At 68.6% G+C, this 115,343-nt stretch carries 102 protein-coding genes and 1 riboswitch (2 of these 103 cut by a window edge); of the genes, 39 read left to right on the top strand and 63 right to left on the bottom strand.

The annotated features are described in order from the left end of the window. Positions 1-197, bottom strand: partial view of a hypothetical protein gene (locus tag ACY48E_RS02350; RefSeq protein WP_462870449.1) — the start only. 1,213 nt of this gene lie to the left of the window's left edge; only the first 197 of its 1,410 coding nucleotides appear in the window; the start codon lies at positions 195-197; its stop codon lies beyond the left edge, outside the window. 66 nt (positions 198-263) lie between these two features. Between ACY48E_RS02350 and ACY48E_RS02345 the strand changes: the two genes are divergently transcribed. From ACY48E_RS02345 to ACY48E_RS02335, 3 genes are read left to right on the top strand one after another with little or no spacing between them, the layout of a single operon-like run. After that, positions 264-1,325, top strand: coding sequence for an NAD-dependent epimerase/dehydratase family protein (locus ACY48E_RS02345; RefSeq protein WP_462870448.1), 1,062 nt, complete (start codon positions 264-266; stop codon positions 1,323-1,325). A gap of 32 nt (positions 1,326-1,357) precedes the next feature. Next, on the top strand, positions 1,358-2,011 hold the full coding sequence (locus ACY48E_RS02340; RefSeq protein WP_462870447.1) for a glycosyltransferase family 2 protein: 654 nt from the start codon (positions 1,358-1,360) through the stop codon (positions 2,009-2,011). After that, positions 2,008-2,718, top strand: a complete 711-nt coding sequence (locus tag ACY48E_RS02335) for a TIGR04282 family arsenosugar biosynthesis glycosyltransferase (RefSeq protein WP_462870446.1) — start codon at positions 2,008-2,010, stop codon at positions 2,716-2,718. The genes ACY48E_RS02340 and ACY48E_RS02335 overlap by 4 nt, the downstream gene beginning before the upstream one ends. On the opposite strand, the gene ACY48E_RS02330 is transcribed toward ACY48E_RS02335, so the two are convergent. After that, complete coding sequence (locus ACY48E_RS02330; protein WP_462870445.1) at positions 2,691-3,311, bottom strand: alpha/beta hydrolase family protein; 621 nt, start codon at positions 3,309-3,311, stop codon at positions 2,691-2,693. The two genes, ACY48E_RS02335 and ACY48E_RS02330, sit on opposite strands and share 28 nt — an antisense overlap. Positions 3,312-3,457: 146 nt before the next feature. Here ACY48E_RS02330 and ACY48E_RS02325 point away from each other — a divergent pair, with 146 nt between their 5' ends. Beyond that, positions 3,458-4,267, top strand: coding sequence for a rhomboid-like protein (locus ACY48E_RS02325; protein WP_462870444.1), 810 nt, complete (start codon positions 3,458-3,460; stop codon positions 4,265-4,267). Next, complete coding sequence (locus ACY48E_RS02320) at positions 4,264-4,935, top strand: FKBP-type peptidyl-prolyl cis-trans isomerase (RefSeq protein WP_462870443.1); 672 nt, start codon at positions 4,264-4,266, stop codon at positions 4,933-4,935. The genes ACY48E_RS02325 and ACY48E_RS02320 overlap by 4 nt, the downstream gene beginning before the upstream one ends. 38 nt (positions 4,936-4,973) lie before the next feature. Here the strand turns inward: ACY48E_RS02320 and ACY48E_RS02315 are convergent, their stop codons facing one another. Beyond that, the gene (locus tag ACY48E_RS02315; RefSeq protein WP_462870442.1) at positions 4,974-5,729 is read right to left on the bottom strand and encodes a hypothetical protein; all 756 of its coding nucleotides are present in this window, start codon (positions 5,727-5,729) and stop codon (positions 4,974-4,976) included. A 234-nt stretch (positions 5,730-5,963) separates the two neighbouring features. Here ACY48E_RS02315 and ACY48E_RS02310 point away from each other — a divergent pair, with 234 nt between their 5' ends. After that, the gene (locus ACY48E_RS02310; protein WP_462870504.1) at positions 5,964-6,494 is read left to right on the top strand and encodes a MarR family winged helix-turn-helix transcriptional regulator; all 531 of its coding nucleotides are present in this window, start codon (positions 5,964-5,966) and stop codon (positions 6,492-6,494) included. 18 nt (positions 6,495-6,512) lie between these two features. On the opposite strand, the gene ACY48E_RS02305 is transcribed toward ACY48E_RS02310, so the two are convergent. The 10 genes from ACY48E_RS02305 to ACY48E_RS02260 form a co-directional block, all read right to left on the bottom strand. Then, positions 6,513-7,289, bottom strand: coding sequence for an enoyl-CoA hydratase (locus ACY48E_RS02305; RefSeq protein WP_462870441.1), 777 nt, complete (start codon positions 7,287-7,289; stop codon positions 6,513-6,515). Positions 7,290-7,298: 9 nt separating this feature from the next. Further along, on the bottom strand, positions 7,299-8,186 hold the full coding sequence (mmsB, locus tag ACY48E_RS02300; protein ID WP_462870440.1) for a 3-hydroxyisobutyrate dehydrogenase: 888 nt from the start codon (positions 8,184-8,186) through the stop codon (positions 7,299-7,301). Next, a complete protein-coding gene (locus tag ACY48E_RS02295; protein WP_462870439.1) occupies positions 8,183-9,286 on the bottom strand; it encodes an enoyl-CoA hydratase/isomerase family protein in 1,104 nt (367 codons plus the stop codon). Before ACY48E_RS02295 ends, mmsB begins: the two co-directional genes overlap by 4 nt. Beyond that, entirely contained in the window at positions 9,283-10,422 is a 1,140-nt protein-coding gene (locus ACY48E_RS02290; RefSeq protein ID WP_462870503.1) for an acyl-CoA dehydrogenase family protein, read from the bottom strand. The genes ACY48E_RS02295 and ACY48E_RS02290 overlap by 4 nt, the downstream gene beginning before the upstream one ends. A gap of 17 nt (positions 10,423-10,439) precedes the next feature. After that, positions 10,440-11,948: a CoA-acylating methylmalonate-semialdehyde dehydrogenase gene (locus ACY48E_RS02285; protein ID WP_462870438.1), complete on the bottom strand. Its 1,509-nt coding sequence runs from the start codon at positions 11,946-11,948 to the stop codon at positions 10,440-10,442. 56 nt (positions 11,949-12,004) lie between these two features. Continuing rightward, on the bottom strand, positions 12,005-12,580 hold the full coding sequence (locus ACY48E_RS02280) for a zeta toxin family protein (protein ID WP_462870437.1): 576 nt from the start codon (positions 12,578-12,580) through the stop codon (positions 12,005-12,007). A 5-nt stretch (positions 12,581-12,585) separates the two neighbouring features. Beyond that, positions 12,586-12,939 (bottom strand): TA system antitoxin ParD family protein, encoded by a 354-nt coding sequence (locus ACY48E_RS02275; protein ID WP_462870436.1) that lies wholly within the window; start codon positions 12,937-12,939, stop codon positions 12,586-12,588. A gap of 252 nt (positions 12,940-13,191) precedes the next feature. Then, positions 13,192-13,965: an SWIM zinc finger family protein gene (locus ACY48E_RS02270; RefSeq protein WP_462870435.1), complete on the bottom strand. Its 774-nt coding sequence runs from the start codon at positions 13,963-13,965 to the stop codon at positions 13,192-13,194. After that, positions 13,949-16,759, bottom strand: a complete 2,811-nt coding sequence (locus ACY48E_RS02265) for a DEAD/DEAH box helicase (protein WP_462870434.1) — start codon at positions 16,757-16,759, stop codon at positions 13,949-13,951. The genes ACY48E_RS02270 and ACY48E_RS02265 overlap by 17 nt, the downstream gene beginning before the upstream one ends. Before the next feature lie 53 nt (positions 16,760-16,812). Further along, on the bottom strand, positions 16,813-17,022 hold the full coding sequence (locus ACY48E_RS02260; protein ID WP_462870433.1) for a hypothetical protein: 210 nt from the start codon (positions 17,020-17,022) through the stop codon (positions 16,813-16,815). A gap of 565 nt (positions 17,023-17,587) precedes the next feature. On the opposite strand from ACY48E_RS02260, the gene ACY48E_RS02255 reads away from it, so the two are divergent. From ACY48E_RS02255 to ACY48E_RS02245, 3 genes are all read left to right on the top strand, one after another. Then, on the top strand, positions 17,588-18,307 hold the full coding sequence (locus tag ACY48E_RS02255) for an HNH endonuclease family protein (protein WP_462870432.1): 720 nt from the start codon (positions 17,588-17,590) through the stop codon (positions 18,305-18,307). 13 nt (positions 18,308-18,320) lie between these two features. Beyond that, positions 18,321-19,130: a shikimate 5-dehydrogenase gene (locus ACY48E_RS02250; RefSeq protein ID WP_462870431.1), complete on the top strand. Its 810-nt coding sequence runs from the start codon at positions 18,321-18,323 to the stop codon at positions 19,128-19,130. 127 nt (positions 19,131-19,257) lie between these two features. Next, positions 19,258-19,677 (top strand): acyl-CoA thioesterase, encoded by a 420-nt coding sequence (locus ACY48E_RS02245; RefSeq protein ID WP_462870429.1) that lies wholly within the window; start codon positions 19,258-19,260, stop codon positions 19,675-19,677. Here the strand turns inward: ACY48E_RS02245 and ACY48E_RS02240 are convergent. The 7 genes from ACY48E_RS02240 to ACY48E_RS02210 are packed head-to-tail and all read right to left on the bottom strand — an operon-like array spanning position 19,674 to position 27,106. Continuing rightward, entirely contained in the window at positions 19,674-20,702 is a 1,029-nt protein-coding gene (locus ACY48E_RS02240; RefSeq protein ID WP_462870428.1) for a phosphotransferase family protein, read from the bottom strand. The genes ACY48E_RS02245 and ACY48E_RS02240 overlap by 4 nt on opposite strands. After that, the gene (locus ACY48E_RS02235; protein WP_462870426.1) at positions 20,699-21,913 is read right to left on the bottom strand and encodes an acyl-CoA dehydrogenase family protein; all 1,215 of its coding nucleotides are present in this window, start codon (positions 21,911-21,913) and stop codon (positions 20,699-20,701) included. The genes ACY48E_RS02240 and ACY48E_RS02235 overlap by 4 nt, the downstream gene beginning before the upstream one ends. A 7-nt stretch (positions 21,914-21,920) precedes the next feature. Beyond that, a complete protein-coding gene (locus tag ACY48E_RS02230; protein ID WP_462870425.1) occupies positions 21,921-22,739 on the bottom strand; it encodes an SDR family oxidoreductase in 819 nt (272 codons plus the stop codon). Between the two features lie 35 nt (positions 22,740-22,774). Then, positions 22,775-24,253: a cryptochrome/photolyase family protein gene (locus ACY48E_RS02225; RefSeq protein WP_462870424.1), complete on the bottom strand. Its 1,479-nt coding sequence runs from the start codon at positions 24,251-24,253 to the stop codon at positions 22,775-22,777. Positions 24,254-24,278: 25 nt separating this feature from the next. Continuing rightward, the gene (locus ACY48E_RS02220) at positions 24,279-25,697 is read right to left on the bottom strand and encodes an NAD(P)(+) transhydrogenase (Re/Si-specific) subunit beta (protein ID WP_462870423.1); all 1,419 of its coding nucleotides are present in this window, start codon (positions 25,695-25,697) and stop codon (positions 24,279-24,281) included. Next, a complete protein-coding gene (locus tag ACY48E_RS02215) occupies positions 25,697-26,035 on the bottom strand; it encodes an NAD(P) transhydrogenase subunit alpha part 2 (RefSeq protein WP_462870422.1) in 339 nt (112 codons plus the stop codon). Before ACY48E_RS02215 ends, ACY48E_RS02220 begins: the two co-directional genes overlap by 1 nt. After that, on the bottom strand, positions 26,036-27,106 hold the full coding sequence (locus ACY48E_RS02210; protein WP_462870421.1) for an NAD(P) transhydrogenase subunit alpha: 1,071 nt from the start codon (positions 27,104-27,106) through the stop codon (positions 26,036-26,038). It lies immediately after the preceding gene. A gap of 199 nt (positions 27,107-27,305) precedes the next feature. On the opposite strand from ACY48E_RS02210, the gene ACY48E_RS02205 reads away from it, so the two are divergent. Genes ACY48E_RS02205 through ACY48E_RS02195 form a run of 3 tightly spaced genes read left to right on the top strand, consistent with a single transcriptional unit; the run spans position 27,306 to position 29,219 of the window. Further along, a complete protein-coding gene (locus ACY48E_RS02205; protein ID WP_462870420.1) occupies positions 27,306-27,722 on the top strand; it encodes an HIT family protein in 417 nt (138 codons plus the stop codon). 16 nt (positions 27,723-27,738) lie between these two features. Continuing rightward, positions 27,739-28,560 (top strand): maleylpyruvate isomerase family mycothiol-dependent enzyme, encoded by an 822-nt coding sequence (locus tag ACY48E_RS02200; RefSeq protein WP_462870419.1) that lies wholly within the window; start codon positions 27,739-27,741, stop codon positions 28,558-28,560. Between the two features lie 14 nt (positions 28,561-28,574). Then, positions 28,575-29,219, top strand: a complete 645-nt coding sequence (locus tag ACY48E_RS02195) for a Type 1 glutamine amidotransferase-like domain-containing protein (RefSeq protein WP_462870418.1) — start codon at positions 28,575-28,577, stop codon at positions 29,217-29,219. 7 nt (positions 29,220-29,226) lie between these two features. On the opposite strand, the gene ACY48E_RS02190 is transcribed toward ACY48E_RS02195, so the two are convergent. Further along, complete coding sequence (locus ACY48E_RS02190) at positions 29,227-29,568, bottom strand: hypothetical protein (protein ID WP_462870417.1); 342 nt, start codon at positions 29,566-29,568, stop codon at positions 29,227-29,229. A 177-nt stretch (positions 29,569-29,745) separates the two neighbouring features. Here ACY48E_RS02190 and ACY48E_RS02185 point away from each other — a divergent pair, with 177 nt between their 5' ends. Continuing rightward, positions 29,746-31,113: an FAD-binding oxidoreductase gene (locus ACY48E_RS02185; protein ID WP_462870502.1), complete on the top strand. Its 1,368-nt coding sequence runs from the start codon at positions 29,746-29,748 to the stop codon at positions 31,111-31,113. Positions 31,114-31,116: 3 nt separating this feature from the next. Here ACY48E_RS02185 and ACY48E_RS02180 read toward each other — a convergent pair whose 3' ends face one another. Then, complete coding sequence (locus ACY48E_RS02180; protein ID WP_462870416.1) at positions 31,117-32,664, bottom strand: carboxylesterase/lipase family protein; 1,548 nt, start codon at positions 32,662-32,664, stop codon at positions 31,117-31,119. Continuing rightward, the gene (locus ACY48E_RS02175) at positions 32,661-33,059 is read right to left on the bottom strand and encodes an SRPBCC family protein (protein WP_462870415.1); all 399 of its coding nucleotides are present in this window, start codon (positions 33,057-33,059) and stop codon (positions 32,661-32,663) included. Before ACY48E_RS02175 ends, ACY48E_RS02180 begins: the two co-directional genes overlap by 4 nt. Positions 33,060-33,098: 39 nt before the next feature. Between ACY48E_RS02175 and ACY48E_RS02170 the strand changes: the two genes are divergently transcribed. The 6 genes from ACY48E_RS02170 to ACY48E_RS02145 all read left to right on the top strand — a co-directional run bounded on the left by ACY48E_RS02170 (position 33,099) and on the right by ACY48E_RS02145 (position 37,383). Further along, positions 33,099-33,692 carry a hypothetical protein gene (locus tag ACY48E_RS02170; protein ID WP_462870414.1) on the top strand — a complete coding sequence of 198 codons (594 nt, stop codon included), beginning with the start codon at positions 33,099-33,101 and terminating at the stop codon, positions 33,690-33,692. 18 nt (positions 33,693-33,710) lie between these two features. Further along, positions 33,711-33,810, top strand: a riboswitch (TPP riboswitch). Then, positions 33,804-34,535 carry a TenA family protein gene (locus ACY48E_RS02165; RefSeq protein ID WP_462870413.1) on the top strand — a complete coding sequence of 244 codons (732 nt, stop codon included), beginning with the start codon at positions 33,804-33,806 and terminating at the stop codon, positions 34,533-34,535. It overlaps the preceding riboswitch by 7 nt. Further along, a complete protein-coding gene (locus tag ACY48E_RS02160; RefSeq protein ID WP_462870412.1) occupies positions 34,532-35,539 on the top strand; it encodes an ABC transporter substrate-binding protein in 1,008 nt (335 codons plus the stop codon). The genes ACY48E_RS02165 and ACY48E_RS02160 overlap by 4 nt, the downstream gene beginning before the upstream one ends. Further along, positions 35,536-36,312, top strand: coding sequence for an ABC transporter permease (locus ACY48E_RS02155; RefSeq protein ID WP_462870411.1), 777 nt, complete (start codon positions 35,536-35,538; stop codon positions 36,310-36,312). The genes ACY48E_RS02160 and ACY48E_RS02155 overlap by 4 nt, the downstream gene beginning before the upstream one ends. A 32-nt stretch (positions 36,313-36,344) precedes the next feature. Continuing rightward, positions 36,345-37,079 carry an ABC transporter ATP-binding protein gene (locus ACY48E_RS02150; RefSeq protein ID WP_462870501.1) on the top strand — a complete coding sequence of 245 codons (735 nt, stop codon included), beginning with the start codon at positions 36,345-36,347 and terminating at the stop codon, positions 37,077-37,079. 10 nt (positions 37,080-37,089) lie between these two features. Continuing rightward, a complete protein-coding gene (locus ACY48E_RS02145; protein ID WP_462870410.1) occupies positions 37,090-37,383 on the top strand; it encodes a GNAT family N-acetyltransferase in 294 nt (97 codons plus the stop codon). On the opposite strand, the gene ACY48E_RS02140 is transcribed toward ACY48E_RS02145, so the two are convergent. From ACY48E_RS02140 to ACY48E_RS02125, 4 genes are all read right to left on the bottom strand, one after another. Continuing rightward, a complete protein-coding gene (locus tag ACY48E_RS02140) occupies positions 37,380-38,075 on the bottom strand; it encodes a GNAT family N-acetyltransferase (protein WP_462870409.1) in 696 nt (231 codons plus the stop codon). The genes ACY48E_RS02145 and ACY48E_RS02140 overlap by 4 nt on opposite strands. A 459-nt stretch (positions 38,076-38,534) precedes the next feature. Continuing rightward, the gene (locus ACY48E_RS02135; protein WP_462870408.1) at positions 38,535-39,398 is read right to left on the bottom strand and encodes an alpha/beta hydrolase; all 864 of its coding nucleotides are present in this window, start codon (positions 39,396-39,398) and stop codon (positions 38,535-38,537) included. After that, positions 39,395-40,036, bottom strand: a complete 642-nt coding sequence (locus tag ACY48E_RS02130) for an MBL fold metallo-hydrolase (RefSeq protein WP_462870407.1) — start codon at positions 40,034-40,036, stop codon at positions 39,395-39,397. Before ACY48E_RS02130 ends, ACY48E_RS02135 begins: the two co-directional genes overlap by 4 nt. A gap of 10 nt (positions 40,037-40,046) precedes the next feature. After that, positions 40,047-41,846, bottom strand: a complete 1,800-nt coding sequence (locus ACY48E_RS02125) for a potassium channel family protein (RefSeq protein ID WP_462870500.1) — start codon at positions 41,844-41,846, stop codon at positions 40,047-40,049. A 199-nt stretch (positions 41,847-42,045) separates the two neighbouring features. On the opposite strand from ACY48E_RS02125, the gene ACY48E_RS02120 reads away from it, so the two are divergent. The 3 genes from ACY48E_RS02120 (at position 42,046) to ACY48E_RS02110 (ending at position 45,881) form a co-directional block, all read left to right on the top strand. Further along, entirely contained in the window at positions 42,046-43,401 is a 1,356-nt protein-coding gene (locus ACY48E_RS02120; RefSeq protein ID WP_462870406.1) for an HNH endonuclease signature motif containing protein, read from the top strand. A gap of 120 nt (positions 43,402-43,521) precedes the next feature. Continuing rightward, positions 43,522-44,697: an LLM class flavin-dependent oxidoreductase gene (locus tag ACY48E_RS02115; RefSeq protein ID WP_462870405.1), complete on the top strand. Its 1,176-nt coding sequence runs from the start codon at positions 43,522-43,524 to the stop codon at positions 44,695-44,697. Continuing rightward, entirely contained in the window at positions 44,694-45,881 is a 1,188-nt protein-coding gene (locus tag ACY48E_RS02110) for an SfnB family sulfur acquisition oxidoreductase (protein WP_462870404.1), read from the top strand. Before ACY48E_RS02115 ends, ACY48E_RS02110 begins: the two co-directional genes overlap by 4 nt. An 11-nt stretch (positions 45,882-45,892) precedes the next feature. Here ACY48E_RS02110 and ACY48E_RS02105 read toward each other — a convergent pair whose 3' ends face one another. The 11 genes from ACY48E_RS02105 to ACY48E_RS02055 all read right to left on the bottom strand — a co-directional run bounded on the left by ACY48E_RS02105 (position 45,893) and on the right by ACY48E_RS02055 (position 55,346). Beyond that, on the bottom strand, positions 45,893-46,735 hold the full coding sequence (locus tag ACY48E_RS02105; RefSeq protein WP_462870403.1) for a MurR/RpiR family transcriptional regulator: 843 nt from the start codon (positions 46,733-46,735) through the stop codon (positions 45,893-45,895). Positions 46,736-46,777: 42 nt separating this feature from the next. Then, positions 46,778-47,605: a phosphonate ABC transporter, permease protein PhnE gene (gene phnE, locus ACY48E_RS02100; protein ID WP_462870402.1), complete on the bottom strand. Its 828-nt coding sequence runs from the start codon at positions 47,603-47,605 to the stop codon at positions 46,778-46,780. Then, positions 47,602-48,387: a phosphonate ABC transporter, permease protein PhnE gene (gene phnE / locus ACY48E_RS02095; protein ID WP_462870401.1), complete on the bottom strand. Its 786-nt coding sequence runs from the start codon at positions 48,385-48,387 to the stop codon at positions 47,602-47,604. Before phnE (ACY48E_RS02095) ends, phnE (ACY48E_RS02100) begins: the two co-directional genes overlap by 4 nt. Positions 48,388-48,444: 57 nt before the next feature. Next, positions 48,445-49,248, bottom strand: a complete 804-nt coding sequence (phnC, locus tag ACY48E_RS02090) for a phosphonate ABC transporter ATP-binding protein (RefSeq protein WP_462870400.1) — start codon at positions 49,246-49,248, stop codon at positions 48,445-48,447. After that, positions 49,248-50,270, bottom strand: coding sequence for a phosphate/phosphite/phosphonate ABC transporter substrate-binding protein (gene phnD, locus ACY48E_RS02085; protein ID WP_462870399.1), 1,023 nt, complete (start codon positions 50,268-50,270; stop codon positions 49,248-49,250). The genes phnC and phnD overlap by 1 nt, the downstream gene beginning before the upstream one ends. After that, complete coding sequence (locus ACY48E_RS02080; RefSeq protein ID WP_462870398.1) at positions 50,270-50,980, bottom strand: HAD family hydrolase; 711 nt, start codon at positions 50,978-50,980, stop codon at positions 50,270-50,272. Before ACY48E_RS02080 ends, phnD begins: the two co-directional genes overlap by 1 nt. Positions 50,981-51,104: 124 nt before the next feature. Next, positions 51,105-51,785, bottom strand: coding sequence for a YqjF family protein (locus ACY48E_RS02075; protein ID WP_462870397.1), 681 nt, complete (start codon positions 51,783-51,785; stop codon positions 51,105-51,107). Between the two features lie 68 nt (positions 51,786-51,853). Next, on the bottom strand, positions 51,854-51,970 hold the full coding sequence (locus tag ACY48E_RS02070) for an MFS transporter small subunit (protein ID WP_462870396.1): 117 nt from the start codon (positions 51,968-51,970) through the stop codon (positions 51,854-51,856). Continuing rightward, the gene (locus ACY48E_RS02065; protein WP_462870395.1) at positions 51,967-53,202 is read right to left on the bottom strand and encodes an OFA family MFS transporter; all 1,236 of its coding nucleotides are present in this window, start codon (positions 53,200-53,202) and stop codon (positions 51,967-51,969) included. The genes ACY48E_RS02070 and ACY48E_RS02065 overlap by 4 nt, the downstream gene beginning before the upstream one ends. Before the next feature lie 229 nt (positions 53,203-53,431). Further along, complete coding sequence (locus ACY48E_RS02060; RefSeq protein WP_462870394.1) at positions 53,432-54,535, bottom strand: hypothetical protein; 1,104 nt, start codon at positions 54,533-54,535, stop codon at positions 53,432-53,434. Between the two features lie 58 nt (positions 54,536-54,593). Further along, complete coding sequence (locus ACY48E_RS02055) at positions 54,594-55,346, bottom strand: hypothetical protein (protein WP_462870393.1); 753 nt, start codon at positions 55,344-55,346, stop codon at positions 54,594-54,596. Between the two features lie 52 nt (positions 55,347-55,398). Here ACY48E_RS02055 and ACY48E_RS02050 point away from each other — a divergent pair, with 52 nt between their 5' ends. Genes ACY48E_RS02050 through ACY48E_RS02030 form a run of 5 tightly spaced genes read left to right on the top strand, consistent with a single transcriptional unit; the run spans position 55,399 to position 63,403 of the window. Continuing rightward, positions 55,399-56,337 (top strand): ATP-binding cassette domain-containing protein, encoded by a 939-nt coding sequence (locus tag ACY48E_RS02050; protein ID WP_462870392.1) that lies wholly within the window; start codon positions 55,399-55,401, stop codon positions 56,335-56,337. Then, on the top strand, positions 56,334-57,137 hold the full coding sequence (locus ACY48E_RS02045) for an ABC transporter permease (RefSeq protein ID WP_462870391.1): 804 nt from the start codon (positions 56,334-56,336) through the stop codon (positions 57,135-57,137). The genes ACY48E_RS02050 and ACY48E_RS02045 overlap by 4 nt, the downstream gene beginning before the upstream one ends. A gap of 37 nt (positions 57,138-57,174) precedes the next feature. Then, positions 57,175-58,593 (top strand): DUF2397 domain-containing protein, encoded by a 1,419-nt coding sequence (locus tag ACY48E_RS02040; RefSeq protein ID WP_462870390.1) that lies wholly within the window; start codon positions 57,175-57,177, stop codon positions 58,591-58,593. Beyond that, positions 58,590-59,720, top strand: a complete 1,131-nt coding sequence (locus ACY48E_RS02035; protein WP_462870389.1) for a TIGR02678 family protein — start codon at positions 58,590-58,592, stop codon at positions 59,718-59,720. Before ACY48E_RS02040 ends, ACY48E_RS02035 begins: the two co-directional genes overlap by 4 nt. Then, the gene (locus ACY48E_RS02030; RefSeq protein ID WP_462870388.1) at positions 59,717-63,403 is read left to right on the top strand and encodes an SbcC/MukB-like Walker B domain-containing protein; all 3,687 of its coding nucleotides are present in this window, start codon (positions 59,717-59,719) and stop codon (positions 63,401-63,403) included. Before ACY48E_RS02035 ends, ACY48E_RS02030 begins: the two co-directional genes overlap by 4 nt. 49 nt (positions 63,404-63,452) lie before the next feature. Here the strand turns inward: ACY48E_RS02030 and ACY48E_RS02025 are convergent, their stop codons facing one another. The 3 genes from ACY48E_RS02025 to ACY48E_RS02015 are packed head-to-tail and all read right to left on the bottom strand — an operon-like array spanning position 63,453 to position 70,451. Continuing rightward, entirely contained in the window at positions 63,453-65,591 is a 2,139-nt protein-coding gene (locus ACY48E_RS02025; protein WP_462870386.1) for an acyl-CoA dehydrogenase family protein, read from the bottom strand. A gap of 34 nt (positions 65,592-65,625) precedes the next feature. Continuing rightward, positions 65,626-68,001 (bottom strand): acetyl-CoA acetyltransferase, encoded by a 2,376-nt coding sequence (locus ACY48E_RS02020; RefSeq protein ID WP_462870385.1) that lies wholly within the window; start codon positions 67,999-68,001, stop codon positions 65,626-65,628. 59 nt (positions 68,002-68,060) lie between these two features. Beyond that, complete coding sequence (locus tag ACY48E_RS02015; RefSeq protein WP_462870384.1) at positions 68,061-70,451, bottom strand: CaiB/BaiF CoA-transferase family protein; 2,391 nt, start codon at positions 70,449-70,451, stop codon at positions 68,061-68,063. A gap of 142 nt (positions 70,452-70,593) precedes the next feature. On the opposite strand from ACY48E_RS02015, the gene ACY48E_RS02010 reads away from it, so the two are divergent. Then, positions 70,594-71,490: a LysR family transcriptional regulator gene (locus ACY48E_RS02010; protein WP_462870382.1), complete on the top strand. Its 897-nt coding sequence runs from the start codon at positions 70,594-70,596 to the stop codon at positions 71,488-71,490. 58 nt (positions 71,491-71,548) lie between these two features. Here the strand turns inward: ACY48E_RS02010 and ACY48E_RS02005 are convergent, their stop codons facing one another. From ACY48E_RS02005 to ACY48E_RS01975, 7 genes are all read right to left on the bottom strand, one after another. Continuing rightward, a complete protein-coding gene (locus tag ACY48E_RS02005) occupies positions 71,549-73,786 on the bottom strand; it encodes an aldehyde dehydrogenase family protein (RefSeq protein WP_462870381.1) in 2,238 nt (745 codons plus the stop codon). A 149-nt stretch (positions 73,787-73,935) separates the two neighbouring features. After that, entirely contained in the window at positions 73,936-74,832 is an 897-nt protein-coding gene (locus tag ACY48E_RS02000) for a hypothetical protein (RefSeq protein ID WP_462870379.1), read from the bottom strand. 55 nt (positions 74,833-74,887) lie between these two features. Next, on the bottom strand, positions 74,888-76,666 hold the full coding sequence (locus ACY48E_RS01995; RefSeq protein ID WP_462870378.1) for a MinD/ParA family ATP-binding protein: 1,779 nt from the start codon (positions 76,664-76,666) through the stop codon (positions 74,888-74,890). Between the two features lie 112 nt (positions 76,667-76,778). Beyond that, entirely contained in the window at positions 76,779-78,695 is a 1,917-nt protein-coding gene (gene recD / locus ACY48E_RS01990; protein WP_462870377.1) for an exodeoxyribonuclease V subunit alpha, read from the bottom strand. Continuing rightward, entirely contained in the window at positions 78,692-82,054 is a 3,363-nt protein-coding gene (locus ACY48E_RS01985) for a UvrD-helicase domain-containing protein (protein WP_462870376.1), read from the bottom strand. Before ACY48E_RS01985 ends, recD begins: the two co-directional genes overlap by 4 nt. Continuing rightward, a complete protein-coding gene (gene recC / locus ACY48E_RS01980; protein WP_462870375.1) occupies positions 82,051-85,356 on the bottom strand; it encodes an exodeoxyribonuclease V subunit gamma in 3,306 nt (1,101 codons plus the stop codon). The genes ACY48E_RS01985 and recC overlap by 4 nt, the downstream gene beginning before the upstream one ends. A gap of 75 nt (positions 85,357-85,431) precedes the next feature. Further along, positions 85,432-85,920, bottom strand: a complete 489-nt coding sequence (locus ACY48E_RS01975; protein WP_462870374.1) for an OsmC family protein — start codon at positions 85,918-85,920, stop codon at positions 85,432-85,434. Positions 85,921-86,078: 158 nt separating this feature from the next. On the opposite strand from ACY48E_RS01975, the gene ACY48E_RS01970 reads away from it, so the two are divergent. Further along, the gene (locus ACY48E_RS01970; RefSeq protein WP_462870373.1) at positions 86,079-89,387 is read left to right on the top strand and encodes a DEAD/DEAH box helicase; all 3,309 of its coding nucleotides are present in this window, start codon (positions 86,079-86,081) and stop codon (positions 89,385-89,387) included. Between the two features lie 3 nt (positions 89,388-89,390). On the opposite strand, the gene ACY48E_RS01965 is transcribed toward ACY48E_RS01970, so the two are convergent. Together ACY48E_RS01965 and ACY48E_RS01960 are read right to left on the bottom strand one after the other, a co-directional pair. Then, positions 89,391-90,383: an SMP-30/gluconolactonase/LRE family protein gene (locus ACY48E_RS01965; protein ID WP_462870372.1), complete on the bottom strand. Its 993-nt coding sequence runs from the start codon at positions 90,381-90,383 to the stop codon at positions 89,391-89,393. A gap of 70 nt (positions 90,384-90,453) precedes the next feature. After that, positions 90,454-92,160, bottom strand: coding sequence for a glycoside hydrolase family 13 protein (locus ACY48E_RS01960; RefSeq protein ID WP_462870371.1), 1,707 nt, complete (start codon positions 92,158-92,160; stop codon positions 90,454-90,456). A 132-nt stretch (positions 92,161-92,292) separates the two neighbouring features. Here ACY48E_RS01960 and ACY48E_RS01955 point away from each other — a divergent pair, with 132 nt between their 5' ends. Beyond that, positions 92,293-93,294 carry a LacI family DNA-binding transcriptional regulator gene (locus tag ACY48E_RS01955; RefSeq protein WP_462870370.1) on the top strand — a complete coding sequence of 334 codons (1,002 nt, stop codon included), beginning with the start codon at positions 92,293-92,295 and terminating at the stop codon, positions 93,292-93,294. A 5-nt stretch (positions 93,295-93,299) separates the two neighbouring features. Here the strand turns inward: ACY48E_RS01955 and ACY48E_RS01950 are convergent, their stop codons facing one another. The 7 genes from ACY48E_RS01950 to ACY48E_RS01920 form a co-directional block, all read right to left on the bottom strand. Beyond that, a complete protein-coding gene (locus ACY48E_RS01950; protein ID WP_462870369.1) occupies positions 93,300-93,950 on the bottom strand; it encodes a hypothetical protein in 651 nt (216 codons plus the stop codon). Next, positions 93,947-95,338 carry an extracellular solute-binding protein gene (locus tag ACY48E_RS01945; protein ID WP_462870368.1) on the bottom strand — a complete coding sequence of 464 codons (1,392 nt, stop codon included), beginning with the start codon at positions 95,336-95,338 and terminating at the stop codon, positions 93,947-93,949. Before ACY48E_RS01945 ends, ACY48E_RS01950 begins: the two co-directional genes overlap by 4 nt. 21 nt (positions 95,339-95,359) lie before the next feature. After that, positions 95,360-96,163 (bottom strand): carbohydrate ABC transporter permease, encoded by an 804-nt coding sequence (locus tag ACY48E_RS01940; protein WP_462870367.1) that lies wholly within the window; start codon positions 96,161-96,163, stop codon positions 95,360-95,362. Beyond that, positions 96,160-97,014, bottom strand: coding sequence for a carbohydrate ABC transporter permease (locus ACY48E_RS01935; protein WP_462870366.1), 855 nt, complete (start codon positions 97,012-97,014; stop codon positions 96,160-96,162). Before ACY48E_RS01935 ends, ACY48E_RS01940 begins: the two co-directional genes overlap by 4 nt. Positions 97,015-97,091: 77 nt before the next feature. Next, positions 97,092-98,105 (bottom strand): LacI family DNA-binding transcriptional regulator, encoded by a 1,014-nt coding sequence (locus tag ACY48E_RS01930; protein ID WP_462870365.1) that lies wholly within the window; start codon positions 98,103-98,105, stop codon positions 97,092-97,094. Continuing rightward, positions 98,099-98,719 carry an HAD-IA family hydrolase gene (locus ACY48E_RS01925; RefSeq protein WP_462870364.1) on the bottom strand — a complete coding sequence of 207 codons (621 nt, stop codon included), beginning with the start codon at positions 98,717-98,719 and terminating at the stop codon, positions 98,099-98,101. The genes ACY48E_RS01930 and ACY48E_RS01925 overlap by 7 nt, the downstream gene beginning before the upstream one ends. A 20-nt stretch (positions 98,720-98,739) precedes the next feature. Continuing rightward, on the bottom strand, positions 98,740-99,756 hold the full coding sequence (locus ACY48E_RS01920; RefSeq protein ID WP_462870363.1) for an NADP-dependent oxidoreductase: 1,017 nt from the start codon (positions 99,754-99,756) through the stop codon (positions 98,740-98,742). 96 nt (positions 99,757-99,852) lie between these two features. Here ACY48E_RS01920 and ACY48E_RS01915 point away from each other — a divergent pair, with 96 nt between their 5' ends. The 3 genes from ACY48E_RS01915 (at position 99,853) to ACY48E_RS01905 (ending at position 103,621) form a co-directional block, all read left to right on the top strand. Continuing rightward, entirely contained in the window at positions 99,853-100,968 is a 1,116-nt protein-coding gene (locus tag ACY48E_RS01915) for a hypothetical protein (RefSeq protein ID WP_462870361.1), read from the top strand. A 49-nt stretch (positions 100,969-101,017) separates the two neighbouring features. Continuing rightward, complete coding sequence (locus ACY48E_RS01910) at positions 101,018-101,437, top strand: VOC family protein (RefSeq protein ID WP_462870359.1); 420 nt, start codon at positions 101,018-101,020, stop codon at positions 101,435-101,437. Between the two features lie 186 nt (positions 101,438-101,623). After that, complete coding sequence (locus ACY48E_RS01905; RefSeq protein WP_462870357.1) at positions 101,624-103,621, top strand: TerD family protein; 1,998 nt, start codon at positions 101,624-101,626, stop codon at positions 103,619-103,621. Between the two features lie 34 nt (positions 103,622-103,655). Here the strand turns inward: ACY48E_RS01905 and ACY48E_RS01900 are convergent, their stop codons facing one another. Further along, a complete protein-coding gene (locus ACY48E_RS01900) occupies positions 103,656-104,855 on the bottom strand; it encodes a metallophosphoesterase (protein WP_462870355.1) in 1,200 nt (399 codons plus the stop codon). 268 nt (positions 104,856-105,123) lie between these two features. Between ACY48E_RS01900 and ACY48E_RS01895 the strand changes: the two genes are divergently transcribed. The 6 genes from ACY48E_RS01895 to ACY48E_RS01870 all read left to right on the top strand — a co-directional run bounded on the left by ACY48E_RS01895 (position 105,124) and on the right by ACY48E_RS01870 (position 109,392). Continuing rightward, the gene (locus ACY48E_RS01895) at positions 105,124-105,456 is read left to right on the top strand and encodes a hypothetical protein (RefSeq protein WP_462870354.1); all 333 of its coding nucleotides are present in this window, start codon (positions 105,124-105,126) and stop codon (positions 105,454-105,456) included. Then, on the top strand, positions 105,453-105,989 hold the full coding sequence (locus ACY48E_RS01890) for a DUF3558 domain-containing protein (RefSeq protein WP_462870352.1): 537 nt from the start codon (positions 105,453-105,455) through the stop codon (positions 105,987-105,989). Before ACY48E_RS01895 ends, ACY48E_RS01890 begins: the two co-directional genes overlap by 4 nt. Positions 105,990-106,250: 261 nt before the next feature. Beyond that, the gene (locus tag ACY48E_RS01885) at positions 106,251-106,583 is read left to right on the top strand and encodes a hypothetical protein (protein ID WP_462870351.1); all 333 of its coding nucleotides are present in this window, start codon (positions 106,251-106,253) and stop codon (positions 106,581-106,583) included. After that, on the top strand, positions 106,580-107,119 hold the full coding sequence (locus ACY48E_RS01880; protein WP_462870350.1) for a hypothetical protein: 540 nt from the start codon (positions 106,580-106,582) through the stop codon (positions 107,117-107,119). Before ACY48E_RS01885 ends, ACY48E_RS01880 begins: the two co-directional genes overlap by 4 nt. A 72-nt stretch (positions 107,120-107,191) precedes the next feature. After that, positions 107,192-108,625: a hypothetical protein gene (locus tag ACY48E_RS01875; protein ID WP_462870349.1), complete on the top strand. Its 1,434-nt coding sequence runs from the start codon at positions 107,192-107,194 to the stop codon at positions 108,623-108,625. Continuing rightward, positions 108,622-109,392 carry an ESX secretion-associated protein EspG gene (locus ACY48E_RS01870; protein ID WP_462870348.1) on the top strand — a complete coding sequence of 257 codons (771 nt, stop codon included), beginning with the start codon at positions 108,622-108,624 and terminating at the stop codon, positions 109,390-109,392. Before ACY48E_RS01875 ends, ACY48E_RS01870 begins: the two co-directional genes overlap by 4 nt. Here ACY48E_RS01870 and ACY48E_RS01865 read toward each other — a convergent pair. The 5 genes from ACY48E_RS01865 to ACY48E_RS01845 form a co-directional block, all read right to left on the bottom strand. After that, on the bottom strand, positions 109,341-109,994 hold the full coding sequence (locus tag ACY48E_RS01865) for an SDR family oxidoreductase (RefSeq protein WP_462870347.1): 654 nt from the start codon (positions 109,992-109,994) through the stop codon (positions 109,341-109,343). The two genes, ACY48E_RS01870 and ACY48E_RS01865, sit on opposite strands and share 52 nt — an antisense overlap. Before the next feature lie 35 nt (positions 109,995-110,029). Next, a complete protein-coding gene (locus tag ACY48E_RS01860) occupies positions 110,030-111,745 on the bottom strand; it encodes a metallophosphoesterase family protein (protein ID WP_462870346.1) in 1,716 nt (571 codons plus the stop codon). 149 nt (positions 111,746-111,894) lie between these two features. Continuing rightward, entirely contained in the window at positions 111,895-113,163 is a 1,269-nt protein-coding gene (locus ACY48E_RS01855) for an ABC transporter permease (protein ID WP_462870345.1), read from the bottom strand. Then, on the bottom strand, positions 113,160-114,368 hold the full coding sequence (locus ACY48E_RS01850; protein ID WP_462870344.1) for an ABC transporter permease: 1,209 nt from the start codon (positions 114,366-114,368) through the stop codon (positions 113,160-113,162). The genes ACY48E_RS01855 and ACY48E_RS01850 overlap by 4 nt, the downstream gene beginning before the upstream one ends. After that, a protein-coding gene (locus ACY48E_RS01845; RefSeq protein ID WP_462870343.1) for an ABC transporter ATP-binding protein crosses the window boundary here: on the bottom strand, positions 114,365-115,343 show its 3' portion. Its footprint extends 545 nt past the window's final position; the window shows 979 of its 1,524 coding nt (coding positions 546-1,524); the start codon falls outside the window, past its right edge; its stop codon occupies positions 114,365-114,367. The genes ACY48E_RS01850 and ACY48E_RS01845 overlap by 4 nt, the downstream gene beginning before the upstream one ends.

The raw sequence follows: 115,343 nt of genomic DNA, 5'->3' as shown, positions 1-115,343 counted from the left end.
TCGCGGTAGGTGCTGTCACCGGGCGTGACCAGCGGTGTCACGGTGGCGGTGCGATCGTCCGCCACCACCCTTGCCCACACCACCGCGGCGGCAACCAGAGCGATCGCGATGGCCGCGCCGATCAGGTCCCGGCGACGGGGCAGGGCCCAGCCGGGGTCACGCGCGGGCGCGCGCTTCTCGGTCGTGTCGCTCGACATGGCCGCCTCGCCTTCAGTGGAACTGCACTCGTGAAGAATGTACTCACGTCCGACGAAAGAATGATCATGCGCGTACTCCTGACCGGCGCCGCCGGTTTCATCGGTGGACACATCGCCGCCGCCCTCACCGCCGACGGGCACGACGTGGTCGCCACGGATGCGTTCCTCACCAGCGCCCACGGGCCGGACCCGGAACCGGTACCGGGGATCGAGACGGTCGACGTGCGCGAGCCGGACGCGGTGCGGGAGGTGATGGCGGGCGTGGATGTGGTGTGCCACCAGGCCGCGGTGGTCGGGGCCGGAGTGAGCGTCGCCGACGCACCCGCGTACGCCTCGCACAACGACTTCGGTACCGCCGCGCTGCTCGCGGCAATGGCGGGCGGTGGGTGCGACCGGCTGGTGCTCGCCTCATCGATGGTGGTCTACGGCGAGGGTCACTATCGGTGCCCTTCGCACGGATCGGTGCGCCCGCTCCCCCGTCGCCGCGCCGACCTCGAAGCCGGGATGTTCGACAACCGCTGCCCCATCGGCGACGAGCCGCTCGAGTGGTCGGTGGTTCAGGAGAACGCTCCGCTCGAACCGCGCAGCCTCTACGCGGCGAGCAAGACCGCGCAGGAGCACTACGCCCTCGCGTACTCCCTGGCCACCGGCGCGTCGGTCACGGCGCTGCGCTACCACAACGTCTACGGCGACCACATGCCCCGCGACACGCCGTATTCCGGTGTGGCAGCGATGTTCCGGTCCTCACTCGAATCCGGGCAGCCGCCGCGGGTCTTCGAGGACGGCGAGCAGATGCGCGACTTCGTGGATGTGCGAGACGTGGCGGCGGCCAACCTCGCCGCGGTCACCATCCCTCTGCCCGGCTTCACCGCGCTGAACGTGTGCTCGGGACAACCGATCTCGATCGGGGACGTCGCCCGCATGCTCACCGACGAACACGGCGGTGGGCTCGACCCGGTCGTGACCGGACAGTTCCGGCCGGGCGATGTTCGGCACATCGTCGCCAGTGGAGACCGCGCCGAGCAGCTCCTCGGGTTCCGCGCCGCGGTGTCCCCCGAGGATGGCCTGGCCCGCTTCTCGCGGGCGCCGCTGCGCGCCGCCGTCTCGGCCGGGGCGCCGACGGTATGAGCACACAGGGTCGGAATACCACGGGGCAGGGCGTGCAGGGGCAGGGTGTCACCGTGGTGATCCCGTGCCTGAACGAGGCGGGGTCGCTGCCGGGCGTGCTCGCCGCGATACCCGACGGGTACACCGCGCTGGTGGTCGACAACGGCTCCACCGACGGCACCGCCGACGTCGCCCGCGCGCACGGGGCGAAGGTGGTGCACGAGAGCGTGCCCGGCTACGGCTCGGCCGTGCACGCCGGGGTGGTCGCCGCCGACACCGACGTGGTGTGTGTGCTCGACGGCGACGGGTCGATGAACCCGGCCGACCTGCCGTCGATGGTCGCGGCGCTCGCCGATGCCGAGTTGGTGGTGGGACGGCGTCGACCCGTCGCACGTGCCGGGTGGCCGTGGCACGCACGGGCCGGCAACTCGGTGATGGCGGCGCTGCTGCGGCGCAGGGTCGGGATCGACGTGCACGACATCGGTCCGGTCCGCGCATGCCGCCGCCAGGATCTGCTGGACCTCGGTGTGACCGACCGCCGCTCGGGTTACCCGCTCGAACTGCTGGTGCGTGCGGCGCGGGCGAGGTGGCGGGTGGTCGAGCGCGACATCACCTACTCCCCGCGCACGGCCGGACGATCGAAGGTCTCGGGCTCGGTGCGCGGCAGCGCGCAGGCGATCGTCGACTTCTGGAAGGCCCTGCCATGAGCCACGAAGCCCCCGACGCACTCGATGCCAACCCGGTGACCGTGCTGGTGGTGGCCAAGGCCCCGGTGCCCGGGCTGGCCAAGACCCGCCTGATGGCCGCGATGAGTGCGGCCGACGCCGCATCGATCGCCGCGGGCGCGCTGCTGGACACCCTGCGCACCGTGGCCGACACCCCCGCCGCGCATCGAGTGGTGGCGCTGACCGGAGACCTCGACCGCGCCGCGCGCAGCGCCGAGGTGCGCGCGGCGCTCGAGGGGTTCCTCGTGATCGCCCAGCGCGGCGACAGCTTCGGGCAGCGGCTGGTCAACGCTCATCACGACGCCTACACGGGGGGCCCCATCGTGCAGATCGGGATGGACACCCCGCAGGTGCGCACCGATCAGCTCCTCGCCGTGGCCGACGGGCTGGCCGACGCGGACTGCGTGCTCGGGCCCGCAGTCGACGGCGGGTGGTGGGTTCTCGGGGTTCGAACGCCGGAGGCGGTGGTTCCCGTCGGGCCGGTCCCGATGTCGACCGCCGATACCGGCGCAGCGACGGCCGCTGCGCTCGAGGCGGCCGGTCACCGCGTCACCCTCACCGACACCCTGCTCGACGCGGACGAACTCGGCGACCTCGCCGCGGTCGCCGCCGCATGTGCGCCGGGCTCGCAGTTCCGCGCAGCCGTGCACCGCGTGGTCGGTCAGCCAGCGGCGGATCCGAGCAGGTAGGCCACCACCGCGGCGGCGGCGCGCTCGGCCGTGGGTCGGGTGGTCGGTGACAACCCGTGTCCGGCCTTGTCGATGGTCTCGATGTGGGCGGGCGCTCCGAGACTCGCCGCGGCCCGGACCAACTCGTCGGCGGAGGAGAACGTGTCCGAGCTGCCGCGCACGAAGACTGTCGGAACCTGCACATTCGGGAAGTGTTCGGTGCGCAGTCGCTCGGGTTTGCCCGGCGGGTGCAGCGGATAGGACAGCAGGAGCAACCCGTCGACCAGGCCGGGGTTCTCGGCCACCACCATCGACATCTGTCGGCCGCCGTAGGACTGTCCACCGACGATCAGCGGCCGGACCCCCTCGGCCGCCAGCCGCGCGATGTCGGCCATCAGTGCCTCGCGGTCGGCGGCGGCGCCGGACGGGCTCGGCGGCCCCTTCGGTCGGCGGCGGCGGAACGCCAGATCGACGCGCGCCACGAGCAGACCGTGCCCGACGAGCGCGTCGGCGACCGTGGTGAGGATCGGCGAGTCACGGTCACCGCCGGCGCCGTGCGTGAGCAGCACCGCGGCGCGGGGGTCGCCATCAGGGCGTTCGAGTGTCAGCTCCACGGAGGCCGACGCTACTCGGACATTCACACCCGCCTCCGGCGGCATTCGGACATTCACACCCGCCTCCGGCGGCATTCGGGAATGGACGCCGGCTCGGGACGGTTGATGGTGGAAGTTATCTCCGGTAGCGAAGGGTAGGGATGGCCATGACAGCGCTCGTCGACCGCCCTGCCCTCACCGCACCCACCCGAATTCGCCGCGTCGCGCGTGGTGTGTGGAATCTGCGCGTCACGATCATCTACGCCACGGCCGTCCTGGCCGCGTCGATCGCCCTGTCGCAACTGAGCGACTCGATGCAGGATCGGGTGCTGCTGCGCGCCAGCACCAACCTGCACAACCTGCTGCACGGTCACCTCGGAACGCTGGCAGCCAGTGCCTTCCTCACCGACGGCGGCTCCGTGTGGGTGTGGCTGCCCGGTCTGGTGTGCCTGCTGGCCGTCGGCGAGATCCTCTGGCGCAGCCGCACTCTCTTCGCCCTGTTCGCCGTCGGCCACGTCGGCGCCACGCTGCTCGTCGCCGTCGGGCTGTATGTCGCGGTGCGTCACGGCGCGGTACCGATGAGTGTGGTGCGGGCCGAGGATGTGGGCGTGAGCTACGGCGTCGCGGCGGTGGTGGGAGCGCTCACCTGGTCGCTTCCGGGGCCCTGGCGTGCCACCTGGATCGGGATGTGGTCGGCTGTCTCCGTGGTCGCCCTGGCGGTGGCGCACGATTTCACCTCGGTCGGTCACCTGGTCGCGCTCGTACTCGGCGCCCTGGTCGGCCGAGTGGCGGTGACCCCGACGACCGAGCGCCCACGGAACGTGGTGGCGTTGCGGGTGCTTCTCGCCATCGGAACGGTGTTCGCCCTCGCCGAGATCGGCTGGAACGAGAACTGGTGGACGGTGCCACTCGTGGCCGCGTCCGCCGGGTACCTCGCCCACCGAGTCACGCGAGGATCTGTAGCGTCTATTTCATGAGTGACAACACCGTTCCCGCCCGTTCAGTTCGCCGACGCTCCGCAGTAGCGGTCTGTGGTGCAGCCGCGCTGCTCACGCTCACCGCGTGCGGCTCGGACTCCGCACCCGCAGCATCGACACCGGCGGCGCCGACACCGACGGCGTCGTCCCCGACGTCCGCACAGCAGTCGACCGGCACTGTCACCGCCGCTCCCGCGGTGGGTGCGGGAACATGCCCGAACACCCCGCCCGCACCCAACGCCGCACCCGCCTGGCAGTACCAGGGCAAGCAGGGCAGCATCTCCGTGGTCGGGCCGACGGCCACCACGGCGCCGAAGGTGACCGTCACCGCGCCATTCTCCGTCGACGACACCGAGACCGAGACCCTCACCGAGGGCAACGGACCCGAAGTGTCGGACACCGCCACCGTCCTCGTCTGCTACGAGGGCGTGAACGGGCGCGACGGATCGGTGTTCGACAGCGCGTACCAGCGCGCTCTCCCTGTGCGTTTCCCGCTTGCCAATGTCGTCCCCGGATTCCAGAAGGCCATCGCAGGCGAGAAGGTGGGCTCCACGGTTGCGGTCGCGGTGGCCCCCGCCGACGGGTACCCGCAGGGTCAGCCGGCCGCCGGGATCCAGGGCACCGACACGCTCGTGTTCACCCTGACGATCCTCGACGCCACCGCCTGACGCGCTACCTGGCCCGGCCGCTCACGTGGCCCGACCGGTCACCTGGTCTGACTGACGCCGATGGTCGGGAAGAAGTCGCACGTCTGCCCGTCGTGGGTGACCCTGCCGAAGATCGCCGCGAGTACGGTTCCGGAACCGGTGTTCACCGGAGCCAACCGCAGTCCGGCGCTGGGGATGGCGTTGATCAGCGGCGTCAGGGCCGCCGTGGCGGCGGGCTTGAGTGCGTCGGGGACGGCGGCCAAGAGCGCTGCCAGCACGGTCTCACCGAAGCCGCCCATGTCGGTGATCCCGCCCTGGAAGGTGTTGACGTTGAACCACGCCACCCGCATACCGGTCTTCGTTCCCGAATCGTTGATCACTCCGGCGGGGGCGAAGGCGAACAGCGTCTGCCCCTTCTCGACCACGTTGGTGTTGAGGCCGGTGATCGCCGACAGGGCGCCCAGCGGGATGCCGTAGGGACCACCGACGGAGCCGGCGATGGCCGGCACCACACCCAGCGGCACCCCGGGCACCGCGGAGCAGTTCAGCGCGGCAGTCGGATACAGGAAGGGCGCCAGACCCAGGCTGCGCAGGGCGGCATTGGCGGTGTCGAGCAGAGCGAGCAGGTCCGCGGGTCCGGCGACGGTGGTGGACGCGTTCTCGATGATCGCTCGGGCAGCGTCGGCCACGGAGGTCGACGGTGCCGGGGCCGCGGGTGGCTCAGCAGTTGCGACGGCGGGGCCGGCCAGCGTCGTGCACGCCAGGACGACCGCGCAGGCGGCGGCGGCTCGGGCCACGGGGCGTGATGATTTCATGCTGCGTTCTCCTGACAACGACGACGCAAGTAGTGGCATATCCCAACAATTCATCATGCGATGGGTGAGTGCCCACAGATTCCATCACGCGAGTCGACGTTGAGTGCCACTCGTGACAAGACTGATACCAAAGTAACTCGAGTGACTATTAGTGCTGATGGTGCCTTATCGCCTGCCGATGCCGTGCCATGTCGCACAGACACTCCACCGTCGGACCATGGGATGATCGACTACATGCCGTCCTTGCCGAAGCTCCCCCTCGACCCCATCGAGGAGGCGCATCGCCAGTGGAAGAAACACGGCTGGGCCGACGCGGCCGACGGCATGGCTGCCGTCACCTCGATCGTGCGCGTGCAGCAGATCATGATGTCGCGGGTCGAGGAGGTTCTTCGCCCCACCGGACTCACCTTCGCGCGCTACGAGCTGTTGACCCTGCTGACCTTCACCAGCAGCGGCACCATCCCGATGGCCAAGGCCAGCGCGCGGCTCCAGGTTCACCCGACCAGCGTGACCAACGCAGTTGACCGGCTCGAGGCAGCGGAGTTGGTGCGCCGCATGCCGCACCCCACCGATCGGCGAACCACGCTCGTCGCCATCACCGACGCCGGTCGATCGCTCGTGGCCAGTGCCAGCGCCGCCCTCAACGAGAAGGTGTTCTCCGAGCCCGGCGTCGAGGACGACGACCTCGGCACCCTCATCCGCATCCTGGCGCGCATCCGACGCAGCGCCGGCGACTTCGAGGACGACGCCGACACTGCGTGGTGACTGTCCGCCCGGCCTTGCTCAGCGGTGCTGGAAGGTGGGTTGGCGCTTCTCGGTGAAGGCCGCCATACCTTCCTTCTGGTCCTCGGTGGCGAACGTGGAGTGGAAGACACGACGCTCGAATCGCACGCCCTCGGTCAGCGTCGACTCGAAGGCGCGGTTCACCGCTTCCTTGGCCATGCGGGCGATCGGACGCGACTTCTCGGCAATGCTGGCCGCCGTGGCCAGGGCGGTCTCGAGCAGCTCCGCGGCCGGCACGATCTGCGAGACCAGGCCCGCCCGCTCCGCTTCCTCGGCCCCCATCTTGCGACCGGTCAAGCACATGTCCATCGCCTTCGACTTACCCACGGCGCGGGTCAGGCGCTGCGAGCCGCCGATGCCGGGGATCACGCCCAGTGCGATCTCCGGTTGACCGAACTGCGCGGTGTCGGCAGCGATGATGATGTCGCAGATCATCGCGAGCTCACAACCGCCGCCGAGGGCGAACCCGGCCACCGCGGCGATGACGGGGATTCGCACCGCGACGAGCTTGTCCCACTCGGCGAAGAAGTCCTGCTCGTACATCTCCATGTACGTCTTGGTCGACATCTCCTTGATGTCGGCCCCGGCGGCGAACGCCCGCTCGGATCCGGTGATCACGATCGCGCCGATGCCGGTGTCGGCATCGAACGCCTGCGCGGCGGCGACCACCTCGTTCATCAGTTGCGAGTTCAGGGCGTTGAGCGCCTTCGGACGATTGAGGGTGATCAGACCGACGCGACCGCGGGTCTCGACCAGGATGGTCTCGTACGTGCTCATGAAGTTTCCCTACTCGTCTCGGTTCGAACGTTCGCGGATGTCGGTGACGATGGCGGAGAAGTCCCGCCCGCCCGACTCCTGCGCGAACTTACGGTAGATCTGCGAGGCGAGAAGACCCAACTCGCCGTCGACGCCGTTGTCCCGCAACGCGTTCTCCGCGAGGCCGAGGTCCTTCGACATCAGGGCGACGGCGAAGCCGGGCTGATAGTCGTTGTTGGCGGGCGAGGTGGGCACCGGGCCGGGCACCGGGCAGTTGGACGTCAGGGCCCAGCACTGCCCGGATGCGTTGGAGGCCACGTCGAACAGCGCCTGGTTGGTCAGCCCCAGCTTCTCCCCCAGCACGAACGCCTCGCTGATCGCGATCATCGACACGCCCAGGATCATGTTGTTGCAGATCTTCGCGGCCTGCCCGTTGCCGGACGCACCGCAGTGCACCACCTTGCGGCCCATGATCTCGAGAAGTGGTGAGGCAGCGGCGAAGTCCTCGTCGGTCCCGCCGACCATGAAGGCAAGGGTTCCCGCGGCGGCACCGGCGACTCCGCCGGAGACCGGGGCGTCGATGTTGCGGTGACCGGCGCTCACGGCGGCGGCGTTGGCTGCCCGCGCGTCGGCGACGTCGATGGTCGAGGAGTCGATGAACAGGGTTCCCGGCGTTGCGGCGGAGAGGATCTCGTCGTAGAGGCCGAGCACCAGCTTGCCGTTGGGCAGCATCGTGATGACCACCTCGGCCCCGGATGCGGCGGCAGCGGCGGAGTCGACCACGCGAACACCGTTCGCGGCCGCCTGTTCGAGGGCAGCCGGCACCAGGTCGAAACCCTGCACGTCATGCCCGGCCTCGGCCAGGTTCGCGGCCATCGGTCCACCCATGTGGCCGAGACCGATGAATCCGACGATCATCGATGTCCTTTCGTTGCTGCGGGGGCGGTGAGGCCGAGTTCGGCATCACCGAGTGGTGCGAAGAATCGATCGACGTCCTCGGCGCGAACCTCGGCGAGGGTGGCCGGAGTCCACGTCGGATTGCGATCCTTGTCGATCACCTGAGCGCGAATACCCTCCGCAAGATCGGGAGAGTCCAAGCACGCCAGAGAAATTCGGTACTCGGCGTTGAGCGCCTCCTCGAGGGACCCCATCGCCGCCGCCTCGCGGATCGCACGAACGGTGACGGCCACCGAGATGGGCGACTTCGACTCGATGGCATCGGCGGCGGCCTGCGCCTGCTCACCGCCACTGCGGAGCCGGGCGACGATATCGACAGCGTCGTCGCCGCGGTAGGCCTCGTCGATCCAGGGACGCTCGGCCAGCAGTGGCGATGGCGGGGGTTGCTGGGCGAACTGTTCGATCGCCTCGTCCAGAGTGCTCTGCGCAACGGCCTTCTCGAACTGCGGCAACGTTTCCGACGGCACGAAGTGATCGGCGAAACCGGCAGCGATCGCATCGGCGGCGTTCATGCGCGCGGTGGTCAGTGCCACGTGCAGTCCCAACTCGCCGGGAGCGTCCGCGAGCAGCTTGGTGCCGCCCACGTCGGGTACGAAGCCGATACCCACCTCGGGCATCCCGATCTTCGAGCGTTCGGTGACGATGCGCACCGAACCGTGCGCCGACAGACCGACCCCACCACCCATGACGATGCCGTCCATGATGGCCACGTACGGCTTGGTGTACCGCCCGATGCGGGCGTTGAGCACGTACTCGTCGCGCCAGAAGTCGGCGCTGGGGCTCGCCGCGGCGGCTCCACCCGACGCCGCGTCGCGGTGGATGGCGACGATGTCGCCGCCCGCACACAGTCCGCGATCGCCGGCACCCTTGATGAGCACCACTCGCACGGCCGGGTCGTTCTCCCACTGCACCAGCATCGAATCGATGGCCCGCGCCATCGCGTGATCGAGAGCGTTGATGGCCCGGGGCCGGTTGAGCGTGATGGTGCCGACCCCGCCGGCAACCTCGAACAGGACATCTGCCTGTGGCATCGTGTCGGGGGGCAACGTGGCCTCGCTCATGCCGCGCCGACCACCGACCGACCGATGACGATACGCATGATCTCGTTGGTTCCTTCCAGGATCTGGTGTACGCGAAGATCGCGCACGATCTTCTCCAGACCGTACTCACTGAGGTATCCGTACCCGCCGAGCATCTGCAGCGAGTCGTTGGCGACGTCGAAGCAGGCGTCGGTGACGAACTTCTTCGCCATCGCGCACAGCTCCACCTTGTCCGACGAGTCCGCTGCCAACGCATGCGCGGCACGCAGCAACATCATTCGCGACGCCTCGAGATCGGTCCGCATGTCCGCGAGCCGGAACTGCAGGGCCTGCGAATCGAGCAGTCGTCCGCCGAATGCCTTGCGGTCGGCCAGATACGCCACCGCGGTGTCGAAGGCCTTCTGCGCGCCGCCGAGCGAGCAGGCGGCGATGTTGATGCGCCCGCCGTTGAGACCGCTCATCGCGATGCGGAACCCGTTGCCCTCGCCGCCGAGCAGATTCTCCGCGGGCACCCTCGCACCCTCGAAGATGAGCTGGCGGGTGGGCTGGGCGTTCCAGCCCATCTTCTTCTCGTTGGCGCCGAAGGAGAAGCCCTCGGTGTCCTTGGGCACGATGAACGCGGAGATACCGCGCGCACCGTCACCGCCGGTGCGGGCCATCACCACGTACACGTCCGACGTCCCGGCGCCGGAGATGAACTGCTTGACTCCGGTGAGCACGTAGTGGTCGCCGTCGCGAACGGCCTTGGTGGACAACGACGCAGCGTCCGAGCCGGCACCCGGCTCGGTGAGGGCGTAGCTGCCCAGGTGTTCCATCGACGCCAGCGGCGGCACCCAGCGCTGCCGCTGCTCCAGCGAACCGAAGGTGTCGATCATCCAGGCCGTCATGTTGTGGATGGAGATGTACGCCGCCACCGACGGGCATCCGGTGGCGAGCTGCTCGAAGATGCGCACGGCATCGACACGGGAGAGCCCCGAGCCGCCGACGTCCTCGCCGATGTAGATACCGCCCATTCCGATCTCGGCCGCCTTGCGCAGCACGTCGACCGGGAAGTGCTTGGTCTGATCCCACTCGACGGCGTGCGGAGCGAGGAACTCGTCCGCGAACTCACGCGCGGTGTCGGAGATCGCCCGGTCGTCCCCCGACAACTCGAAGATGTTGTCCGTCATGATCATCAATCCATCGTCGGGATCACGAAGTGGTTCTCGGCGGCTGCTTCCTTGCGACCCGACGGCCACCGCGAGGTCACCGTCTTGGTCTTGGTGTAGAAGCGGATCGAGTCGGGGCCGTGCTGGTTGAGGTCGCCGAATCCGGATCGCTTCCAGCCACCGAAGGTGTGGTAGGCGATCGGCACCGGGATGGGCACGTTCACGCCCACCATGCCCACCTGCACGCGCTGGCAGAAGTCACGGGCGGTGTCGCCGTCGCGGGTGAAGATGGCCACGCCGTTGCCGTACTCGTGCTCGGTGGGCAGACGCAGCGCATCCTCGTAGTCCTTCGCGCGCACGATCTCGAGGACGGGTCCGAAGATCTCCTCCTTGTATATGCGCATGTCGGTGGTGACCTTGTCGAACAGAGTCGGCCCGGCGAAGAAGCCGTTCTCGTGGCCCTCGAGGGTGAAGCCGCGACCATCGACCACCAGGTCGGCACCCTCCTCGACACCGATGCCGATGTAGTCGTTGATGCGATCGAGCGCGGCCTGCGTGACCACGGGGCCGTAGTCGGCGCTCTCGTCGTCGCTGGTGCTGACCTTGAGCTTGCCGACACGCTCGACGAGCTTGGCGCGCAACGCCTCCGCGGTCTCCTCGCCGACGGGAACCGCGACGGAGATGGCCATGCAGCGCTCACCGGCGGAGCCGTATCCGGCGCCGATGAGGGCGTCGGCCACCGCGTCGAGGTCGGCGTCGGGCATGACGATGGCGTGGTTCTTCGCCCCGCCGAAGCACTGGGCGCGCTTGCCGTGCGCGGCGGCCGTCTCGTAGATGTACTGGGCGATGGGAGTGGAGCCCACGAAGCCGACGGCCTTGATGCGCTCGTCGGTGAGCAGGGTGTCCACGGCGAGCTTGTCGCCGTTGATCACGTTGAACACACCGGGAGGGCCACCGGCCTCGAGGAAGAGCTCGGCCAGGCGCAGCGGCACCGACGGGTCACGCTCGGACGGCTTGAGCACGAAGGCGTTGCCGCACGCGATGGCCGGGGCGGCCTTCCACAGCGGGATCATGGCGGGGAAGTTGAAGGGCGTGATGCCGGCGACCACGCCGAGGGGCTGACGCATGGAGTACACGTCGATGCCGCCGCCCGCGCTCTCGGTGTACTCACCCTTGAGCAGGTGCGGGATGCCGATGGCGAACTCCACCACCTCGAGGCCGCGCTGGATGTCGCCCTTGGCGTCGGCAATGGTCTTGCCGTGCTCGGAGGAGAGCAGCCGAGCGAGGGAGTCCATCTCCTCGTTGATCAGGTTCAGGAACTTCATGAGCACGCGGGCGCGCTTCTGCGGGTTCTGCAGCGCCCACTCGCGTTGCGCGACGACGGCGTCGGCGATCGCGGCCTCGACCTCGGACTTGTCGGCCAGCGGCACCCGCGCCTGCACGGCGCCGGTGTTCGGATCGAAGACATCGGCGAAGTTGCCCGAGGCTCCGGGGATGCTCTTGCCGCCGACGAAATGGGTGAGTTCACGTGTCATGCGGTTATCCTATAGTCGGACGTCCATGTAAGTCCAGAAGGGTGTCCCCGGCAACCTCACGCCATCAACGAACCGGGGGTCCACGTCGGCCAGCGCGGTGCGCCCACCAGCCTCCCGCGCTCGAACCGAGCCACTACGCGAAACGCATCGCGCGCGGTCGAGTTGTCGTACACCACCGCATGGTCGACCAGTCCGATGGCCTCGCGGACCAGCGGCCACAATCGCTCGTAGCGCTCGCGGACCTTGATCTCCGGCACTGGATGACCACCCACCTCGACCCGGTTGACCACCCTGGCCACAGACAGTTCCACGGGAACGACGGTCACATGAAGGCTGACCAGGTACCCCGCGGCGATGGCGTCGCGAACCAGGACGAGCTTCGACGGATGGGAGAACACGGTCTCCGCGACGAAGGACTGCCTGTCCGCGATGTAGCGAGCTCGCCGATCCGCAGCCAGCGTCGACGCCTCGTAGGCGTGCGCTTCGGTGTCGCCCGGCCACTGTCGAGCAGCGATCAGATCCGCGTTGACGAACGGCAGGAGCAAAATTGGGCCCAGGACACGGTCGAACAGGGTGGACTTCCCAGACCCGTTCGGACCGACGAGAAGATGGAGGACAGCGTCGGACGCCACCGGCTCTACTCGGCGCCGCGCTCGACCACCGCGCCATCGTCACCCAGCTCGACGTACGGTCGCCCCTCGACCTCGAACTCCGCGGCCAAATCGAGCGACTCCAAACGCCGATCGAGACGCTGCGCCCACTCGGCCCTGATGAGAGCCTGTTCGCGCGCCGGCAGGTCGTCGTACCTTCGCTCACCTGCGAGTACTTCTTCGATGTCCCTCGCCGAGATCTGTCGAGACGCTTCCACCTCTCGACCGATCGCGGCCCAGTACTCGATCTGCTGGGCAGCGCTGCGCCTGGACACGGCCGCGACGAGCTTGGCCGACGCGTACAGCTCATCATCGATGCGCAGGGACGATGTCGTTCCCATTACCCACCTCCCAGGTAGATCCACCACTGTAGCAATCTGCCACGCAGCGTGTTCGCGGCGTTCATGGCCGGGACCGTGCGCGCCGGAGACGAACAACTCGTCCGACATGGGGGGTCTCGATCTCCGCCTTGCTGCCGGTGAACCCGTCGGGCGGGCATTCGACTTGCCCACCTATGAGCGAATTGGGGGACGCAACCGTCACCCCCGTGCCCAACTTTCGCTGAAAGGTGGGCACATCGTATCCCCGCCCGACTACTCCAACCGCCGGTACAGCGCCTTGATCTGCGCCATCGCGGCCGCAACGTCGGATTCCTCCACATCCACAGCCCGGAACGCCTGGCGCAGCAGAGCCGGATCCAGGTCGTCGAGTGCCGAGACGAACATCGGCGCGGGCAGCGGTGGCAGGTCCGTCCGGTCCCCGAAGTGATCGTCGGCAGGTACGCGGGCCTCCATGACGTCGGCTCCGGGGATCAACGAATCCGGATCGATGCCCCGCAGCACCAGGATCTTCGACGCGTCGACATCGATCTCCTCGGCCGCCAGGTACGCCAGCGCCGCCGCGTGCTTGCACGGCCACCCCGAATCCGGGCACGTGCACTGGAAATCCAACTCCGCTGCGCTGGCCGGCAGCAGCCGCGGCCCGAGCGCCGTCGGCAGCGTGCCCGACGCCACCTCCGCCAACATCCCTGGCGCACTCCGTACTTCGGCGAGCAACTCCTCTGTGGCGAACGCATCGAGTGGGGTGAGCCTGACCTCCGCGGAGAACGGGTCGACCTGGCTGCCCTGCACATCGCCGACGATCCGCCCGGCGCGAATCTCCAAACTCAACACCGCCGACCCACGTGCATAGGTGCGGCCGCGTGACAGGCGGCCTGCATCGGCGATCGTCTCCATCGCCGCGACGAACTCCTTACCCCACCACGTGCGTCCGAACGCCCCACGCTTGGTGCGTGATTCGATGCCGCCGGCCACCTTCCGACGGGGACCGTACATCGAGAAGTCCGCCACCTCACTCACCCACCGCATCGGCGGACAGCGTCAGCAGGTCACGGAGTTCACCCGTCGACATCTCCGTTACCCAGTTCTCCCCCGACCCGACGGCCAGGTCCGCGAGGTCCTGCTTGGTGGTGAGCATCGAATCGATCCGCTCCTCCACCGTCCCCACGCACAGCATCTTGCGCACCTGTACGTTCTTGCGCTGCCCGATGCGGAAGGCGCGATCTGTGGCCTGGTTCTCCACCGCCGGGTTCCACCACCGATCCAGGTGCACAACATGGTTGGCGGCTGTGAGATTCAACCCGGTGCCGCCGGCCTTGAGGGAGAGCAGCATCAGCGGCGGCCCGCCCGCGTCGGCGAACGCCTCGACCATCGCGTCGCGCCTGCGTTTGGACACCCCGCCGTGCAGGAACGGGACCGGCACCCCGAAGCGGTCGGCCAGATATGGCGCCACGATGTCCCCGAATTCGCGGAACTGGGTGAACAGCAACGCCTTCTCGCCGTCGCCGAGCACCGAGTCCACGATGTCATCGAGCAGCGCGAGTTTGCCCGACCGGTGCCGCCCCCGGGTGAGCACCGCGGACCCGTCGCCCAGGAAATGCGCCGGGTGATTGCATACCTGCTTGAGCCGGGTGAGGGTGGCCAGCACCGCCCCCTTGCGCGACATGCCCTCGGATTCGGCGATCTGACGCATCATCTCGTCCACCACCGCCCGATACAGTGCGGCCTGCTCGGCGGTGAGGTTGGTGCGCACCGTCATCTCGAACTTCTCCGGCAGATCGGCGATGACGGCCCTGTCGGTCTTGACCCGTCGCAACACGAACGGCGAGGTCAGCGCCCGCAGACGAGCGAGGACGGCGTCGTCCTTCTCGCGTTCGATGGGCACGGCGAAACGGTTGCGGAACGTCGCGGCGCTACCGAGGAGGCCGGGGTTGGCGAAATCGAGGATCGAGCGCAACTCGTCGAGCCGGTTCTCCACCGGGGTGCCGGTGAGGGCCAGCCGATGATCGGCGGGAATTGCCCTGGCCGCCTTGGCCTGTCGCGTGGTGTGATTCTTGACGTGCTGCGCCTCGTCGAGGACGATTCGTCGCCAGGCCTGCTCGGCGAGGATGTCGACATCACGTGCCAGCAGCGCGTACGTGGTGATCACCAGGTCGCTGGCGACGACCGCGCGCGCGAACTCCTCACCGGTCAGACGCTCGGGCCCGTGGTGGACCAGCACCGTCAGATCCGGCACGAACTTCGCGGCCTCGCGCTGCCAGTTGCCCACCACCGACATCGGACACACCAGCAGAGTCGGCAGCACGCTGCGCTCATGGGAGAGCAGTGCGAGCACCTGGACGGTCTTGCCCAGCCCCATGTCGTCGGCCAGAATCGCGCCCAGACCGAGCGAACTCATGAACGCCAACCAGTCCAGTCCCCGCTGCTGATACGGCCGCAGTGTCGCCGTCAATCCTGCGGGCGACGCGACGCGCTCGGGGCGGCGGTCGGGATCGAGCAGCTTGGCCGCCCATCCGGTGGCCTGCACCGCCTCGATGCGTACGGGCGGTGCATCCGGCCCGGACATCGCGTCGAGGAGTTCCTTCAGCGGTGCGGCCGAGGCCGATCCGTGCGCGGTGACGAACTTGACCGCCCGCGCGAGCACCGTCGGATCGGCCTGCACCCACTGACCGCGCAGGCGCACCAGACCCGACTTGGCCTGCACCAGTCGCGCCATCTCCACATCGGTGAGCTCGATGTCGCCGAGCGCGAGATGCCAGTCGTAGGAGACGATTTCGTTGAGCCCGACCGCGCGATCCTCCCCGGCGGGCGCCGGGGGCGATTCCACCGCCACCCGCAGCGACGGGTCCAGCCGGCTCCACGCGCGAGGCAGCAGCACCACGATGCCGTTCTCCCGCAACGCCGTTGCGCCGTGCTCGACCAGATCCACCACCACCGGCGTCGGCAGGAGCAGGTCCAACGTCTCGGGGTCAGTGGGCACGTCCTTCAGGCGCGGGTATGCGGTGAACGCCTCGGCCAGGCGTCGAACACCGGCTGTCCGCGGCGGCCGCAGCGGGGCCTCCCCGTCGGGTCGCACCAGCACCTCGAGCCGCCACAGTGCCTCGGTGGGTGACTCGGTGTCCGCGCTCTCGGGCAGCTCGTCCGGTTCGAGCAGCCGCAGCACCAGCGTCGGCTCGTCGCTGCGCAACGATTGGCGCCACTTCTCGAGGAGCTGGGCCGATCGGGCACTGCCCTCGTCGTACGCCTCCCCGTCGAGCAGGGCCACCAGCATCGGATGCATCGCGTCGGGGCGACCGACGATGCGGCGCACCACCGGATCGGTGAGTTCGCGAATCAGGTCCGCGAGCACATCCCCGATCTCGCCCTCGGCGCGCTGCACCGGCGGGGCGACGGCCGCCAGTTCCGCGGTCCATGCGCGCTGAGCCTCACCGCCGACCAGCTCCCACCGCATCCACCACTGCCCGTCCACCCGTCGCTGCATCGGGACCACCCGCCCCGCCCGCGCCCACCGCTCGATTCCGGCGACGACATGGGCGAGGAACCGCAGATCACCGGCGATGCTCGGATGTGCCGGGGGCACCCGCACCAAGGCCTCGACGGCATCGGTCGGGGCGAGCGCCACCGCGGGCATCGCCACGGCCGTGGTGGTGGCGCCGGTGCGCAGGCTCACCCGCGGCTGGTGGCGACGCTTGCGCGCGGCGATCCGCGCCAGGTGCGGCGGCAGCAGAAGCGGGTTCGGGACCTCGACCCCCACCCGCTCGGGCACAGGTTCATCGGTCCACAGCATCAGCCCTGCGCCCGGAGACCACAGACCGTGCAGCATCAGATCAGTGTGTCAGGCGGGCCCGACAATGATCGGGCTGCGCCTGTGGTCGCCTACTCGTGATCGTGTGGTGATGTTCTGCGGGGGGAATGCCTCGTGCGCAGCGCCACGACGGCGACGGTCGCGAGAATTGCGTAAACCAGAGCCCAGGGCAGAATCTGCGCCGTCATGCGCTCGCCGACGATCTCCCAGTACGGCCGATCGGAGAGCAGCGGAACCAGGGCCAAGTTGTAGAGCAACAGGCCGAGGAATGCCCAGCTCACACCTATCAACCACCGACGCGGGCTAGCCAGACGTGCATTGATCACCGCGCTCACCTCAGCAAACGTTGTCGAACGGAATGCGATCTTCGAGGCCCGCCGTACCAAGCCCGCACAGGGCCCCGCCGACGCCGGTAGCAGCTCCGAGAGCCCCGCAAGTCAGGGCTCCCAGAACACGGTACGTCCATTTCCCCACCGTGGCACGAGTGCACGCCTTCGACTCAGCGAGCGGACCGGGTACGGTCGCAGGGCGGACCGTGAGGAAGTTGCCGTCCAGCGAGAACACGGCAGGCTCCTCGACACCATTGCTCTCATATAGCCACCACGACTACCCCTTTCGCAAAATATATGTCCTTTGCGTTGATTCTGATCCTCCCCCCGAAGTCGGTTTGTCCACGGCAACGACGTTCGTTCGGATGCAGATCACCTTCAATTCATCAAGACGCTCGTTGTCGTTCAGAGTTCGGATGCGGAGTGTCGATCCCCGGGCGACATGGTTGTCCCCGGGTGAGCCCCGAGCGGCGGCTTCCTCACCAGAACTGTCGTACCCACCCCGCACACTCGCCCCATGCCCCGACCGTCGCTGCGCGCCCTCGCCTGGTGCGCAGCCGCGCTGGTGGCCGGGTACGCGGTGCTCACCGGCTGCCAGACACCGACGTTCCTGCGGCCCGATCCTGCGCCGGGCAGCCCCACCCGTGTGCAGGTCGAGCAGCTCCTGGCGCAGGTACGCGTGATCGATGCTCGCCCCGATGTGCCCGGCTACCAGCGCGGGTGCGCGGCCGGGGAGGGCTGCGTGTTCGGGCCGGCGTGGACCGACGACCAGGACGCCCCCGGCGGCCACGACGGCTGCGGCACCCGTGACAACGTGCTGGCCCTCGCGTTCACGAACGTGCAGTTCAAGCCCGGTACACGGGACTGCGTGGTGGTGGCGGGCACTTTCGCGGACCCGTTCACCGGCCGAACCAGTACGTTCAGCAAGGCCGATGCGGGCGCTGTGCAGATAGACCACACCTACCCCCTCGCCGCGGCGTGGGACATGGGCGCAGCCACCTGGCCGATCGCCACCCGAACCCGCTTCGCCAACGATGTCGCCTACGAACTGATGGCTGTCGACGGCGCCCAGAACCAGGCCAAGAGCGACAAGACACCCGCCGACTGGCTGCCGCCCAGCGAAGCCCACCACTGCTTCTACGTCGGCCGCTACCTCACCGTGGCCGTGCAGTACGCGCTCCCGATCACCGCCGAAGATCGCGCGGCGATTACGCGCGTGGCCCGCGGGTGCGGCTGAGTACGCTCGGGCGGTGATCGCGCTGAACAAGGACACCATCCCGTGCATGTCGCTGTCGGGGCGTCCGAGCAACATCGGCACCCGGTTCCACAATTTCCTCTACGACGAGTTGGGGCTGAACTACGTCTACAAGGCCTTCACCACAGACGATCTGCCCGCTGCGATCGCGGGTATCCGAGCGCTGGGCATCCGGGGATGTGGAGTGTCGATGCCGTTCAAGGAGGCGTGTATCGAGCACGTCGACGTGATGCATCCGTCGGCGTCGGCCATCGAGTCGGTGAACACCATCGTCAACGACGGCGGCGTACTACACGCCTACAACACCGACTACCAGGCCGTCGCCGACCTGGTGGCCACGCTCGGGCTCCCCACCGACGTCTCGGTGGCCGTCACCGGCAGCGGCGGGATGGCCAAGGCGGTGGTCGCGGCATTGCGCGACAGCGGTTTTCGGCGCGGTACCGTGATCGCACGCAACGAGCGAACGGGTCCGGCGTTGGCCGAGAAGTACGGCTACGCGTACTCGTCGACCACGGTCGGCGCCGATCTCCTCGTCAACGTCACCCCCGTGGGGATGGCCGGGGGCGAGGACGCCGATCGCTCACCCTTCAGCGCCGATCTGATCGAGGCCGCGCACGCGGTGATGGACGTGGTGGCCGTGCCGTCGGAGACCCCGTTGATCGCGGCGGCGCGGGCAGCCGGTAAGCCGGTGATCACCGGTGCACAGGTGATCGCTCTGCAGGCCGCCGAGCAGTTCGTACTCTACACCGGGGTGCGGCCCACGGACGAGCAGATCACCCGAGCCTCGCAATTCTCACGCACCTGACCTCGACGGGTCGCACGAGGAGTCGCGCCGGCACCTCACTGCACCCGATCGCCCAGTTTCCACCGGATCCCGCATGTCGGCGCCGATCGGGTGCAGCCAGGTCTCGCGGAGTCTCTAGGCTTGCTGCGTGAGCGCTCCGACCCCCGACGACTACCCCGTGCTGTGGCCCGTCGCTACCCGCTGGGCCGATAACGACCACTACGGCCACGTCAACAATGTGGCGTACTACTCGTACTTCGACACCGCGGTGAACGCCTGGCTCATGGAGGCCACCGGGTGCGACATCCGCGACCTCGACGCCATCGGTGTGGTGGCGGAGACCTCGTGTACGTATCTGCGCGAGTTGAGCTTTCCCGACGCGCTACAGGTGGGGATCTCGGTGGACAAACTCGGCACCAAGTCCATCGTGTATTCCCTGGCCATCTTCCGCGGCGACACCCCGGCTGCGACAGGGCGATTCGTGCACGTCTACGTCGACGCCACCACCCGCCGCTCGGTACCCATCCCGCCGCCGATCCGTGCCGCGGCGCAGACGATTACGCGCTAGAACACCCCGGTTTCCCGCGCAGTCGTCACCGCGCGGCCGATGATGCCGTCGATCAGCTCCGCCGTGGGGCCGCCGTCGAGGCCGCGGTTGCGCTCGTCGTCGAGGACGCGGCGCATCACCCCCTCGGCGATGATGGACAGTCGCCACAGAGCCAAGGTGTGCCAGAAACCCACGGTGGACACGTCCCGGCCCGTCACGCGGGCGTACTGCTCCACCAACTCCTCGCGCGAGGGGAAGCCCGGCAGTGTCGACGCCATGAAAGGGCCGGCGAAGGGATCCCCCTCCTGCGGCCAATAGGCCAGCAGCGCACCGAGATCGGCCAGGGGCTCACCGAGCGTGCACAGCTCCCAGTCCACGACGGCTGCAATCGACCCGTCGGCGGCCGCGGTGATCACGTTGGCCAGGTGGAAATCCCCGTGCACCAGGGTCAGCTCGGTCTGCTCGGGCGCCGCCGCGGCGAGGGCCTGACCGAGCTGTTCGATCACCGGGACATCGCGCGTCTTCGAGTGCTCCCACTGCGTGATCCAACGCTTGAGTTGGCGTGCGGCATAGGGCTTGTGGCTGGCCAGATCACTCAGGCCGACGCTCTCGAGGTCCACCGCGTGCACGGCCCCGAGCGTCGTGGGCATGGCGATGCCGATGGTCCGGCGCCTCGGTTCGGGTACGGCCCGGGCAACCTCGAGATCGTCGACCACCACACCGTCGACGTGGCTCATCAGCACCAGGGGCGCGTCGGTGATCGCGGGGTCGGCCGTGGTGGCGATCATCGACGGCACCGGCACCGCAGTCCCGGCAAGGGCGGACATGACGCGGTGTTCGCGCATCACGTCGTGGGCGGAGGCGAGCAGGTGTCCCAGCGGGGGACGTCGGAGCACCCAGTGCGCGCCCGCGGCGTCGGTGACCCGGAAGGTGAGGTTCGACTGACCGTGCCCGATCCGGGTGAACGTCAGTGGGGCAACGGCTCCCACGCCTGCGCCGACGATCCACGCCCCGACCGCGCCCTCGTCGATTCCGACCGCGGTCATCGCTCACGCCGATACGGCCGCAGCTCGACGCGGGCGATGGTGCGCTTGTGCACCTCGTCGGGCCCATCGGCCAGGCGCAGGGTCCGCAGGTGCGCATACATGGCCGCCAGCGGGAAGTCGTCGGAGACGCCCCCGCCGCCGTGCACCTGAATCGCGCGGTCGACAACCCTCAACGCGACGGCCGGCGCCGCAACCTTGATCGCGGCGATCTCCACCCGCGCCTGCCGGTTGCCGACGGTGTCCATCAGCCACGCGGCCTTCAACGTCAGCAGCCGAGCCATCTCGATCTCGATGCGTGCCTCGGCGATCCAGTCCTGAATGTTGGCCTGCGCCGCAATGGGTTTACCGAAGGCAACGCGATTCGACGCCCGCTCGCACATCATCTCCAACGCACGCTCGGCCATGCCGATCGCCCGCATGCAGTGGTGGATGCGCCCGGGCCCCAGGCGCGCCTGGCCGATCACGAAACCCGCACCCGGACCCGCGAGCACATCCGTGCTCGGCACCCGCACGTTCTCGAACAGCACCTCCGCGTGGCCCTCACGGTCCTGGTAGCCGAACACCGTGAGCCCGCGCACCACGGTGACACCGGGCGCATCGATGGGCACCACCATCATCGACTGCTGCGCGTGCGGGGCGGCCTCGGGATCGGTCTTGCCCATCACGATGAGCACCTTGCAGTGCGGGTGAAGGGCGTTCGAGGTCCACCACTTGCGCCCGTTGAGCACGTACTCGTCGCCGTCGGCCACCATCGACATCGCAATGTTGGTGGCGTCGGAGCTGGCCACGTCGGGTTCGGTCATCGCGAACGCCGACCGGATGGTGCCGTCGAGCAGGGGACGCAGCCATTTCTGCTTGTGCTCGTCGGTGCCGAAGAGGCTGAGCACCTCCATGTTCCCGGTGTCGGGCGCCGAGCAGTTGCATGCCTCCGGAGCGAGGATCGGGCTGCGACCCATGATCTCCGCCAGCGGTGCATAGTCGGCGTTGGTCAACCCGGCCCCGTACTGTGGGTCGGGGTGGAAGAGGTTCCACAGCCCGCGCGACTTCGCCTCCGCCTTGAGGTCCTCGACGATCGGCGCGGCGAAGTGCGGGTCACCCGAGTCGCGCATCTGCTTCTCGAACACCGCTTCCGCGGGATAGACGTGCTCGTCCATGAAGGCCAGCAGCCTCTCGCGGTACTCGAGACAGCGCTGGGTGGGGGCGAAGTCCATGGCGTCCTCAGTTCTTCTCGGCAACAGCGGATTCGAGCGCGCGTCGGTAGCGGCGCATACCCGAGAGCCAGCGCGCGTAGTCGGCTCCCTTGTGTCGATACATCTCGAGCACCTCGGGGTGCGGCAGGATCAGGAACCGCTCGTCCTCGATGGCCGCCATCACCTCCCGCGCCACATCGGCGGGTTCGAGCACGGCCCCGGCGCTGGTGACCGCACTGGCAGCCACCTGCGCGCCCGGCTGGTCACTGTCGAATCCGGACCGCAGCAGTGCAGTCTCCACACCCATCGGACACAGACAACTCACCGCGATGCCGCGGTCGCCGTAGGTGACCGAGAGCCACTCGGCGAAACCGACGGCTGCGTGCTTGGACACCGAGTAGGTGGCCGACCCGATCTGAGTGAGCAACCCGGCCGCCGATGCCGTCGACAGGAAGTAGCCGCCCCCACGCTCGAGCCAGCGCGGAACGAGGGCACGTGCGGCGCGCACGTGGGCGAGCACGTTGACACCGAGCGCGATGTCCCACTGCTCGTCGGTCGATTCCAGGCCCATCCCGATCGCGGTGCCGGCGTTGGCCACGTAGATGTCGACGGGTCCGAACGCGGTCTCGGCCGCGGAGATCATCGCCTCGATCACCGCGGGATCGGCGGCGTCACCGCCGAATCCGATTGCGTTCGGGCCCAACTCGTCCGCCTGCGCCCGCGCCGCCCCGGCGTCGAGGTCGCCGACCACCACCTTCGCACCGTGGGTCACCAGAGCGCCGGCCACCGCCGCCCCGATTCCGTTGCCGCCGCCGGTCACGACCGCGACCTTGTCCGTGATCTGCATTACACCGATGCTAGCCGCCGCTCATCGGCACGAGATCAGAACCGGTCGCGGGAGCGTTCCTGTTCGATCACCGCGTCCAGATCGGCGAGCTTGTTCATCGAGTGCACGGCGCGGGAGGTTCGGGGGCTGGCCGCGAGCCGTTCCTGGTGGCGATGGGTGAAGGCCCAGTAGCCGGCGGTGAACGGGCAGGCGGTGTCACCGAGACGCTTCTTCGGGTCGAACACGCAGCCCCTGCAGTGGTCGGTCATCTTGCTGATGTACGCCCCGCCGGAGGTGTACGGCTTGGTGGCGATCACACCGCCGTCCGCGTGCTGGCTCATCCCCACCACGTTCACCGGCATCACCCAGGTGAATCCGTCGACGAAGTTCGCGGTGAACCACCGGGTCAGCTCGTGCGGGTCGTAACCACGCTGGAGCGCGTGATTGCCCAGCACCATCAGCCGTGGGATGTGGTGCACCCAGCCCCGATCGCGAATTCCGCGCAGCGCATCCGACAGGCACGCCGCCTCCACCGCGTCGGCGTCGAGATCGGTGAACCACTCGGGAAGCGCTGTGTGCGAGTCGAGTTCGTTGAGCTGCTCGTACTCGGGCCCCAAATGCCAGTACAGGTGCCAGACGTACTCGCGCCACCCGAGGATCTGCCGGATGAACCCCTCCACACTCGCCAGCGGAGCGTGCCCGTCCCGGTGGGCCTTCTCGGCTGCGGCAACCACGTCCAGCGGATGCAGCAGCCCCATGTTCAGCGGCACCGACAGCAGCGAGTGCGACATCGCCCAGTCCTCGGCCATCACCGCGTCCTCGTAGGGGCCGAAGGTGGACAGGCGATCGCGCACGAACACCGCCAGCGCCTGCTGGGCCTCGTCGGCCGTCACCGCGAACAGCCGCGGGCCGTCCACTCCGGCGAACTCGGCGTCCATGGCGTCGAGATCTGCCCGTACCTGCTCGTCGACGGCGTCCTCGGTGGGCCACCACGGGTCCGCCACTCCCAGGGTGCGCTGTCCTTTCGGCGGCTGCTGGCGGTTGTCGGCGTCGAGATTCCACTGCCCGCCGACGGGCTTGTCGCCGTCCATCAGAACGTCGAACCGCACCCGCTGCGATCGGTAGAAGTTCTCCATCAGGAACCGCTTCTTCTCGCCCGCCCACTCGGCGAAATCGCTGCGGGACAGCGCGAATCCTGGATTGGGAAGGATCTCGGCCACCAGCCCCTCGGCCTGCAGCCGGGTCACCAGTTCCAGCGCGGCCCGTGAGGTGGGCTCGTGCACCACCACCGGCTCGCCCACCGACTCGATGGCCTCGCGGTAGGTCTCGGCGACGATGTAGCGGGCTCGATCACCCAACTCGTTCGCCAGGTGCGCCATGCCCGAGAGCAGCAGGTGCGCCTTCTGTCGATGCGGCCGCCGGCGGCGGAACGCCCCGGCCGACTCCACCAGGATCACCGGACGCCCGAGATTGGCGTCCGTGGAGTGGAAGTGCGGGCCGAGCTGATCGGCGAACAGCCAGAGCGGGGCAACCATCACTCGAGTATGCCCTCGGCCGGTGCTAGAGGGCCTTGAGCTCCTCGGTCACCTCGGACACCGACTTCTTGGCGTCACCGAACAGCATCGACGTGCCCTGACCGTAGAACAACGGGTTCTCGATACCGGCGAAGCCCGAGCTCATCGACCGCTTGAGCACGATCACCGACTTGGACTGGTCGACGTTGAGGATCGGCATGCCGTGGATCGGCGAGCTGGGATCGTTGCGCGCAGCGGGGTTGGTGACATCGTTGGCGCCGATGACGAGGGTGACGTCGGTGCGCGAGAACTCGTCGTTGATGTCGTCCATTTCCTTCATCGCGTCGTAGCTCACGTCGGCCTCGGCCAGCAGCACGTTCATGTGCCCGGGCATGCGCCCGGCGACGGGATGGATGGCGTACTTGACCTCGACACCCTTCGCCTCGAGGAGCTTGGCCATGTCCTTGACCGCGTGCTGGGCCTGCGCGACGGCGAGACCGTAGCCGGGAACGATGATCACCTGGTTGGCGTAGGCCATCTGGATCGCGGCGTCGGCGGCCGAGGTGGCCTTGACCGTCTTCTCCACCCCGTCGCCGGACCCGGCTGCAATGCCGCCACCACCGAAACCGCCCGCCACGATGGCCGGGATCGATCGGTTCATCGCCTTGGCCATGAGGTTGGTCAGGATGGTGCCCGATGCACCGACGATCATGCCGGCGACGATCATCGCCGTGTTGTCCAGTGCCACACCGGCAGCCGCAGCCGAGAGGCCGGTGAGCGCGTTGAGCAGCGAGATCACGACGGGCATGTCGGCGCCGCCGATGGGCAGCACCACGGTCAGCCCCAGGATTCCGGCCGCGACGAGCACCAGCAGGATCCACCAGTGCGCCGCACCGCCGTCGGAGGCCCCCAGGCCGATCACGACGGTGGCCGCGACCGCGGCGACGAGCAACAGCAGGTTCAACGGCTGCTGGGCTCTGCCGACGGTGATGGGGCGCCCGGGCAGGGTCTCCTGCAGCTTGAGGAACGCGATCAGCGAGCCCCAGAAGGAGATGGAGCCGATGATGGCGGCGAACAGCGAGCCGACGATGATCGGGGCGGTGGGCCCACGGTCCGCGGGGATCACCGAGAAGCCCTCGGTGTCGAGGAACTCCGCCCACGCGATCAGCGCCACGGTGCCGCCGCCGACGCCGTTGAACAGCGCCACCAGCTGCGGCATCGCCGTCATCTTCACGCGCCGGGCCGGGGGCACACCGAGCGCCACACCGACCACCAGGCCGACGGCGATGATGATCCAGTTCTCGGTCTCCCGGATCTTGATCAGGGTCGCGATGACGGCGATGGCCATACCGACGGCGGCGATCTTGTTGCCGCGCACCGCGGTCTTCGGTCCGGTCAGGCCCATCAGGCCGTAGACGAACAGCGCGAACGCGATGATGTAGAGCACGGAGACGAGGTTGTTCATCAGGCGTCGCCCTTCTTCTCGGCCCCGGCGCCCACCTTCTCGGCGGGTGCCTTGCTCTTGAACATGCCCAGCATGCGGTCGGTGACCACGAACCCGCCGATCACGTTGACGGTGCCGAAGACCACCGCGATGAACAGGATGACCTGGATCAGCACGCTGGGGTTCTTCACCTCACCGAGCACCACCAGCGCGCCCAGGACCACGATGCCGTGAATGGCGTTGGTACCCGACATCAGCGGGGTGTGCAGTGTGTTGGGCACCTTGGAGATCACGGCGAAGCCGAGGAAGCCCGACAGCACCAGGATGGCGATGTTGGCCAGGAAGCCGGTGTAGTCCATTTAGTTCTCGACCTCTCGTGTGACGCAGGACTGAGCGAGCACCTCGTCGGAGAAGTCCGGGGCGAAGGTGCCGTCGACGAGCATCAGCTCGAGCAACGCGGAAATGTTCTTCGAATACAGCTCGCTGGCGTGCTCGGGCATGGTGGCGGGCAGGTTCAGCGGGGAGGCGATGGTGACGTCGTGCTTGACCACGGTCCGTCCCGGTTCGGTGAGCTCGCAGTTGCCACCGGTCTCACCGGCGAGGTCCACCACCACGCTGCCGGGCTTCATGCCCTCCACCGCGGCGGCGGTGACCAGCCGCGGGGCGGGGCGACCGGGAACGAGGGCGGTGGTGATGACCACGTCGAATCCGGTGATCGCCTTCTCGAGGGCGGCCTGCTGCTGCGCGCGTTCGGCCTCGGTGAGCTCGCGGGCGTACCCGCCCTCGCCCGCGGCGTCGATACCGAGGTCGAGCCACTGAGCGCCCACCGAACGCACCTGATCGGCCACCTCGGGTCGCACGTCGTACCCGGTGGGACGGGCACCGAGGCGCTTGGCGGTGGCGAGGGCCTGCAGACCGGCCACGCCGACACCGAGCACCAGAACCAGCGCAGGCTTGACGGTGCCCGCGGCGGTGGTGAGCATCGGGAAGAAGCGGGTGGACTCCGACGCCGCGAGCAGAACCGACTTGTACCCGGCCACGTTGGCCTGCGACGACAACGCGTCCATCACCTGCGCGCGCGAGATGCGCGGGATCGCCTCGACGGCGAACGCCTGCACTCCCGCGGCCTTGAGCGCGCCGATCTTGGTGTCGGCGTTGCGCGGTGCGAGAAACCCGATCAGCGTCGAGCCGGAGGACAGCCGCGCGATCTCGGCGTCGGTGGGCGGGGCCACCTTGACCACCACTTCGGCAGACCAGGGGTCGCCGATGGTGGCACCGGCGCTCACGTAGAGCTCGTCGGGGATCAGCGCGCCGAGCCCGGCCCCCGATTCCACGATCACCGCGACACCCTTGCCGACGAGCGATGCGACGAGCTTGGGCACCAGCGCAACCCGGCGCTCTCCGTCCGTACTCTCCCGGACGACACCCACGGTGGGGCTGTGGCGGACCGCGGCCGCGGTGGGGGCGGAGGTCGGTTCCGATGGGGGCTGTTCGGTGGTGTCCAAATCGCGTACTTCCTCATGTGCGGGGCGAACCGGTCCGGTATGGGAAAGGTAACGCACACCACAAGAAACGGGGAATCCCGACAACGACCGTGAGCGATCTCACCGCCACCTCTACAGTGAGCGCGTGACCGAGTGCATCTTCTGCGACATCGTCACCGGTGCCGCACCGGCGGCCACGGTTCTCGAGGACGACACGGTGATGGCCTTCCTCGACATTCGCCCACTCGCTCGCGGGCACACCCTGGTGATCCCGAAGTCGCACGCAGCGAACCTCGCCGAACTGGACCCGGCGCTCGGCGGCAGCATGTTCGCCGCGGGCCAGCGCATCGCGGCGGCACTGCGGTCATCGGACATCTCGGCCGACGGGGTGAACCTGCTGGTCAACGACGGCAGAGCAGCCATGCAGACGGTGTTCCACTCGCATCTGCACGTGGTGCCGCGTCGCCGCGGCGACAAGCTGAAATTCGCCGCCAACCTCATCACGCGACGACCCACCGAACTCGAAGCCACCGCGGCTGCACTCCGCGCCGCGCTGGCCTGACCCGACAGGACCGACCATGACCGCACCCGAGCACGCCCGCACCGCCGTCACCACTCTGATCGAGCAGTTCCGCGCGTTGCAGTCGCTCGTGGCACCGCTCACCAACGAGCAGTGGGCGGCCCCGACCACCCTGCCCGAGTGGTCGGTACAGGACGTGGTGGCGCACGTGATCGGCACCGAGGAGATGCTCGCGGGCAAGCCCACCCCGGAGGTGGCCGGAGTCGACGGCGCCGCGCACGTCCGCAACCCGATCGGGGCGATGAACGAGGCGTGGGTGATCTCGATGCGATCTCTGACCCCCGCGCAGATGGTCGAGGAGTTGGCCCGGGTGGTCGACGAGCGGTCCGCCGTCCTGACCGCGATGACCGACGACGAGCTGGCCGCTCCCGCGATGACGCCCGAGGGTCCGGGCACGTACGGGTCGTTCATGAAGATTCGGCTCTTCGACTGCTGGGTTCACGAACTCGACATCCGCGACGCCGTCGGCGCGCCCGCGTTCGAGGGTGGCCCGCGGGCGGAGTTGGCGTTCGAGGTGATCGCGAAGGCCCTGCCGTTCGTGGTGGGCAAGAAGGCCGGTGCACCGGACGGCACCCGCGTACGGGTGGTCGTGACGGGCGACGTGGCCCGCAGCTATCTCGTGGAGGTCTCCGGGCGCGCGCGTTTCGTCGACGAGTCCGACACCGATCCGGTCACGGTGACGATCACCCTCGACTTCGGGCTGTACGTACGACTGCTCAACGGTCGGGTTCGCGCCGCCGATCACCGCGACGAGATTGCGATCGAGGGCGACACCGCACTGGGCGAGCGCATCACCGACGTCCTCGCCAGCACCATCTGACGCGCGGCCGTCCCGTGCGCGCGTTCCTGTCCTCGTACCGGCTCGCCGGGCGCCCGGAGGCCCTGACCGAGCTGGTGGGTATCCCCGGCCGGATCGCGGTGATCGCGAACGCCGCGGATGCATGGAGTCGACTCGCGCGGTGGAACTCGCTCCGCAGTGAGTGGAAACCGTTGCGTGACACCGGGTTCGACCCGGTAGAGCTGGATCTGCGCCACTACGTGGGACGGCCCGACGCGTTGGCCGCCACCCTGGCCACCTTCCCCGCTCTGTGGGTGCGTGGCGGCAACACCTTCGTACTGCGTCGACAGTGGGCCCGGTGCGGCGGCGACGACGTGCTGCGCTCGCTGCTGGCCGACGACGCTCTGGTCTACGCCGGCTACAGCGCCGGAGCGTGCCTGCTCGGGCCCACACTGCGGGGCCTCGAGTACTCCGACCCGCCCGAGGAGGTGCTCGCCGCCACCGGGTGCGCGGTGCTGTGGGACGGGCTGGGTGTGCTCGATCGCGCTCTGATCCCGCACTGGCGATCTCCGCTGCTCGATCCCGACGACTCGGGTGCGCGTGCGGCGCGGGCGCTCGATGCCGAAGCGGTGCCGTACCTGACGCTCACCGACGATCAGGTTCTGGTGATCGACGGCGAGCGTGAGGAGCTACTCGGCTGAGCGGGGCTCAGCCGACGAGCGGGCGCCGCGAGAGCAGGGACCAGGTGCCGGCGCACCGGCGGCGAGTCACCTCGTCCGCATCGCGTAGCAGCAGGTCGAGCAACTCGCGGGGGTGTTCGATCCACCGGGCCGCCATGGCGGCCGACTCGTCGTGGGTGAACAGACCCGAGTATTCGAGCGCCTCGACCCATTCGCCGTGACGTCCGGTGTGAATGGCGCGCACGGTCTCGTCGGAGACCCCGAGATCCTCGAGCTCGTACGCGAAGAGTGCTGCGGCGCAGTCGAGCGCTGTTCGATCGACGCGAGCGGTGTGGCTGTGAACTGCCGGTGTGTAGGCCATGTGGGTCATGTGATGCCTCCCTCGATGGGAACGGACACTATCGGCCGTTAACGCACGTCAGGATGTCCGTTACACCACGATCTGGTAACAAAGTGACGGATGGTGCTGGTGTTACTTGACTCGAGATCCCTTCACGAAAGGTCGTGACTTCCGTCCCTACCGGCGAGTAAGATCGATCCCGTGACTCTGAGCATCACCGCCCTCGACACCCTGATCAGCGCGCTGAACGGCAGCGACGTGATCACCGACCCGGACATCATGGCGGGCTACCGCCAGGACTGGGCGCGTGATCCCGATGCCGGCACCCCCCTGGCCGTCGTCCGCGCGCGTTCCACCGAGGACATTCAGGCCGTCATGCGCTGGGCCAGCGAACACGGCGTACCCGTCGTCCCCCGCGGTGCCGGGTCCGGCCTGTCCGGCGGCGCCACCGCCGTCGAGAACGGCATCGTGCTCACCACCGAACTCATGCGCGAGATCAGCGTCGACCCCGTCACGCGCACCGCCGTCACCCAGCCCGGCCTGCTCAACATCGAGGTCAAGGCCGCCGCCGCCGAGCACGGCCTGTGGTACCCGCCGGACCCGTCGTCGTACGAGATGTGTTCGATCGGCGGCAACGCCGCCACCAACGCGGGCGGTCTGTGCTGCGTCAAGTACGGCGTCACCACCGACTACATCCTGGGCATGACCGTCGTCCTCGCCGACGGCACCGCCGTCAAGCTGGGTGGTCCGCGCCTGAAGGACTCGGCCGGTCTGTCATTGACCAAGCTGTTCGTCGGTAGCGAGGGCTCGCTCGGCATCATCACCGAGATCGTCCTGCGCCTGATCCCGGCACAGCCGCCGGCCAGCACCGTCGTCGCGTCGTACTCGACGCTGCGCGGGGCCACCGACTCCGTCCTGGCGATCACGCGCACCATGCGCCCGGCCATGCTCGAGTTCATGGACAAGGCGTCGATCAACGCCGTCGAGGACGCCATGAACATGGGTCTCGACCGCAACGCCCAGGGCATGCTGATCGCCCGCTCGGACTCCCCCGGCGAACACCGCACGGTCGAGATCGAGGCCATCGCGCAGGCGTGCCGTGACAACGGCGCCGACGACGTGTTCGTCACCGACGACCCCGACGAGGGTGAGGCCTTCGCTGCCGCACGACGTTTCGCCATCCCCGCGGTGGAGAAGAAGGGCAGCCTGCTGCTCGAGGACGTGGGCGTGCCGCTCCCGCGTCTGGCCGACCTCGTCGAGGGCATCGAGAAGATCTCCGAGGAGTCGGGCTGCCTGGTGGCCGTCATCGCCCACGCCGGTGACGGCAACACCCACCCGCTCATCGTGTTCGACCCCGAGGACACCGAGCAGGAGAAGCGCGCGCACAAGGCCTTCGGCGACATCATGACCCTGGCGATCTCGTTGGGCGGCACCATTACCGGCGAGCACGGTGTTGGGCGCCTGAAGAAGGCGTGGCTGCCAGATCAGGTCGGCCCGGACGTGATGGAACTGACCCGCAAGATCAAGCACGCACTCGATCCCGCAGGCATCCTCAACCCCGGCTCGGTGCTCTAGCCCTCACCGGAACGCCAGCACCCGATCTCCCCACGCCTCGCGCAGCTCCTTGTCGGGGTCGGCGACGAGTGAGTCCTTGGTGTCGATCAACAGGGTGCGTCGGTGCTCCTCGTCGTACGGTGCCCAGTGTTTGGAGCCGTCCAGGGCGGCCGGCACGCCGTGCCACGCGAACGCCACCCAGCGACGCTGCATGCGTCGGGCGACGTCCAGCGCGGCCTTGCGGCCCCCGAGCCAGAACGTCGGGTCGCCCCGGAAGGTACCGAAGTTGCCGAACACGTAGGGCAGCTCGGTGGCGTGGCTGGCGCCGATGCGCGCAGCCCGCAGCACCGGGGTGGCGTGATCGAACCGATAGACGAAGGTCGGCGAGTGCCGCGAGTGCGCCTCGGCGATCCAGATGGTCGGCATGCGGAAACCGGCATCGCGCGAGACCGCCATCGCCCCGGAGCCTTTCGGCAGATCCGGGTAGGCGGCCATGATCTCGGCGATGCGCTCGGCGGGAAGTTCGGGGTGCTCGGCGGCCATCGCGTCGAACATCGCCGTCACCGTCTCCGCGGTCACCGGCACCAACGGCGACTTCATGAATCGGAACACCGATGCCTCGTCCTTGTTGGACCCGATCATCAGCGGGATGCGGTGCGCCAACCCCTTTCGAAATGCTGCAACGGGGTAGCCGGGCACGATGTCGCCATCGATCACCGGCGCCAATCCCAGTGTGCCGGGCGCCTTCTCGGGTACCTCGTACACCAGATGGTCGCCCACCTCGACCAGACGCTGCCACGGCAACTCGCGCAGGCGACCGACCTCCGACTCGTCCACAGCGGCCAGTTCGAGGAATCGCCGGGCCACCGCCCGCGCACGATCCGGACCGTACACCGACGTGGCAGGCGAGCTCTGCACTATCGCCTTGTGGAACAACCCTTCCGCTCGCGGCGAGGTCATCAGCGTGGTGATCGACGCGCCTCCCGAGGATTCGCCGAAGACGGTGACGTTGTCGGGGTTCCCGCCGAAGGCCGCAATGTTCTCGCGCACCCACTCGAGCGCGCATATCTGATCGCGGAGACCGAGGTTGGCCTCGAATACATCGTCGTCGGTGGAGAACGACGAGAGGTCGATCCAGCCGAGCGGACCGATGCGGTAGTTGATCGTCACGATCACCACCTCGCCGAGGCGGGCCAGCGCGCGACCGTGGTAGATCCGCTGCGACGACGCACCGAGCGAGTAGGCGCCGCCGTGGATCCACACCATCACCGGGCGGGCGACTCCGTCGGGGCGCTGACCCCAGACGTTGAGCGAGAGGCAGTCCTCATCGACGGTCATCGACGGGTCCATCGGCACGGGCCCGCTGAGATCCTGCGGTGCGACCGCGCCGAAGTGGCGGGCGTCCAGCACGCCCTCCCACGGCTGAACCGGTCGCGGAGCGCGGAATCGCCACGCTCCCGTGGGGGCGAGGGCGTAGCGAATACCCTTCCAGCCCACGATGTCGCCGCTGGCATATCCCCGTATCTCGCCGACGGTGGTGCGCACCACCACCTCGTCCGCCGCCTGGCTCATTCCTCGACAGTAACGAGAGATCCCAGGGCCAGAAGGGCAACCGGCGCGTAACCCAGGGCTGCGGGGGCGAGGGCGTCGATGGTCAACCATGTCGTGCAGCCGCTGCCCGGCCGGGCGAGAACCCCGTGATCGAGGGTCATCCCGATGGAGCGTCGGGCGATCCACGCGCGCCACGACCACGTGCGACGTTCGATGTCGACGTCGAGCACCTCGAAGCTCACCCGCACCCCGAGCGGCCCGTCGACCGTGCCGGTGGTCCCGGTGCGCAGTCTCCCGCTGGTGGCGTCGACGCTCTGGATCTGAGGCGCCCACACCGACCACAGGGAGATGTCCATGTAGCGCTCCCAGGCCAGATCCGGGTGCACCGGGCCGGACCTGCGCAGGGTGATCCTCATGCTCGGTGATTCGGAACCGCGCGGTCTATCGTGCGATGCATGAGGAGCGCATCCGCCGTCGCAGTCATCCTGGTCACTGTCGGCGTCGGCGGGTGCGCGACGGTGGACGGCACCGCCGTGGCCGGCGACTCGGCCACTGGGGCCCCCACCACTGTCCCGACCACCACACCTGTCCCGACCACCACACCTGTCCCGACCACCTCCGCCCCGACCACCGCGGCGAACGCTGCCGACTACGGCGACCCGGCGTCCGGGGTCTTCTTCGTTCCCCCCGATGGGCTGTTCGCCTGCGGTTTCCTGCCGAGCTTCGATCCGCCCAGCACCGGCCCCACGAGCGTCGGGTGCGCCGGCGACATGCCCGCCACCGCACCGCGCGTGCGCGGCAACGGTGGCGACGTCCTGGTGGCGCCGAACGCCATCAAGGTCGACGCCACCGAACCTGCCCAGTTCATCAGCATCAGCGACCCCCGGTTCAGCCCTGGTGACGGCTCACCGGCCACCGTGCTGCCCTACGGCACCTCCCTCACGGTCGGCGACTTCACCTGCCGGGTCGACGAGGTCACCGGGGTCACCTGCACCACCGTGAGCGGATCCGGCTTCTCCATCTCCTCGTCGGCGTTCGAGGTGAAGTAGCGGTGTTAGTGTCGTGTTCGTTCTGACACGGGGTGCTTCGCCGACGCGGCGAGGCTGAGACCACACCCGAGAACCTGATTCAGGTAATGCTGACGAAGGGATGTCACGGCCGTGACCACTGCTACAGCCAAAGACACTGCTGCCTCCGATCGTCTCGCCGGCGATACGCGATTCACCGACGAGGTGTGGGGCGCCACCGCTGCCCTGCGTCGGCGCATCGACGACCTCGAGTTCCTGCGGCGACTGGCCGACGGCACGCTGCCCCTGGAGGCGTTCCGGCGCTACATCGCCCAGGACGCCCTGTATCTGGAGGGGTACGCGAACGCCCTGGCCGTGCTCGCCTCCCGCGCTCCTGACCCGACGGCGGGTGCATTCTGGGCAACGTCGGCGGCGACAGCGGCAACGGTGGAGACCTCCCTGCACAGCAGCCTGCTCACCGGGATCGGCGGTGAGGGGTCCGAGAATTCGGAGGAACACTCCCCGGCGTGCCTGGGATACGTGTCGTATCTGATCGCGACGGCCGCCATCAAGCCGTACCCGGTGGCGGCGGCTGCGGTGCTGCCGTGCTTCTGGATCTACGCCGACGTCGGGCGGCGTCTGGCCGCATCGGCGCGCGAGGTTCTCGCCCGCGATCCCGACCATCCGTTCGCGCGATGGGTGACCACCTACGACGCTCCCGAGTTCCAGGAGTCCGCAGCCACCGCACGCAGCCTGGTGGATGCGGCGGCCGATGGTGCCACGGACGACAGGGCGGCGATGGCTCGTGCTTTCGACATCGCCACCCGGTACGAGTTGATGTTCTGGGACACCGCCCTGCACCCGCAACCCTGGCCGGGCGCATGAGGGGCGCCCGGGTGATGCTGGCGGCCGCCCTGCTGGTGGCGGCCACCGGGTGCAGCTCCGGAACCGCGGACGGCAGCGGCGACACCATCACCTTCGCCCTCGACTGGACACCGAACACCAACCACACGGGACTGTTCGTCGCGCAGCAGGAGGGCTACTTCCGCGACGCCGGTCTGACGGTGAACGTGTTGCCCTACAACAACACTGCGCCCGATACACTGATCGACGCCGGCACGGCCGACTTCGGGATCAGCTTCCAGAGCTCGGCGGTGTTCGCCCGCGCTGCGGGAGCCCGCACGGTGTCGGTGCTCGCCCCGCTGCAGCACTGGGCCACCGGCATCGGCGTGCGGGCCGACCGGTCCGACATCACCAGCCCGAAGGACCTCGCGGGCAAGACGTACGCCGGGTTCGGTGACACCGGCGAGCAGGCGGTGCTGGCGCAGGTGATCCGCAACGCGGGCGGATCGGGAGAGTTCCGCACCGTGGTGTTGGGAACCACCGCCTACGAGGCGGTGTACAACGGTTCGGCCGATTTCACCGTCTCCTACGACGCGTGGGAAGGCCTGCAGGCTCAGCGCGCCGGTACCCCGATGAAGTACTTCGAGTACACCGAATACGGCTTTCCCGACGCGTACGCGGTGGTGGTCGACGGCAACGAGCAGTGGCTGCGTGAGCACCCGGAGCAGGCCCGCAAGTTCGTCCAGGCCCTCCAGCGTGGCTACCAGTTCGCAGCGGACAACCCCGATCGGGCGGCGCAGGACCTCATCGACGCCAACCCTGGTGCGTTCACCGACCCCGACATGGTGCGGGAGAGCCAGCGCATGCTCGCCGATCGGTACATGAAGGACGCCACGGGCACCGTGGGCACCCAGACCCTCGAGAGGTGGACCGGATTCTCCCGATTCCTCTACCAGGCAGGGGTTCTCACCGATTCGGCCGGGAATCGACTTACCACCGAACCCGACTGGTCCACGTACTTCACCAACGACTACCTCGGCCGGTGACGACTCGGGCCGCTCGCCTGCTGCCCGCCGCGATCGTCGTGATCGCCCTGGTGGCGGTGTGGCAGGTCTACGTCGACGTCGGTGATGTTCGCCCGCAAATCTTGCCGTCGCCGGGACGGGTGGTGCGGCAGGGGTGGGCGGCACGCGAGGTCATCGCCGGACATGCCGCCTCGACCCTGCAGGTGACCCTGCTCGGATTCGCGCTGTCCCTGACCGTCGCGGCGGTTCTGGCGGTAGCAGTGGACTTCTCGCAGTTTCTCCGGCGCGCGCTGGTTCCCCTGTTCGTGGTGTCGCAGACCTTGCCGATCGTGGCGATAGCACCCCTGATGATCATCTGGTTCGGATTCGGTGTGGCACCCAAACTCGTGGTGGTGGCGCTGGCCACCTTCTTCCCGATGGCCCTCGGGCTCATCGAAGGTTTCGCCTCCACCGACCGCGACGCAGACGCCCTGCTGCGCAGCATGGGCGCCGGTCGGCTGCAACGTTTCCGGCTGCTGCGTCTGCCGTCGGCGATGCCGCGCTTCTTCACGTCCCTGCGGATCGGCATCACCTACGCCGTGGTGGGCGCCGTGTTCTCCGAATACGCCGGCGCCACCTCGGGTCTGGGCATCTACATGGCCCAGCAGAAGAACTCCTTCCGCACCGACCTCGTGCTGGCGGCGGTGCTGGTGACCGCCGCTGTCTCGGTCGCACTGTTCCTGCTGACCTACCTCGTCGAGCGTCTTCTCGCGCCCTGGGTGCGCGCAGGTGCGGTGGAGCGGAGCGCCCCGTGAGCCGTCCGAACCCTGTGAACCCCGCGAGCCCTGTGAATCCGGGGGACCTGGTGAGCCTCGACGCCGTCGTAGCGTCGTATCCGGGCACCCCGGTGCTCGACGGCGTCAGCTTGACCGTCGGCAGGGGCGAGTTCATGTCCATCATCGGGCCCAGTGGGTGCGGCAAGAGCACGGTGTTCGCGCTTCTCGCCGGGCTGCACACCCCCGATGCGGGCGAGGTGCGTGCGCCCGCGTGCGGGTACATGCCGCAGAAGGATCTGCTGCTGCCGTGGCGGACGATCCTCGACAACACGATCCTCGGACTCGAGGTGCAGGGTGTGCCCCGCCGGACCGCGCGTGCGCGTGCGCGGGAGTTGTTGCCGATCTTCGGGCTCACCGACTTCGCCGATGCCCGCCCGTCGGAGCTGTCGGGGGGCATGCGCCAGCGGGCGGCGTTGCTGCGGACGGTGCTGACCGATCGCGAGGTACTTCTCCTCGACGAGCCGCTCGGCGCCCTGGATTCCCTCACCCGCACGGCCATGCAGGATTGGTTGCAGACGATGTGGTCGACGTACGGGTGGACGCTGGTGATGATCACCCACGACGTGCGCGAGGCTGTGTACCTCTCCGACCGCGTGCTGGTTATGTCGCCGCGGCCGTCCCGCGTTCTCGCCGACATCGCCGTCGACCTCCCGCGACCGCGTACCATCGACACGGCCCTCTCGCCGGAGTTCGCCGAGTACGAGAGACTGCTGATCACGGCCCTGTCGGGACATCACCCCGAGTAGGCTGGCGCCCATGGCATCGCGCATCGTGCACACTCCGGAGTCGGGCCGGTACGAGCTGTTCATCGACGACGTTCTGGCCGGATTCAGCGAATACGTCCGCGCGGACGACGGTCACGGCGTCGGTGTGCGCGACTTCAACCACACCGTCACCCTCCCCGAGTTCCGGGGCCGTGGTGTCGCGGGCGAGATCACCGAGTTCGCGATGGCGGACACCCGCGCTGCGGGCGAGAAGGTGCGACCCTCCTGCTCGTACGTCGATCGTTTCCTTCACACGCACCCGGACTTCGCGGACCTGCGCGCCTAGGGACCGGTCACCGCGGGCGGGGTTCGAACGATGGTCATCGGCTTGGTGGTGCGCAGCTCGAATCCCAGCGACTCGTACAGCCGGATCGCGGAGGCGTTTCTCCCGGACGCGTGCAGGAACACTCCGTCACCACGCGAGACGATCTCCGCTGCAACGGCTCTCATGACGCGGGTGGCCAACCCCTGACCCCGCACGGACGGGTCGGTGCACACGGCACTGATCTCGGTCCAGCCGTCCGGCTTCATTCGCTCCCCCGCCATGGCAACCAGCCGACCGGCACGTCGCAGGCCGAGGTAGGTGCCCAGCTCGATGGTGTGCACCGAGAACGGACCGGGCCGCGTGCGCGAGACGAGTTCGAGCATCTCGGGAACGTCGGCGGGACCGAGTACGACGGCCTCGGGGTCGGCAGCGGGCTCGAAGTGCACCCCGACCATCTGAACCAGCGGAAACCGGTCGAGCACCTCCCAGGGCACCGGAGAGCGAACATCGATGAGCGGCACCGTTACTGCGGTCCCGCGCAGCTGCGCGAGATCGTCCCAGTCGCCCTCGGTCATGTGCAGCGGGTGGTCCACGAACGGCGCCACGTCGGCCCGATAGCAGGTGATACGGCCGCGGGTGACGGCGAAGTGCCGCTGGACGCCGACGAGCGCGGAGTGCACCGGTGCATCGAGCGACCCGAGGGGAGAGTGCATTCCCACAGGCTATCGCGCTCGATCACCGGGCACTGCGCGCCCGAGTGGAACCATCAGCGCCAGGCCGGGACCAGGGCGCTACGTACTCGTGTGCGCAGCGAATACCGTTGCGGTACAGAGGTGGACACTGGGAGTCGCTCGGCCGCACGGCGCCGCCGCGCGAACTCGGTCTCGACGCGCGCCACGCGAGCAGTGTGCTCAGCCAGCACAAGATCGATATAGGACATGACAAATACTCCTCTCGGCATACGAGAATTCGGAAGGATGAAAGAGAATGCGGGAGGGCGCGTCAGCGATTCTGGACGCCGAACGGCGCCGTGATCCCCCGCGCGCAACCGAAGGACGGTGTAGTCATGTGGATCACCTCGCTGTCGAGTCGATCGGTTCCTGATGAACCGGAGTGCGACCATCATGCGCACGCACCCGACAGGCGCGCCAGTGAATTAACTCGGCGCTGGTTCAGCCGGCCTGTTCCCAGAGGGCGAGCAGGGTCAGCAGGGCCGCGGTGAGTGACAGCGGCTCATCGAGCATGATGTGGTGCCCGGCGCGGGGAAGGACCACCAGGGCCGGGTCGTCGCCGAGAAGGTGGTAGAGCTGCTCGTCGGGATGGCGGCCGACCAGTCCGTTCTCCGCCGCGATCATCATGCCGCGGAACGGCAGTCGTGGAATGGCCGGCACATCGGGGGTTGCGCCGACGAACACCTGCGGATCGAATTTCCAGCGCCACCCGCCGTCGACCTCCGTCACCGAGTGCAGCGCAATGTGGTCGAGGATGTACGGCAGGGAGTTCGGCTGCTCGGGCACGGGCCGAAACCGAGCGAGAGCATCCTCGCGCGTGGGGTATGTCTTGAGCGGCCCGAATGCGCGGGACTCGGCGGCGGCCTTCTGCTCCGGGGTGCGCTCGGTGAGCGGGGTGTCGATGACGGCGACACCCGCCAACTCGGTTCCCAGGCTGCCCGCCATGATCGACACCCAGCCACCCATACTGTGGCCGATCACCATCGGCGGCGCCACGAAGTTCGAGTCCTGCACCACCGCAACGACTTCCGCACCCCACGTCTCGAGTGGGTAGCTCGCCCGTCGACCGCTGTCGCCGTGACCGGACAGGTCGAGGGCGACCACCCGGTGGGCGCGGGCGAGGACCGGGGCAATGTGGTCCCACCAGTGCGACTGCGCGGCTCCACCGTGCACGAGCACGATTCCGCGATCACCGCGATCACCCCACGACCGCACGCGAATCGAGCACCCGTCGACCACGATGTCGTGCTCCTCGGCCTCCACCGAGACAGCCTCGGTGAACCACGCGGGAACCGGCTCCGTCATGCCTCGAGGCTTTCACCGACGGCCGGCACCTGAAGGGGGATACCGCCGAGTCCCGTGTCGCCGAGAAAGTTCTGCAGCAGGCCGAACCCCGCCGGCGCGAGGAGGGCGTCGTGAATTGCGACCGACCGCCGCGGCGCGACGGCGCGCACGAAATCGATGGCCGACCCCATGTGCGTCCACGGTCCACTCACCGGCACCAGCAGGGTGTGCACCACGGCGTCCGGCACGAAGTACGAGTCACCGGGGTGGAAGACATTGTTCGCCAGGAGGTAGCCCACGTTGTCGATCACCGGGATCTCGAGGTGGATCAGCGCGTGCCGTCGACCGAACACCGACACCGGCACACCCGCGGCCTCGAACGTGTCACCGTGCGATACGGAGTGCACCCGGTCGGCGTGCTCGCCGAACGCACGCTCGAGCGAGGGCGGGCAGTACACCGTCAGGTCGGCTCGACGATCGAGCGCCGCGGCGATGCGGGCCGGATCGACGTGGTCGAAGTGTTCATGGGTGATCAGGACCGCGTCGGCCGTCTCGATCAGGTCTGCCGCATTGGCGGTGAAGGCGCCCGGATCGACCACGATCCGCACGTCGTCGGCGACGACCTCGACACACGCATGACCGTACTTCGTGATCTGCATGGCCCTGAGGCTAGTCGGCGCTCGCCCCGCTCACGTGGTGACGGTTCACGTGGTGACGGTCGGAGCTCGTTGCGCTGAATCGGTCGGTGCGCAGCACTGCCAGCAATTCCTCGTAGGGACCGACGATGTAGGCCTGGTCGCCGGCGGCGAAGCTCGTCCCCCGGCGCGGCGGATGCTCGATCTCGGTGGTGCCGGCTCGGCCGATCGCGATGACGCGGGTGTTGGCGGACAACTCGTGCATCGCGGTGCCGTCCAGACCCCCACCCGGGGCGACGGACAGCCGTCCGACCATGAACGACTGGGTGCGCACCGAGAAGGTACCGAGAACCTCGAGACCGAGTGCGGCACCGATGAACCAGGGCGCGGCCAGTTCCTCGGTCGAGCGGACGAATCGGAACCCGAACCGCCGCGCCACGGCGTCGCCGAGCGAGCGGTCGAACATCCGCAGCACCACGGGCACCCCGGCATGTGTGGCGGTGGGTGCCCATCTGTAACCGAGCAGGCTCCGCACGGCAATGCCCGTCTCGATGTTGACCATGTCGTCGCTGGTGAGAATTGCTACGGCCGAAGCACTTTCGACGCGGGCGTCGAGCAGGGTCTCGGCAACGGTGGCGTCGCCGAACACCACCGGTATTCCCGCGCGTGCGGCTGCACCGACGAATCGGCCGTCGGGCGAGCGCTCGATCACCACGACCTGCCGGCCGCGTGCGATCAGCTCCGTGGCGACGCGGATGCCGAAGGCGCCCAGCCCGATCACCACCACGTGACCGGTCAGGAATCGGGCGGCGCGTCTACCGGCCGTGGTCGACAGGCGTCGGCTGATGAGCAGCTCGGCGAGGAACGCCATGAGCAGCGCGGTGGTGGTGACGCCCGCGAACATGAGGAAGATCGAGAACACCCGCAGCCACGGTTCCTGATCACTGAAGGTGAAGTCGCCGTATCCCACCGTCGCAATGGTCTCGGTGCTGAAGTACACCGCGTCGAGCACACTCATCCCCGGCTTCTCGTAACTGACGGCGAGCACGGTGGACGAGCCCACCATGAGCAGCAGCAGCACCAGGAGCATCCGGAAGAAGTTCGGGTTCGTATCGGCCGTGAAGCCACGCACGGCCGCGCGCACTCGCTGCAGGACGTTCGGCCCGGACGCGCCCGAGCCGACGGTCTCGCTCGCGAGGGTCACCCCCGCTCGGTCGAAGTCGTCGGCGGTGCCGATCAGAGTCGCCACCTCTCCGATCGAGACGGCGTGATCGCGTCCGGGGCAGGGCACCACGGCGTCGTCGGATGCGACGGCAACGGGCGCGAGATCGCCGAACAGCTGCCTCAGTGTCGCGGCTCGATCCACCTCGAGTCGAGCGGCGACGAATGTCGTTCCGGCGATGTCGATGTCGTGCCGAGTGATCCCGAGGCAGGCCTCCACCACCGACGGCGCGGCGAGGTCCGCGATGTCGAGCACACCGCCGCGGTCGTCCTGCTCGTTCATCGCACCGCCGACGGTCGTATTGCTCAGCTGCGCAACGACTGTCACGTCGGCACGCAATTCACGGGCGAGGACGGCAGTCTCGAGATTCCACAGTTCGCGGTCCTCGACGCAGATCACCGCGATCGCCGTCGACAGCCCCGCGGCCGTGAGGGCCTCGGAGATACTGATGCCGGCGAGCAGATGCGGGATCCCCCAGCGAGTCGCGGCAGCGGTGAGGCGGGCGTCGGGTTCTCGGCCGATCACCACCACGCGCTCACCGAAGCCGACCAGTTGCTCGATGATGCGCATCCCGATCCCGGCGGCGCCGCAGACGATCACGTGGCCGGTCATCTCGGCGTCGACCATCGCATCCTCCCTCACAGCCCCGTGCCGAATGCTCGGACTGTACGACGAATCGGCTCGTCCCGCCGGGTGTGTGGGCCGGGGGAAGTCCTTGTCGGTGGGATGGTGCATTATCGAACGTATGAGCGAATTCGGGGGTTCGGAGCGGGCGGGTCCGGTTGCGTGGCCGGGGTCGAGGTGGCCGCAGATGTCCACAGTGGAGTTGGGGGTGGAGCCCGCCACGGACACCTCGACCGCGATGGTGCTGGCGTTGCGTCATGCCACGGCAGGGCAGTCGTACCTCGAATGGGTGCGGCTCGACCTGGCGGTGCGGCTGCTCGCGACCATGAGGGCCGCGGAGCCCGCGTCGGGGTGCACGCCGGATACCGACGATCGTCGACGGTTCGACACACACACTCGGTGCGCTGCGGCGATCGCGACCACACACAACCTCACCCAGGCGGCTGCCGAGCAGTTGCTCGACACCGCGATCGCAGTCGAGACCCGCTTGCCCACGGTCGGGCTGTGCCTTCGCGACGGGCTGATCGGTGCGCGTGAGCTGAGGGTGATCGTCGAGCGCACCGATCTGATCATCGGCCCGGACCAGCAGAGGGCGGTCGACGTGGAGATCGCGGCGCTGCTGCGACGGCGGGGCACGTGGTCGATTCCACGGCTACGCGATGCGGTCGACGCGGTGGTGGCGCGGACCGATCCGGACGCCGTTCGACGGCGTGAACGGGCAGCACGCGACGGGCGAGACTTCTTCCTCGATCCCCGCCCCGACGGGATGGCGCAGGTCTCGGCAACGCTGGTCGCGGAGGATGCCATCACGGTGTCCGGTCATGTCGAGGAACTCGCGAACAAGGTGTGCTCGAACGATCCGCGCACGGTGGGTGCCCGGCGCACCGATGACCCCGGCCACCTCGACGGGTTCGGCACCCTCTCCGCCGCACATATCCGCGAGCTGGCCCGGCGCGTGGACACCGAGGCCGTGCGCGTGCGGATCCGTCCCATCGTGGGCGGACGAGAGTTGCCCAGCACAGGGGCCGATCCCTACCGTCCGTCGACGGCCCTGGACACGGTGGTGCGGATGCGCGATCTCTACTGCACCGTGCCAGGCTGTACTCGTCGAGCGTGGGTGTGCGATCTCGACCATGTGGACGAGTTCGACCACGAGCGGCCCGATCTCGTCGGCGTCACCTCACTCGAGGGTCTGGCACTGAAGTGTCGTTTCCACCACAACTGGAAAACCTTCACCGACGTGATCGACGACCAGTCGACGAGCGGGGACGGTCGGATGGTGCGCAGCCTGGTGGTCGAGGGGGTGGAGGTGCCCGGACCGGCGTTCACCGGGGAGGATCTCTTTCCCGAGATTGCGGACGTGAGATTCGGTCCGCCACCCGAACTCGAGCCCACCCGTCGGGACGAACCGACGCGCCGCCGCACCCGCGTGGCAGCCAAGCACGCACGCCGCCGAGCCGAACGAGCGGCCAACCGTCGCGACCGCGATAACCGGGAGGTGAGCCGGCTGAACCAGGAGGCGAACGACCCGCCACCGTTCTGAGTCGGGCAGCTCCACCGGCGAACCGAGCACTTCCGATCACCGTGACCGGAAGGGTGCCGGCACGCGCCGGGCGAACCTACTCTGGTGTGGTTGTTTGCTCGCACCGATCCCGGAGGTCCCATGTCCCTGGCACTGCACTGGTTCCTGCCCACCTACGGCGACAGTCGGTGGATCGTCGGTGGCGGCCACGGCAGCCGGGTCGGGTCGGCAGGTGGGGATCGGCGCGCCACCATCGGCTACCTCTCGTCCATCGGGCGGGCGGCGGAGGACTTCGGGTTCACCGGTGTGCTCACCCCGGCGGGCGCGTGGTGCCAGGACGCGTGGTTGACGACGGCGATGGTGGCGCGCGAGACCGAGCGCATCGCGTTCCTCATCGCGTTCCGTCCGGGGCTGATCAGCCCCACCCTGGCCGCGCAGATGGCCACCACCTTCAGCACCCACGCACCGGGTCGACTACTGCTGAACGTGGTCACCGGCGGTGAGGCCCATGAGCAGCGCCAGTACGGCGACCACCTGGACAAGGAGCAGCGTTACGCACGCACCGACGAGTTCCTCGAGGTGGTTCGTGGACTGTGGCGCGGGGAGACGGTCACCCACACCGGCGCCCACATCCAGGTCGAGGACGCCTCGCTGCCGTTCGTTCCGGACCCAATCCCGCCTCTGTACTTCGGTGGCTCGTCGCCCGCCGCCGGGCCGGTGGCGGCGCGCCATTGCGACGTCTACCTCACCTGGGGTGAGCCGGTGGAGGCCGTCGCCAAGAAGATCGAGTGGATTCGCGGGTTGGCGGCCGAACAGGGGCGCACCCTGCGCTTCGGTATTCGCCTGCACGTGATCGCGCGCGACACCAGCGAGGCCGCGTGGGCGCAGGCGAGCGGACTGGTCGAGGCGCTCGGCGAGGAGACCGTCGCCACCGCCCAGAGAAACCTCGCGCGCAGTGAGTCCACCGGGCAGCGGAACATGCTGGCGCTGCACGAGGAGAACCGTCGCAACGGATCCTGGAAGGACGCCCGTTCGCTGGAGATCAGCCCGAACCTGTGGGCCGGTGTCGGGCTGGTGCGCGGCGGCGCGGGCACGGCCCTCGTCGGCAGCCACACCGAGGTAGCCGATCGGATGGCCGAGTACGCGGCGGTGGGGATCGACGAGTTCGTCCTGTCCGGGTACCCGCATCTCGAGGAGCTGTTCTGGTTCGGCGAGGGTGTGGTTCCGGTGCTGCGCGAGCGCGGGCTCTTCGACGGTGCGGGCGTGAGCGCCCCGAGCAACGGGCACGTCCCGTTCCTGCCCGCGGCGGCGCGGTGACCGATCCGATCACCCTCGCCCGGCAGTTCGCCGTACGCTTCGCCGAGACCGCCCCCGATCGCGACGCCGAGCGTCGACTGCCCCGCGCCGAGCTCGACGAGCTCAGCGCCGCCGGTCTTCTCGCAGTCTCGGTCCCCGAGGAGTTCGGCGGGCAGGGTGTGAACGTCTCGACGATCGCCGAGGTGTTCCTCGCCCTCGCGGAGGGCGATGCCAGCCTGGCGCAGATCCCGCAGAGTCACTTCACGTTCCTCGAGGCGTTGCGACTGCAGGGGACGACCGAGCAGCAGAAGGCGATCTACACCGAGGTGCTCGGCGGTGCCCGTGTGGCCAACGCACAGAGCGAGCGCGGCACCCCGACGATCGCCGTCGACCACACCACGCTGACACCGACCGACGACGGCGGGTACGTGCTGCGCGGCACCAAGTTCTACTGCACCGGCGCCCTGGTCGCGCACTGGCTGGTGGTGCGCGCGGTGCTCGGTGACGTGAACGCGTCGCCGCAGCACAAGGTGGTCGTCTTCCTCCCGGCCGACACCGACGGCGTAAGCATCGAGGACGACTGGGACGCACTCGGCCAGCGCACCACCGCCAGTGGAACCGTGCGCCTGACCGACGTCCGCGTCGAGGCCTCCGCGGTGGTCGACTTCTCCCCGATCTTCGACGGCCCCAGCACCTACGGTGCGCGAGCGCAGCTGATGCACGCCGCGATCGACGCCGGTATCGCCCGCGGGGCCGTGCGCGCGGCCCGGCAGGCGCTGGCCACCGCGCGCCCCCACTTCGAGGCGGGCGTGGACAGCGCTGCCGACGACGCCCTGCTGATCCAGCAGTTCGGTGACATCGAGATCGCTGTCCGGGCCGCGTACGCGCTGGTTCACCAGGCAGCGCGGTCCATCGACGCGGCAGAGGCCGAACTCGTCGACGGCCGCCCGGGCGAAGCCGCCGCCGCGGAGGCGTCCATCGCCACGGCCGCCGCGAAGGTCGCCGCGGCCCGCGCGTCGCTCGAAGCGTCGTCCGCCCTGTTCGATGCGGGCGGAACTCGCAGCGCTGCAGCACCTCTCGGCTACGACAGGCTGTGGCGTGATGCTCGCACCCACACTCTGCACGACCCTGCACGGTGGAAGGTTCAGCACATCGGTCGCTACGCTCTCACCGACACCCCGCCCCCGCGCCACGGCCTGATCTGAAGGCCGCGCGGTCAATCCGCCAGATTGGCGCCGATCACCTCGAGGTTGGCGGCTCGATGCGCCGCGGCGCTGGGGCCCAGCCGCTCGAACACGGCGGCCACGATGCCCTCGAGCAGAATGACCTGCGGTACACGGCTCGTCGTGGCCACCTCGTCCCGAAAACTGGTCGAGCCCATGCCGACGACGAGGGCGATGTCGGCGTCGAGAGCCAGCGGTGAGCGAGCGAACGCCGTCACGGCCACCACCGTCGCCCCGCCGCGTGCGCCGATGCGGGCCGGACGCAGCGACGTGGCGGTCGATCCGCTACCGCTGATCACCAGCAGCACATCGGAACTGCCGAGCATGCGCGCGCAGATCTGCTGGGCGATGGCGTCGACGGGCGCGCTGGCGCGAACTCCCATGGCCGACAATCTCGATGCGGTGTCCGCGGCCAGCGAGGCCGACAGACCGTTGCCGACCACGAGGACCGTCGGCGCGGCGGCGAGGGCGGTGACGGTGCGCACGAGGTCGTCGTCGGCGAGCAGCGCGGTCATCGATGCGCTCGAGGCCACCACCTGGTCGAAGACGCCGCGGATGGTCCCGGCGGGCCCGGCGACCGGTGCGGGGACCGGATCGGGCGCGCTGTCACGTGCCAGCAGCACCCGAAGTTGCTGATAGCCCGAATAACCCAGGCTCTGGCAGGCGCGCACCACCGTCGCCCGCGACGCACCGGCGGCGTCGGCAACCTGCTGGGACGACATCTCCACTACGTCGGCGGAGCGATCGACGAACACCCGTGCCACGGCCTGCTCGGTCGGCATGAGCGACGGGAGGGCCGAACGGATATGGGCGACAACCGTTCCCGGCGCGCTCACCGCCGATCCCCCGACGTCACCGACGTCACCGAACCCACGGCGTCACCGACCCCACCGCCCGGTGATGATCCGTCGACGCAGAACCGCGGAGACCTGGTCGATCGCCATGGTGATCACCACGACCACGATCAGCAGCATGCCGACGGTGCTCCAGTTGCGGTACTGCACGTTGTCGGAGAGCATCGCGCCGATTCCGCCGGCACCGATCAGTCCGAGGATCGCGGACGCGCGGACGTTGATCTCGAACCGGTAGAGCCAGAACGCGATGATCTCGGGAGCGGCGTTGGGCCACAGCCCCCATCGCACGATCTGGGCGGTGGAGGCGCCGGTGGCGCGAGCCGCCTCGATGGGTCCACGCTCGACCCCCTCCATCGCCTCGTACCCCCACTTGCCGAGCGTGCCGATGGATCCGATAGCGATCGCGAGCGCTCCGGTGAACGGTGTCAGACCCGTGACCGAGAGGATGATGATCGCCAGAATCACCTCGGGCACCGCACGCAGCACTGCGAACACGAACTGAAGAGGCACCCGAATCCACCGCGGCGCGATGCCCGCGGTCGCAAGGAAGCTCAGCGGCAATGAAACGATGATTCCGAGAACCGTTCCGAACCATGCCATCTCGACGGATTCGACGGTGGCCGAGACAGCCTTGCCGGTGGAACCGAGATCCGGCGGCGCGAACATCAGGCCCAGGTACTTCCACAGGTTCGCCGGGAAGTCGAGCAGTCGCTCCCACCGTACGTCCAGCCCGACCACGGATGCGATGACGACGGCGGTGACGACCGTCCACGCCACGCGTACGCCCCACCGCACAGCCCTGGTGGGTCGCTCGGCGCGCGCAGCGGGAGGTCGGGTATCGAGTGCGGTCATGAAACCAACCTCCGACGGAGCCACCCGGAGAACAGTTCGATGGCGACCACCACCACCAGGATCTGCAGGATGATCAGGCTGAGCTGGTGGTACTTGTAGAAGGTGCGCACCTCGTCGATCAGCAGACCCAGACCACCTGCGCCCACCAGGCCGAGGACGGTGGACGCGCGCACGTTCACCTCGAGCACGTACAGGGCCTGGGAGGCGTAGGCCGGGAAGATCTCCGGCAGGACGGCGGCACGATTGGCCTTGACCCAGGTCGCCCCGGCGGCGATCGCAGCCTCCTGCCCCCCGGTGTCGATGCCGTCCAGTGCCTCGGACACCAGCTTGATGACGATGCCGACGTTGAACACCACCAGGGCCAGGATGCCCGGGAGCGCGCCCGTTCCCACCACCGAGACCAGGATCGCCGCGTACAGCAGATCGGGCACCGCGCGGATGACGTTGCTGATCGCACGAACCACCGTCACGGCGGTGTGACTGGGGTTGGTCACCCGCGACGCCAGAAAGCTCAGCGGCAACGAGATACCGGCCCCGACCGCGGTGGCGATGATCGCCATCTGCAGCGTCTCGATGAGCGCATCGAGGGTCTCGGGGAAGAACCAGTAGTCGGGCTGCACCAACGCCACCAGCTTGTCGGTGGCATTGGACCAGTTGCGCGCAATGTCGCCGACGTTGGCCCCCACGGCGTAGCCCGCGTACACCGTGATGGCGGCCACGATGCCCACCACCACGGCGTACTTCCATGCAGTGCGCGGCTTCTCGGGCCGCGCGGTGGTCACAGGGGTCACAATTCGGCCTTCGCCTCGGTCATCACAACTCGGCCTTCGCCTCGGTCATCACAACTCGGCCTTCGCCTCGAGCACATCCTCGGCGGTCAGCGAGCGACCATAGATCCGCTCGAACACCGCCTCGTCCGCGTCGGCGGCGACCCCGTCGAACACCACCGAACCCTGGCGCAGCCCGATGAGGCGATCGCCGTAGCGCCGCGCGAGGTCGAGGAAGTGCAGGTTGACCACCACGGTGATACCCAGCTCCGCGTTGATCCGCTGCAGGTCGCGCATCACCACGTGCGAGGTCGGCGGATCGAGGGAAGCGACGGGCTCGTCGGCGAGAATCACCTTCGGCCGCTGCGCCAGGGTGCGGGCGATGGCGACGCGCTGCTGTTGACCCCCGGAGAGCGTGGAGGCCTTCTGGTACGCCTTGTCGACGATCTCGACGCGTTCGAGGGCCTGCATCGCAAGTTCGACGTCGTCGGCCTCCCACGCCCCGATGAGCGTGCGCCACAGGCTGGCTCGATGCAGCCGACCCATCAGCACGTTGTTGATCACGGTGGTGCGCTTGGCGAGGTTGAAACTCTGGAACACCATGCCGATCTCGCTTCGCAGGGTCCGTAGATCCTTGCCCCGCAGGGTCGACACGCCCCGGTCACCCACACGGATCTCACCGCTGGTGAGCGGGACCAGTCCGTTGACCGCGCGGATGAGGGTCGACTTGCCGGCACCGGAGAGGCCCACCACGGCCACCATCTGACCGGCCGGGATGCTCAGGCTCACGTCGTCGAGAGCGCGGAACCCGTTGGGGTACTGCACACCCGCGTTCTCGAAGACGATGCTCGTCCCGCTGTCGGTCGGTGCCGTCATCACTTGGCTCCGATCGAGTCTGCCTCGGTCTGAGCGCGCTGCAGGGCAGCCGGGTCGGCGACGGCGAGGCCGGTGATCTGGTAGATCGCGTTCAGCGTCGTCACACCGTCGGGCGTACCCGCGTAGGAGAGCAGGGCGTCGGAGATCTTCTTCTGCCACTCGGAGTTCAGCGACGATGCAAGGGAGACACCGTCATTGGGGATCTCGTTGGTCAGCGCGAACACCACGACCTTGTCCTTGACCTCGGGGGTGTCACCGACCACGCTCTCGCGTGCATCCCAGAAACTCACGCCCACTTCGGCATCACCCTTGTCGACCGCGAGCACCGAGGCCGGGTGCGAGGTCACGCGCGTGAGGTCGACATCGCTGCCGGTGACGTCGATCCCGTCGGCCTTCAGCGCAGCCGCCGGGAAGACGTAGCCGGCCGACGACGCCGACTGCAGCATCACGATCTTCGAGCCCTTGACCTTCGGGATCGAGTCGAGTCCGGCGGGACCGTTACCGGACGCCGTGCCGTTGCAGTACAGCAGACCGTTGGGGCCGGGGGCCGGGGTGTCCGAGCAGTACTTCGACGGGTTGTTGGTGAAGAACTGCGCCGCGTAGGTGGCCTTGCCCTTGCGCACCGTCTGAAGCGCGGGGACGGCCTGGTACCGGTTGCAGGCCTGCACCATCTGCAGCGGCGGGAGGAAGCCGATCTGGGCTTGGCGGGCACCCATGGCCTCGACGGCGGCCTGGTAGTCCTGGCTCACCACGCCCTTGACCGGGATCCCGAGTCGCTCGGTGAGCGCGGCCTCGAGGGGCCTGACGGTCTCGACGAGCTTGTTCGCATCCCCGGACGGCACGAGGGCCAGGGTCAGCTCGGTCGGCGCGGCAGCGGAGGCGTCGGCGCTGCCGGTGCAGGGGGAGGCGGCCGAGGAGGTGGACGTGGAACTGTCGCGGGCACCGCAGGCGGTGAGCGCAGCGGCGATCACACCGACGGCGACCGCCGCGGTCAGGGCGCGGCGAGCGGGGGTGACGGTCATCAGGGGGTCCTCACGGTCGACGGGAAGCGGGCGGTGCTGTGTGTGCTCGTGGGTGATCCGGTAGAGCCGGTGGCCCACGACCGAATGTGGTCGTACAGGCGCTCGAAGGTGGGGGCGGTGATGTCGGCGGGGCCCTGGCGACTGTCGAAGCGGTCGATCAGTGCTGTGGCGCAACCAAGTTCGCGGGGAACGGCGATGTCGTTGATCCAAATGTCGCCCACGCTCATCAGGGTCCGCGGCGGCGCGACGCCGAGCAGCGCGGGAACGATGGTGCGCAGCCCACCCGGCTTGTCTGCGCCGGTGATCACCTCGTCGATCACGGCGGTCAACCCCAGTTCGCCGAGGGTGCGGTCGATGCCGACAGCGGGCGCATTGGTCACCAGGACGCAGCGAGCGGGGATGTCGGAGAGGAACTCGGCGAGTCCTGCGGGGGCCTCGACCTCGAGTTCGCCGCGGGCGAGAGCTTCGCGACTGTCGAGATAGCACCGGGTGAGCACCTCGGGGGCAAGGGCGTCCCCGACACCCGCTGCGACGGCGGAATACCCGTCGAGAAACGGGCCGCCGGAATCGAGGTAGTGCACCACGTCGGCCATGAAGGTCTCGGCTCGACGGGGATCGAGGTGCGACGACGCAGCCAGGGCGTACGCCAGCACCGGGTCGTCCCCGAGGCAGACGGTGCCGTCGAAGTCGAGCACGATCGTGGGCTGCACGCCCTGAAACCTAGACCACCATGAACCGAACGACCATAGTTGGGAGAAATCTGGAACAAGTGTTCACAGGTTGTTCACCGAGTCACAGGCTGTTCACCGAACCCGGTTCCTCTCGCCCGTGCCCTCACTCGACGATCAGCGGCAGCCCGAACTGGGTGCGGACGCCCGGGGAGAACAGCACGGAGTCCGGTTCACGCGCGGCGACTCCGGGCAGACCCGCGGCGGCGATGAGTTCATCGTCGCAGTGCACCAGACGGCCGTCGACCAGGGGCCACTTGCGGTGCAGGTTCGGCGCGAACACCAGTCGTCCGCCGAGCCGGGTGTGCATGCCCCACCGGGCGGTGAGGAACACCGCCTCCGGATCGTCGGACATCTCCCGCGTGCCCCGCTCGACCGCGAAGTCGGTCCTGGCCCCGCGCGCCGGACCGGCGATGCGCGTACTGCGGAACCCGATGCGCTGCCCGTCGTCGTCGATGGCGATCCGCGCGTAGCGGTACGGCACGCCCGCGAGGTTGGTCCCGAGCACCACGGCGAGCCGCGTGGCTTCCAGCGAGGAGAACACCACACCGCGTCGGCAGTCCTTGTCGACGCTGTACAGGCGCACGTTGATCTCGCCGAACGTGCCGAAGAACGGCACCGGCAGCCCGTAGCCGAAGCCGGCCCCGACCATACGGAATCCGATCAGGCCCACGTAGGTCGCGCCCCGGAACACGTCGGGCTCCGTACCCTTCGGCAGCAGCGGAGCCACCACGTCGGGATCGACGCGCCAGTGCAGGAACGTCAGCCGCTCCCAGAACTGGTCCATCACCACCGGCCTGCGCAGCAGCGGCGGCCGCGGCCACAACAGCGGGCCGCGATCACGCGCGGATTCGGCTACCCGAAGATGTTCTTGGCCTTCAACACCAGCTCGTAGACTCCCCATGCGAAAGGAACTCCCACCCACAACCAGGCCGTGACGGTGACGGCGGTTCTCGACACCCGCTCGTTCATGCGTTCACTCCTGCCGTCGTGCTCGAAACGTCAGTTATGGAGTACTTCGGATCCACCGGACGAATGAGTTCGTTGGCCACGAAACCTATGACGAGAAGCACGATCATGGTGACGAAGGCGGGAACGTAGCGGGACGTGGTCCCCGGGTCACCGGCGTCGGCGATCGCATTGACGATCAGCGGTCCGAGCACACCGGCCACCGACCACGCGGTGAGCAGTCGTCCATGAATTGCGCCGACCTGGTAGGTGCCGAACAGATCGCGCAGGTACGCGGGCACGGTTGCGAACCCGGCGCCGTAGAAGGAGAGGATCAGCAGCGCACTCACCAGGAACAGCACCTTGTTGCTGTTGGTGAACAGCGAGATGTAGAGGTAGAGCAGGGCGCCCCCGCCGAGGTAGAGGCGATAGATGTTGCGTCGGCCCACCACATCCGAGACCGACGACCAGATGAAGCGGCCCAGCATGTTGGTCAGCGACAGGAACGCCACGAATCCCGCGGCAGCCGACGCCACCGCCGTCGGCCCCGCCGGGTCGGGGAAGAAGTCGGTGTAGATCCCCGCGGCCCGTTCCAGAATCCCGATGCCGGCAGTGACGTTGAAACACAGGACGATCCACAACAGCCAGAACTGCGGTGTCCGGATGGCATCCGACGCGGACACCGCAGCACTGTGCACACCGGCGACGGGCTTCGGTGGCGTCCATCCCTGCGGCGTCCATCCCGGTGCGGGAACGCGGATCAGGATCACCCCGAGCGACATGAAGACCGCGTACACCAGCCCCAGAGTCAGGAACGTCTTCGCGATCGACGAATCGGAGACACCGCCGTACGCGGTGAACAGCTTGGTGGTCAGCGGTGACGCGATGAGCGCGCCGCCGCCGAAACCCATGATCGCGATACCGGTCGCCATACCGGGACGGTCCGGGAACCACTTGATCAGCGTCGAGACCGGCGAAATGTATCCGATACCCAACCCGATGCCGCCGAGGACGCCGTAGCCGAGCACCACCAGCCAGAACCATCCGAGGCTCATCCCGAGCGCCGAGACCAACAGCCCACTGCAGAAGAAGGTCAGCGACATCGCCATCGCCCACCGCGGGCCACGGGTGTCGACGCGGGTGCCGAGCACAGCGGCCGAGAGCCCGAGCATCACGATGGCGAGTTGGAAGGGGATGGCGGTGACGGTGCCGGACAGACCGAGTGAGTCCTTCGAGGAGATCGCGGCCTTGAACACGCTCCACGCGTAGGCCTGCCCGATGGCGAGGTGGATCGACAGCGCCGCCCGGGGGGATCAGCCATCGACTCCAGTGCGCGGGCGCGACGGTTCTGGCGCGATCGAGAAAGGCGAGGGTCACGGGGCGTCCTCTCGGGAGCAGTGCAGATCCAGTAACGCTTACTTACGCGCACTTCGAATGGCTCATTGAACCAGCGCTGGGACGAACCCGAGGCCGAACGCTGTGAGATCAGCCCCGCTCGATCTGATCCCCCACGTTGTGAATGTTGTCCGCGGACAACTCGCGCGTGCCCGACCGCGAGATCAGCCCGCCGATGCGGCCGTCGAGGTTCACCGCCCGCGACACCGCGTCGAGCGAGCCGAACTGCGCCTGCGCCTGCGCCAGTTGGTCGACGACGCGACGCAGGGCCGCCACGCGCTCGATCATCTGATCCCACACCGGAACCAGCTCGCCCTTACGAAGCAGGATTTCGCGTCGACCGACCTCGTCGCGGGAGTCCCCGGCGTCGAGGGCGGCCGTGAGCTCGCGGTCGACCGCCTCGAGTTCGGCCGCGTCGAACGCGATCTGGACGAGTTCGGTGGCGGGATCGAGCTGCGCTCGTTGAATGGCGAACACGTCCGAGTGCCACATCCGCGACTCGACGATGCGATCGTGCGCCGACCCGGCCAGGAACAGCAGCGTCTCGAAGCGGTCCGCGAAGCGCATCTCACCGACACCGGCGGCAGAGCGGGCCATGTCCGACAGACCGCGCCCGACGGGTTCGAGCCGCTCGGCCGCGACTTCGGCCACCACCTCGATGGCTCGGCCGAACGGACCCGCCGCGCCGGTGGGAGCGGGGGTACGCAGCAGCGCCTCGAAGAGCATCCGTCGCTGCTCGGTCTCGAGATGCACCCCGTCGCGCCGGTCCTTGCGAATGGCACGCACGCCCCGGGCGAAGTGTCGCGTGGACAGCTCGAATGCGGACTCGTAGGTGGCCAACCGGCGGGTGAGCAGTGTGCGGCGCTGGGTCAGCGCGAACCGCGTAGGGCCCGTCCGCAACGACGCGACCCGCCGGTCGAGCCACGCGATCTCCGCGGTGATGGCCCGCAGCTGCCCGTAGCCGCCGTCGCCGGGGCCGCCGAACGTGGGGAAGGTCCGACCCGACGCCAGGCGGTTGAACACGACCGTTCGACACTGATCGTCGACGCGGCCCGACGCGATGAGCAGAGCCGCGCGATCGGTCAGCGGCGGCGCCTGCTCGGTGACGCGGCACTCCTCGCACCAGGTGCGCACACGATCGACACGACGCCCACGCTCGTCGTCGCCGGGAACCACCTTGGAAAAATCGGGCACGCCTCCATGGTTCCAGAAAGTGCCGACACGCGACTGCGGCGGCGACTACCGCCGCTCCTCACCCGCCGAAGAACGCCGTCAGCGCAGGCGCAGGATCGGTGACCGTGGACATGTTGGCCGCGACGAGAACCGCGGCGACGACCGCTGCGCCGAACCATGCGACGGCCCAACCACGCCGTTGGCGGCGGTAGGTGATCACCGCACCGGCGACGGCGAGGGCGACGACCGCACTCGCCAATACGACCAGCGCGAGGTGGTATTGCGTGAAGTCGTCGAGCATCGCCGCCAGGGTCGGCGAGGAGGTCGATCCCGCGGCGAGCCGAGCTGCGAAGTCTCGGGTGGACGCCGCGATGTCCGGCCGATCGAGTGGCGCCATCGATAGCAGCGACGCGAACGGTGCCACCGCACCCTGCAGGTTGGCCACCAGCAGGGTCAGCGCGGCCGCGCCACCGATCGCGACGACGACCGGGACCGATCTCGCCCACCCCCGCCGACTCCGACCACCCCGGCGCAGCACCATCACCGCCGCGGTCAGCGCCAGGGCAGCGAACCCGGCCTTGATCAGATGGAATCGCTGCCAGTAGTCGACGAGGTCGCGCAACGCAGGTGTGAAGTCCCGAGCACCGGCTGCCCAGTACTCGGCGAGCGCGTCACCGGTCGCCTGGACCAGTGCGGCGCTGGTGTGCGGACGCGAACCCGCCAGCGGCCCCGGTGCCACGACGAAACCGACCACCGCCAGGATGGCCGTTGCCGCCCAGACGGCATGGAACGTGCGATTGCTCCGGGGTCGACTGTCCGCTGAATCGGCCATGGTGGCGATCGTAGAACCCGATTGTCGGTGCGACCCCGTACCCTCCCGGTTCATGGCCACAGCAATCAGCGCCCGCGGGCTCACCAAGAGTTACGGGAACGTGCACGCTCTCGCCGGCCTCGACCTCGAGGTCGAGGAGGGCACCGTGATGGCCCTGCTCGGCCCCAACGGCGCCGGCAAGACCACCACCATCCGTGTCCTGACAACCCTTCTGCGTGCCGATTCCGGGTCGGCCACCGTGGTCGGTCTGGACGTGGTGCGCGATGCGCGGGCGCTCAAGTCCCGCATCGGGGTGTCGGGGCAGTACTCGGCGGTCGACGAGGACCTGACAGGTTTCGAGAACCTCGACATGGTCGGTCGCCTCTACCACCTGGGCAGGGCGAGATCTCGCACGCGAGCACGCGATCTGCTCGAACGCTTCGACCTTGCCGAGGCCGGCGACAGACCGGTCAAGGGATATTCCGGCGGTATGCGACGCCGCCTCGACCTGGCCGGGGCGTTGGTGGCGGACCCGCCGGTGCTCTTCCTCGACGAACCCACCACGGGGCTCGACCCACGCGCGCGGGTGGAGCTGTGGGCGGTGATCGGCGAGCTGGTGGCGGGCGGCACCACGCTGTTGCTGACCACGCAGTACCTGGAGGAGGCGGACAAGCTGGCCGACGACATCGCCGTCATCGACCACGGCAGGGTCATCGAGCGCGGCACTCCGGACGAGTTGAAGGACCGGGTAGGAGGCTCACGCATCGAACTGCGATTCGCCGACGCGGCCACCACTGCGTCGGCCCGTGCCCTGCTCGACAGCGTCGAGCCCGGTCACGTCGACACCGACACCGAGTCCGGTGGCCTCACGGTTCCGGCGGCGGACGGCTCGACCACCCTGACCAACGTCCTGATCCTGTTGCGCGACAACGACATCGAACCGGTCGACGTGGCACTTCGCAAACCCAGTCTCGACGACGTGTTCTTCACCCTCACCGGGAGCCCCTCATGACCTCGCTGGCCCTCGCCTTCTCCGACGGCGCCACCGTCGCCCGTCGAAACCTGATCAAGATCAAGCGAGTGCCAGATCTGATCTTCTTCACGCTGATCTCACCGATCATGTTCGTGCTGGTGTTCGCGTACATCTTCGGCTCCGCCATCGAGATCCCCGGCATCTCCTACCGCGAATACCTCGTCGCCGGGATCTTCGCGCAGACGGTCATCTTCGGATCGACCCTCACCGGCGCCGGGCTGGCCGAGGACATGCAGAAGGGCATCATCGACCGGTTCCGGACGCTACCGATGGCGCCGTCGGCGGTACTGGTCGGGCGCACCACCAGCGACATCGCGCTCAACATCATCAGCCTGGTGGTGATGTCCCTGACCGGTCTGGCGGTGGGATGGCGTATCCGCTCGTCGGTACCGGAGGCCCTGCTCGGTTTCGCGCTGCTGCTGCTGTTCGCCTTCGCGCTGTCGTGGGTGATGGCCCTGATCGGGCTGCTCATCCGCACACCGGAGGTGTTCAACAACGCGAGCTTCCTGGTGATCTTCCCCCTGACCTTCATTGCGAACACCTTCGTGCAGAGCACCGACCTGCCCGGTCCGCTCCAGGTGGTCGCGGAATGGAACCCGGTCTCGGCGATCACGCAGGCCAGCCGAGAACTGTTCGGCAACAGCAGCCCACTGCTGCCACCTCCGCAGGCATGGCCGCTGCAGCACCCGATCCTGGCCACACTGGCCTGGTCGGCGATCCTGTTGGCGGTGTTCGTTCCCCTCGCCGTGCGCCGATACAAGCGCGCGGTGAGCAGATGAGCACCACAGTTCTGTACACGGCGAATACTGTTGAGCAATGCACGGTGAGCTGTATCGCTACCTGACGACCGACCGGTCGGACGACTATGTGGCGATCATGACGGCGGTCACCACCGATCTGCTGTCCGAACTCACCGTGCCGCAGATCGCGGACCGACTGGCGGGTCTGGGTCGAGCCATCGAACCGGACAGCGTTGCCGAGCGGTGCGCGGAACTGGCCGAGTTCGGCAACCTCGTCTCCACCGAGGCCGAAGGCACCGCCGCCGCGGATACCGTCACCGACTTCTCGCGCGCCCGCACCCGCTACCGAGCGTCGTACGCAGGGGCTCGCGTCCATCGTGGCGTCGCGAACGCGGTGGGTCCCGCTGCTGCGCGAGAAGTCTCGAGGGAACTGCTCCCGCGGATTCTCGATGCTCTGACCCGCTTGGCAGACCCGCCGGACGGACACGACGCAACCCCACCCGAGGCCACCGCAGCCTTGGTGACCGGGTTGTTCCGAGATCACACGGACTTCGCCGAGTCGGTCTCGGACTTCTACACCCATCTCGCCGACGAGCCCGGCGACGGCCCGGAACTGCTCGACTACGTCGATGTGGTGAGCTCGGACATCAACCGATACGCGCCCGAGATCGACCGCGCACTGTCGGATGTGCGGGCCCGACGCCCCGAGATCCTCATCGCCCTCGCCGACCTCGACACACTCGCCGACCTCGAACCGGGCCCCGGCCGCACGCATGGCGACTGGAATCGCCTCGAGGCGTTCTGGGACGAGCGCAACCCGCGCTCGGGCCCCGCCGTGCTACGCGCGGCAGCGACCACCGCACTGCGTCGACTCTTCGCCGGACAGATCGCCGCCTCGCCGAACACCGATTCCGGGGTGTCGCCGCGCGCCGATCTGCTGCGACTGGCGCGGTGGCTGGACCGGTCATCGGACACCGATGCCGACAGGCTCTTCGCCGCTGCCATCGGTGCGAGTCCATCCCGGCACCTACTCCTCGGCCCCGACGAGCCGGACCCGCGCGTGAGCGCCGCCGTCTCGTGGTGGACCGCCGATCCGATCACCGTGCCGCTGTCTCTGCGCGAGCGCGGGGACCGCGTCTCGCGTGGCCGGGTGGCCCGCGTTCCCGACCCGGCGGCCGACCGCGAACGTGTCGACGCCGTGGCCCGCGACGAGGCCGCGGCCGCGCAGGCCGCCGCCCGCGAACTACTGACCCACGAGACACTGTCCGAGGCCACGCTGTCGCTGGCGGCACGTTCACTACTGCTCACTCAACTCGCACGCCTGGTGGTCTCGGCCGACGATTCCGGCGAAGACGCGCAGTGGGCGGACGCCGATCTGAACCTGCGCCTGACCGCTCAGCACGGGGCCGACACCGTGATCCTCAGCAGCGACGGAACCCTGCGGGTCCACGGACTGATGATCAGCGCCCGTGCACTCGATGGAGCCGAACGGTGACGCGGTCCCTGGGAACGCGCACGCAGGATGCGGCCATGCGCACCGAGGCCGCGCGCGAGATCTTGCAGCGCCCGGTGATCACCGAGAGCAGGGACCCCGAACTGCACGCTCTGATCCGCCGCCACGCCGCACCGCTGAGGACGATGTTCGACGAGCAGTTCGGCTACACCCTGGTGGTGGACGCGTCGTACGCCCGGTTGATCAAGTGCCCGCCGGAGATCTCGTCCCCCGTTCGCACGCTGCGGCGCTCCAACGGAACTCCGCTCGGCGCTAGGGGTTCGGCGTTCGTCGCCCTCGCCGGCGCAGCGCTGCTCGCACCGGGCGTGGGGGATCAGATGCTGCTGGGCGATCTCGTGGCACACATGCGCGCCGACGCGCACGAGTGCGCGATCGCGTTCACCGATGCCATCGCCGATCGGCGCACCATCGCGGCCGCGCTCGGCGTGCTCGTGGAGTGGGGAGTTCTCACCGAAACCGACGGCGCCATCTCCGCCTGGGCGGAGAACCCGAACAACGATGCACTGCTGACGATTTCGCGCGAGCTGCTCGATCACCTGCTCGCACGACCGATCGGTCCGGCACGAGAGATCGAGGACGTACTGGCTCCGCTCGACGACGATCCGCACCGGCGCCTGAGGCGACGACTGGTCGAGGATCCGGTGGTCTACCGCACCGCCCTCACCGAGGCCGAGCAGGAGATCCTCGCCCGCGATCGCAGCGTCATCACGCGCGACCTGGACGACCACGTGGGGTTGACCCTCGAGGTTCGCGCGGAGGGATCGCTGGCCTACGACTCCGACGGCCGGCTCAGTGACATCGAGTTCCCCGGCAGCGGCAGCCTCAAGCACGCCGCACTGCTGGTGATCGGCGCAGCCCTCGAACGACTGCCCACACCGGCGCCGGGCGCCGACCTGGTGATCGGATTCGAGGTGCTCGACGAGTTGCTGACCGAACTCACCGAGGTCAACGAGCGATCCTGGAAGGCCGAGTACGTGGCCTCGGCGCCCACGCTGCGCGCCGACATCGTCGACCTGCTCGTCGATCTGTCACTGGCCGAGGTGGACGGTGAGCGCCTTCTCCTGCACGCTCCCGCGGCCCGCTACCGTCCCACCGAGGAGACCCGGTGAATCCACGACACGGAGCGTCGAAGAACTCCAAACGCTACGACGGGCGGTGGCGCCTCACGCGCGCCGGCATCGTCAACGTGTGGCACTACCTCGAGACCGAGTTCGAGATCTCCGGTGGACGGCTGATCCTGCGCGGCGCCAACGGATCCGGCAAGTCGCGCGCACTCGAGATGCTGCTGCCGTACCTGCTCGACGGCGATCGGCGTCGGATGGACGCGACGGGCTCGAACAAGGTGGACCTCGACGAGCTGATGCGCACCGGCGCACGTGGGCAGGGCAACCGTCTCGGGTACCTGTGGATCGAGTTGTCCGACGGCGCGTCCTACCTGACCATCGGCGCGCACATCAAGTACAGCGCCACCGCGCACCGCAGCGAGATCATCTTCTTCATCACCGGCGAGCGGGTCGGCGGCAGGCTGCAGCTGATCGCCCCGAACCGCGAGGCCCTCACCCGCGACGAGCTGATCGAGGTGGTCGGGCCGAACAACATCTCGCGCACCCCGGAGGCCCATCGGGACGCCGTACGCAAGAAGGTGTTCGGACTGCGCGGGGCCGCAGGTCGCGAGCGCTTCGCGGGGTTGGTCCAGCTGCTGCACACCCTGCGCTCCCCCGACGTCGGCAACCGGATCGACGAGGGGCGGTTGCCGCAGATTCTCTCCGACGCCCTGCCGCCGCTGAGCGAGCAGACTCTCGGTTCGGCAGGTGAGCAACTCGATGCTCTGACCGAGACCCGCTCCACCCAGCAGCGACTGCGAAGCACCCTCGCCGAGGTGGAGACGTTCGCGGCGACCTACCGCGACTACCTGATCACAGCGGTCCGCGACAGCGCGGACGAGTTGCGCACCCTCGTAGCGGAGGTCCGCACGGGAACCGCGGCGGAAGCCGAGATCGCCGACTCCCTCGCCCGGGCGCAGTCCGAACTCGCGGCAGCCGAGGCCGACCAGCGCGCCCTCACCGACGAGCGGGAGGAACTCGCCCGGGCGGTCGATGCCTTCCGTGAACACGCCCTCTTCCGCGGCGCCGACGACCTACGTCAACGCGAGCTCACCGTCGCTGCGATGCGGCACACCGCTGAACACGCGCTGGGGTGGGCGCGGCGCACCCGCATCGCGGAGGTCGGAGCCGCGAACCGGCTGATCGGCCGGTACGAGGACGTTCGCACCGCCGCGCGCCGATCCGCGCAGGCACTGGTGACCGTTCTGGCCGACACAGCAGCTGCCGACATCGCCGCCACCGGTCTGCCCGCCGACATCCACGTCGTCGACCACCCGGGCGAGCCCGAGCAGAACACCGTCGCCGACTCCCTCGACGGCTTCCCATCGTCACTTCTGCGCCCGTCGTACACGGCGGTGACCACGGTGCCGGAGGATCTCGACGCCGTGGCAGAGGCGGCGCAGAACCGGGCTGCCGACGCCGAGAAGCGGCTCAAGCAGGCACGGCGGCGCCTGCAGGAGGCGCGCCGACTCGATGCGGCGCGTCTGCGAGTGCGCGAGCTGGAGCTGGCAGCCGACCACGCACGCGCCGCCGCCGACGCCGACGAGAACGACTATCTGCGCGCAGCGGGTGATCGCGACGATCTGGCCATCGACACCGTCCACCGGTGGCGGCGGTGGTTGGCGGCACCGGAGACCGCCGAGCTGCTGGACGTGGCGAAGATGTCGGCGAAACCGCCCGTGGTGGCACTGCTGTCGGACGTCGAGGCACTTTCGGGCGACGCGACCGGGGAGGACGAGGTGCTCTCGGGCATCGCCGAACCGGCGGTGCGACGAGCCAGGGAGAAGTGGGCGGTGGCACTCGATCACCTGCGGGCCGAGGACGCCGAGGACGACAGCCGCCGGATCCACCTGCTCGCCGAGCAGCGCGCCGCCACGGCCGATCCGCACTCGCTGGTGGGCGACGCGATCAGCGCCGAACTACTTGCCATCGACCGCCGCGCCGCCGCACGTGCAGGCCGCCGACTCGATATTCGGGCGCAGCGGCGCGCCCTCGACGCACACGTTGCCGCGGCCCCGTCCGCGCGCCCACTGGTGTTGGCTCGCGCAGCCGCCGAGCAGTTGCGTCGCCGCGCTGCCGGATCAGCTGAGCATGCCCGCGCCGAGGAGGACCGAGCTGCGCGGGCCCGCACTGCACTCGGCGCCGACGTCGACCACCACCGACTCATGTGCGCCGGAATCGGATTACCCACCGGCACCGAGGATCTCATCGACCGGGTGCAGGCGTGTCGTCGCGCGATGGTCTCGACAACCGCGCTGGCCGCCGCCTGCCGCGAGGCGACCATGAGGATGGGCGCGGCCGAGCAGGCCGAGGCAGAACTGCGCTACGCGACCGGCGACCGGATCAACGCGGAGTCGGAAGCGGAGAGCAGACGCAGCGAGTGGCATTCGCACGCCGCGACATTGGCAGCCGCACAGGAGACCCTGGACGTGCCCACGCGGCGCATCGGTGCCGAACTCTCGCGCACCACCGCACAGCTCACCGCTACCGACTCCGCACTCGATGCAGCAACGCGGGCCGTCAGTGAGGCGGCTGCGCGAGTCGCGGCGGCACGCACGGACGCGGCCGTCTCCGCCGAACGGGTCGCGTCGCGATCGGCCGAACTGATGCGCCGAGTCGGGGTTCACAACGCGCGCATCGCCGTCGCCACACGTGGATCGGCTCTCGTCGACGGGCCGTCGCCGGAGCCGATCGCCCATTCCGACGACCCCGATCACATCGAGGACGTACTCACCCACACCGAGAGCACGCTCGTCGCGGGCCGACCGGTCGGGGTCAACGACCTGATCGAGGCCCTGCACACCTTCGAGCGCAACGCCTCCACCCACCTCGACATCACCCACCGCCTCGAGCACGGGCTCTACGTCGTCGACGTGGCGGGTGCCGGTGACACCTCGGATCCGATGGCCGTGGTCGAGCACCTGCGCCGGGAGGTCGACGAGGGCGACCACACGCTCGGCGAGCGGGAGCGGGACGTGTTCGCCGGCTTCGTGGTCGGCGGGGTGGCCGACGAGCTGCGGCGCCGAATCGAGCAGGCAGCGCAGTTGGTCGACGCCATGAACACCAGCCTGCGCACCACCCGCACCAGCCACGGGATCGGGGTGTCGATGGCGTGGGTCCCCAGCACCGACGACCCCGATCTGGCCCGCATCCTCGAACTCCTCGGCGCGGGCACCGTCGACGACGAGCTGATCGGTCTGCTTCGTGCGCGGGTCGAGCACCTGCACACCACCGATCCGAGCGCCGGATACGCCACCCACCTCGAGACGGCACTGGACTACCGGCAGTGGTACGACGTGGAGGTCACCATCCTCGGACCCGAACCGGGGCAGCGACGTCGAATTTCGAAGCGGGCGAAGATTTCTCAGGGTGAGACGCGGTTCGTCTCGTACGCCGCGCTGTTCGCCGCCGCGGACGGGTTCCTCTCCAGCCTCCCCGACGCCGACCGCGCGCTTCGACTGGTCCTGCTCGACGATGCGTTCGCCAAGATCGACGAAACCACCATCGGGGAGCTCATGGGCCTGTTGGTGCGCCTCGACATCGATTTCGTGATGACCGGACACGCCCTGTGGGGCACCGTCGAAGAGGTGCCCCAACTGGACATCTACGAGATCCGACGGGTGGGCGACAGCGCCGTGATCACCACGCGCGTGCACTGGGACGGCTCCCGCCGCCACACCGAGGTATGAGGGGTGGTGGGCGGTCGGGACGCCGTAGCCGTTCAGCCGTGGGCCATTGTCAACGCATCCCCAGCATTCGGGCGACCAGGTTCTTCTGAATGTCGATGGTCCCACCGCCGACCACCGACATGATCGAGTAGCGCAGGTTGTATTCGAATGCGCCGCCGCCGGGAACGCCGACCTCGCTGTCACCGAGGGCGGCAGCGGGTCCGAAGATTCGCAGAGCCGCCTCCCCGATGTCCTCGTGGAGCAGACTCGAGACGATCTTGGCCATCGGCGCCTCCAACCAACCGCCCGAGCCTGTCGCCGTCGCCTTGACGCTCTCGTTGACCAGGACGCGGGCGGCCTGTAGGCGTGCGGCGAGCTCACTGATGAGTGCTCGTCTCGCCGAGCCGCGCGGACCGACCGTCCCGTCGACATCAGCCCGAACGGCGGCGAGCATGTCGTCGAGGAGGCGGTTGATCTCGGCGGCAGAGTTGGCCATCATCACCCGTTCCTGCGCGAGCGAGGTGGTGATGACGTGCCAGCCGCCGTTGATCTCGCCGACGCGGTCGCTGTCGGGAATGCGGAACCCGTCGAAGAAGGTCGAGCAAGAGATACCACCGGAAAGTGCCCTGTGTTCTTGCGCCTCCCAGCCCGGACGGTCGAGCCTGGTGAGGAAGATCGTGATGCCGTTGCGCGGCTTGTCGGCGTCGGGGTCGGTTCGTGCCGCAAGCCAGACCCACTGCGCTCGATGGGCATTGGTGCCCCACATCTTGCGCCCGTCGACCACCCACTCGTCCCCGTCCCGCACCGCTCGGGTGCGAAGGTTTGCCAGATCGGATCCGATCTCGGGTTCGGAGTAGGCGAGGTAGAACGGGAAGTCGCCGGCGGCGATGAGGGGCAGGAGGCGCTCCTTCTGCTCGGGTGTGCCGTGTCGCAGGATCGCAGTGCCGAACAGATCGACCGCACCCTTGTCCGTCTGCGGCACTCTGGCGTACGCCATCTCCTCGGCCAGCACCATCTGCAGTTCCACCGACGCGTCGGAGCCACCGAACTCGGGTGGCCATGCCATCTCCAGATACCCGCGCGCCCGGAACTCGGCCAGCAGATCCGGATCCATGGTTTCGTCGAGGTGCCGGACCGGGACGTCGCCGTGCGGTGCGAGCAGTGCACGCACCTGAGCCCGGAACTCTTCAGCCTGCTCGCCGAGCTCGAGCGTCGGAAGGTGGGCGCCGGTCTCGATCAACCGATCTGCGACGTCACCCCGGGCCGGCGCGAACAGGTCGAGGCGGCTGATGTCGGAGTTGACGCGACGGAACAACCACGGCAGCTCGTGCTCCTCGAAGTAGCCCGCTGCTGCCAGCGTGTGATGCGCGCCGAACTGCGTTCGGATGACCGCAGGCCCGGCGTAGGCGACGGCCAGTTCGCCGGCGAGTGCGGCATCGGCCCGCCCCGCGATCCGCGCGGCAACCGCGGTATCGATGAGGTGGCGTGCGGCAGTCACGTCGGTCAGTCCATCGACCGCTCGATGCGACACCGCCTGAAAGCTGCTGATGGGCTTGCCGAACGCGACCCGCTCGTTGGCGTGGGCGACGCTGTGCTCGAGTGCCCTTTCGGCCGCACCGACGGCCCGGGCGACCAGGCCCAGCCGCAGCAACTCCTTCGCCCGCTCGACGGCGGGTGGTTCGGCGCCCACTGCGGCGGTGACCGCCTCGTTCAGTGTGAGCCGACACCATTGCGGTCGCGCGAGCCCGGCAACATGGACACACTCGGCAATCCGCCGCAGTACCGCCGAGCCATCCGTGCCGAGTAGTACGACGTGCGTCGCCGCGGTCGCTGCTTCAGCGAAATCGACTGTCGCGGAGTCGATTGCACCGGCGACGACGATCGGACGGATAGTGCTGTCGGCAACCTGCGCGACGATGTCGTCGGAGAAGAGCTCCGCGGTGACGAAGACATCCATGAGCGGGAGCGGGCAGGCATGGCGTCCCATCCGATACGACAGCGCAACCACCGCGTCGAGGGCGCCGTCCTCGGCGAGCGTGGTCCACCCCCGGGAGGCGGCAACCTGCCACAGCTGTCGCAGCGCGGTGTCGGAATCGTCGCCGGCCCTGGTGGCGCTCGGCCACAGTCGGCCGAGTTCTCCGTCGACCGCCTCCGCGAAGGCGGCCAGCTCGGCCTTGGTCATTGCGGCAGTCGCGGTCGTTGCGGTCATGTCATCTCCTCGTGTCGGTGTTCTCGGGCTGTCATCAACGGTTCTTCCACCGGGGTGGGCGCTTGTGCGCGAATGCAGTGAGGCCTTCGGCCATGTCCTCGCTGAACATGAGCTCGTCGATGGCCGTGGTCGGTTGATTCACCGCGGCCACCGTGTCGGCGACGCCCCGGGTCTCCTCCATGACCTGGAGGGAGAGTCGAACGGAGGTGGGGGACGCCGCGGCGATCTGCTGCGCCAGCTCGCGGGCCCCGTCGAGCGCGCCACCGGCCGGCACGACGCGGTTCACGAGCCCGAGCCGGTGCGCCTCGTCGGCACCGATCCGCTTGCCGGTCAGGATCAACTCGTTGGCGATCGCGCAAGGGATCGCCCTCGGTAGCCGGACCAAGCCCCCGGCCCCGGCGATGAGGCCGACCTGTACCTCGCTGAGGGCGAACTTCGCCGTCTCGTCCGCGACCACCAGGTGGCAGGTGAGAGCGATCTCCAGACCACCTCCCATGGCGAAACCGTTGACGGCGGCGATGATCGGCTTAGGGAGTGTGGTGCGGCTGGTCAGTCCCCCGAACCCGCTGTCGGGAAGCCACATCGGTTTTCCCGCAGCGGTCCACATGAGGTCGTTGCCGGCCGAGAATGCCTTGTCCCCGGCCCCGGTGATGATGGCCACCCACAGATCGGCGTCGGCGAAGAAGGCGTCGAAGATCTCCGACAGTTCGTCGTGCGCCGGAGGCGTCAGCGAGTTGCGCTGCGCAGGCCGATTGATCGTGATCTCCAGTACATGGTCGCGACGCTCGACGAGCACGTTGTCGTACGTCTCGCGCAAGCCGACCGGGCGAGCGGGGAACAGCTCGGCCATTCGCCGGCCGGTCGTGGTGACTCTGTTGCCTCGGGGAGTCGACTTCACGAACACCCGCTGCCCGATCGGCTCGTCGCCGGCCAGGAGGTCGAGGACGGAGTCATCACCCGGTGGAGTGAGCGCAAGGAATCTCTCGCCGCTGGACTCCACGCGCCCCACGATGATGGCGGTCCGGGTGTCGCCGCGGCCGTGCTTGACCGTCCAGGTCTCGACCGTGGCCCACCCGTCGGCTTTCGCGGACACCGGCGGGGACGGCTGGGCGTCGATCTGCGCTTGCAGCCGAGCACTGTCGTCGGGTCGCCAGGCTGCGGGAGTCGTGGAGTAGATGCCGACCGAATACTTGCTCAGCAAGCCGCCGTTGGCACCCACCAGCCCGAAGGTGCTCGGGGAGGTGCGGGCGCGGTCGACGGTCTCGGCGATCGCGTGCATCGAGTAGTTGTTGCCTGCACCGCCGAAGAACGGTAGGCCCCCGGTGAGGGTCAGGCCACGGGGATCGTCGACGGAGAGACCGAGACCGTCGACGGCAGTGTTGGTGACGGCGATCGGGAAGCAGCTGTAGAAGTCGAAGGTCGCCACCTCCTCGACACCGAGACCAGCCAACTCGAGGGCGTGCCTGGTCGCGGTGATCGCGGCAGGCGAGGCGCCGAGGTCCTCTCGGTCCAGCAGGTCGCGCTCGCGCAGGTCGGCATGGCCGTGCAGGAACACCCGCTTGGCCACCGGGACGCCCAGGCGGTCCGCGGCAGCCAGTGACATCAGCACCACGGCGGCGCCCTGGTTCACCTGGTCGCGCGAGACGATGTAGCGCGGATAGGGCTCGGCGATCATGCGGTTCGTCTCGGACTCGGTGACCAACTCGCCGGCCGAACGCACGACCGGTGCGGCCGCGTGGGGGTTGCGCGCGGCGACAGCGGTGAAGGGAGCGAACAACTCGCCCATCGTGGCGGCGTACTCGGCCTTGCTGAGGCCCAGGCGAGCGCGGCGTGCGTTCTCGAACAGCGCGTACTGCTCCGGAGCACCGGTCAGGCCGTGCTCGATCTGGTAACGCGAGATCAGCCCGCGCAACCCGAATCCACGGTCCTCCAGGTCGCCGTCGATCTGCTCGGAGTGATCGGGCCTGTCGGCTTCGGCGGCAAGGTGACGGCTGGTCGAGATGGCCTCCGACCCGAACAACAGCACCACCTCGGCGGCGCCGGAGGCGATCGTCGCGGTGAACTCGTTGACCAGATGCTGTGGCGACTGGCCGCCACCGACCTCGAGCACCGCCCGCCCGGGCGCAGCCCCGACCCGCTGGGCGACCGAGCGCGGGTAGTTGGTGGACTTCCCCAGCGGCGCCGACGCCCCGGGCGTGGAGATCTCGAACTGCCGGACGCCGGCCACGGTGTCGACGGCGGCAGCGACCAGAACGGGGTCGGCGCCGGTGTCGATCAGTGCGGCGCGGGCTGCTGCGGCGGCCAGATCTACGGCGGACATCCCCTGATAGTCGGGCTGGTCGATGCGCTCGGAGGCCTGGCCGACCCCGACGACGACGGGCGTGCGGGGGTCGAGCTCTCGAATGGTCACGAACTCTCCTGTGTGCTGACGTTGGCGTGGTGTCGACGGCTGATCGGAACCGGGGGCGCTCACGCGGGCGGGACCTGTAGCACCCCGGCATCCACGAACTTGTCGATCTCGGCCTCGGACAGTGCGAGGATGCGCGACGCGATCTCGCGGGTGTGCTCGAACCGCAGAGGGGCCGGCCGCAACTCGGGATCGGGCACCACCTCGAAGTGTGCGTGGCGCGCTTCCGCGACCAACTCCTCCTCGATCTGCGGCTGCGGCTGCACCGAGAAGAACCCGCGGGCGGCGAGCTGCGGGTCGGCCGGCAGGTCGACGACCCGGCGCAGAGCACCGGCGGGCACCCCACCGGACTGCAGCAGCCCCATCGCCTCATCGGGCGTGCGGGTCGAGGTCCACGCCGCCATCAGGGCGTTGACGTCCTCGCGCCGCGCGATCCGCTTTCTCGTCGTGCTGAACCGCTCGTCGCGCGCCAGTTCCGGTCGGCCGATCACCTCACAGGTGGCCGTCCAGGCGGCGTCCCCGCGGGCGTCGACGAGGACCCATTCGTCGTCGCCGGCGCAGGCGAACAGTCCGGTGGGAGCGTCCGGACCGTTGTTGCCCACACACTCCAGCGAACCCGGGACAAGGCTTTCCTCGGCCAGGGCCGGTGCGAGCTGCCCGATGATCGCGTCGGTCTGACTGCACTCGATGTGTGCACCCTGGCCGGTGCGGCGGCGGCGTGCGAGTGCGGCGATGACGGCCACGGCCCCGATGCGGGCAGCAACATGGTCGGGATAGACGGTGGAGGCGTCGCTGAAGCTGTTCGGACGGTCGGGGTACGCCCAGAGTCCGGAAAACCCTGACATCGCGCGGACCAGGGGTCCGTAGCCCATTCGCTTGCTCCAGGGACCACGTGGACCGAAGGCACTGCTCTCGACGGTGATCAGACCGGGGTTGATCGCGGTGAGTTCGGCACGCGAGAACCCCAGCGACTCCATCGTGCCGGGCTTGAAGTTCGACAGGACGATGTCGGAGTCGGCCACCAGCTGAGCGAACAGGTCCTTGCCCTCCGGCGTCCGGAGGTCCAGGCCGAGGCTCAGCTTGCCGCGACTGCCGTAGGCGAAGGATGCCGAGATCGGGCCGGGCACCAGGGACTGACGAAGCCCATCGGGAAACGCCGCGGACTCGATCTTGATCACTTCTGCGCCCATGTCTGCGAGCAATCGGCCGGTCTCGGCGCCGACAACGATCACGCCGAGGTCGATGACCCGCAGGCCCTCCAGCGGACGTTCTGCCGATGACGCGATTGTCGGCGGCGGATCGACCGGGCGACGGGTGGTCGGCGACTCGCGTAGGACCGCGCGATCGGCGTCCACGAACGGGGCCGGGCCGCGCAGAACTGCGCGGACGCCGTCGACGGTGATGAATCCGTTGGCGATGCGGGCGGTCCCGCGTCCGTCGACGTCGTGCTCGACCAGCGCCTCGGTTTGTGCGAGGTGGTCGGAGTTCAGCATCTCGGCCGGAGTGAGCAGCGGTGCGATCGGAAATCCGAACTGTGCGCCCGCCGCGACGAGCTCGGCCTTGGTGTGCTCCGCGAACCGGCCACCGATGTACGGATAGAGCGTGCCCGCCACCCTGAACCGCGCACCGAGGTCGTCCAGCGCGGGGTCCGACCACTCCGCCGGCTCGCCCAACCATGCTCGAATGCCACGCCACTGCCGTGGGGCGAGCAGACAGGTGCGGACGTGGCCGTCCGCGCACGGGAAGATCGGGTAGAGGTGGCCGGCATTCGGTCGCGCCCGTGGGCCGTCTTTGGAGGGGACGCCGCCGGTCGCGCTGCCCGCAACACCGAACCCCGGGTCGACGACGGCAGCCGCGGCTTCGTGCACCGAGATGTCGATCCGCTCGCCCCGGTCGGTTGTGGCGGTGTGGTACCAGCCGACAAGGGCGGCCCAGGCGGCCTGCACAGCGGCCGACTGCGTCGCGATCTCACCAGGCGGCACCACCGGGACGACCGTGCCGGGCAGGCCCGAGCGCGAGAGCGCACCGCCCAGCGCCAGCTGCACCCACTCGGTGCCGGCCCAATCTCGGTACGGGCCGCTCTGGCCGAAGGCCGACACCGACACGACCACCAGCCGTGGGTTCGCGGTGCGCAGAACTTCCTCGGTCAGGCCTGCCGCTGCCAGATCGCCGGGGTGGCCGTCCTCGACGAGAATCCCAGCGTCGGAGATCAACCCGATCAGGCTTCGGAGGTCGGCGGCCACGGCGGGGTCGAGCACCACGCTGCGCTTGCCTGCGTCGAACGTCGCCCGATGCAGATCGCTCGTGTCGGCGTCGGCACGCTCCACCTTCACCACCTCGGCGCCGAGGTCGGCCAGCAGTCGGGTGGTCAGTCGCCCGTCGCCGGTGGTCAGGTCGACCACCCGCAGGTCGGCCAACAGATCGATGCTCTGGGATGCTCGGGATTGCGTCACGACCGGTCCTCGGGTCCTCGGGGGCAGCCTCGTCGCTGCCCGTCGAATCCACTGTGACCTGCTCGATCAGGACGCGACCAGCGCTGAATCGGCATCGTCACGTTGCGTCACGCGCAACGTGACGACGGGTAGGGTCGACGGCATGGAACTGCGCCACGTGCAGGCGTTCGTGGCGGTCGCCGAGGAGCTGCATTTCGGACGCGCGGCGGCCCGGTTGCAACTGTCGCCCTCGCCGGTGAGTCGGACGGTCCGCGAACTGGAACGAGAGTTCCGGGTGCCGTTGTTCGTCCGCAACCATCACCAGGTGGAGCTCACCGAGGCCGGGGTCGCGTTGCTCGACGAAGCCCGCGAAATGCTCCGGTCGTGGTCCCGCTTCACGATGCACGGTCGGGCGCTGGGCCGGGCACAGGCTCGGCCACGTCTGCGGGTGGGCTCGCCCAGTCTGGCGCCGTCCCATCTGCTGGATCGGGTAGTGGAGTTGCTCGACGAGATACACCCCGAGGTCGCCGTCGACCTGGAGTTCGCGACCTCGCAACAACTGGTCGAGGCACTTCGGCGCCAGGATCTCGACGTCACGGTCGCCCTGTTGCCGATCACTGATCCCGATCTGCAGGTCGCCCCGTTGGTGTCGTACGGCACCGGGGTCGTGTTGCGTGCAGAAGATGAGCTGGCCACCCGCACCCAGCTCACCCTCGACGACCTGTCCGGCCGCCGCGTCCTGATGCCGAGCCCGTCCATCCAGCCGGAGGCGCTGGGACAGATCACCGATCGACTGCGTGCCGCCAACGCGGTGGTCGAGGAGTTTCCTCAGCCCGAGCTCGTCGGGCTCGCCCAGCTGGTGCGACACGGTCGGGGTGTCACGCTGACGGGACTGGCGGGCGTGGCGGCGCAGGTGTTCGAGCAGCCAGGGCTGGCGACCATCCCCCTCGAGGTCGCCGATCAGCCGTATGAGCTGGGTCTGGTCTGGCGTCGTGACGACGACCTTCATGCCCTGATGGAGTCGCTGGCCGAGCGGATCGGCAACGGTGCCCGCCCCTGATCGCACTGCGCGCGGGGCGGGTCACCGGAATCGCTGAGCCGCAGTTCAGCGTGGTTTGTCAGCCCGCTTTCTTGGTGATCCACCAGAGCAGACCGGGCGACAGGCGACGAGCCAGGTAGTAGTAGCGCGCCTGCCCGGGCAGGAAACTCTTGCGTCGCGGGTTGCTCAGTGCCCTTTCGACCCCGTCGACCACCTCGCCGGGCTCCAGGCCACCGCCCCGGTCGAAGGTCTTGGCGATCGACGCCGGACCAGTGCCGACGGTCTGCTGGAGCAGCGGGGTCCGAACCATGGGTGGGGCGACGAGCAGGACCTGGACGCCGCTGCCGTCGAGCTCGCGCGCCAGCACCTCGCCGTAGGCGTTCACCGCCGCCTTGGTGGCGTTGTAGGCGCCGTAGCGCTCGGTGTAGACGTAGCCCGCAATGGACCCGAAGATGACGATCTGACCGCGTCGCCGTCGCTGCATGCCCGGTAGGACCGCTTTGGTCACGGCGACGGTGCCGTCGTAGTTGATGCGCATCAGGCGGTTGATGTCCTCGGTGGAGGTCTCGTCCAGCCGACCCCCGGGCATGAGGGCAGCGCAGTGGGCGAGACGGTCGATCCGGCCCAGTTCGGTCTCAGCGGCGTCGACCACCTTCGTCACCTGCTCGATCTCGGACACATCGCAGACGTAGGTGGTGATGCCGGGGTGGGACGCGGCGAGCTCGTCGAGGGCGCTCTGGTTGAGGTCGACGGCAGCGACCCGCACACCCCGGCGCGCCAGCCGTAGCGCCATCTCCCTACCCATGCCACTCGCGGCGCCGGTGATCAGGGCGGTGGTTGGGGCGAAATCGGTCATGACTTCCTTTCGGGTGCCCAGTCGAGCTCGGGTTCGGCGACCGGTGAGTTTGATGTAGGTGCTGATGGCGGCGCGCATCACGCCCGGGAACGGTGGAGTCATCAAGCCCCCGAAGCTCAGCGGCAGCCGGCTTTCGACGATCGTGCGCTGGTGGGTGAACGTGTCGAAGCCGGTCCGGCCGTGATAGGCCCCCGAGCCGGAGCGACCGACGCCACCGAAGGGTGCACCCGGGACGGCGAAATGCGCGCCGAAGTCGTTGACCGTGACGCCACCGCTGCGGGTACGCCGGACGAAGGTGCGATAGTCATCGCCGGTATCCCCGAACCAGTAGGCGGCCAGCGGGGTCGGCCGGGTGGACAGTCGGTCGATCACCTCCTCGACCGTGTCGTAGGTGTAGACGGACAGGACGGGCCCGAATACCTCGGCGTGGGCGATGTCCATCTCGTCGGTGACCCCGGTCAACACGGTGGGAGCGATTCGGCGCTCTGCACGATCAGGTAGGAGCTCCCCCGCTGGTGCCGCGGTGTGGGCGTGGGCTCCGCGGGCCACCGCGTCGTCGATGAGCCCGGCGACGCGGTCGAAGTTGCGCTCGTCGACGATGCTGACGAGGTCACGGTTGCCGATCACGGTCGGCGCGATTCGGCGCGCCTCGGCCATGAGCTGCGCGACGAACTCATCGAGGTACTCGTGGGGAACGAAGGCGTCATCGGGACTCAGACATATCTGGCCGCCGTTGGCGAGCCGAGCGGACATGATCCGGCGCGCGGATGTGCGCAGGTCACCCCTCCGTGCGACCACAGCGGGGTTCTTCCCGCCGAGTTCGAGGGTCACCGGAACCAGATTCTTGGCGGCCTCCTGCGCTACCAGGGCCCCGACTTGGGGTGAGCCGGTGAAGAACATGTGATCGAGCGGCAGCTTGCTGAATGCCACGCCGGTCTCGAGGCCGCCGGTGACGACCACGAGTTCCTCCGGCGTGAAGTACGACGAGGCGAGGCGGGCGAACACTTCTCCGGTGCGTTCGGTGATGTCGGAGAACTTGATCATCACGCGGTTTCCACCAGCGAAAGCGGACGCGGCGGGCTGGGCGACCAGCCCCAACGGGAAGTTCCAGGGCCCGATGATCCCGACGACACCCAGGGGCACGCTCTCGACCCGGGTGGCAAGACCGGCCAGGCTGTTGGCGCGGACATGGCGGGGTGCCATCCAGCGCTGAAGTTGGGAGCGGGTGCTCAGCATGTCCGGTAGGAGCCCGGCGATGTCGGCCACCTGGTTGACCACCTCGGGCCGGGACCCGAAGTCGGCGTCGAGTGCGGCGCTGAGCTCTGGGACGTTCTCTGTCATCAGAGCGATCAGCCGATCGATACGGTCGCGGCGCAGGGCTGCGTCGGGTGGCCCCTCGCGCAGGAAGGCTGCCCTCTGCGCGGTGAGCAGATCGGCCAGTTCGCCCGGGTCGGTCGGCATGCTGAGCTCCTCGCTAGTTACGTACGAAAATCGTACTTATAAGGTAGCTCGGTGTGAGCCCGCACACAACAACCGGTGTCGAGTAGGTGTGATCCAGCGGGATGAGTGCTGCGTGGTGGGGCCAGCAGGCCCCGAGTGATTGCCGAGTATCAGCCGTCGGACAGCGGGTTGGGATTGCCGAGGTTCGGACCTGCGGTATCGGGCGTGGACGTGCCGGTGCCGCGGCTCTCGGGGGTGGGGTTGGCCATCTTCGTCGCCGGATCGGGGCCCGGGAGATCGTCGGGCTCGGGGTCCGGGCCGGGGCCGGTCGGCTGGTGCGGCGAGGGCTGCGCCTGCACCTGAGGGGTGCTCGGCAGCGGCGCCGGGCCGGGCACCGGCGACGGGGTGGGCTCCGGGTCACGCCGACGAGGTTCGGGCAGTGGGTCGCTCTGCTCGATCACCGCGGGCTCTGTCTCGGGGGCCGTGTTCTGCTCGGACTCCTCGGGAGCGAACTGCTCCGGCACCGACTGCTGCGACTGCTCGGGGGCGGGGGTCTCGTCCTGCTCTACGGGAGTCGGCGCCGGGGCTGGTGGTGCAGGCGCCGGTGCGGGTGCAGGAGCGGGCGGAGGTGCCCACGGCAGGGTCCACGGCAGCAGCGGGGTCCACGGTTGGGGTGCACTGAAGGGCGCCGCCGGGGGCTGCGGATCCCCGGTCGCCGCGGCGGCCGCCCGTTCGCGTGCCGCGGCCCGTCGTTCGGCGTCGGCCCGTCGTTCCTCGCGTGCCTTCTCGTCGGCCGCAGCCTTGTCGGCGAGCTCCTGGCGAAGCTTGTCCAAGCGGGCCTTGTCCGCTGCCGCATCGGCCGCGGCCTTGGCGTCGCGTTCCTTCTGCCACTGGGCCTGCTGCTGGTTGGGGGTGAGGTTCGGGTCGGCGGGCGAGGCGTCGGCGGTCCCGGCCACCGCCAGTCCCAGCGCCACCGCCGCGAGCGCGCCGCCCATCCCCAGGGCGGCGGTACGCCATGCGGTCGAGGCGGCGGCGCGCAGAGACCCGGACGGAACGGCGTCGAGCATGGCGTTACTCCTCTGTTCGGCAGTGCAGGTCAGGGGTATCGAGTGGCGGGCGAGATCAGATGGCCGGGCAGGACTCGGTGCAGTCGATCTTGTCGACGATGGAGAAGCTTTCGCCCGATCGGCTGACCGTGAACCGCTGGTTGAAGGGATAGTCGACCCCGTCCGGTGTGGTGAGGGTGAGCACCACGTCGAAGACGTCCGGGTTCGAGGTGGGTGTGATGGTCAGCCGATGACGCATGGCGGGATCGACAGCGTCGATCGTCGACTGGAGTGAATCGATTCTCTGCTGCGACTGTTCCGGCGTGGAAGGGCCGAAATCCCACAGCGCGACGGCGGCGGCGGCGTTGCGATCGCGGTAGTAGCGATTGTCGTACGCCTCGATGATCGCGGGTCCACTCGCGCGCTCGGGATCGACAGCGGGGTTCTGCACCTGCTGGGACACCGGATTCGGTCGAGGTGTGAAGTCGCCCGCGAAACGCCAGACGAGCAACCCGGCGAACGCCACGACGACCAGAGCCAACGCGATCCGAGGGATGCGGCCGACGGCGCCGATCGCCGCCTGCCCGGGGCGCTCCGGCGAAGACTGCCGTGCAGATTCGAGTTCGGGGGCAGGGTCGGGGACGGAGGCAGGGTCGGGGACGGAGGCAGGGTCGGGCTCGGGCGCTGCAGTCGCCTCGGGCACGGATTCGGAAGTGGGGGTCACCTCGGGCGCTGCGGTCAACGCCCTCTGCGAGACCAGGTTGCGCAGGGCCGCAGTGGTCTTGGCGAACTCGGCGTCGCTGTCCGCCGAGATGGTCGCACCGCTGGAGGAGACGGTGGTGGCCGAGAGTGCGAGCGGCTGCCAGATGCGCGGGGAGCGCGATCCAGCCCCACCGGCAAGGGTGTCGACGACGACGGCCGCCGCGTGCGTCCAGGCGCGCACGGTCTGGGTGGCCAGAATGAGGTGGTCCAGACGCTCCCAAGACGCGACGATCGGGTCGTACGGCACCTCGACGATCTCTCGGACCCCCGCCGAGGTCACGCGATAACGCGCCTCCTCGACCACCTCGGGCGCAGCTCCGTCGCGTGGCTGCGACGCGATCACCACGGCCCGTTCGACGAGCCCGGCCAGACCGCGCTCGGTGAGAGTGGCCAGCATCCCCGTCACTGCGGCCGCCGCCTCGCGGGTGTAGGGCATGGGGATCACGAGCTGATCGGCACGATGGGTTGCCCACCGCCAGGAGACCGACCGATCGTCGCAACCGGTGTCGATGATGATGATCTGGCGATGCTCGGCCAGGAGCCGATCGATCGCCTCGAGCTCGTCGACGGTGATGGAATCCAGCGATCGTGTCGACCGATCGAGGGTCAGCATCTCGTCGCCGGTGGGTTGCCGACACAGGTAGCGGGAGAGCCCGCTGGGGTCTGCGTCAAGTTCGATGCGTGATCCGCCGGAATCGGCCAGGAGCCGCCACACGGTGTCGCCGGCAGCGATGTTGTTGGCGGCGCGACGACCGAGGTTGCCGTCGTCGTCGGATAGATCCCAGGCGACCACGTCGCCACCGCGGTGCTTACCCATCAGACTCGACAGCAGAACCGTCGTGGGAGTTCTACCGGCCGAACCGTACGGGTTCGCAACGACGATGGTCTGCGTCAGCGGTAGTGCGCGCGCAATGGTCGCCACGTCACGGCGACCGGCCATCTCGCGCGGGCCGGGTGCCAGATGCGCAGACCCGGGGAGAAGCGAGTTGATTCGCGCGCGCAGACCCCACTGCGCTGGAGACGAGTCGACAGGCCGCCCGACCGATCCGGCCGACGAGCGCGGGAGGCGCTCCCGGTCTGTCGACGCCACCATTCACGCTCCCGGGAAACACTATTTCCGTGACATTTGTCCGTTTGATGTCGGTAATCGAACCCGAAGCTCGGTTGCCGGAGCTACAGCGTATCGCACGACCGCAACATGCGACCTACGACGACCCCCGACCCGGTTCGGGCGGCAGCGGCACACGCTGAAGGCCGCTCGCGCGCATGACCTGGCGGCCGACGCCGGCGCGCACCGACTCCTCCGTGCCGACGATGCGCACCCGGCTGCGGGCGCGGGTGATGGCGGTGTAGAGCAACTCTCGCGTCAACAGCGCGGAGGCCTGCGCAGGAAGCAGCACCGACACGGCGTCGTACTCGCTGCCCTGACTGCGATGAATGGTCATCGCGTACACGGTCTGCACGGCCGGCAGCCTGCTCGGCGAGATCAGCACGGGCTCGCCGGCGCGATCGAAGGCGGCCATCGGCTCGCCGTCGGGGCCGGTGACGATCACACCGGCGTCACCGTTGTAGATCCGTGAGTCGTGATCGTTGGCCGTGACGAGCAGCGGCTGACCGGCATACGGCACCGACGGATCGAGTCGGCGACCGTGTGCGGCGGACACCCAGCTCAGAGCAGTGTCCTTCCATCGCTGCACCCCGTACCGTCCGTCGCGGTGCGCGCAGAGCAGTCGGTGCGCACCGAGCGCCTCCAGGGCTTCCTCCGCGTCACCGGCGCGAGCTGCGGCGGTGACCCTGCGATCGGTGTCGACGATGTCGGCGCGTAGACCCTCGAGGTCATCGAGAGCGCAGAACGTGATCGCCGACGAGCCCCCGTGCAGCAGCTCCATCACCGCGTCGGCGTCACCGTCGCGCACCGCGGCAGCCAACTCGACGATCCCGGCGACGAACCGTCGGCCTCGGCTGAGCCGAACGACCCCGGCCTGCACACTGTCCCGCTCACCGACGTCGAAACCGTTCTCGACGTCGGTGTCGCCCGCCTCGAGATCGGGCGCGACGACGGCGGTCAGCACCGGGTTGGGAGCTGTGGGCACGTTCCGCGCAACGAGGTCGGCGAGAACCGCTCCGGCGTCGACGGAGGTGAGCTGATCGGGATCGCCGACCAGCAGCAGCCTGGTGTCGGGTCGCACCGACTCGATCACGCGGCTCATCAAGGTGAGCGAGACCATCGACGTCTCGTCCACCACCACCACGTCGTACGGGAGGCGGTTGCCGCGGTTGTAGCGGTACCTCCCGCCGGGTTGCCACCCGAGCAGGCGATGCAGGGTCATCGCTTCGATCCGCGCGGTCAGCCGAAGACTCGAAGCCTGCGCCGCCACCGACTCCTGCAGCCGTGCGGCAGCCTTGCCGGTGGGTGCGGCCAGGCCCAGCCGTAGGGGCCGATTCGGCTCCAGCGCTTCGAGGATCGCAAGAATCCGAGCGACGGTGTGCGTCTTGCCGGTACCCGGCCCGCCCGCGATGACCGAGGTCCACGATGTGGCAGCCAGGGCCGCGGCGACCCGCTGGCGATCCGGTGCCGCGCCCGGGAACCGCTCGGCCAGTTGCGCGCGCAGCATGTCGGCGTCGACGACCGGGCGCGTGGCGGCTCGCTGGTCGAGAACGGTGCGAACGGTGTTCTCCTGCAGGTGGTAGCGGTCGAGGTAGAGAAGCGGACCTTCCGCGGTGTCGACCAGCACCAGCGGCCTGAGCGGGCCCCTGTCGGAGCCCACCACGAGCGGACTGACTCGCAGCGCGGCGAGCACATCGGCGGTGTCCGGCCATGGCAACTCGTCGAGCGCGCCAGGGGTGTCGGAGGCCTCGGGTGCAGCCGGGGCGTCGGCGACCCCGGTGTCCCCCGTGTCCTCGGCGGCGATGTCGCGGAATCTGTTCAGGTCCAGGCACACCGAACCGGATCGCACGGCGCGAACGGTCAGTGCCGTGGCCAGATGGACGATCTCGTTCGGCTCGGCGGCCAACGCCCCGAGGCGGAGCGCTACGTGAACATCGGCGGCCGAGAGCACCCCGGCCTCGTTGAATCGGCGGACGATGCCACGCCCGCGCTGGGCAATTGAAGCCGTGGTCACACCGCACCTCCGGCGAGGAAGGTCGAGAGATCGGTGACGAGGGCGACCGGTGGCGCCCAGTCGAACACCCCGCACCCCGGCGGGGTTGCCGGACCGACCATGCCGCGCACGAAGTGGTACTGCACTCCGCCGAGGTGGGCCTCGGGACGGTAGCCGGGCAGGCGCAGCGACAGATACCGATGCAGCGCAACGCAATACAGCAACGCCTGCAGCGGATAGTGCGATCGGACCATCTCGTGCGCCATCGACTCACGGGTGAAGTCGGCCGTGCTCGACTCCCCGCGCACGATACGGTTGGTCTTGTAGTCGACCACCACGAACCGGGTGGACTCGGCGGTTCCGCGGCCGCGGATGCGCAGCACCGAATCGATACTGCCCGTGAGAAACCCGCGCAGGGGCGCCGGGTCGATCGAGGCGAGCTCGTCGGCATAGCCGCCGAGGATGTCCTCGGCCGGGACATGGCGTCGCAGCAGGTCCACGATGCCGGCCAACGTCACCTCCTGCACCACCGGAGTCTCACCACCGGCGAGGGGCAACTCGAAGTCCAACTCGGAGAGCCGATCCTGCGGAGCAACGGCGGCGAGGGTGAGCGTGGGATCGGCGCGGTGGCGAAGGGGGGTGGTCATCACGGCCACCAGAGCGGATGCCAGCACCGCCGGGTCGGCGTCGACGCCGCCGTCGGCCAGGGCCTCGGCGACGCGCTCGTCGAGTTCGGCGTGCAGGTCGTCCGCGGAGGTGTCGACGAACTCGAGGATCCGATGCACCAGGGTTCCGAACGCCGCACCGGCCGGCAGCCCGTTCATCGGCGACGCGATCGAATCCGGGGCAGAGGTATCCGGTACTGCCGCGTCGGGTGCTGCCGCGTCGGGCACCGGAGGTTCGTCGGTGATCCCGGGAGCCTCGGCTTCACTGCCCACACCGGGAGCCTCGGCTTCACCGCCCACACCAGGAGCCTCGTGGGCGGATGCGGTGAGTGCGGTGTAGGACGTGCGCCGCCACTGCAGGTCCAGAACTCGATCGAACGTCGCGGCCCGAAGGGCTCCGAGGTCGGGATCGGCCGGTGCCCAGCGCGCGGTGGGACGATGCCGGGTGTCGACGGGTTCGATCGAGGACGAGACCGCCCGCCCGAGTCGCGCAGCCAGTCGATCGCCGACCACCGCATCGGGTGGGACGGGCACCGACGGGGCCGGCTCGGGGTCACCGGGTGTGCGGCCGAACAGCAGTCGGTGCAGCGGTGAGCGGTCGGCCCACGCCGTCGGTGCCCACCACAGCACCACCTGGCACTGGGCGCGGGTGAGGGCGACGTACAGCAGTCGCAGTTCCTCGCCGCGCTGCTCGGATTCGTGAATCTTCTTGCGCGCGGCGAATCCCCTCCCGGAGGTCCCTCCGACATCGAGGATCCGGCGGCCGTTCTCGTGCAGTGACAGAGTGGCGGGGTCGCTGGACCCGAACGGATCCCAGCCGTACGGCACGAAGACGATCGGGAACTCGAGTCCTTTGCTCACGTGAATTGTGGCCACCTGCACTGCGGCGCCGTCACTGTCGAGGCGGCGACTGCGATCGCCCGTCTGCTCCGTCGGTTCGGCGATGCGATCGGAGAGCCACCGTGTGAGTGTCGACGAGCCCGGCAGTCCCTCCACCGCAGCAGCATTGAGCAACTGTGCGATGTGGCGAAGGTCGGTCAGCTGCCGTTCACCACCCTGGAGCGACAGAAGCCGGCTCTCGAGTTGCCATTCCCGACCCAGGCGCTCGAACAGCGCGGCGAACCCGGCGGTGGCGAACAGGGCGGCGTAGTCCCGCAACCGACCGGCCACCTCGACCACCACGGCGTCACCGCGCCGGTCCAACTCGGCAGCGGTGACGCCGATCAGAGGTGTCAGAGCGGCAAGGCGCACGCGATCGGCGCGATGTGGCTGCTCGATCCCACGCAGGACATGCAGCCAATCGCCCGCCGACGGAGTGGCGAACACACTTGCGCCGCTGGTCAGTACCGCGGGAACACCGACTCGCTCGAGTGCCGCGCGGACGAGGTCACGCTGGTTCCTGGTGCGCACGAGGACGGCGATGTCGGCGGGTTCCAAGGGCCGGGTGGTTCCGCCGACTCTCACCTCGACCGAACTCGACAGGTACTGCACGATCTGGTCGGCCACATCCTCGGCGACCACGGGCCGTACCGCCGGAGCCGTCGGGAATCCCGAACGGTTCAGCGGTCCCATGGACGTTCGGGGTAGGTGGCGCACGCGCAGGGCGGCGTGACCGGGAATGCGCGAGGACTGGTGGTGCGCCCGCACAGGGTGCGCCACGATGCGCTCGTCACCCAACGCGGCACCGCCGTACAGAGTGTCGAGCGCATCGAGGAGTGGTGCGTCCGTGCGGTGATTGGTCCCGAGCACGCGCTGATCGTCGGCCACGGACACCGCGTCGAGGTACGCGAGCACCTCGGCACCGCGGAAGGCGTAGATGGCCTGCTTCGGGTCACCGACCAGCACGAGAGTGGACCGTTGATGGAACACTCGACGCAGAATGTCCCACTGCAGCGGATCGGTGTCCTGGAACTCGTCGACGAGTACCACCGGGAACCGATCCCGGATGCGCGCGCAGGCTGCCTCGCCACGCACCGGGTCCGCGAGCACTCGGTGCAGCAGGACGAGCAGGTCGTCGTAGTCTCGCGTGCCGATCAACCGCTTGCGCCGTTCGACCTCCGCACGCACCGCCGCGGCGAACCGCGTGCGCTCACCGGCGAGGGTGTCCTCCTCGTCCGGCACGAGGTCGGCCTGTCGATCGCCGACGGCGTCGCGCGCGATGGCTCGGGCGTGGTCGATCTCGAGGCTCGGCGTGCTCTCGCACCCGGCGTACCGCTGCAGGTACAGATCATCGGTCACCTCGTGGACCAGGTCGGACACATCCTCGACCATCCGCGCCGCCGGATCCAGGTCGCCCGCCACCCCGAGACCGACCAGCATTCGTTGGCAGAAGCTGTGCGTGGTGGCGATGGTGCCGGCATCGAAGTCCGAGACCGCGATCTCGAGACGGGACAGTCGACGGCGAATCTGCTCGGCCTCACCGGTGGCCAGGTGCACCACGACAGGATCGGGCGACTTCCGAGCCGACACCGGATCACGCAGCGCCGCAGTCACATCGGCAAGGCGGGCACGCATTCGCTCGCGCAACTCCCGAGTGGCACCGCGACCGAAGGTGACCAACAACAGGCCGGCGACAGTGGTGCGACCTTCTGCGAGGAAGCGTGTTGCCAGACCCACGATGGTGTAGGTCTTGCCCGTTCCGGCGCTGGCCTCGAGCACCAGGGTGCTGGTGGGCAGCGGTGCGCTCGGATCGAACTGCGCGACGTCGGTGGTCATGGCCGTTCCACCGTCTCCGCGGCGAGCAGCGGCTGCCACAGTGTGCGCGAGAGCGCGGCGAAGCGGCAGCAACTCGTTCCGGCAACGGCCTCGTCACCGAGTGGGGCGGCGGCGATGAAGGTGTCGAACGTCGGGTTCGGCCCGTGCAGGTAATCGAGGCTGCGGTCGCCGAATCCCTTCTCGAAGGTGGCCCGCGCCCGGTTCAGTGCACCTTCCTCCACGGCCCCGCGGGCGAGGGCCGTGGCGTACTCGGCGGAGGCATCGAGCGGGAGCGGGAGCGGCTCGACGAGACCACGATCGCGGAGATCCACCAGCTCACGCAGGAGCGCAGCGGGATCAGCCGGTGCGTTCAGGATCGACCGCGTCACGGGCTGCCCGCGCTCGCCCTTCCCGGTGACGACGGCCGTGAACCTGTGCGCGGAGGCATCTGCAGGGTCACCGGCCGCGGCGAGCGCGAGCAGGAGCACCCACGCCTCCAGACGGTGCTTGGCACCCACGCGCGAGTACCGGGTGCGGGCGAGCACACCTCCGTGCACGCCGGTGACCGTGCCGGTGAGCAGCCGTCCATCGCCGATGTCGACGGCCACGTCGACCGCACGGGAGGGGCGGTCGTGTAGCTCGCGCGCAGCCTCGGCGATGGGCCGCACGGCGTCGGCAATGCGGTCGAGTTCATGGCGGCCGAGCATGAACGGTGGCAGGGTCCCCCGACGCCGCTCCGCACCGACGAAGTCGGTCAGCTCGGTGCCCGCCAGCAGAGCGGTGAGCATGCGGTCGCCGATGGACCAGCGAACCAGTGGCTCCAGCGACACGTCGAGCCGATCGGACTCGACCTCGTCGGCCTCGGGAACGCGCACCCCCAGTCGCTGACGCAGGAACGCCGCGGCCGGATTCTGGACGAAGGCCACCAGGTCCGCGAGGTCCACGTCGTCGCGCTGTGCAGGAGGCAGCGGCGCAGGAATCACCGGTGGCCGCTCCACCTGCGGGCCTGCCGCGGCCACCGCGCCGGCGAAGGCCGCGGCGTCGAAGCCGAACGGCGCGTGTCCACCGATCCCCGCGTGGGTCCCGTCGACCGCGAAGTTGCGAGGATCGAACGGCTGCAGCGGATGTCGATGCACCGCCGAACGCCCGCAGGTGCGCTCCACCACGTCGAGCAGCTCGGCCACGGGTACCGCGGGTGGGCGAGGTGCGCCACTGATCGGGTCTGCGCCGGTGTAGAAGAGGATCAGCTTCTCCTGCGCGGCCATCACCGCGTCCAGGAGCAGTTGGCGGTCTTCGCTGCGCCGATCACGCTCGCCCGGTCGAGGTTCTCGCGCCAGTACATCGTCGCCGTCGACGACGGTGGTGCGAGGGAACACCTCGTCGTCGAGTCCGAGCAGCACCACCACGCGATGTGGCACCGAGCGCATCGGCACCATCGTGCACACGGTGAGTTCGCCCGTGCGGAAGTTCGCGCGCGTGGGACGGCCCTCGACGCGAGCACCGAGCATCGCGCGCACATCGGCGAGAGCAAGCTCTACCTCACCGGCGTGTTCGGTTGCCTCGGCTATCTCGGTGGCGGCCTGCACGCGCTGCCACGCCAGATCGGGTGCGAGCGCAGTGAGCAGGTCGAGCGCAGTGAGCAGGTTCTCACGCCACACGTGCGCCGGGCGGGTCCCGGAGAGTCGGCGCAGCACGACGTCGAGACGGTCGACGAGCTCGGCGAAGCGGCCGGCGAGGTCTATGTCGTTGCCGTCGACATCGTCGAGCGGCAGTGCCCTGTCCAACCACTGGTGCCGACTCTCGTCAGCGGCCACGCCGAGCAGCAGCCGATCCATGGCCGTGCGAAAGGTGTTCTGCTCGAACCCGCCCAGACCGAACGCGGCGCGCTGCGCAGGACCGATCCCCCACCGCGCACCCAGGGCCACGGTCCAGTCACGGAGCCGCTCGAGGTCCTCGTCCCCGAAACCGAATCGGGCGCGCACCGGCTCTGCCGCTGCGAGGTCGAGCACCTCGCTCGCCCCCACCCTGCCCACAGCGAGTTCGAGCAGCGTCGCCAGGGTGGCGAGCAATGGGTTGGTCCGCCGCAGGCCCCGATCGGCCAGCCGTACCCGCAGCCGGTGCCCGGGGTGCAGGGCCGCACCCGAGCCACTGCCCTGCCCGAACGTGGCCCGCACCAGCGGGGCGAAGGTCTCCACATCCGGGCACATCACCACGACATCGCGCGGCTCGAGCGTCGGATCGTCCTGGAACAGGTGCAGCAGAACCTCCCGCAGCACCTCGACCTGCCGTGTGGGCCCGTGGCAGGAGTGGGCCGCGACGCTGTCGTCGCCCGCAGACACGGTGCGGCGGACGGGCCCTCGATCGTGTCGAATGTCGTCCTGGACGAGTTCGAGGATGGTGGGCGACGCGGTGTTCGGTTGCGCGGGCGGACGGTCGTGATGTTCGCCGACGGTGGTCACCGAGGACAGTCGCTGCTGCATCTCGCGCACGTCCCGACCCAGACCGATCAGCAGCGGGTTGCTCAGGCCCAGGACGGAGTCGTCGGCGGCACGCGTGGACGGCGCAGGCCGTTCGGCGAACAGCGACCACATGCGCTCGCTCGGGTGCGGGAGCCACAGGTGCACGTCGCGGTGCTCGGCGAGTGCGTCGAACACGCGCAGCTGGTCGGTGGTCAGACGCGTGGGCCCGAACAACGACAGTCGCCGGGGCAGGTCCACCGCATCGGGCTCCTCGCGCAGGGCGCGGCACGTGTCCGCGAGCCGCTCGGCGGCGCTGGCGACACCGATGCGGTGGCGCACCCTGCGGAACAGCTCCGCCTGCCAGGCGAGATCGTTGTCGGGGGTGCTCGCGGGATCGCCCGCCACCCACCCGACCAGCATGTCCGGCCGCTCGGCCGTGTACGTGCGCAACAGCGATGTCAGGTGCGATGCCGTCGCCCACCGTCGTCCCCCGCGATGGTCGCCATGAGGATGGCCCAGGTGCGCGGCGAGCGCCGCACACCACGGCTCATCGATGTGGGAGTCGATGACAGCGAGGACGTGCCAGAGCAACCGCTCGGGTGCCCACGGATCGCCGTCGGAGGCGAAACCGCCGGTCACGGCGGACACCGTATCGACCAGCCGAACCGGGGACGGGAAGTCGATGTTGGCGCTGATCCCGGCGTCGAGCGTCGAGGCGAGCCGCTGGTTCAACCACCGCTCGACCCCCTTGGCGGGCACGGCCACGACCTCGGCCTGGAAGGGATCGTCCAACGGGTGCGCCAGAACATCGGCGAGGGCATCGGCAAGGGTGCTCGACCGCTCCGCGCGGTGCACGTAGAACATCGATATCCCCCTCTCGCTCGGCTGTTCCCCGAACGCTAGCGGGTGCTACCGACAGCGATGCCCCGATGCCCCGGGTCAGTCGAGCGGGGTGCGAGTCCACTCGTTGACGAACTCGACTCCACTGCGCAGGAACAGCTGGCTCACCGGGCACCGGCGGGTGACCTCGGAGACGAAGGTCTCGAACGTCTCGGCGTCGGCGTCGGTGGCCACACGAGCAGTCACGGCCACCTTCTCGAAGTTCGCATTGCCCTCGGCGCCGGTGACGAGGACAGCGGTGTACAGATCGCCCTGAACGCGGAACTCGAAGTTCCCGAGCGTGATTCCGAGGTCCTTCGCCACGAGCGCGGCCGTCACCTGGTTGCACGAGGTCAAGGAGCCCAGCGCGTAGAACAGTGGGCTCGGTGCCGCATCGCGACCGCCGAATGCCGGGTAGGCATCGGTATCGAAGCGGTGCCCGGCATCACCCTCGGCGGCGAGTGACTGTGCGACGCCGCTGCCGGTGGCGGTGACGACGAAGGGAACCACGGAGGCACGAATCTTGCTGGTGGGTGTGGACGCGGTCATGGCGTTCTCCTGTGCTGTGCCATCGTGCGAATTCGATGGACCCTGGCGCGACTATCGCCGCTGCGGGAGCGAGGAACCACGGTTCTACTCGCGACGATTCCAGGGTCCTCCACGACGCCCACGGCAACGAGCAGTCGCCGTGGCTAGGGTTGTCCGCAATGGCCGACCTCTCACCGACTCTGCGCGCCCTGACCGCCGAAGGCCTGCGCGAGCGATTCGGCCCGGACACCTACGCTCGCGGGGATGCGTACGCCCGAGCCGGGCGGGTGCGCACGCTGCAGGTCGAGTCGTCGGGAGCGCGGCTGCGCGGGACGGTGCGCGGCGGCCGAGCCGAGGCCTACGACACGGTGGTCACCGTGAAGGCGTACGACGCCCTGGTCACCGTGACCGCCATCACCGATGGAGCCGTCGTGAACCCCACGATCTGCACGTGTTCGGTGGGCCGTGACTGCAAGCATGCGGTGGCGGTACTGCTGCACGCGATCCGGTCGAACGCCTCCAACCCCGCCGCACCCTCGCACTGGACGACCGGGTCCGAGCCACTGTCCGACGAATCGGCGGCCCCCGACCCGGCGCACTCCGAACCGGCGCCGCTTGGTCTGCAGCTCTCGCTCGGCGTTCGACGCGACAGGGTCGACGCGACGGGCGAGAGCGTCCGACTGCTCGCGCGGCCGGTTCGCCGGAACGTCGCGGGAGCATTCGTGACCACCGGCATCTCGTGGGACCGCATGCCCTACGCCGCGGACGGAGCGCTGCTCGATCAGCTCGCGGTGCTCGAGGAGATCTATTCGTTGCACCTTGTGCAGTCCACGTCCGGTCGCAGCAGTTACCACCGCGAGCGGATCATCACACTCGATCTGGGCGATCTTCCCGGCGCCGCGGTGTGGGATCTGCTGTCGTCGGCCGATCACGTCGGCCTCGAGTTGGTGCACCAGGATCGCTCGGTGGGATCGCTGGGCCCGGTGCATCACGCGGAGTTCGAGGTCGATGTCGAGACCGGGCAGGTGGGCGACCTGTCGGTACGCGGGCGCGCCCGGGTCGGTGGACGTACGCTCGCGCCCGGCGAGTTCGCCGTGATCGGCAGCGATGCCGCCGGACTGGTGTTCTGGGATCGCGGTGCGGACCAGAAGATCGGAAAGGGTGGGTTCGCGCTCGCGCGGCTGGATCGGCCCGTGCCGCCGGCGTTGGTGGCCGCGCTGGGTTCGGGAGCGCCGCTGACGGTGGCGCGAGAGAACCGTGCCGCGTTCTCCGCACGTGTGCTGACCCCGGTGCCACCCGCACGCCACCCCGACGAGGTGGTCCCGGTGGGCCCGATCCTGGCGGTGGCCGTCGACTACCACCCGGGGCCACGGGTACAGGTGTCGGCTCAGTGGTGCTACGGCGGACAGCGTGATGGGCGCCGACATCGCGGCGACGACGCCGTTCCGCTCTACTTCACGTGCGAGGAACCCGGCGCACGCGATGCCCGTCGGAACCGCTCGGCGGAGTACGCCCTGTTGAGCGAGGTGGCGACCATCCTGGATGTGCCGTCGCTGAGCGGAACACTGCACGCGTTCGAGAGGACGTCCGTGGCCGCGGCCCGCATTCTCACCGATGCGGTTCCGGCGATGGAATCGATTGCAGGGGTGTCGGTTACGGTGACCGGAGCCCCACCCACCTTCGCCGATGTGAGCGCCGAGGTGTCGATCGCGCTGCGCACCGAGGGTATCGCGGGAAGCACCGACTGGTTCGACCTCGCTATCGACGTGATGGTCGCCGGCACAGCAGTACCCATTGCACGCGTGCTCGCGGCCCTGACCGCGGGCGAGCAGCACCTGGTGCTCGACGACGGCCGCTACTTCGACCTCAGAACTGAGCAGATGACCCACCTGCGGTCGCTGGTCGCGGAAGCGCGAACGTTGATGGTCGAGCCGTCGACGTCGTTGCGTATCAGTCGCTTCCAGTCCAGCTTGTGGAACGACCTCACCTCCCTCGGGGTGGTCACCTCTCAGGCGGCGGCGTGGCAGGAACAGGTGAGTGGGGCACTGCACTCCGGGCGCCCCGCTGCGGTGACCACCCCGGCCGCCCTGACCGCGACCCTTCGTCCGTATCAGAAGGAGGGGTTGGCGTGGCTCTCGTTCGTTCATCGGCACGGGCTCGGCGGGATCCTCGCCGACGACATGGGGCTGGGCAAGACCGTCCAGACGCTGGCGCTGATCGCGAGAGTGCGCGAGGAGGCAACGCGCACAGCGCCGTTCCTGATCGTTGCTCCGACATCGGTGGTGCACAACTGGGCCCGCGAAGCTGCCGTCTTCACACCGGAGCTTTCCGTGGTGACCCTCGCGGAGACCCGCGCGCGACGCGGTGCGGCCGCGATCGACCTCGCGTGGGGCGCCGACATCGTGGTGACCTCGTACACGATCTTCCGGCTCGACTTCGACGATTTCGACCAGACCGTCTGGGGCGGACTGATTCTCGACGAGGCGCAGTACGTGAAGAACCATCAGGGGAAGTCGTATCGGAGTGCGCGGATGCTCGAGGCCCCGTTCAAGCTCGCGATCACCGGCACCCCGATGGAGAACAACGTGATGGAGCTGTGGGCGCTGCTGTCGATCACCTCGCCCGGCCTGTTCCCGTCACCGTCGGCGTTCGTCGAGAACTACCGGCGGCCCATCGAACGGGACGGCGACGCCGAGGCTCTGGCCCGGCTGCGCAGACGCATCCGCCCGCTGGTGTTGCGTCGCACGAAGGAGCTCGTGGCACCGGACCTGCCCGACAAGCAGGAGGTGACCGTCGAGATCGACCTCTACGACGAACATCGCCGACTCTACGACGTGACGTTCACGCGTGAGCGCACCAAGGTTCTCGGGCTGCTCGACGATCTCGACCGCAACCGGGTGAGCATCCTGTCGTCGTTGACGCTGCTGCGACGCCTGGCGCTCGATCCGGCCCTGCTCGACGATCGGTACGCACACCTGCCGAGCGCCAAGACCGACGAGCTGGTCGACCAGCTCCGCGACGTGATCGGCGGTGGACACCGCGCACTGGTGTTCAGTCAGTTCACCGGATACCTGGCGCGGGTGCGTCAGGCGCTGGGCGCCGCCGGCATCGCCCACGAATACCTCGACGGCAGTACCCGCGGCAGAGGTGCTGTGGTGCAACGCTTCCGGGACGGTTCGGCGCCGGTGTTCCTGATCAGCCTCAAGGCCGGCGGGGTGGGGCTCACGCTGACCGAGGCCGACTACTGTTTCGTGCTCGACCCGTGGTGGAACCCGGCCACCGAGGCCCAGGCCGTCGACCGCGCCCACCGCATCGGGCAGACCCGAACGGTGTTCATCAACCGCTACGTTGCCAGCGGCACCATCGAGGAGAAGGTGGTGGCCCTCAAGGAGCGCAAGGCCGATCTGTTCCGCACCGTGATGGATGCCGGCGGCGGTTTCGCGGGTGCGATCGGGGCCGAGGACATCGCAGGCCTGCTCGGGGCCTGAGGGTCAGCGCGCGCTGATCGAACTCACGGTGAACGGGGTGACCGGAGCGCCCCCGCCTCGCTTGTCGAACTGGCTGTTGACCACCAGGAGTCGGTCGCCGATCGACGTCGTCGTGGTGGGGTAGAGCAGGGACGGGTCACGGATCTCACCCGCGGCGGTGCCGGACGTTCCGTTCGCCGCGAGGGTGATCCGCACGATCACCGAATCCCGGTTGCGCACCACGTACAGGGTGTTGCCGTCGCGCTGCATCCCGTCGCCGTTGACCACCGTCAGTCCCCCGAGATCGACCGGTGTCACGGCCTTGCTCGCGGTGTCGACGCGATAGAGCAGACCGGTGCTCGACTGCACCACCAGCACGGCCGAACCGTCGGCGGTGGTGACGATGCCGTTAGCGTTGAACCCTGTGCCGTACACCAGCGGCGAGCCCGTGAAGTCGACGAACGGGGTCAGTGGCGTGATGCCGGACGAAGTGCCCGAGACCTGGTCCGCAGGGATCCGCCACAGGGTGGGGCTGCGGGAATCGGTGACGTAGGCGTCGCCGTTCGCGGCGATCGCCACATCGTTGAGGAATGTCGCGTCGGTGCCGAGGTTGTTGCTGAACCGGCCCGTCAGCGCCCCGGTCCCGGTGTCGAAGATCCATACGTTGCCGGTTGCCCCGCCCGCCACCACCAGCCGGTTCTTGGCGACGTCCAGGCCGATCGCGGTGGTACGCCCGTCCTGTCCGCCCGGCGCGAACTGCGTCAACTCCGGCGAACCGGTGCTGCCCTTGTAGACGGAGCCGTCCGCGGTGGCGGTGACGTAGAAGGTGTCGCCCTCGTTGGTGATCCCCTCGGGGAACATCGCGGACGCCGGCAGCGCGTACGACGCGATGGGCTGTGCGGCAGAGGAGCCGGTCGTGGTGGGTGTACCGCTCTCCGTGGTGGTGGTACTGGAGCAGCCCGCGACGAGCAGGACAGCAAGGGCGGACAGTGCGGAGGTCGTTCGTCGCAGGCTCACCCCTCCAGCGTGCCAGAAGAATCCGGTGCAGTAATCCGTGCTCAGTACGGATTACTGCACCGGATCTGCGTTATCGCAGCCAGACTGCAGTGTCGGCGGGCAACACGGCCGGGTCGTCGAGGTGCCCCGATGCCAGCACCACCTCACCGGCGGGCATCGCAACGCCCTCGCCGCCGGTGTTGACCCAGCACTGCGCCACGCCGCCGTCGACCGTGCGCTCGAACGCCAGCACGCCATCGGGACCGTCGAGCCAGCGCACCTCACCCGCGCCCACCCACACCTGCCGACGCAGTCGCAGTGCGGCACGGTAGAGCGACAGCGCCGAGTCGGCATCGGATTGCTGGGCGCCCACGGACAGCGATGCCCATCCCTCGGGCTGCGGCAACCACGGGTGCGCCGCCGCGCCGTCGGGCGAGAAGCCGTACGGCGCAGCGGTTCCCGACCACGGGATGGGCACGCGGCAGCCGTCACGCCCGACATCGGTGTGCTTCGACTGCTCCCACGTGGGGTCCTGACGCGCATCGTCGGGGATGTCCTCGACCTCGATCAGGGCCAGCTCGTCGCCCTGGTAGACGTAGGCGGTGCCGGGCAGCGCGAACTGCAGCAGCGCGGCGGCGCGGGCCCGTCGTCGGCCGAGATCGAGATCGGGCACCTCCGCGGACCAGCGTGCCCGTTCCCATTCACTCTCGACCAGGTGGTCGGGCTGGCTGCGGGCGTAGCGGGTGGCCGGGCGCACCACATCGTGATTGGCGAGCACCCACGTGGGCGGCGCACCCACCGTCGCGGCCTGCTCGACGGCGTCGTCGATGACGCTGCGCAGATGGCCCGCGTGCCAGGGTGCGCGCAGGAAGTCGAACTGGAACGCGGTGTGCAGCTCGTCCGGACGCAGGTAGCGGGCGAGCCGCTCGTTGTCGGGCACCCAGGCCTCGGCGACGAACACCCGGTCGCCGTAACGGTCGGCCACCGCGCGCCAGCCGCGGTAGATCTCGTGCACACCGTCCTGGTCCCAGGCCGGGTGGCGCACGGCGTGGATGGCCACTCCCTCCTCGACGGGGGCATCGGGCAGTGCGGGGTCCTTCACCAGGCCGTGCGCGACGTCGATGCGGAATCCGTCCACCCCGCGGTCGAACCAGAAGGCCAGCACCTGCTCGAACTCCGCGCGAACCTCGGGGTTGTCCCAGTCCAGGTCGGGCTGCTTGGGCGCGAAGAGGTGCAGGTACCACTGCCCCGCGCTGCCGTCCGGCTCGGTCAGTCGAGTCCACGCCGGGCCGCCGAACACGCTCTTCCAGTCGTTGGGAGGCAACTCGCCGTTCTCACCCTTGCCCGGCCGCACGATGTACCGGGCCCGCGCGATATCGCGATCCTGCTGTGACGCCGAGGGATCGAGGAGGGGGCGAAACCACTCGTGTTCGTCGGAGGTGTGGTTGGGGACGATGTCGAGGATCACTCGGATGCCCCGCTCGTGCGCCTCGGCGATCAGGAGGTCCGCGTCGGCGAGAGTGCCGTAGGTGGGTTCGATATCGCGGTAGTCGGCCACGTCGTAGCCGGCGTCGGCCATCGGTGACGGGTACCAGGGATTGATCCAGATGGCGTCGACCCCGAGGTCGGCGAGGTATCCGAGGGATCCTCGCAGTCCGTTGACATCACCGATCCCGTCGCCGTTGCTGTCGCGGAAGCTGCGAATGTAGACCTGGTAGACGATCGCGGTGGACCACCAGGGCGCAGGTTCGCTCGCACTGTCGGTCGGGCTGGATGCGGGCGCGGTGGACTGGGTCACTCGTGGTCCTCTCGTGGTCTGCGGCGAGCCGGTGGACGCAAACGCTTGCGTCACGTACAGGGTGTGTGAGCAGTGCCGGGAAGTCAACCTCGAATATTGCGCAAGTATTTGCAGGCCGGTTACGCTGATCCGATGATCCCCGCCAAGCAGGTCAACATGGCCGACGTGGCCGAGCGCGCGGGGGTGTCGGTGGCCACGGTCTCGCGCGCCCTGCGGGACGAGCCCGGCGTATCGGAGGCCACCCGCCGCCGGATCAAACGCGCCGCGCAGGACCTGAGCTACGTGATCTCGCCCGAGGCGTCGCGGTTGGCGGGCGGCGCGGCGACGGGTCGGGTGGTCGCGGTGGCGCCGTCGATCAACGCGTGGTTCCCCGCCACCCTCGTCGGTGGCCTCGAGTCCGTACTGCGGCCCGCTGGGCTGGACCTGATGATCGTGTGTCTGGCAGGTGCGCAGGAGCGGGCCGAGTTCCTGCGCACCCTGCCCGTGCGGCGCAAGGTCGACGCCATCGTGCTCGCCGCGCTCCCGATGACCGACGAGCAACGAGAGCGACTGTCCGACAGCGGAATAGCCGTGGTCTCGGTCGGCGAGCCCGTGCACGGCTGCCCGACGGTGATGGTGGACGATCGGCAGGCCGCGGCGCAGACGGTGAACCACCTGATTCGTCTGGGGCACACTCGGATTGCGATGCTGGGTGCGCTGAGCCGGGAGGGTGTGTCGTACACCAGCAACACCACCCGCAGACAGGGCTACCTCGACAGCCTCGGCGACGCGGGCCTCGAACCCGACACGGTCGATCAGCGCTGGGGCGTCGAGGGCGGGGCACGCGGAATGGAGGTGCTGCTGAGCCGGCGCGAGCTCCCGACGGCGGTGTTCTGCCACTCCGACGAGGTGGCGATGGGCGCGATGCGCACCCTGCGTCGCGCGGGAATGTCGGTCCCGCAGGACATCTCGATCACCTCGGTCGACGATCACCCGATCGCCGAGGCTCTCGACCTCACCACCGTCCACCAGCCCGTTCACGCACAGGGCGTGGCGGCGGCGCAGCTGATCCTCGACCCACCGGCCGAGCCGGGCAGCGTGGTGCTACCGACCCGGCTGGTGGTGCGAGGCTCCACCGCGCCGCCGCGCGCATGAAGCGCTCAGGGCAGCGTCCAGGTGTGGCAGTGGGTCCACGACAGGCTCTGCCACCAGCGCCCCGTCCAGTCGGCGCTGGCCGTGCGGTAGAGCGTGACGTATCGCGCGCGGAACGAGCGCGAATACGTCACCGGCAGTTGTTCCACGAACTCCACGACCTCCTCGCGCAGGTCCGGACGCTCGTACACGTCGTGCGAGACCAGCGACAGGTGAGCCTGGAAGGTGCGGGCGTCGAACGAGTGATCCGACGGGTTCGGAGCGCCCTGGACCAGCGGCGCGATCGACTCGTCGACTCGGCGCGCCAAGTCGATCAGCTCGGCGTTCGGGGTCACCCCGTCGGCCAGGTGATGGACGTCGTACACGGCGCCCACGCCGTGCGCATCCGGTCCGGAGTTGAACACCTCGAAAGAGCGAATCCCCTCGAGCCCCTTCCCGACGGCGTCGATGATGGTTGCCGTCGTGTGCGGCAGATGTTGACTACCCACTAGCGTCGCGTGCGGCGGGAAGGCGCCCGCCGAGGTGAACCCGTACTGCGCCGCCACGGCGTCGGTCACCGTGGTGACGGCCAGGCACGTCGCTGGATCGGGTCTCAGATACACCCCGTATCGGAACGGGTCGTCGGTGGCGGCCTGCCACCGCGAACGATCCTCGCTCACTTGCCCGCCTGCGCGCGGTAGTCGGAGATGGCCTTGTTTGCATCGGTCGTCGCGGCGGCGAGGGCGTCGTCGACCGATTTCTCGCCGGCGAACGCCGCCTGCATCTGTGAGATCACCGCGGCGCGGATCCCGGTCATCGCTCCCGACAGGCAACCCGACGTGGCTGTGGTGGCCGGGGTGTCGGCGAACTGCTTGGACAGCACCGCGTACGGCGGGTTGTTCTGCAGGAACGTCTTCTGGGTGGGGCTGGAGTCGACGGCGGTGTTCACCGGCGCGTAGCCGGACGCCTGGCTGAACGCTTCCTGGGCGGGCGCGGAGGCCAGGTAGCTCATGAGCTTCCACGAGGCCACCTGCTCGGCGGCGGAATGCCCCGGACCGCTCAGCCACATGGCGGCCCCGCCGATCACCGCTCCGGACGAGCCGGCCGGGCCGGAGAGCGGGTACGGCAGCGCGGAGTAGTTGGCAGCCTTCAGCGAGGTGAGTGTGCCGATCGAACCCGACGAGTTGAACATCATCGCAACCTTCTTGGCCGCGAAGGCCGTCACCGCGTCACCGGGTGCGGTGCCGGTGTTGAGGCCGACGCCGTCGCGGTAGAGCTGAGCCACCGTGGTGATGGCCGCCTTCTGGGTGGGGTCGTTCAAAGTCAACGACGTGGCGCCGTCACCGGAGCGCCCGTTGTCCGGCGCGCAGTACGCAGCGCCGGCCGCTGCGGTGAGCTGCTCGAAGTACCAGCCGTCGAAGGGTTGGCTGATGCCGCCGATCGACGGGTCGGTAGCGCGCACCTTGCGGGCAGCTGCGGCCACGCCGTCGATGGTGCCGAGGGTGGACTTGTCGACGCCGGCCCGGGCGAGGATGTCGTCGTTGACATAGAGCAGGGGCATCGAGGTGGCCAGCGGTACCGCCATGAGGGTGCCGTCGGCGGTGTAGTAGTTCCTGGCTGCGGGGCGGAGCTGGTCGAGGTCGAGATCGCCGGGGTTCGCGGCGGCCATGTCCTTGGCCGAGATGGTCTGCCCGGCGTCGCGCACGAAGCCGGAGGTGATGTCGTTGGTGACCAGGATGCTGGGGGTACTGCCGTCACGGATCGACGAGGTGTACTTGGCGAAGGTGTCCGCGTAGGAGCCCTGGTAGATCGCCTGCACCGCAATCTTTCCCGCGTTGGCGGTGTTGAAGGCGTCGATCTGGGCGGTCAGGGCGGCGGCATTGGTGCCGCCGAGGCTGTGCCACAGGGTGACGGTGATGGGGCCCTTGGCGTCGGCGAGTGCGGAGGGGCCGGGAGCTGCGGCCGAAGCCGGTGTCGACGACGGCGCGGTGCTGCACCCGGCCACGAGCAGGGCGGAGACGGCGAGCGAGCCGATCAACCTCGGGACGAGCGATCTGCGGCGGGACATGATCTTCCTTTCGTGCGGAGTTCAGGTGAGCCGGCTGGCCAGGCCGTTGACGATGAAGCGTTGGCCGAGCAGGACGAGCGCGAGCGTGGGGAGCAGGACCATCAGGGTGCCCGCGTAGATGATTGCGGGAGTGGAACTTTCGCCGGACACGAGCTGGGTCAGACCCACCTGTACGGTGCGACGATTCGGGGAGTCGGTGATCAGCAGCGGCCAGAAGTAGCCGTTCCAGGCCGCGAGCGCGCTCCAGACGATGGCGGTGCCGAAGTAGGCCTTCGACATCGGGGTGACGATGCGGGTGAGGATCCGCAGATGCCCTGCGCCGTCGAGTCGCGCGGCCTCGTACACCTCGACGGGGATCCCCAGGAACGCCTGTCGCAGAAGGAACACCGGATATCCGACGGCGATGAACGGCAGGACGATGCCGATGATGGTGTCCTTGAGGCCGAGGGAGGTGACCAGTTCGAAGTTCGGGATCACCGAGCTCTCACCCGGAATGGCCAGTGTCGCCACGATGAGGGCGAGGGCGATGCCGCGTCCACGCCACCGCGGGAACACCAGGCCGTATGCGGCGGTGGCGGCGAACAACACCTGGGCGGTGGTCTGCAGCGCGGTGACGGCAACGCTGACGAGGTATTGGTGGCCGAGCGGCACGATGTCGAGTGCGCTGCGCACGTTGTCGAAGGTCAGCGAGCGCGGCAGCAGGCGACCGGCCGCGACGTCACCTGCGGGCATCAGAGCGGTGACCACCGTGACGTAGACCGGGAATCCGATCAGCACCGCCAGCAGTCCCAGCCACGTCCAGCGCAGCACCGATCCGGCTCTCATGCGCGCTCCCGTGTGAGCGCGAACTGCACGGCCGTCACGATCAGCACCAGGACGATCAGCACCAGCGCGATGGTCGACGCCTGCCCGTAGGAGGGCAGTCCGTTGCCGAAAGCGCGCTGGTAGAGCTCGTACACCAGGGTCGTGGTCGATCCTGATGGGCCACCGCGAGTGAGCACCTGCACCTGCGTGAAGATCTGCAGACCCGAGATGGTGTGGGTGACGAGCAGGAACAGCAGGGACGGCGCGATGGCCGGGACCACGATCGATCGTGCGGTTCGCCACTCCCCCGCACCGTCGAGTGCGGCGGCTTCGAGCACGGACTCGTCGAGTCGTGTCAGTGCGGCGATGATGACCAGGAAGGCGAAGCCGAACTCGTACCAGGCCGTGGCGACGGCGATGCTCACGATGGCCCATCCCCGTGATTCCAGCCAGGCAGGCCCGGCGATGCCGACCGATTCCAACACCCGATTGAGGGTGCCGACCGCCGGGGTGAACAGACCCGCGAACACTGCCGATGCCGATGCGCCCGAGTAGGCGAACGGGAGCGAGAAGATCATCGACGCAACACCTCTCGCCCGGCCGGCGGCGCGCCGGAGCGGGAGTGCCGCGGCCAGTGCGCCACCGATGGAGAGCACCACGGCCAGTGCGCCGATGGTCACGGTGGTCAGCAGCACCTGCCGCAGAGCGGGATCGGTGACGAGCTCGATGTAGTACTTCGCGCCGACGAAGCGCGTCTGGCGTCCCAGCAGATCCGACCCGTACAGGCTGAGCTGGATGCTCCGCAGCACCGGGCGGTAGACGAACACCGCCAGGACCAGCAGGCACGGCAGGACCAGTAGGGGTCCGCTCACGCGAAGGTGTGGAACGTTCCCTTTCATGTGTGGAACGTTCCCATAAAGTGGTGTCCGTCGAGCGGTGTTTTGCTGAATTACTGGTGAACGATCGCCGTCCGACCCGGCTGAAGATGGCCGGGCATACGGTGGTGGCGCACGTCCGGCTGGGAACCGTCGAGCAACGCCATCACGGCGTCGACGGCGGCGGTCGCAATGGTCTCGATGGGCTGCACCCAGGTGGTCAGTCCGAGAACCGGCGAGGCGAGCACCCCGATACCGTCGTATCCGGTCACCGACATGTCCTCGGGAACGCGCACATCGCGGCGGCGAAGCTGGTCCATCACCCCGATCGCGTACCGGTCGCTGGGGGTCATGATCGCGGTCACCGAGGCGTCGGCCAACACGGTTTCCACGGCCTGCTCGGTGGTCTCCGCCAGAGTGGCGGGAACCTCGAGTACCTGCACCTCGCGCTCACGCAGTCGCTCGACCATCGCCACCGTGCGCGGCGCCATGGTCAGCGACTCCTCGGGGGTCAAGGTCAGCACCGACACGCGCCGGTGACCGAGCGAGGCCACGTGATCGGCCATCGCGCGTCCCCCACCGATCTCGTCGCAGAACACGCTCACCAGCGACGAATCCGTCTCCGGGCGGCCCGCGACCACCAACGGCAGGCGCTGGGCCAACGGCACGATCTGAGCCGTGGACAGCAATCCGCTGCACACGATGAGCCCCTCCACCCGCAACTCCCGCAGGGTCTCGAGCGCACGTCGCTCGTCGGCGACATCGAAGCGGCCCGAGCCGGTCGCCGTCACCACGCGATACCCGGCCGCCGACGCTCGCTCCTGCATGGCGGTGAGCAGATGCCCGTAGAACGGTGTCGATGCATCACGCACGAACACACCGAGGGTGAAGGTGCGGTGCGCGGCCATCGCGCGGGCGACGGCATTGACCACGTAGCCCAGTTCCTCGGCCGCATCGAGGACACGGCGTCGGGTCTGCTCCCCCACACTGCCGGTGCCGGTCATCACCCGTGAGACAACGGATTTCGAGACCCCCGCGACGCGGGCGACATCGATGATGGTGGGGTCGCGCTCACGACCGATCACCACGACGCCCTCTCCAACACTCCCTCGGCCAACAGGTGCGCGCGCGCATCGTCGATGCCCGCCCACACGCGCGCGTTCCAACCGGCGGCGCGAGCGGCATCCACGTTCACCGGACGGTCGTCGAAGAACCAGATGTTTTGCGGCGCGGCACCGTACGCCAGTGATGCGTACGCGTAGATCCTCTCGTCGGGCTTCATCAGGGCGATGTCCGACGAGAAGAGGAGGGTGCCGAAGCCCTCGCTCCACGACGATCCCCGCACGGTGGACGCGAGCGAGGCCGGGGCGTTGGACAGCACCGCGGTAGCCGTGTCCGCCAGCTCGCCCAGGAAATCGACGGTGTCCGTGGAGGGTAGAGCCCACCGGCACGCGTCGATGTGGTCGAGTCGAGTCAGCAGGGCGTCGTCGACCGCCGAGGTGCGGCCGATGTCCGCGAGCACGGCTGTCCAGAACTCGGCCGGCGTACCGCCCAGGTCGTACCGGTCGCGGTGCGCCCAGTAGGCCGGCGCGAACACCTCCGGGTCGACGTCGAGGTGATCGCACAGATCGGCGATGGAGCCCTCGGGGGGAACCAGGACGCCACCGAGATCGAACACGACAAGGGAAGGGGAACGTTCCACTCCGTCACTCTAACGGCAGATCACCGAACATCGACCACCATCTTGCCGGTGTTCTCCCCCCGCATCATCGCCAGGAACGCCTCGGGGGTGTTCTCGACGCCACGAACGACGGTGTCGTCGAAATTGACGTGCCCGTTCTTGATCCACTCGGTCATGTCGGTCAGGAACGCGTCCTGGCGATCGAAGTGATTACCCACGATGAATCCCTGCAGACGCAGCCCCTTGCCGATCATCAGATGCAGGTTGCGCGGCCCCCGGGGCGCCTCGGTGGAGTTGTAGTCCGCGATAGCCCCGCACAGTGCCGCGCGTCCACCCCTGCGCAGCCTGCCGATGGCCGCCTCGAGGTGATCGCCACCGACATTGTCGAAATAGACGTCTATCCCGTCGGGCGCAGCCGCGGCGAGCAGATCGGCAACCCGCCCGTCCTTGTAGTTGAAGCCCGCGTCGAAACCGTAACGGCGGGTGAGCGTCTGGACCTTCTGCTCGGACCCGGCGGACCCGATCACCCGCGACGCACCCTTGATGCGAGCGATCTGACCGACCAGGCTGCCCACGGCGCCCGCCGCGCCCGAGACGAAGACGGCCTCGCCCGGCATGAAGGACGCGATGTCCAGCAGGCCCACGTACGCCGTCAGCCCCGGCATGCCGAGCACGCCCAGATAGGCCGAGAGCGCGATGCCCTCGAGGTCGGGCACCACCACGAACGACTGGATCGGACCCTGTGCGACGTCCCGCCAGCCCTGCATGTGGGTGACCACCGATCCGACGGGTACCGACTCGGCGGTCGACTCGACGACCCGGCCCACTGCACCACCGTCGAGCGGGGCATCGAGGGCGAACGGGGGCACGTAGGACTCGCCCTCGTTCATCCGTCCTCGCATGTACGGATCCACGGAGATGTACTCGTTGCGCACGCGAACCTCGTCGGGCCCCAGCGCTGGTAAGTCGACTTTCATGACCCGGAAGTTCTCGGCGGTGGGCCACCCCACGGGGCGGGAGGCGAGATGAATCTGTGTGCTGGTTGCCGTCGTGGTCATGGAAAACCCCTTTCGGTCGGCGATGTCCCTCCAGTATCCCGGCCTCACATGCAGTGGACCGACGTGCGTGTCGTGGACACGACATAGGCTGGGGCAATGGCATCGAAACGTCCGTCCGATCACGGGAGCAAGCGAGCCGCGAAAACCCGTGCACGTCGGCGCGCTCGAACCACCGGACCAACCCCGTCGGCCGCCGAGAGGTCGGTGCGGTCGGTGCTCGGCGAGTTCACCGCGTGGCTGCGCGAGGGTGAGATGGCGCCGGACGCCGAGACCGTGACCACCCTGGCCGGGAGTGCACTGACCCAACTCGCCAAGGCGCGCAAGGACTTCGAGGCCACCGCCTGGACACCGGACGACGCGCATGCCCTGCTCGATCTGGCCGACGCGGTCGCCGAGCGCAGCGAGGAAGCAGCGCTACGAATCGTGGCGTCGTCGCTGACCTTCCTGGACTTCCTCGACCGGACGGACGTCTGGGACGGCTCCGACGAGGACCTCGAGCACTGCCTCGACGACCTCGAGGACTACCTCGGTGGTGGGGAGCAGATGATCGATCCCGCCGACATCGAGCTGCCCACCATCGCACCCGCGCGCGAAACTGCCGCCCTCGCCGAGCTTCCGCTCATCGCTCGACTGGATGCGTTGCTCGACTGGGTGGGGCCGGGGCGCGCTCTGACCCCGTCGTCGCTGCACGAGCTGGCCCGGCTGCTGGGCAGTGACACCGAGCTGGCGTCGGAGTACGACGCTCCCGAGGTGATCGAACTCGCCGTGGCCACCCGCACGAACCTGCTCACCATCGACGACGGTGAGGCCACGGCCGGCCCAGCGGCGCAGCGCTTCAGCGGTCGCGATGATCTCGAGCTGCTGCGCGCGGTGCTCGCGGCATACGTCGAGGTGCAGCTGGTCTCGCAGGACGACGACGGCGGGACCCTCTACGTGGTGGACACCCTGGCGTCACAGTCGCTGCTGGCGGCCATGCTCCCCGATCCGCCCCCGAACAGCATCGAGGAGTCCTACGAGGAACTCGATCCGGACGACCGCCAGATCGCCCTGCTCAGCGGTGAACGACTACGCGAGTTCACCGAGCAGAGGTGGCTCGTCGGCGACGAGACCCTGGTGGTGCCACCGGAGCTGCGCCGCGCTGTCCTGGCCGGCATCGAAGCGGCCTTCCCGCTCGTGGACGACACCGAAGCCGCGGAACCGCCCGCCGGCTGACCGTCAGCGTGCAACCATCGGCGTCCACACACATTTGGAGGGGGCCGAAATGGCTGTACTACTGAACCCGTATCTGAACTTCCGCGGTGAGGCGCGCGCCGCCTTGGAGTTCTACCAGGGGGTCTTCGGGGGCGAGCTCGACGTTATGGACTTCACGACCACACCCGGCATGGCCGTGCCGCCCGAGGAGGCGCACTGGCTGATGCACGGCCAACTCGACACGCCCTCGGGATTGACCCTGATGTGCTCGGACATCCCGTCGTCCATGGAATTGACCACCGGCAACGCCTACAGCATCGCGCTCACCGGCGGCGCCGCCGACGATGCCGAACTGCGGAGGTACTGGGACGCCCTGGCCGTCGACGCGCAGTCGACGATGGGATTGGCCACCGCACCCTGGGGAGCGGTCTTCGGACAGCTCACCGACAAGTTCGGCACGAACTGGATGGTCAACATCGGGACCGAATGACCCGCACCCGCGGGATGTGGGCGAAAAGCGTCGCTCAGCGGAGGTTTTCGCCCACACTTCCGGCGGTGCGGAGGGTGAGGACCCTGCCATCCGCCAAAGTTCCGCGCGCGGCGCCCGCTGCGGCCGATCACTCGATAGTGTCTTGATCATCGGCTCTAGGCTTCGCCCGCAATCGGAGGATCACGAATGACGGCTTCAGTATCGATGACCAGTGGCCAAAACATCGGGCTCCCCGAGGATGTGCGGCATGTCGACATCTTGATCTCCTGGCCCGACTGCGATTGTGACATCGATGCCTCTGCCCTTCTCCTCGAGGGCGGAAAAGTTAGGTCTGACCATGACTTCGTGTTCTACAACCAGCCAGCCAGCTCCGACGGTTCCGTCATCCATCTAGGGAGAAGTACCTCCGAATCTGGTCCGCAAGAGTCTATCTCGATCAACCTGGAATACGTTCCCGAGGCTGTCGACTCGATCGCCATCGCGGGGAGCGTCCACAGCGGAACCTTTGGAGGAGTAAGCGAGCTCCGGCTTCGGATCGTCGATAACGCTGGAAGGGCAGTAGCGGAGTACGCGCCTGAACGAATGGACTCAGAGTCCGCACTAGTTTTCGCCGAGTTCTATCGTCGATCGAACCAGTGGAAGCTCCGAGCGGTAGGACAAGGGTGGGCGAGCGGCTTAGCAGGTTTGGCCGACGACTTCGGTGTGGAAATATCGAATCCGAACGAAGAATCAGGCAGTGAGCCCGATGGACTGCAGGCAGCGGTAGACGCCCCGCCGAAAGGCGTCGATATCGAGCAGACGTCTGTTGACGTCGACGAAAAGCCCCGTGCCGCTCCGCAAAAAACTCGCAGCCGCGGAGTTTCCACGACCAAGCCCTCGGCCAAGAAAATGCGGCCACCAAAGTTCGACTTGGCCGAGTCGGAATCCTGGCAACCAGCGCGCCTGTTCTCCGTAATTGGGGTGGGCGGCGGAGAGGAACAGGAACGTCGCGCTACGTCAGCATTGATCTCAACGATGCAGGCAGTCAAGCCGTTTGCCCGAGCGATCTGTTCACGGTTGGGTGCACCATCTGGCCGTTTCGAAGGTTTCGTGGAAGTTCCGTACTCGAAAGGCGACAGCAAAGTGTTCCCCGATGGAGTACTTCGCGTAGCGCGCGGGACCCGTGTGTGGACGGCGCTGCTCGAGGTCAAGACGGGCGCCGGGCAGCTCCAGAAGGAACAACTGGAGAACTACCTCGATGTTGCGCGCACCCGAAAGTACGACAATGTTGTCAGTTTATCCAATGACATACCTGCAGGCGCAGGCGAGCTTCCGGTTGATGTCGATCGCCGCAAAGTGGCCAAAGTAGCGCTTCGTCATATCTCGTGGGCAGATGTCTCGCACGACGCCCGTATGGTCCTTACACACGGCGCTCTCGATGACGCAACTCAGACGTGGATTCTCAGCGAGTTCCTGAGGTATCTTGCGCATCCACGATCCGGTGCTGCCGAGTTCGCTGACATGGGCGCGCACTGGGTCGCTGTCCGAGACAGCGTTGCTGCGGGAACACTTCGAGCAGGGGATCGCAAGGCGGTCTCCGTTGCCAATCGATGGGTTGCGCTGGCCCGCCATCTCGCTCAGCGCATGACTGCCGAACTTGGGGTGCCCGTCAAGCACGTACTGCCACGTCGGGTGGCGCAGGACCCAGAGGCCAGAACTGCGTACACCATCGATACCCTGTCGAACTCGGGCATCTTCGACGCGCTACTTCGTGTGCCCGACACCGCGGGCGACATCACGCTGGTCGCCGATCTCCGAACGAGTCGAGTCGACTGCTCCACCTCGATAGCGGCCCCAGATGAGGGCAACTCCCGCAGGAGGGTGGCATGGATGGTGAAGCAGTTGGAGGCAGCGCCGGCCGACCTGCAGGTGGAGGCCGTCTTCAGCGAAAAGGGGGTGGCGGCTTGCGAACATCTCGAACTGATACGGGCGAATCCACGGGCACTGTTCGACGGACGTGCCGGGGAAATCGAGAGATTCATTCTCAGGAGGCTTACGCCAATGGGAAGCAAGCGTGCGGGCACCACGTCCGGTTTCGTCTCAAGCGTGACCTCGTCTGTGGACGCCTTCTACGCAGACGTGCTCCAACCGATCCGTGAGTGGGTCCCCGCCGCACCCGAAGCGGCCCCACCCGACGGCGAGTGACCCGCGCCCGCAGGATGTGGGCGAAAAGTGTCGCTCAGCGGAGGTTTTCGCCCACACTTCCGGCGGTGCGGAGGGTGAGGACGGTGATCTCACTCGGCGCGAAGACGCGGAAGGGCGGGCCCCAGTAGCCGGTGCCGCGGCTCGTGTAGAGCTGGGTGCGGTCGCCGTGACGGGAGAGCCCCTGCACCACAGGCTGATCCAGGCGCACCAACCACCCGAACGGCCATATTTGCCCACCGTGGGTGTGACCGGAAACCTGCAGGTCCACCCCTGCCTCCACGGCCGCGTCGACCTGCTTGGGTTGGTGCGCGAGAAGAAACACGGGCAGGTCGGGGTCGGCGCCGTCGAGGGCCCGCGGCAAGTCCGCGCCGTGGCCCGGCTCCCCCGAACCGCGGGCCGTGCGATCGTCCACGCCCGCGATCACCAGTCGATCGCCACCGCGCTCGACCACCAGGTGCCGGTTGTGCAAGGTCTCCCACCCGAGGCTGCCCATGTGGTCGAGCCAGGACTGCGCTTCGCCGAAGTACTCGTGATTGCCCGTCACGTACACCCGCGCCAGTGTCGCCCGTGCGTGCGCGAGGGGGTCGACCTGGGACCGCCGCACGGCCACCGAACCGTCGGCCAGGTCACCGAGGTGGCACAGCACGTCCGGTGCGAGGGAATTGACCTTCTCCACCACACGCCGCGACCAGTCGGCGCGGTCGAAGGGCCCGAAATGGGTGTCGGTGATCATCACGACGCGAAGCCCGTCGAGCCCGGGTCCGAGCCGATCGAGCTGCACGTCCAGTGCGCGCACTCGCGGATCGCGCATCGCCTCGCGAAAGCCCCATAGGGCGACGACGGCGATGACCACCGCAGTCACGACCGCGACCATTCGACCACGCAGTGGATCGTCGACCCCCCAGAGCGCAAGGCGCAGAACGATACTCGCCACAGACCAGACGAACGCGATCCACGCCAGACCCAGCAGCACATCACCGACGCGCGCCGCGGCGTCGTTGTGGCGGCGGCCGTGTCCGGCCACCATCGTCAGCGGTTGCGCGACCAGCAGCACCGCGAAGAACGCGGTCGACGCGATCTGCACGGCCGGCGGCCAGTCGGTGCCCCAGAACGTGATGGTCCACCACGGCACCCCGAACAGGAGCAGCAGGATGCTCACGCCCACCGCTGTGAACGCGAGGCGACGTCCGAGCGGCACCCGTGGCTGCTCGACGGGGGTCGAGGTCTCGGTCATCAGTACTCGCCTTCATCTCATGAGTTGTCGCAACGAGAGTACTCGAGGGCGAATAGTGCCTGGTCGAGCGCGACACCGTACGATCCCCGCAACGGACATTCGGGACCGGTGGAACCGATCGGCTCGCGGGTGCGTCCGATACATAGGGGGGACGTCCGATCGACGCGGCGGGGGGAGTGACAGTGACGCACAGCGGGGGCACGCGCACAGTTGCTGCCGCGTCGATCGGACGTGGGTGGGGAATCGGGCTGATAGCCGGAGGGCATAGATGACGGACATCCTGCGCCTGTCGCCCGAAGCGGTCGACCAGTGCACTCGGGCGTGCGACGAGTACATGAAAGAACTGCGGGCGATTCGTGAGTATGCGCACGACATCATCGACCAGGGTTCCTTTGGCACACTCGGGTCTGGCCGGACACTCGCGACCAAGTTCGCCACAGTTGTCGCCGGAACCCCGAACTCCCTCTGCGAAGTACTCGACCAACACGTCGCCGCGATCACTGCGCTGCGGGATTCATTCCTTCAAGCCGGGCGCAACTATCTCGACGCCGACAACGCCACCGCGGCGGCACTCAGAGCACTCGACGAACCACACCGATGACCACCACAGAGCGTTCCCGCCTCGCGGCGTGCGTCCTAGTCGGCATCTCACTCACCGCGTGCAGTACAGCCATCGCGGGTGACCCAATCAGCAACGGCACCTGGAACACCTGCACCCTCCCCGACACCGCCATACAGGCAGCCGGGCTCGACCCGGCCACCAAATCCGAAGGACAAGTTTTCCGCGACGACTTCCCCCAATCCTGGCGATGCACATGGGACGGCGACAGGTACCTCGCAACAGTCGCCGCCGAGCCATACACCGTGCAACGACTCGCCACCTCCGACGCCTCCCTGCAGGTTCACCCCGTCACCATCGACGGTCGACCCGACGCCATCTCCTACATTTTCGACATCTCCGTGGGCTACGTCTGCAGCGTCGCCTTCACCGCCGGTGAACTCGCCACCAGAATCCAAATCGACACGTTCTCCACGGACGCCGCGACCGGAGAACACCTCGGCCCCGACGCCATCGACGAGTGCGCCATCGCCCTGCGCACCGCCATCGCCCTCAACTCCGCGATCCCCCGATGACCACCGCATCACACGACCGTTGGGGCGCACAGGCCCGGCCAGCTTCATGGCCCCACCTGGCGCCGGGACGACGTAGAGTTCGCCCACGAATATTCGGGCCGGTGGAACCGATCGGCTCGCGGGTGCGTCCGATACATAGGGGGGACGTCCGATCGACGCGGCGGGGGGAGTGACAGTGACGCACAGCGGGGGCACGCGCGCAGTTGCTGCCGCGTCGATCGGACGTGGGTCGGGGCGTGGGCCGACGCCGGGAGGGGCTCGATGACCGACATCCTGCGGCTGTCACCCGACGCGGTCGACCAGTGCACCCGGGCGTGCGACGACTACATCGATGACTTGAGGGCAATCCGTGTCAGCGCACCTGGAATTGTCGACCCGAGTTCGTTCGGAACCCTGGGCTCCGGTCGGACACTCGCGGCGAAGTTCACCACGGTGGTCGCCGGAACCCCCAACTCCCTCTGCGAAATCCTCGACCAACACATCGCCGCCATTACCGCGCTGCGGGATTCATTCATTCAGGCAGGCAGGAACTACCTTGACGCCGAGAACGCCACCACGGCAGCCCTGACCGCACTCGACGAACCGCACCGATGAGCACAACCTCACCGTTCTCCCGCCTCGCAGGGGCCGCCCTCCTCGGTCTCACCGCGGCCGCATGCAGCACCGCCATCGACGGGCAACCCGTCAGTAACGGCACCTGGAACACCTGCACCCTCCCCGACACCGCAATACAGGCAGCGGGACTCGACCCCGCCACAAAACGCGAAGGACAAGTGTTTCTCGACGACTTCCCCCAGTCGTGGCGCTGCTCGTGGGAGGGCGAAAGATTCCGCGCCATGGTCGCCGCAGAGCCCATCACTGTCGCGGAGCTGACCACCTCCGACGCCGTCCGCAACGTACGCCCCGTCACTCTCGACGACAGACCCGACGCAGTGACGTACGAACACACCCTCACACCGGGGTATGCCTGCGATGTCACCTTCACCGTCAAGAAACGAGCCACCCGAATCCAGATCGGCTCATTCCCAACAGACGCCGCGACCGGCGACTACCTCGGCCCCGACGCCATCGACGAATGCGCCATCGCCCTACGCACCGCCACCGCCCTCAACACCGCGATCCCGCGATGACCACCACCACGCCCTGCGCTGCGGAACCGGGGCCGGCCAACACTGACCACACGAGAGATCGGGGGATCAACCATGTCGTTGTTCGGAGTTGACATCGGCGATGTCGTGGACACGGTCGGCGGTGCCGCGAGCGCGGCCGGGGCGGCGGTCGGGAACGTCGGTGAGGAGATCGGGGACTTCTTCACCGGTGAGGATTCCGATCGCGAGCGGTACGTGCGGGAGGTTCAGGAACGCGGTAACGCACAGCGCGAGGGCATCTATGCGGACGAAGCGCGGGCTCGGGCCCAGCTGGCTCAGGGTGGCAGTGTTCTTCCGACCACCGTGATGCCGGAAGCGTTCGACGCGATGACTCACGAGGGCATCCTCGCCCACGTGAGCGCATTGGCCGCCGGCCGAGTGGCCCAGAGCAGCACAGCTTTCCACAACATTCAGGATCGTATCGGCGCTCTCGGTGAGACCCTCGGCGCCCAACTCCGCTCTGCCCTGACGGGCGAGTGGGAGGGAAGAACTGCAGAAGGCGCGGCCGCCGCTGTCGGTGGATACACCGCTGCCATGAGTCATCTCACCGCGTCACTCACCGTCGTGTCCGGAAAGCTGGCCGAAGCCGGGAGCGGGTTCGAGCAGACTGCACTGATGATCCCGCCCGCGTCCGGCATCAGCGGCACGGACGTGCTGCGCGTTGCCACCAGCTTCGTTTCGCCGCCCGCGCTGATGGGAACGCTGAGCGACGTGATGGCGAAGAAGGAGGAGGCTCGGCAGCAGGCGATCGCGGTGATGAAGACCGTCTACACGCCCGTGGTGGTCCAATCGGATACCGGTGTGCCCGTCCTACCGCCGCCGCTGGCACCGACCACCGGCGCGGGAGCCGGAGGCGACTCGCCCACGACCGCAGGCGGTGTCGGGTCGGGATGGCCGTCCGCGGTGTCGAACGCCTCCCCCGACGGCAGCTCGGCCGGTGAGGCGAGCACATCGGCGCCGGACGCTCGCCCCGCGAACACCACTGCCGCCGCAGCCGACACCTCATCGAACGGCGTAGCGGGAGCAGGCAATTCGGCAACAGGGAACTCGACCAACGGTACGTCGGGGCCCGCGGGCTCGGGTGCGGGCACCTCGATCGCGCAGGCCCCCGGAGCCGCACCCGGGCAGACCGGCGCGTTCACGGGCGGCCCCAGCAGTCCGCGCTCACCCTTCGGTCAGGGCCGGGGTGCCGGCTCGGGTGCGGGCTCGCGCAGCGGATGGAGCACGACATCGCCGTACGCGGTGTCAGCCGGTCCCCTCGGAACCGGAGCGGCCGGAGGCGGCACCGCTCCGGGCAGCGTCGGGGCGTCGGGGGTCACCGCAGCGCGCGGTGGCTACGGATCCGGCGCGGTGATGCCCGGCAGCGCCGGTGCACGCGGTGACAACGACACCGAACACACCACACCCGGCTACCTGGTCTCGGTCGACAACGGTGACGAACTGATCGGCGCCCTTCCACCGGTCGTGCCCCCGGTGATCGGCTCATGATCACCCGGCGGTGGTCGCTGACCTCGACCGAGTTCGCGGTGTTGTGGGAGCGCACCGGCCGAGACCGACTTCCGTTCCCGCTCAACTGGTTCGCCACACCCGGCTCCGCGGACGATGCGACACGCGAGCGCAACGACGCCGCGATCGACCTCGACGCGACGCCGGACAGCGGCCTGCGCGACGCGGTCGACCGGCTCGTGCAGCCGGAGCTGCGGCTGCACGCGGTGTCGGTCGGCTCGGCTACGGTTCGGCTGCACGGCGGGGTGGGTGCGGCGTCGGCGGTGATTGCCGAGCAGGACCCGTCGGGTGCCGTGCGAGTGGTCGAATGCGACCGGTTCCAGTTGCCCGCCGAGATCGCGCGTCTGGTGGTGTCCACACCGGGAACCAGCCTGTCGCTGAGCGCACCACATTCATCGCTCACACAGCCGACGTCGATCATGACGACCACCTCCGCCGCGCCGACCTCCGATGCCGAACTGATCGCCGCGCTCGAGGCGCGGGTGCGCACCGGCGGCGGCGAACTTCTGGTGGGCTATTCGGACAACGACGACGGGCTGATCAGCCGACCGCACGGTGGCTGCCGTTGGATCGACGTGGCCGACGACGGTCGGTACCTGCTGACGTCGTCCGCCGACGCGGACCCGATCCTGCACGTCGAACCTGCCACCGCACCGGCCGTGACAAGGGCGGTAGCAATGCTGCTCGATGCCGCCGTTCAGGTCGCGATGGCATCGTCGATCGGGATACGCCCGGCCACGAACTCGTAGGTCCTGCCGTTCGTTTCCGGGCTCGCGATCACGGCGGCCAGCACGTCTGCCACATCGGCGCGGCTCACCGAACCGCCCGTCGACCCCTGCTCGCGGGTGAGTATCGATCCCGTCGCCGCGTCGTCGGTCAACGTTCCCGGAGCCACGATGGTCCAACTCAGTTCGCTCGCGCGCAGGTGAGCATCGGCAGCCGCCTTGGCCTCGGCGTACGGGAAGAACGAGCTGGTCTCGGGCACACCGTGATTCGGCCCCGCACCGAAGTACGAGACCATCACGAACCGCGGGCGGGGGGAGGCGGCGGACGCAGCGTCGATGCAGCGGATTGCCGCGTCGCGGTCGACGGCGTACGTGCGGGCCGGGTTCCCACCACCGGCACCGGCGGAGAACACCACCACATCGGCCCCGGCCAGCTGCGCTCCGATCTGCTCGACGCTCGCGGTCTCGACATCGAGGACCGCGGGCGTGGCCCCCAGCGAGGCGACGGCGTCGGCGTGGTCCGGGTTGCGGACGACGGAGATCACCTCGTGCCCTCGCACGACGAGCGTGCGCGCGAGCAGCCGGGCAATCTTGCCGTGGCCCCCGATGATGACGATGCGTGACATGATCCCGGTTCTCCTGACGGTCGGGGGCCGCCCGCTCAGGAGGCGAACAGACCCGGCACGGGTACAGCTCGACGGTATGTCACCTTGTCGAATTCGCGGCCGTATTCGTCGACGGCGGCCACGTTCATCTCGCTGGGCGTCAGCCCCGGCAGACCCGGCACCACGTCGATGCGGATGAACGAGTAGTTGCGGAAACGCACGCGCGACCAGGCGACCGCCTCCGGCGACTTGGTGCCGTCCGGGGCCCACACGTAGCTGTTGGGGGTGCCGTCGTCGGGTGTGACGTTGCCGCGGTAGCTCTCGAGTTCGCCCGGCTGGAAGCCGTAGCGTGGCCGCCCACCACCGCCGACGGTGTAGTAGACGGTGCCGTCCTTCGCGCCCTCGACCACGGAGTTGTCCGGCGCCACCCGGGTGGGCTTGCCGGCGCGAATGGGATCGCTGCGCTCGAACACGTGATTGTGTGCCTGCAGGACGATGTCCACCGAGTAGCGGTCGAACAGGGCGGCCCAGGCGTCGCGAACCCCGCCGTCGGAGGCGTGGGAATCGGTGGTGGAGTACGCGCAGTGATGGAAGAAGCAGACGATGAAGTCGATGTTCGGGTCCTTGCGCAGACGCGCGAGGGTGCTCTCCACCCATCCGGTCTGGGCGCCACCGCTGTAGCCGGTGTTGGCCTTGATCTCGTAGGAGACGTCGTTGGCATCGAGGGAGAGCACGGCCACGTTGCCGTAGACCACCGAGTACACCGACGGGCACCCGCGGGGGCCGTTGGTGGGCTGATCAAGCCGAGCGGCGTGCCCGCCGTAGCCGTTCGGTGAGTACAGCGCCTCCATGTCGTGGTTGCCGGTGGCGAACATCCACGGCGCCACCGAGGCGCTCGACTCGATCGCCGCGAGGTACCCGTCCCAGACGAAGGGGTTGTACTTGTCGAAACCCTTGGTGAGCGTCCCGCCGCTGGGGACGAACTGCGCGGGCTTGCCTGCACCGGACGGGTCTGCGTAGGCGATGTCGCCGGCGAGGATGTGGAAGTCCGGACGCGACGCGGTGATCTGCCTGACGATGTTGGCCGTGTGCTTGACCGTGGGGTCGTTGTCCGGCTTGTAGTAGAGGTTGTCGTAGTCGCCGGGCTTGAGTCCGGGCGGCTGCGTGGGGGTTTCGTCGACACCCTGATCGCCCATCATCGTGAACCGGAAGGGGCCACCGCGCCCGGCCGGAAGGGCCGTGATCGCCGAGCGGATGTCACTGACGAAGCCGTCCACGGTGCGCCACCGGTAGAAGTGCGGGGTGCGTGCGGGGAGACCGTCGACGGGAACGTGCACGTAGAACTGTTCGGCGGCCAGCACCCCGCCGTCGGCCTGCGGCACCTGGCTGACGAGGTTGCGCACCTCCGCCGACGTGGTGGCACCGAGCAGCGGGGTGGGCCCGTGGTCGAGGAACACCCCGGTGGTGCCGGGATTGCGGGAGAGCTGGGCGGAGAAGCGCAGTTGCGAGCTGGGGTCGTTGCCGAACGACAGGTGCCGACCACCCACGGCGAGGGGGGCGTCGGCGGCGTAGGCGATGCGGGAGAAGGCGGCGTTGCCCACACCCACCGCGGCGGCCGCGGCGGCGGATCCGAGCAGGAAGTTCCGACGCGAGACGCCACGGCCGCGCAGGAACGAGCGGTGCCAGTCGTACTGCTCGGCGATGGTCATCTCAGCGGCGAGATTCTCGGGAACACCGGTTGCGACGGTTTCCCCGGCGGGGTTCAGAGGCATGGCATCACACTGCTGGCCGGACACATCGCCGGTCGTGCATACGGGCGAACGGCAGGTTAACAGCGGTGGTACAAACCCTCGCAACCGGGCGAACGGCGCACTATGGCCATGCCGCGTTCACGCGGTGCGCCGACGCAGCGTTCACCGGCTCAGGATCGTCGATACGGTCTGCCTGCCGCGGCGGGCCCACGCACGCGTCCCACCAGCCCGGCGACCGCGATCACGGTGACCACGTAGGGCAGCATCAGCATGAACTCGCTGGGTACCGGTGCGCCGATGATGCCGAGAACGTTCTGCAGGTTGGAGGCGAAACCGAACAGCAGTGCGGCGAGCGTGGCCCGCACCGGGTCCCACCGCCCGAAGATCACCGCGGCGAGTGCGATGTAGCCCGCACCGGCGGTCATCTCCTTGCCGAAGGCGCCCACCGATCCCAGCGTGAAGTAGGCACCGCCGAGCCCGGCGATCGCGCCGGCCAGGCACACGTTCCAGAACCGCGTGGCGGAGACGTTGATGCCGACGGTGTCGGCGGCCTGCGGATGCTCACCGACTGCGCGCAGCCGCAACCCCCACCGCGTGCGGAAGAGTCCGAACCACACCAGCCCGACGGCGGCATACATCAGGTACTCGATGATGCTCTGGCGGAACAGCACCGGGCCGACGATGGGGATCTGACTCAGCAGCGGGATCTCAATGCGGTCGAAGCGCGGCGGGGTGTTCCACCGAGGGGTGTCGGAGGTGAGCACCTTCGAGTACAGGAAACTCGTCAAGCCCACCACCAGCACGTTGAGCACCACCCCCACGATGACCTGGTCGACGAGGTAGCGGATGGAGAACACGGCGAGCAGGGCGGCCACCAGAGCCCCCGCGACGATCGCGGCGACGAGCCCGACGATGGACGACCCGGTCAGTGAGGCGGTGACGGCGCTGACGAACGCGCCGGCAAGAAGTTGGCCTTCGATCGCAATGTTGACCACACCCACCCGCTCGGACACCACACCGCCCAGTGCGCCGAAGATCAACGGTGTCGACAGCGCGACGGTGCCGATGAGCAACCCCGGCACCGGGATGGTCTCCCCCACCGCCGCCCACGTGAGGAAGCCGATCACGAACAGGACGGCGTACGCCGCGATCAACCACGTGGAGGTGCTGCGCGTGTTCCGTGCGGCCACGATCGAGTACGCCGTGATCGCCGCGAGTATCACCGTGATCACCACCGTGGTCACCGCGGCGGGCAGCCCGAGGGTGCCCAGTCGAATGGCGTCGTCGTCGGTGGACAGGGCGAAACGGCTGGTACCGGGGTCGGTGTTCAGCGCGAACACCACCAGCGAGATCAGGGTGCCCAGCCCGAGCGCAACCGGCACCTTCGCGCGACTGCGCGAGGACGGGGCCGTGCCCGGCGCGGCGGCGAGGGTGCTCACGCGGCCGCCTCCTTCTTCCCGGTGGTGGGCAGGCGGAACACCGCACGCACCAGCGGCGGGGCCGCGATGAACAGCACGATCACCGACTGCACCACCAGCACGATGTCGATGGGGACGCCCTGTGCGGCCTGCATGGCGAATCCGCCGGCCTTGAACGCCCCGAACAGCACCCCGGCGGCGAACACGCCGAGCGGACGCGAGCGACCCAGCAGTGCGACGGTGATGGCGTCGAACCCAATTCCGGCGTCGATGTCGGAGCCGAAGCCCGAGGTGACGGTGCCGAGAACCTGGGCCACCCCGGCCAACCCGACGAGGGCGCCGGAGATCAGCATGGCGTACACGTAGATGTTCTCCACGCGGATGCCGGCCACGCGGGCCGCAGCCGGGTTCTCCCCCACGGCGCGGAAACGAAACCCCAGCGCGGACCGTTCGAGCAACCACCAAACCCCGACGGTCGCGACGATCACCAGAACGAACCCCAGGTGAAGGTTGTAGCGGCTGCCGAAGAGGTTGGGCAGCACGGCGTTCGCATCGATCGCGGGTGTCTTGGGGTTGTTCGAGCCGGGAGCCTGCAGCGCGCCGGGAGTGCGCAGGAGATACGAAAGAAGGTAGAAGGCAACATAGTTGAGCATGATCGTCACGATCACCTCGTGCGCGCCGGTGCGAGCCTTGAGCAGGCCCGCCAACCCACCCCACAGGGCGCCGCCGACCACACCGGCCACCACCGCCGCCACCAGATGCACCACCACCGGGAGGTGGAAGGTGAACCCGACGTAGCCGGCGCACCCGGCGGCGATCAGCATCTGGCCGCGACCACCGATGTTGAACAACCCCACCCGGAATGCCAGTGCCACACCGAGGCCGGCTGCGATCAACGGCGTGGCGAAGGTCAGGGTCTCGGTGAGCGGGCGAATGCCGTTCGCGAAACCGGGACGTCGGAAGTTGTACACCGATCCTTGGAACAGCGCCGAGTAGGCGCCGAACACCGAGTCCCACACAGCCTTCAGCAGATCGGTGGGGCGGGAGAAGAAATAGCCGGCGGTGGTCTGCACCTGCGAATCGGTGACGGCGATCAGTACCGCGCCCACCACCAGGGCCGCGATCACCGACAGGAACGAGATCACGGCGCTGCCGCCGAGGATCTCGCGCACCACCGAGGTCGATCGGCCCTCGTCCTTCTCCGGGGCGGGTGCGGTGGCGGTCACGGCGCCTCACTTTCGTCGGTGCCGGCGCTGCCACCGGCCATGAGCAGGCCCAACCGGTCGCGGGAGGTGTCGCCGGGAACGATGTCGACGATGCGGCCCCGGTACATCACGGCGATCCGGTCGGCGAGGGCGGCCACCTCGTCGAGTTCGGTGGAGATCACCACCACCGGGGTGCCCGCGTCCCGTGTGGCGACGATGCGTTTGTGCACGAACTCGATGGACCCGACGTCGATACCGCGGGTTGGTTGCGACGCCACCAGCAACCGCAGGTCCCGCCCGAGTTCGCGGGCGAGCACCACCTTCTGCTGGTTGCCGCCCGAGAGCCGACCGACGGCGGTGTCGATACTCGGTGTGCGAACGTCGAACTCGGCCACCTTCTCGCGTGCATAGTCCGCGAGCACCTCTCGGCGCACGGCACCGTTGCGCACGAACGGCTCGCCCCCCGAGCGGTCGAGCATCAGGTTCTCGGCCACACTGAACTCGGCCACCAGCGCGTCCTGAGAGCGGTCCTCGGGCACGAAACCAACGCCCGCATCGAGCACCGCACGCACATCGAGGCCCGTGAGCGACGCACCGTCGAGGCTGATGTCGCCGTCGTAGCTCGGGTGCAGACCGAGGATCGCCTCGGCCAGCTCCGTCTGCCCGTTGCCCTGCACGCCCGCCACCGCGAGGATCTCGCCGCGGCGGACCTCGAAGCTGACGTTGTCCACCACGGCCGCGCCGGCGGCGTTGTGCACGGTCAACCCCGAGACCACCAAACCCGGATCACCCGGCTGCGCCGGTGATTTCGCCACCGTCAACTCGACGCTGCGACCGACCATCAGCGATGCGAGTTCGGCGTCGGTGGCGGTGGGCTCGGCCTCACCGACCACCCTGCCCAATCGGACCACGGTGATGCGATCGGCCACCGCCCGCACCTCACGCAGCTTGTGGGTGATGAACACGATGGCGGTGCCCGAGTCGGCGAGCTGACGC

It is taken from the genome of Rhodococcus sp. AZ1 (genome assembly GCF_054979605.1).
Note: the sequence above shows the minus strand (reverse complement) of the source record. Positions and strands in the feature narration are given on the sequence as shown.

Bases quoted from the DNA above. Each gene is read 5' to 3' on its own strand.
- phnC (WP_462870400.1), bottom strand. From the start codon at position 49,248: ATGACGGCACCGACCGACAGCGGGACGAGCATCGTCTTCGAGAACGCG.
- recC (WP_462870375.1), bottom strand. From the start codon at position 85,356: ATGTTCTACGTGCACCGCGCGGAGCGGTCGAGCACCCTTGCCGATGCC.
- ACY48E_RS01910 (WP_462870359.1), top strand. From the start codon at position 101,018: ATGGCTGTACTACTGAACCCGTATCTGAACTTCCGCGGTGAGGCGCGC.
- ACY48E_RS02145 (WP_462870410.1), top strand. From the start codon at position 37,090: ATGGCATCGCGCATCGTGCACACTCCGGAGTCGGGCCGGTACGAGCTG.
- mmsB (WP_462870440.1), bottom strand. From the start codon at position 8,186: ATGATCGTCGGATTCATCGGTCTCGGCCACATGGGTGGACCGATGGCC.
- ACY48E_RS02190 (WP_462870417.1), bottom strand. From the start codon at position 29,568: ATGACCCACATGGCCTACACACCGGCAGTTCACAGCCACACCGCTCGC.
- ACY48E_RS01890 (WP_462870352.1), top strand. From the start codon at position 105,453: ATGACCACCACAGAGCGTTCCCGCCTCGCGGCGTGCGTCCTAGTCGGC.
- ACY48E_RS02140 (WP_462870409.1), bottom strand. From the start codon at position 38,075: ATGCACTCTCCCCTCGGGTCGCTCGATGCACCGGTGCACTCCGCGCTC.
- ACY48E_RS02285 (WP_462870438.1), bottom strand. From the start codon at position 11,948: ATGACACGTGAACTCACCCATTTCGTCGGCGGCAAGAGCATCCCCGGA.
- ACY48E_RS01880 (WP_462870350.1), top strand. From the start codon at position 106,580: ATGAGCACAACCTCACCGTTCTCCCGCCTCGCAGGGGCCGCCCTCCTC.
- ACY48E_RS02135 (WP_462870408.1), bottom strand. From the start codon at position 39,398: ATGACGGAGCCGGTTCCCGCGTGGTTCACCGAGGCTGTCTCGGTGGAG.
- ACY48E_RS02040 (WP_462870390.1), top strand. From the start codon at position 57,175: ATGCACGGTGAGCTGTATCGCTACCTGACGACCGACCGGTCGGACGAC.
- ACY48E_RS01915 (WP_462870361.1), top strand. From the start codon at position 99,853: ATGGCATCGAAACGTCCGTCCGATCACGGGAGCAAGCGAGCCGCGAAA.
- ACY48E_RS02305 (WP_462870441.1), bottom strand. From the start codon at position 7,289: ATGAGCACGTACGAGACCATCCTGGTCGAGACCCGCGGTCGCGTCGGT.
- ACY48E_RS02045 (WP_462870391.1), top strand. From the start codon at position 56,334: ATGACCTCGCTGGCCCTCGCCTTCTCCGACGGCGCCACCGTCGCCCGT.
- ACY48E_RS02170 (WP_462870414.1), top strand. From the start codon at position 33,099: ATGAGGAGCGCATCCGCCGTCGCAGTCATCCTGGTCACTGTCGGCGTC.
- ACY48E_RS02160 (WP_462870412.1), top strand. From the start codon at position 34,532: ATGAGGGGCGCCCGGGTGATGCTGGCGGCCGCCCTGCTGGTGGCGGCC.
- ACY48E_RS02320 (WP_462870443.1), top strand. From the start codon at position 4,264: ATGAGTGACAACACCGTTCCCGCCCGTTCAGTTCGCCGACGCTCCGCA.
- ACY48E_RS02325 (WP_462870444.1), top strand. From the start codon at position 3,458: ATGACAGCGCTCGTCGACCGCCCTGCCCTCACCGCACCCACCCGAATT.
- ACY48E_RS02055 (WP_462870393.1), bottom strand. From the start codon at position 55,346: ATGGCCGATTCAGCGGACAGTCGACCCCGGAGCAATCGCACGTTCCAT.
- phnE (WP_462870402.1), bottom strand. From the start codon at position 47,605: ATGACCGCACTCGATACCCGACCTCCCGCTGCGCGCGCCGAGCGACCC.
- ACY48E_RS02050 (WP_462870392.1), top strand. From the start codon at position 55,399: ATGGCCACAGCAATCAGCGCCCGCGGGCTCACCAAGAGTTACGGGAAC.
- ACY48E_RS01955 (WP_462870370.1), top strand. From the start codon at position 92,293: ATGATCCCCGCCAAGCAGGTCAACATGGCCGACGTGGCCGAGCGCGCG.
- ACY48E_RS02130 (WP_462870407.1), bottom strand. From the start codon at position 40,036: ATGCAGATCACGAAGTACGGTCATGCGTGTGTCGAGGTCGTCGCCGAC.
- ACY48E_RS01885 (WP_462870351.1), top strand. From the start codon at position 106,251: ATGACCGACATCCTGCGGCTGTCACCCGACGCGGTCGACCAGTGCACC.
- ACY48E_RS02275 (WP_462870436.1), bottom strand. From the start codon at position 12,939: ATGGGAACGACATCGTCCCTGCGCATCGATGATGAGCTGTACGCGTCG.
- ACY48E_RS02070 (WP_462870396.1), bottom strand. From the start codon at position 51,970: ATGAACGAGCGGGTGTCGAGAACCGCCGTCACCGTCACGGCCTGGTTG.
- ACY48E_RS02235 (WP_462870426.1), bottom strand. From the start codon at position 21,913: ATGGACTTCGCCCCCACCCAGCGCTGTCTCGAGTACCGCGAGAGGCTG.
- ACY48E_RS02225 (WP_462870424.1), bottom strand. From the start codon at position 24,253: ATGGTTGCCCCGCTCTGGCTGTTCGCCGATCAGCTCGGCCCGCACTTC.
- ACY48E_RS02010 (WP_462870382.1), top strand. From the start codon at position 70,594: ATGGAACTGCGCCACGTGCAGGCGTTCGTGGCGGTCGCCGAGGAGCTG.
- ACY48E_RS02255 (WP_462870432.1), top strand. From the start codon at position 17,588: ATGCCCCGACCGTCGCTGCGCGCCCTCGCCTGGTGCGCAGCCGCGCTG.
- ACY48E_RS02075 (WP_462870397.1), bottom strand. From the start codon at position 51,785: ATGGACCAGTTCTGGGAGCGGCTGACGTTCCTGCACTGGCGCGTCGAT.
- ACY48E_RS01985 (WP_462870376.1), bottom strand. From the start codon at position 82,054: ATGACCACCGACGTCGCGCAGTTCGATCCGAGCGCACCGCTGCCCACC.
- ACY48E_RS01975 (WP_462870374.1), bottom strand. From the start codon at position 85,920: ATGACCGCGTCCACACCCACCAGCAAGATTCGTGCCTCCGTGGTTCCC.
- ACY48E_RS01970 (WP_462870373.1), top strand. From the start codon at position 86,079: ATGGCCGACCTCTCACCGACTCTGCGCGCCCTGACCGCCGAAGGCCTG.
- ACY48E_RS02180 (WP_462870416.1), bottom strand. From the start codon at position 32,664: ATGAGCCAGGCGGCGGACGAGGTGGTGGTGCGCACCACCGTCGGCGAG.
- ACY48E_RS02230 (WP_462870425.1), bottom strand. From the start codon at position 22,739: ATGCAGATCACGGACAAGGTCGCGGTCGTGACCGGCGGCGGCAACGGA.
- ACY48E_RS02005 (WP_462870381.1), bottom strand. From the start codon at position 73,786: ATGCCGACCGACCCGGGCGAACTGGCCGATCTGCTCACCGCGCAGAGG.
- ACY48E_RS02220 (WP_462870423.1), bottom strand. From the start codon at position 25,697: ATGAACAACCTCGTCTCCGTGCTCTACATCATCGCGTTCGCGCTGTTC.
- ACY48E_RS01905 (WP_462870357.1), top strand. From the start codon at position 101,624: ATGACGGCTTCAGTATCGATGACCAGTGGCCAAAACATCGGGCTCCCC.
- phnD (WP_462870399.1), bottom strand. From the start codon at position 50,270: ATGACCGTCACCCCCGCTCGCCGCGCCCTGACCGCGGCGGTCGCCGTC.
- ACY48E_RS01920 (WP_462870363.1), bottom strand. From the start codon at position 99,756: ATGACCACGACGGCAACCAGCACACAGATTCATCTCGCCTCCCGCCCC.
- ACY48E_RS02215 (WP_462870422.1), bottom strand. From the start codon at position 26,035: ATGGACTACACCGGCTTCCTGGCCAACATCGCCATCCTGGTGCTGTCG.
- ACY48E_RS02335 (WP_462870446.1), top strand. From the start codon at position 2,008: ATGAGCCACGAAGCCCCCGACGCACTCGATGCCAACCCGGTGACCGTG.
- ACY48E_RS02000 (WP_462870379.1), bottom strand. From the start codon at position 74,832: ATGCTCGACGCCGTTCCGTCCGGGTCTCTGCGCGCCGCCGCCTCGACC.
- ACY48E_RS01875 (WP_462870349.1), top strand. From the start codon at position 107,192: ATGTCGTTGTTCGGAGTTGACATCGGCGATGTCGTGGACACGGTCGGC.
- ACY48E_RS02265 (WP_462870434.1), bottom strand. From the start codon at position 16,759: ATGCTGCACGGTCTGTGGTCTCCGGGCGCAGGGCTGATGCTGTGGACC.
- ACY48E_RS01945 (WP_462870368.1), bottom strand. From the start codon at position 95,338: ATGTCCCGCCGCAGATCGCTCGTCCCGAGGTTGATCGGCTCGCTCGCC.
- ACY48E_RS02315 (WP_462870442.1), bottom strand. From the start codon at position 5,729: ATGAAATCATCACGCCCCGTGGCCCGAGCCGCCGCCGCCTGCGCGGTC.
- ACY48E_RS02295 (WP_462870439.1), bottom strand. From the start codon at position 9,286: ATGAGCGAGGCCACGTTGCCCCCCGACACGATGCCACAGGCAGATGTC.
- ACY48E_RS01895 (WP_462870354.1), top strand. From the start codon at position 105,124: ATGACGGACATCCTGCGCCTGTCGCCCGAAGCGGTCGACCAGTGCACT.
- ACY48E_RS01940 (WP_462870367.1), bottom strand. From the start codon at position 96,163: ATGAGAGCCGGATCGGTGCTGCGCTGGACGTGGCTGGGACTGCTGGCG.
- ACY48E_RS02120 (WP_462870406.1), top strand. From the start codon at position 42,046: ATGTCCACAGTGGAGTTGGGGGTGGAGCCCGCCACGGACACCTCGACC.
- ACY48E_RS02125 (WP_462870500.1), bottom strand. From the start codon at position 41,846: ATGACCGGCCACGTGATCGTCTGCGGCGCCGCCGGGATCGGGATGCGC.
- ACY48E_RS02200 (WP_462870419.1), top strand. From the start codon at position 27,739: ATGACCGCACCCGAGCACGCCCGCACCGCCGTCACCACTCTGATCGAG.
- ACY48E_RS02175 (WP_462870415.1), bottom strand. From the start codon at position 33,059: ATGAGGATCACCCTGCGCAGGTCCGGCCCGGTGCACCCGGATCTGGCC.
- ACY48E_RS02310 (WP_462870504.1), top strand. From the start codon at position 5,964: ATGCCGTCCTTGCCGAAGCTCCCCCTCGACCCCATCGAGGAGGCGCAT.
- ACY48E_RS01900 (WP_462870355.1), bottom strand. From the start codon at position 104,855: ATGACCGAGACCTCGACCCCCGTCGAGCAGCCACGGGTGCCGCTCGGA.
- ACY48E_RS02345 (WP_462870448.1), top strand. From the start codon at position 264: ATGCGCGTACTCCTGACCGGCGCCGCCGGTTTCATCGGTGGACACATC.
- ACY48E_RS01860 (WP_462870346.1), bottom strand. From the start codon at position 111,745: ATGCCTCTGAACCCCGCCGGGGAAACCGTCGCAACCGGTGTTCCCGAG.
- ACY48E_RS01865 (WP_462870347.1), bottom strand. From the start codon at position 109,994: ATGTCACGCATCGTCATCATCGGGGGCCACGGCAAGATTGCCCGGCTG.
- ACY48E_RS01995 (WP_462870378.1), bottom strand. From the start codon at position 76,666: ATGGTGGCGTCGACAGACCGGGAGCGCCTCCCGCGCTCGTCGGCCGGA.
- ACY48E_RS02025 (WP_462870386.1), bottom strand. From the start codon at position 65,591: ATGACCGCAACGACCGCGACTGCCGCAATGACCAAGGCCGAGCTGGCC.
- ACY48E_RS02240 (WP_462870428.1), bottom strand. From the start codon at position 20,702: ATGACCGCGGTCGGAATCGACGAGGGCGCGGTCGGGGCGTGGATCGTC.
- ACY48E_RS01870 (WP_462870348.1), top strand. From the start codon at position 108,622: ATGATCACCCGGCGGTGGTCGCTGACCTCGACCGAGTTCGCGGTGTTG.
- ACY48E_RS02270 (WP_462870435.1), bottom strand. From the start codon at position 13,965: ATGCGGTGGGTGAGTGAGGTGGCGGACTTCTCGATGTACGGTCCCCGT.
- ACY48E_RS02115 (WP_462870405.1), top strand. From the start codon at position 43,522: ATGTCCCTGGCACTGCACTGGTTCCTGCCCACCTACGGCGACAGTCGG.